General features: G+C 63.6%; 110 protein-coding genes and 1 tRNA gene (2 of these 111 cut by a window edge). 39 read left to right on the forward strand and 72 right to left on the reverse strand.

Annotated elements, in window-relative coordinates:
* From I7X09_RS02745 to I7X09_RS02755, 3 genes are all read left to right on the forward strand, one after another.
* On the forward strand, positions 1-116 hold the 3' end of the coding sequence (locus I7X09_RS02745; protein ID WP_124566575.1) for an acyl-CoA dehydrogenase family protein. Its footprint begins 1,333 nt before the window's first position; only the last 116 of its 1,449 coding nucleotides appear in the window; its start codon lies off the left edge, out of view; its stop codon occupies positions 114-116.
* Positions 117-143: 27 nt separating this feature from the next.
* Positions 144-1,349 carry an acyl-CoA dehydrogenase family protein gene (locus I7X09_RS02750; protein WP_003942363.1) on the forward strand — a complete coding sequence of 402 codons (1,206 nt, stop codon included), beginning with the start codon at positions 144-146 and terminating at the stop codon, positions 1,347-1,349.
* Positions 1,350-1,522: 173 nt separating this feature from the next.
* On the forward strand, positions 1,523-3,157 hold the full coding sequence (locus tag I7X09_RS02755) for an acyl-CoA synthetase (protein ID WP_095969144.1): 1,635 nt from the start codon (positions 1,523-1,525) through the stop codon (positions 3,155-3,157).
* A 6-nt stretch (positions 3,158-3,163) separates the two neighbouring features.
* Here the strand turns inward: I7X09_RS02755 and I7X09_RS02760 are convergent, their stop codons facing one another.
* From I7X09_RS02760 to I7X09_RS02770, 3 genes are read right to left on the reverse strand one after another with little or no spacing between them, the layout of a single operon-like run.
* Positions 3,164-4,492, reverse strand: coding sequence for an amidohydrolase family protein (locus I7X09_RS02760; protein ID WP_200315463.1), 1,329 nt, complete (start codon positions 4,490-4,492; stop codon positions 3,164-3,166).
* 40 nt (positions 4,493-4,532) lie between these two features.
* Positions 4,533-5,510: an isopenicillin N synthase family dioxygenase gene (locus I7X09_RS02765; protein ID WP_003942293.1), complete on the reverse strand. Its 978-nt coding sequence runs from the start codon at positions 5,508-5,510 to the stop codon at positions 4,533-4,535.
* 15 nt (positions 5,511-5,525) lie between these two features.
* Positions 5,526-6,698, reverse strand: coding sequence for a nitrate ABC transporter substrate-binding protein (locus I7X09_RS02770; RefSeq protein WP_200317637.1), 1,173 nt, complete (start codon positions 6,696-6,698; stop codon positions 5,526-5,528).
* 269 nt (positions 6,699-6,967) lie between these two features.
* On the opposite strand from I7X09_RS02770, the gene I7X09_RS02775 reads away from it, so the two are divergent.
* From I7X09_RS02775 to I7X09_RS02790, 4 genes are read left to right on the forward strand one after another with little or no spacing between them, the layout of a single operon-like run.
* Positions 6,968-7,750 (forward strand): ABC transporter ATP-binding protein, encoded by a 783-nt coding sequence (locus I7X09_RS02775; RefSeq protein WP_200315465.1) that lies wholly within the window; start codon positions 6,968-6,970, stop codon positions 7,748-7,750.
* Positions 7,747-8,652 (forward strand): ABC transporter permease, encoded by a 906-nt coding sequence (locus I7X09_RS02780; protein WP_200315467.1) that lies wholly within the window; start codon positions 7,747-7,749, stop codon positions 8,650-8,652. Before I7X09_RS02775 ends, I7X09_RS02780 begins: the two co-directional genes overlap by 4 nt.
* Positions 8,649-9,719, forward strand: a complete 1,071-nt coding sequence (locus I7X09_RS02785; RefSeq protein WP_095969138.1) for an isopenicillin N synthase family dioxygenase — start codon at positions 8,649-8,651, stop codon at positions 9,717-9,719. Before I7X09_RS02780 ends, I7X09_RS02785 begins: the two co-directional genes overlap by 4 nt.
* A 47-nt stretch (positions 9,720-9,766) precedes the next feature.
* Complete coding sequence (locus tag I7X09_RS02790) at positions 9,767-10,411, forward strand: GntR family transcriptional regulator (protein ID WP_124566577.1); 645 nt, start codon at positions 9,767-9,769, stop codon at positions 10,409-10,411.
* Positions 10,412-10,415: 4 nt separating this feature from the next.
* On the opposite strand, the gene I7X09_RS02795 is transcribed toward I7X09_RS02790, so the two are convergent.
* Both I7X09_RS02795 and I7X09_RS02800 read right to left on the reverse strand, forming a co-directional pair.
* Entirely contained in the window at positions 10,416-11,192 is a 777-nt protein-coding gene (locus tag I7X09_RS02795; RefSeq protein WP_200315469.1) for an esterase/lipase family protein, read from the reverse strand.
* Positions 11,193-11,265: 73 nt separating this feature from the next.
* A tRNA-Met gene (locus I7X09_RS02800) sits at positions 11,266-11,339 on the reverse strand.
* Positions 11,340-11,787: 448 nt separating this feature from the next.
* On the opposite strand from I7X09_RS02800, the gene I7X09_RS02805 reads away from it, so the two are divergent.
* The gene (locus I7X09_RS02805) at positions 11,788-12,342 is read left to right on the forward strand and encodes a transglycosylase family protein (RefSeq protein ID WP_003942299.1); all 555 of its coding nucleotides are present in this window, start codon (positions 11,788-11,790) and stop codon (positions 12,340-12,342) included.
* Positions 12,343-12,431: 89 nt separating this feature from the next.
* Here I7X09_RS02805 and I7X09_RS02810 read toward each other — a convergent pair whose 3' ends face one another.
* A complete protein-coding gene (locus I7X09_RS02810) occupies positions 12,432-15,347 on the reverse strand; it encodes a UPF0182 family protein (RefSeq protein ID WP_234036932.1) in 2,916 nt (971 codons plus the stop codon).
* A 174-nt stretch (positions 15,348-15,521) separates the two neighbouring features.
* Between I7X09_RS02810 and I7X09_RS02815 the strand changes: the two genes are divergently transcribed.
* Positions 15,522-16,124: a PPA1309 family protein gene (locus I7X09_RS02815; RefSeq protein WP_019747831.1), complete on the forward strand. Its 603-nt coding sequence runs from the start codon at positions 15,522-15,524 to the stop codon at positions 16,122-16,124.
* 26 nt (positions 16,125-16,150) lie between these two features.
* Here the strand turns inward: I7X09_RS02815 and I7X09_RS02820 are convergent, their stop codons facing one another.
* A complete protein-coding gene (locus tag I7X09_RS02820; protein ID WP_185564396.1) occupies positions 16,151-17,173 on the reverse strand; it encodes a YlbL family protein in 1,023 nt (340 codons plus the stop codon).
* A 123-nt stretch (positions 17,174-17,296) separates the two neighbouring features.
* Here I7X09_RS02820 and I7X09_RS02825 point away from each other — a divergent pair, with 123 nt between their 5' ends.
* The 3 genes from I7X09_RS02825 to I7X09_RS02835 all read left to right on the forward strand — a co-directional run bounded on the left by I7X09_RS02825 (position 17,297) and on the right by I7X09_RS02835 (position 21,085).
* The gene (locus I7X09_RS02825) at positions 17,297-18,697 is read left to right on the forward strand and encodes a zinc-dependent metalloprotease (RefSeq protein WP_200315473.1); all 1,401 of its coding nucleotides are present in this window, start codon (positions 17,297-17,299) and stop codon (positions 18,695-18,697) included.
* A 101-nt stretch (positions 18,698-18,798) separates the two neighbouring features.
* Positions 18,799-19,737 (forward strand): hypothetical protein, encoded by a 939-nt coding sequence (locus I7X09_RS02830; RefSeq protein ID WP_200315475.1) that lies wholly within the window; start codon positions 18,799-18,801, stop codon positions 19,735-19,737.
* A 4-nt stretch (positions 19,738-19,741) separates the two neighbouring features.
* Positions 19,742-21,085, forward strand: coding sequence for an ABC1 kinase family protein (locus I7X09_RS02835; protein WP_200315477.1), 1,344 nt, complete (start codon positions 19,742-19,744; stop codon positions 21,083-21,085).
* A gap of 26 nt (positions 21,086-21,111) precedes the next feature.
* Here the strand turns inward: I7X09_RS02835 and I7X09_RS02840 are convergent, their stop codons facing one another.
* Positions 21,112-21,435, reverse strand: coding sequence for a WhiB family transcriptional regulator (locus tag I7X09_RS02840; protein ID WP_095969131.1), 324 nt, complete (start codon positions 21,433-21,435; stop codon positions 21,112-21,114).
* 514 nt (positions 21,436-21,949) lie between these two features.
* Entirely contained in the window at positions 21,950-24,088 is a 2,139-nt protein-coding gene (locus tag I7X09_RS02845; RefSeq protein ID WP_124566383.1) for an ATP-dependent DNA helicase UvrD2, read from the reverse strand.
* Between the two features lie 103 nt (positions 24,089-24,191).
* On the opposite strand from I7X09_RS02845, the gene I7X09_RS02850 reads away from it, so the two are divergent.
* Entirely contained in the window at positions 24,192-24,449 is a 258-nt protein-coding gene (locus I7X09_RS02850; RefSeq protein WP_003942350.1) for a mycoredoxin, read from the forward strand.
* A 30-nt stretch (positions 24,450-24,479) separates the two neighbouring features.
* Here the strand turns inward: I7X09_RS02850 and nudC are convergent, their stop codons facing one another.
* Together nudC and I7X09_RS02860 are read right to left on the reverse strand one after the other, a co-directional pair.
* Entirely contained in the window at positions 24,480-25,379 is a 900-nt protein-coding gene (gene nudC / locus I7X09_RS02855; RefSeq protein ID WP_200315479.1) for an NAD(+) diphosphatase, read from the reverse strand.
* A gap of 38 nt (positions 25,380-25,417) precedes the next feature.
* Complete coding sequence (locus tag I7X09_RS02860) at positions 25,418-26,485, reverse strand: potassium channel family protein (RefSeq protein ID WP_095969129.1); 1,068 nt, start codon at positions 26,483-26,485, stop codon at positions 25,418-25,420.
* Between the two features lie 157 nt (positions 26,486-26,642).
* Between I7X09_RS02860 and I7X09_RS02865 the strand changes: the two genes are divergently transcribed.
* Complete coding sequence (locus tag I7X09_RS02865) at positions 26,643-27,044, forward strand: DoxX family protein (RefSeq protein ID WP_200315481.1); 402 nt, start codon at positions 26,643-26,645, stop codon at positions 27,042-27,044.
* Here I7X09_RS02865 and I7X09_RS02870 read toward each other — a convergent pair.
* Positions 27,041-30,433, reverse strand: coding sequence for an ATP-dependent helicase (locus I7X09_RS02870; protein ID WP_200315483.1), 3,393 nt, complete (start codon positions 30,431-30,433; stop codon positions 27,041-27,043). The two genes, I7X09_RS02865 and I7X09_RS02870, sit on opposite strands and share 4 nt — an antisense overlap.
* Positions 30,434-33,796, reverse strand: a complete 3,363-nt coding sequence (locus I7X09_RS02875) for an ATP-dependent helicase (protein ID WP_200315485.1) — start codon at positions 33,794-33,796, stop codon at positions 30,434-30,436. It abuts the gene before it with no gap.
* 52 nt (positions 33,797-33,848) lie between these two features.
* Between I7X09_RS02875 and I7X09_RS02880 the strand changes: the two genes are divergently transcribed.
* From I7X09_RS02880 to I7X09_RS02890, 3 genes are read left to right on the forward strand one after another with little or no spacing between them, the layout of a single operon-like run.
* Positions 33,849-34,637 carry an alpha/beta hydrolase gene (locus tag I7X09_RS02880; RefSeq protein ID WP_200315487.1) on the forward strand — a complete coding sequence of 263 codons (789 nt, stop codon included), beginning with the start codon at positions 33,849-33,851 and terminating at the stop codon, positions 34,635-34,637.
* 10 nt (positions 34,638-34,647) lie between these two features.
* The gene (locus I7X09_RS02885; RefSeq protein WP_095969124.1) at positions 34,648-34,944 is read left to right on the forward strand and encodes an MGMT family protein; all 297 of its coding nucleotides are present in this window, start codon (positions 34,648-34,650) and stop codon (positions 34,942-34,944) included.
* A 49-nt stretch (positions 34,945-34,993) separates the two neighbouring features.
* Positions 34,994-36,739 carry an NTP transferase domain-containing protein gene (locus I7X09_RS02890; RefSeq protein ID WP_200315489.1) on the forward strand — a complete coding sequence of 582 codons (1,746 nt, stop codon included), beginning with the start codon at positions 34,994-34,996 and terminating at the stop codon, positions 36,737-36,739.
* Positions 36,740-36,744: 5 nt separating this feature from the next.
* Here I7X09_RS02890 and I7X09_RS02895 read toward each other — a convergent pair whose 3' ends face one another.
* On the reverse strand, positions 36,745-37,098 hold the full coding sequence (locus I7X09_RS02895; RefSeq protein WP_200315491.1) for a hypothetical protein: 354 nt from the start codon (positions 37,096-37,098) through the stop codon (positions 36,745-36,747).
* Positions 37,095-37,673 carry a hypothetical protein gene (locus I7X09_RS02900; RefSeq protein ID WP_200315493.1) on the reverse strand — a complete coding sequence of 193 codons (579 nt, stop codon included), beginning with the start codon at positions 37,671-37,673 and terminating at the stop codon, positions 37,095-37,097. Before I7X09_RS02900 ends, I7X09_RS02895 begins: the two co-directional genes overlap by 4 nt.
* Positions 37,674-37,762: 89 nt before the next feature.
* Between I7X09_RS02900 and I7X09_RS02905 the strand changes: the two genes are divergently transcribed.
* The gene (locus I7X09_RS02905) at positions 37,763-38,530 is read left to right on the forward strand and encodes an 8-oxoguanine DNA glycosylase OGG fold protein (RefSeq protein ID WP_095969121.1); all 768 of its coding nucleotides are present in this window, start codon (positions 37,763-37,765) and stop codon (positions 38,528-38,530) included.
* A 31-nt stretch (positions 38,531-38,561) separates the two neighbouring features.
* On the opposite strand, the gene I7X09_RS02910 is transcribed toward I7X09_RS02905, so the two are convergent.
* From I7X09_RS02910 to I7X09_RS02940, 7 genes are all read right to left on the reverse strand, one after another.
* Positions 38,562-39,209, reverse strand: a complete 648-nt coding sequence (locus I7X09_RS02910; RefSeq protein WP_200315495.1) for a maleylpyruvate isomerase family mycothiol-dependent enzyme — start codon at positions 39,207-39,209, stop codon at positions 38,562-38,564.
* Complete coding sequence (locus tag I7X09_RS02915) at positions 39,154-39,903, reverse strand: sirohydrochlorin chelatase (protein ID WP_200317639.1); 750 nt, start codon at positions 39,901-39,903, stop codon at positions 39,154-39,156. The genes I7X09_RS02910 and I7X09_RS02915 overlap by 56 nt, the downstream gene beginning before the upstream one ends.
* Positions 39,890-41,050, reverse strand: a complete 1,161-nt coding sequence (locus tag I7X09_RS02920; RefSeq protein WP_095969118.1) for a uroporphyrinogen-III synthase — start codon at positions 41,048-41,050, stop codon at positions 39,890-39,892. The genes I7X09_RS02915 and I7X09_RS02920 overlap by 14 nt, the downstream gene beginning before the upstream one ends.
* A complete protein-coding gene (nirD, locus tag I7X09_RS02925; RefSeq protein ID WP_200315497.1) occupies positions 41,047-41,460 on the reverse strand; it encodes a nitrite reductase small subunit NirD in 414 nt (137 codons plus the stop codon). The genes I7X09_RS02920 and nirD overlap by 4 nt, the downstream gene beginning before the upstream one ends.
* A 90-nt stretch (positions 41,461-41,550) precedes the next feature.
* Positions 41,551-44,055 carry a nitrite reductase large subunit NirB gene (gene nirB, locus I7X09_RS02930; protein ID WP_200315499.1) on the reverse strand — a complete coding sequence of 835 codons (2,505 nt, stop codon included), beginning with the start codon at positions 44,053-44,055 and terminating at the stop codon, positions 41,551-41,553.
* A gap of 46 nt (positions 44,056-44,101) precedes the next feature.
* A complete protein-coding gene (locus tag I7X09_RS02935) occupies positions 44,102-45,502 on the reverse strand; it encodes an MFS transporter (protein ID WP_200317641.1) in 1,401 nt (466 codons plus the stop codon).
* 113 nt (positions 45,503-45,615) lie between these two features.
* A complete protein-coding gene (locus tag I7X09_RS02940) occupies positions 45,616-46,878 on the reverse strand; it encodes a CynX/NimT family MFS transporter (RefSeq protein ID WP_200315501.1) in 1,263 nt (420 codons plus the stop codon).
* 93 nt (positions 46,879-46,971) lie between these two features.
* Between I7X09_RS02940 and I7X09_RS02945 the strand changes: the two genes are divergently transcribed.
* On the forward strand, positions 46,972-47,652 hold the full coding sequence (locus I7X09_RS02945) for a FadR/GntR family transcriptional regulator (protein WP_003942319.1): 681 nt from the start codon (positions 46,972-46,974) through the stop codon (positions 47,650-47,652).
* Here I7X09_RS02945 and I7X09_RS02950 read toward each other — a convergent pair.
* The 3 genes from I7X09_RS02950 to I7X09_RS02960 are packed head-to-tail and all read right to left on the reverse strand — an operon-like array spanning position 47,649 to position 50,830.
* Positions 47,649-48,503 (reverse strand): TIGR02569 family protein, encoded by an 855-nt coding sequence (locus I7X09_RS02950; protein ID WP_007731227.1) that lies wholly within the window; start codon positions 48,501-48,503, stop codon positions 47,649-47,651. The genes I7X09_RS02945 and I7X09_RS02950 overlap by 4 nt on opposite strands.
* 45 nt (positions 48,504-48,548) lie before the next feature.
* The gene (gene moeZ / locus I7X09_RS02955) at positions 48,549-49,736 is read right to left on the reverse strand and encodes an adenylyltransferase/sulfurtransferase MoeZ (protein WP_200315503.1); all 1,188 of its coding nucleotides are present in this window, start codon (positions 49,734-49,736) and stop codon (positions 48,549-48,551) included.
* 47 nt (positions 49,737-49,783) lie between these two features.
* Entirely contained in the window at positions 49,784-50,830 is a 1,047-nt protein-coding gene (locus I7X09_RS02960; protein ID WP_206029098.1) for a DUF3152 domain-containing protein, read from the reverse strand.
* A 328-nt stretch (positions 50,831-51,158) separates the two neighbouring features.
* Here I7X09_RS02960 and I7X09_RS02965 point away from each other — a divergent pair, with 328 nt between their 5' ends.
* Positions 51,159-51,830, forward strand: coding sequence for a TetR/AcrR family transcriptional regulator (locus I7X09_RS02965; RefSeq protein WP_095969111.1), 672 nt, complete (start codon positions 51,159-51,161; stop codon positions 51,828-51,830).
* Between the two features lie 72 nt (positions 51,831-51,902).
* Here I7X09_RS02965 and I7X09_RS02970 read toward each other — a convergent pair whose 3' ends face one another.
* Entirely contained in the window at positions 51,903-52,133 is a 231-nt protein-coding gene (locus I7X09_RS02970; protein ID WP_003942312.1) for a DUF3107 domain-containing protein, read from the reverse strand.
* Between the two features lie 108 nt (positions 52,134-52,241).
* Positions 52,242-52,937, reverse strand: a complete 696-nt coding sequence (locus I7X09_RS02975; RefSeq protein ID WP_166809817.1) for a ferritin-like fold-containing protein — start codon at positions 52,935-52,937, stop codon at positions 52,242-52,244.
* A gap of 377 nt (positions 52,938-53,314) precedes the next feature.
* Between I7X09_RS02975 and I7X09_RS02980 the strand changes: the two genes are divergently transcribed.
* Together I7X09_RS02980 and I7X09_RS02985 are read left to right on the forward strand one after the other, a co-directional pair.
* On the forward strand, positions 53,315-54,919 hold the full coding sequence (locus I7X09_RS02980; RefSeq protein WP_200317643.1) for a DEAD/DEAH box helicase: 1,605 nt from the start codon (positions 53,315-53,317) through the stop codon (positions 54,917-54,919).
* A gap of 9 nt (positions 54,920-54,928) precedes the next feature.
* Positions 54,929-56,131 (forward strand): Rv3212 family protein, encoded by a 1,203-nt coding sequence (locus I7X09_RS02985; RefSeq protein ID WP_200315505.1) that lies wholly within the window; start codon positions 54,929-54,931, stop codon positions 56,129-56,131.
* Between the two features lie 13 nt (positions 56,132-56,144).
* Here I7X09_RS02985 and I7X09_RS02990 read toward each other — a convergent pair whose 3' ends face one another.
* A complete protein-coding gene (locus I7X09_RS02990; RefSeq protein WP_200315507.1) occupies positions 56,145-56,942 on the reverse strand; it encodes a ParA family protein in 798 nt (265 codons plus the stop codon).
* Between the two features lie 71 nt (positions 56,943-57,013).
* Here I7X09_RS02990 and I7X09_RS02995 point away from each other — a divergent pair, with 71 nt between their 5' ends.
* Together I7X09_RS02995 and I7X09_RS03000 are read left to right on the forward strand one after the other, a co-directional pair.
* Positions 57,014-57,637 (forward strand): acid phosphatase, encoded by a 624-nt coding sequence (locus I7X09_RS02995; protein WP_095969282.1) that lies wholly within the window; start codon positions 57,014-57,016, stop codon positions 57,635-57,637.
* 17 nt (positions 57,638-57,654) lie between these two features.
* Positions 57,655-58,134 carry a GNAT family N-acetyltransferase gene (locus I7X09_RS03000; protein WP_003940724.1) on the forward strand — a complete coding sequence of 160 codons (480 nt, stop codon included), beginning with the start codon at positions 57,655-57,657 and terminating at the stop codon, positions 58,132-58,134.
* 4 nt (positions 58,135-58,138) lie between these two features.
* On the opposite strand, the gene I7X09_RS03005 is transcribed toward I7X09_RS03000, so the two are convergent.
* A complete protein-coding gene (locus tag I7X09_RS03005; RefSeq protein WP_124566395.1) occupies positions 58,139-58,621 on the reverse strand; it encodes a hypothetical protein in 483 nt (160 codons plus the stop codon).
* Between the two features lie 41 nt (positions 58,622-58,662).
* Between I7X09_RS03005 and I7X09_RS03010 the strand changes: the two genes are divergently transcribed.
* Positions 58,663-59,619 (forward strand): diacylglycerol/lipid kinase family protein, encoded by a 957-nt coding sequence (locus tag I7X09_RS03010; RefSeq protein ID WP_095969107.1) that lies wholly within the window; start codon positions 58,663-58,665, stop codon positions 59,617-59,619.
* 255 nt (positions 59,620-59,874) lie between these two features.
* Positions 59,875-60,129, forward strand: coding sequence for a WhiB family transcriptional regulator (locus tag I7X09_RS03015; RefSeq protein ID WP_003940950.1), 255 nt, complete (start codon positions 59,875-59,877; stop codon positions 60,127-60,129).
* A gap of 119 nt (positions 60,130-60,248) precedes the next feature.
* On the opposite strand, the gene I7X09_RS03020 is transcribed toward I7X09_RS03015, so the two are convergent.
* Both I7X09_RS03020 and I7X09_RS03025 read right to left on the reverse strand, forming a co-directional pair.
* A complete protein-coding gene (locus tag I7X09_RS03020) occupies positions 60,249-61,751 on the reverse strand; it encodes a sensor histidine kinase (RefSeq protein WP_095969106.1) in 1,503 nt (500 codons plus the stop codon).
* A gap of 8 nt (positions 61,752-61,759) precedes the next feature.
* Entirely contained in the window at positions 61,760-61,975 is a 216-nt protein-coding gene (locus I7X09_RS03025) for a biotin/lipoyl-binding carrier protein (protein WP_007731208.1), read from the reverse strand.
* Between the two features lie 136 nt (positions 61,976-62,111).
* Here I7X09_RS03025 and I7X09_RS29715 point away from each other — a divergent pair, with 136 nt between their 5' ends.
* On the forward strand, positions 62,112-62,186 hold the full coding sequence (locus tag I7X09_RS29715) for a 50S ribosomal protein bL37 (RefSeq protein WP_022597109.1): 75 nt from the start codon (positions 62,112-62,114) through the stop codon (positions 62,184-62,186).
* Between the two features lie 101 nt (positions 62,187-62,287).
* Here the strand turns inward: I7X09_RS29715 and rsrA are convergent, their stop codons facing one another.
* Together rsrA and I7X09_RS03035 are read right to left on the reverse strand one after the other, a co-directional pair.
* Complete coding sequence (gene rsrA / locus I7X09_RS03030; protein WP_003940722.1) at positions 62,288-62,569, reverse strand: mycothiol system anti-sigma-R factor; 282 nt, start codon at positions 62,567-62,569, stop codon at positions 62,288-62,290.
* Positions 62,566-63,264: a sigma-70 family RNA polymerase sigma factor gene (locus I7X09_RS03035; protein WP_095969105.1), complete on the reverse strand. Its 699-nt coding sequence runs from the start codon at positions 63,262-63,264 to the stop codon at positions 62,566-62,568. Before I7X09_RS03035 ends, rsrA begins: the two co-directional genes overlap by 4 nt.
* A 206-nt stretch (positions 63,265-63,470) precedes the next feature.
* On the opposite strand from I7X09_RS03035, the gene ybaK reads away from it, so the two are divergent.
* Both ybaK and I7X09_RS03045 read left to right on the forward strand, forming a co-directional pair.
* A complete protein-coding gene (gene ybaK, locus I7X09_RS03040) occupies positions 63,471-63,965 on the forward strand; it encodes a Cys-tRNA(Pro) deacylase (RefSeq protein ID WP_200315516.1) in 495 nt (164 codons plus the stop codon).
* A gap of 24 nt (positions 63,966-63,989) precedes the next feature.
* The gene (locus I7X09_RS03045) at positions 63,990-64,703 is read left to right on the forward strand and encodes an SIMPL domain-containing protein (protein WP_200315518.1); all 714 of its coding nucleotides are present in this window, start codon (positions 63,990-63,992) and stop codon (positions 64,701-64,703) included.
* 3 nt (positions 64,704-64,706) lie between these two features.
* Here I7X09_RS03045 and I7X09_RS03050 read toward each other — a convergent pair whose 3' ends face one another.
* Entirely contained in the window at positions 64,707-65,459 is a 753-nt protein-coding gene (locus I7X09_RS03050) for an SOS response-associated peptidase (RefSeq protein ID WP_200315520.1), read from the reverse strand.
* Between the two features lie 49 nt (positions 65,460-65,508).
* Between I7X09_RS03050 and aroA the strand changes: the two genes are divergently transcribed.
* Together aroA and rsgA are read left to right on the forward strand one after the other, a co-directional pair.
* The gene (aroA, locus tag I7X09_RS03055; protein WP_200315522.1) at positions 65,509-66,822 is read left to right on the forward strand and encodes a 3-phosphoshikimate 1-carboxyvinyltransferase; all 1,314 of its coding nucleotides are present in this window, start codon (positions 65,509-65,511) and stop codon (positions 66,820-66,822) included.
* Positions 66,771-67,808: a ribosome small subunit-dependent GTPase A gene (gene rsgA, locus I7X09_RS03060; protein WP_124566400.1), complete on the forward strand. Its 1,038-nt coding sequence runs from the start codon at positions 66,771-66,773 to the stop codon at positions 67,806-67,808. Before aroA ends, rsgA begins: the two co-directional genes overlap by 52 nt.
* 101 nt (positions 67,809-67,909) lie before the next feature.
* On the opposite strand, the gene I7X09_RS03065 is transcribed toward rsgA, so the two are convergent.
* From I7X09_RS03065 to I7X09_RS03090, 6 genes are all read right to left on the reverse strand, one after another.
* The gene (locus tag I7X09_RS03065) at positions 67,910-69,151 is read right to left on the reverse strand and encodes a fatty acid desaturase family protein (protein WP_003940700.1); all 1,242 of its coding nucleotides are present in this window, start codon (positions 69,149-69,151) and stop codon (positions 67,910-67,912) included.
* 138 nt (positions 69,152-69,289) lie between these two features.
* Positions 69,290-70,552, reverse strand: a complete 1,263-nt coding sequence (locus I7X09_RS03070) for a fatty acid desaturase family protein (RefSeq protein ID WP_020907111.1) — start codon at positions 70,550-70,552, stop codon at positions 69,290-69,292.
* 24 nt (positions 70,553-70,576) lie between these two features.
* Complete coding sequence (locus I7X09_RS03075) at positions 70,577-71,695, reverse strand: ferredoxin reductase (RefSeq protein WP_003940928.1); 1,119 nt, start codon at positions 71,693-71,695, stop codon at positions 70,577-70,579.
* Between the two features lie 92 nt (positions 71,696-71,787).
* Positions 71,788-72,288, reverse strand: coding sequence for a DUF6912 family protein (locus I7X09_RS03080; RefSeq protein ID WP_020969223.1), 501 nt, complete (start codon positions 72,286-72,288; stop codon positions 71,788-71,790).
* A 23-nt stretch (positions 72,289-72,311) separates the two neighbouring features.
* Positions 72,312-73,721 carry a WS/DGAT/MGAT family O-acyltransferase gene (locus I7X09_RS03085; protein WP_095969099.1) on the reverse strand — a complete coding sequence of 470 codons (1,410 nt, stop codon included), beginning with the start codon at positions 73,719-73,721 and terminating at the stop codon, positions 72,312-72,314.
* A complete protein-coding gene (locus I7X09_RS03090) occupies positions 73,715-74,140 on the reverse strand; it encodes an HAD-IA family hydrolase (RefSeq protein ID WP_200315524.1) in 426 nt (141 codons plus the stop codon). The genes I7X09_RS03085 and I7X09_RS03090 overlap by 7 nt, the downstream gene beginning before the upstream one ends.
* A 129-nt stretch (positions 74,141-74,269) precedes the next feature.
* On the opposite strand from I7X09_RS03090, the gene I7X09_RS03095 reads away from it, so the two are divergent.
* Positions 74,270-74,788 (forward strand): Rv3235 family protein, encoded by a 519-nt coding sequence (locus I7X09_RS03095; RefSeq protein ID WP_234036782.1) that lies wholly within the window; start codon positions 74,270-74,272, stop codon positions 74,786-74,788.
* Positions 74,789-74,824: 36 nt separating this feature from the next.
* On the opposite strand, the gene secA is transcribed toward I7X09_RS03095, so the two are convergent.
* From secA to I7X09_RS03185, 18 genes are all read right to left on the reverse strand, one after another.
* Positions 74,825-77,668 carry a preprotein translocase subunit SecA gene (secA, locus tag I7X09_RS03100; RefSeq protein WP_200315531.1) on the reverse strand — a complete coding sequence of 948 codons (2,844 nt, stop codon included), beginning with the start codon at positions 77,666-77,668 and terminating at the stop codon, positions 74,825-74,827.
* Between the two features lie 131 nt (positions 77,669-77,799).
* A complete protein-coding gene (gene hpf / locus I7X09_RS03105; protein WP_003940893.1) occupies positions 77,800-78,480 on the reverse strand; it encodes a ribosome hibernation-promoting factor, HPF/YfiA family in 681 nt (226 codons plus the stop codon).
* Between the two features lie 175 nt (positions 78,481-78,655).
* A complete protein-coding gene (locus I7X09_RS03110) occupies positions 78,656-79,354 on the reverse strand; it encodes a ComF family protein (protein WP_200315533.1) in 699 nt (232 codons plus the stop codon).
* A 67-nt stretch (positions 79,355-79,421) separates the two neighbouring features.
* Positions 79,422-81,197, reverse strand: a complete 1,776-nt coding sequence (gene lpqB / locus I7X09_RS03115; RefSeq protein ID WP_200315535.1) for an MtrAB system accessory lipoprotein LpqB — start codon at positions 81,195-81,197, stop codon at positions 79,422-79,424.
* Entirely contained in the window at positions 81,194-82,933 is a 1,740-nt protein-coding gene (gene mtrB / locus I7X09_RS03120; RefSeq protein WP_095969093.1) for an MtrAB system histidine kinase MtrB, read from the reverse strand. Before mtrB ends, lpqB begins: the two co-directional genes overlap by 4 nt.
* Positions 82,930-83,607 (reverse strand): MtrAB system response regulator MtrA, encoded by a 678-nt coding sequence (gene mtrA, locus I7X09_RS03125; RefSeq protein ID WP_003941013.1) that lies wholly within the window; start codon positions 83,605-83,607, stop codon positions 82,930-82,932. Before mtrA ends, mtrB begins: the two co-directional genes overlap by 4 nt.
* A 116-nt stretch (positions 83,608-83,723) precedes the next feature.
* Positions 83,724-84,365, reverse strand: coding sequence for a dTMP kinase (locus tag I7X09_RS03130; RefSeq protein WP_200315537.1), 642 nt, complete (start codon positions 84,363-84,365; stop codon positions 83,724-83,726).
* An 80-nt stretch (positions 84,366-84,445) separates the two neighbouring features.
* Complete coding sequence (ahcY, locus tag I7X09_RS03135) at positions 84,446-85,924, reverse strand: adenosylhomocysteinase (RefSeq protein WP_003940766.1); 1,479 nt, start codon at positions 85,922-85,924, stop codon at positions 84,446-84,448.
* A 60-nt stretch (positions 85,925-85,984) separates the two neighbouring features.
* A complete protein-coding gene (locus tag I7X09_RS03140; protein WP_095969091.1) occupies positions 85,985-86,611 on the reverse strand; it encodes a TetR family transcriptional regulator in 627 nt (208 codons plus the stop codon).
* A gap of 48 nt (positions 86,612-86,659) precedes the next feature.
* Positions 86,660-86,842 carry a rubredoxin gene (locus I7X09_RS03145; RefSeq protein ID WP_095969090.1) on the reverse strand — a complete coding sequence of 61 codons (183 nt, stop codon included), beginning with the start codon at positions 86,840-86,842 and terminating at the stop codon, positions 86,660-86,662.
* Positions 86,839-87,024 carry a rubredoxin gene (locus I7X09_RS03150; protein ID WP_095969089.1) on the reverse strand — a complete coding sequence of 62 codons (186 nt, stop codon included), beginning with the start codon at positions 87,022-87,024 and terminating at the stop codon, positions 86,839-86,841. Before I7X09_RS03150 ends, I7X09_RS03145 begins: the two co-directional genes overlap by 4 nt.
* Positions 87,024-88,250, reverse strand: coding sequence for an alkane 1-monooxygenase (locus I7X09_RS03155; RefSeq protein ID WP_166809768.1), 1,227 nt, complete (start codon positions 88,248-88,250; stop codon positions 87,024-87,026). The genes I7X09_RS03150 and I7X09_RS03155 overlap by 1 nt, the downstream gene beginning before the upstream one ends.
* 110 nt (positions 88,251-88,360) lie before the next feature.
* Entirely contained in the window at positions 88,361-89,857 is a 1,497-nt protein-coding gene (locus I7X09_RS03160) for an amino acid permease (RefSeq protein WP_124566408.1), read from the reverse strand.
* Positions 89,858-89,943: 86 nt separating this feature from the next.
* Positions 89,944-90,915, reverse strand: a complete 972-nt coding sequence (locus I7X09_RS03165; protein ID WP_095969279.1) for a cation diffusion facilitator family transporter — start codon at positions 90,913-90,915, stop codon at positions 89,944-89,946.
* Positions 90,916-90,959: 44 nt separating this feature from the next.
* Positions 90,960-92,201, reverse strand: a complete 1,242-nt coding sequence (gene manA / locus I7X09_RS03170; protein WP_200315539.1) for a mannose-6-phosphate isomerase, class I — start codon at positions 92,199-92,201, stop codon at positions 90,960-90,962.
* Positions 92,202-93,296: a tobH protein gene (locus I7X09_RS03175; RefSeq protein WP_200315541.1), complete on the reverse strand. Its 1,095-nt coding sequence runs from the start codon at positions 93,294-93,296 to the stop codon at positions 92,202-92,204.
* Positions 93,297-93,459: 163 nt separating this feature from the next.
* Entirely contained in the window at positions 93,460-94,833 is a 1,374-nt protein-coding gene (locus I7X09_RS03180; RefSeq protein WP_200315543.1) for a phosphomannomutase/phosphoglucomutase, read from the reverse strand.
* Positions 94,834-94,960: 127 nt separating this feature from the next.
* On the reverse strand, positions 94,961-95,347 hold the full coding sequence (locus I7X09_RS03185) for a DUF3499 domain-containing protein (RefSeq protein ID WP_007731177.1): 387 nt from the start codon (positions 95,345-95,347) through the stop codon (positions 94,961-94,963).
* An 80-nt stretch (positions 95,348-95,427) separates the two neighbouring features.
* Here I7X09_RS03185 and I7X09_RS03190 point away from each other — a divergent pair, with 80 nt between their 5' ends.
* Positions 95,428-95,916, forward strand: a complete 489-nt coding sequence (locus I7X09_RS03190) for a metallopeptidase family protein (protein ID WP_003940797.1) — start codon at positions 95,428-95,430, stop codon at positions 95,914-95,916.
* 173 nt (positions 95,917-96,089) lie between these two features.
* Here I7X09_RS03190 and I7X09_RS03195 read toward each other — a convergent pair whose 3' ends face one another.
* A complete protein-coding gene (locus I7X09_RS03195; protein WP_020907098.1) occupies positions 96,090-96,368 on the reverse strand; it encodes a WhiB family transcriptional regulator in 279 nt (92 codons plus the stop codon).
* Between the two features lie 380 nt (positions 96,369-96,748).
* Between I7X09_RS03195 and cofD the strand changes: the two genes are divergently transcribed.
* From cofD to I7X09_RS03210, 3 genes are read left to right on the forward strand one after another with little or no spacing between them, the layout of a single operon-like run.
* On the forward strand, positions 96,749-97,741 hold the full coding sequence (cofD, locus tag I7X09_RS03200; protein ID WP_095969084.1) for a 2-phospho-L-lactate transferase: 993 nt from the start codon (positions 96,749-96,751) through the stop codon (positions 97,739-97,741).
* Complete coding sequence (locus tag I7X09_RS03205; protein ID WP_166809772.1) at positions 97,738-99,123, forward strand: coenzyme F420-0:L-glutamate ligase; 1,386 nt, start codon at positions 97,738-97,740, stop codon at positions 99,121-99,123. Before cofD ends, I7X09_RS03205 begins: the two co-directional genes overlap by 4 nt.
* 3 nt (positions 99,124-99,126) lie before the next feature.
* Positions 99,127-99,687, forward strand: coding sequence for an NUDIX hydrolase (locus I7X09_RS03210; protein WP_095969082.1), 561 nt, complete (start codon positions 99,127-99,129; stop codon positions 99,685-99,687).
* Here the strand turns inward: I7X09_RS03210 and I7X09_RS03215 are convergent.
* The 4 genes from I7X09_RS03215 to rfbD are packed head-to-tail and all read right to left on the reverse strand — an operon-like array spanning position 99,678 to position 103,357.
* Entirely contained in the window at positions 99,678-100,448 is a 771-nt protein-coding gene (locus I7X09_RS03215; RefSeq protein WP_200315544.1) for an SGNH/GDSL hydrolase family protein, read from the reverse strand. The two genes, I7X09_RS03210 and I7X09_RS03215, sit on opposite strands and share 10 nt — an antisense overlap.
* 32 nt (positions 100,449-100,480) lie before the next feature.
* Positions 100,481-101,563: a sugar phosphate nucleotidyltransferase gene (locus tag I7X09_RS03220; protein ID WP_378374021.1), complete on the reverse strand. Its 1,083-nt coding sequence runs from the start codon at positions 101,561-101,563 to the stop codon at positions 100,481-100,483.
* Complete coding sequence (locus I7X09_RS03225; protein ID WP_095969079.1) at positions 101,560-102,474, reverse strand: glycosyltransferase family 2 protein; 915 nt, start codon at positions 102,472-102,474, stop codon at positions 101,560-101,562. The genes I7X09_RS03220 and I7X09_RS03225 overlap by 4 nt, the downstream gene beginning before the upstream one ends.
* A 43-nt stretch (positions 102,475-102,517) precedes the next feature.
* A complete protein-coding gene (gene rfbD, locus I7X09_RS03230) occupies positions 102,518-103,357 on the reverse strand; it encodes a dTDP-4-dehydrorhamnose reductase (RefSeq protein ID WP_200315546.1) in 840 nt (279 codons plus the stop codon).
* Between the two features lie 66 nt (positions 103,358-103,423).
* On the opposite strand from rfbD, the gene I7X09_RS03235 reads away from it, so the two are divergent.
* Together I7X09_RS03235 and I7X09_RS03240 are read left to right on the forward strand one after the other, a co-directional pair.
* A complete protein-coding gene (locus I7X09_RS03235; RefSeq protein ID WP_298778203.1) occupies positions 103,424-104,956 on the forward strand; it encodes an LCP family protein in 1,533 nt (510 codons plus the stop codon).
* Between the two features lie 21 nt (positions 104,957-104,977).
* Positions 104,978-105,691 (forward strand): TIGR03089 family protein, encoded by a 714-nt coding sequence (locus I7X09_RS03240; protein ID WP_200315548.1) that lies wholly within the window; start codon positions 104,978-104,980, stop codon positions 105,689-105,691.
* Between the two features lie 3 nt (positions 105,692-105,694).
* Here I7X09_RS03240 and I7X09_RS03245 read toward each other — a convergent pair whose 3' ends face one another.
* From I7X09_RS03245 to I7X09_RS03275, 7 genes are all read right to left on the reverse strand, one after another.
* On the reverse strand, positions 105,695-108,145 hold the full coding sequence (locus tag I7X09_RS03245) for an ABC transporter permease (RefSeq protein ID WP_200315550.1): 2,451 nt from the start codon (positions 108,143-108,145) through the stop codon (positions 105,695-105,697).
* A complete protein-coding gene (locus I7X09_RS03250; protein ID WP_200315552.1) occupies positions 108,142-108,939 on the reverse strand; it encodes an ABC transporter ATP-binding protein in 798 nt (265 codons plus the stop codon). Before I7X09_RS03250 ends, I7X09_RS03245 begins: the two co-directional genes overlap by 4 nt.
* 135 nt (positions 108,940-109,074) lie before the next feature.
* Entirely contained in the window at positions 109,075-109,767 is a 693-nt protein-coding gene (locus I7X09_RS03255) for a response regulator (protein ID WP_124566418.1), read from the reverse strand.
* Positions 109,768-109,802: 35 nt separating this feature from the next.
* Positions 109,803-110,990 (reverse strand): sensor histidine kinase, encoded by a 1,188-nt coding sequence (locus tag I7X09_RS03260; protein ID WP_095969073.1) that lies wholly within the window; start codon positions 110,988-110,990, stop codon positions 109,803-109,805.
* A 20-nt stretch (positions 110,991-111,010) separates the two neighbouring features.
* Positions 111,011-111,388 carry a hypothetical protein gene (locus I7X09_RS03265; RefSeq protein ID WP_166809777.1) on the reverse strand — a complete coding sequence of 126 codons (378 nt, stop codon included), beginning with the start codon at positions 111,386-111,388 and terminating at the stop codon, positions 111,011-111,013.
* A 7-nt stretch (positions 111,389-111,395) separates the two neighbouring features.
* Positions 111,396-111,908 carry a 5-(carboxyamino)imidazole ribonucleotide mutase gene (purE, locus tag I7X09_RS03270; RefSeq protein ID WP_200315554.1) on the reverse strand — a complete coding sequence of 171 codons (513 nt, stop codon included), beginning with the start codon at positions 111,906-111,908 and terminating at the stop codon, positions 111,396-111,398.
* Positions 111,892-113,091 (reverse strand): 5-(carboxyamino)imidazole ribonucleotide synthase, encoded by a 1,200-nt coding sequence (locus tag I7X09_RS03275; protein ID WP_206029110.1) that lies wholly within the window; start codon positions 113,089-113,091, stop codon positions 111,892-111,894. Before I7X09_RS03275 ends, purE begins: the two co-directional genes overlap by 17 nt.
* Positions 113,092-113,282: 191 nt before the next feature.
* Between I7X09_RS03275 and I7X09_RS03280 the strand changes: the two genes are divergently transcribed.
* Positions 113,283-113,882, forward strand: a complete 600-nt coding sequence (locus I7X09_RS03280) for a GtrA family protein (protein WP_095969069.1) — start codon at positions 113,283-113,285, stop codon at positions 113,880-113,882.
* Between the two features lie 26 nt (positions 113,883-113,908).
* Here I7X09_RS03280 and I7X09_RS03285 read toward each other — a convergent pair whose 3' ends face one another.
* The gene (locus I7X09_RS03285) at positions 113,909-115,231 is read right to left on the reverse strand and encodes a sensor histidine kinase (RefSeq protein ID WP_095969068.1); all 1,323 of its coding nucleotides are present in this window, start codon (positions 115,229-115,231) and stop codon (positions 113,909-113,911) included.
* Between the two features lie 26 nt (positions 115,232-115,257).
* Positions 115,258-115,343, reverse strand: the 3' portion of a protein-coding gene (locus I7X09_RS03290) for a response regulator transcription factor (RefSeq protein WP_003940916.1). Its footprint extends 595 nt past the window's final position; the window shows 86 of its 681 coding nt (coding positions 596-681); the start codon falls outside the window, past its right edge — the gene reads right to left on this strand; it ends in the stop codon at positions 115,258-115,260.

The following is a 115,343-nucleotide window of genomic DNA, read 5'->3' on the forward strand; positions in this document are numbered from 1 at the left end:
GCCTCGACGGTGTGCAACTCCTCGGTGGACACGGTTTCACCAAGGAACACCCGGTCGAGCGCTGGTACCGCGACCTCCGTGCCATCGGCGTTGCCGAGGGCATCGTCCTCATCTGACGCCGCTGAACTTCCAGGAGAACCACGATGATCAACCTCGAACTTCCCAAGAAGCTCAAAGCATCAGCGAACCAGGCACATCAGGTCGCGGCGCAGATCTTCCGACCCATCTCACGTAAGTACGATCTTGCTGAGCACGAGTACCCCGTCGAACTCGACACCATGGCCGCCATGGTCGAAGGTCTCTCCGATTCCGGTGGAGACATCGGCGGTGCCAGTGGCGGACGGTCAGACGCGAGCGCCAAGGGCGGCAACGCCAACGGCGGCAACATGTCTGCGCTCCTCAACTCGCTCGAAACATCTTGGGGCGACGTAGGACTCATGCTCTCGATCCCCTACCAGGGGCTCGGCAACGCCGCGATCGCCGCAGTGTCCACCGACGAACAGCTCGAACGTTTCGGCAAGGTGTGGGCGTCGATGGCCATCACCGAACCGAGTTTCGGTTCCGACTCCGCCGCAGTGACCACCACCGCCGTTCTCGACGGCGACGAGTGGGTTCTCAACGGCGAGAAGATCTTCGTCACCGCCGGTGAGCGTTCGACGCACATCGTCGTGTGGGCGTCGGTCGACAAGTCGAAGGGTCGAGCGGCCATCAAGTCGTTCGTCGTTCCGCGTGACGCACCGGGCCTGAGCGTTGCTCGTCTCGAGCACAAGCTGGGCATCAAGGCCTCCGACACCGCAGTACTCCTGCTCCAGGATTGCCGCATTCCCGCGGACAACATCCTCGGCAGCCCGGAGGTCAACGTGGAGCAGGGCTTTGCCGGCGTCATGCAGACGTTCGACAACACCCGGCCCCTCGTTGCAGCCATGGCGGTCGGCGTCGGACGCGCAGCTCTCGAAGAACTGCGCGGCATCCTGACCGAAGCCGGTGTCGAGATCTCCTACGACACACCGGTCTACAACCAGCATGCAGCTGCAGCCGAGTTCATCCGTTTGGAAGCCGATTGGGAGGCCGCGTACCTGCTGTCTCTGCGCGCGGCGTGGATGGCGGACAACAAGAAGCCGAACTCGCTCGAAGCGTCCATGTCCAAGGCGAAGGCCGGCCGCACCGGCACCGACGTGACACTCAAGGCAGTCGAGTTGGCCGGCACCTACGGCTACTCGCAACGCCCGTTGCTCGAGAAGTGGGGCCGCGACTCGAAGATTCTCGACATCTTCGAGGGCACCCAGCAGATCCAGCAGCTGATCGTCGCACGCCGCCTGCTCGGAAAGTCGTCCGCCGAACTGAAGTGACGGTCGAATTGCAGTGACGGTCGCACAGACCCGATCCCGACACACTCCGCCCCGCCACCTTTCGAGGTGGCGGGGCGGACTGCTCGGTCGCCATCGTGAAACTTCACCACCGAAACCTGATTGCCCATTAGTGTGTAATCAGTCCTACAACGACGCTCGGAAGAGGTTCACGTATGCCCGGATTGGTCACCAAGGTCACTGACACCATCGGCGCGGCGGGGGTCATGATCCGAGCCGGACTCGTCCCGTTCCCTCGCCTCGATCGCGGGCTCAAATCCATTGCAGCCGTGGACAAGTACGGACCCTTTGCCGGGCCGGTCCATGCACACGCCGAGAGCGGCTACGACGCGGTGGCGATCATCGACGAACGCGGACCCATCACCTATGCCGAGCTCGAGCGTCAGAGCAACGCGTTGGTCCGGGCGTGGCAGGCCGACGGCATCACGTCCGACTCCGTCATGGGTGCGATGTGCCGTAACCATCGAGGCTTGGTCCTGACCATGCTGGCGGCAGCGAAGAACGGAACAAAGCTCGTTCTCATGAACACGGGCTTCGCACGGCCCCAACTCGTGGACGTCGCCGCGCGGGAGAAGGTGGTCGCCTTCGTCTACGACGACGAGTTCGCGGACATCGCCGATGCCTTGCCCGACGACGTCGTCGTCTATCGTTCCTGGCCAGAGGGCACGGCCGCTGACGGTTCCACGGCAGCGACTCTCGACGAGGCCATCGCCGGACGCACCACGTCGTCGGTGCCGGCACCCGAGAAGAACGGTGGTTTCGTCCTCCTCACCAGCGGGACTACGGGAACTCCCAAGGGTGCGCCGCGTGGCCACACCTCCCCTCTCGCGTCGGCGCAATTCCTCGACCGCGTGCCGTTGCGCCGCGGACAAACCATGATGATGGCGGCCCCCGCCTTCCACGGAACCGGCGTCTCGCAGTTCGCTCTCGCATTGGCACTCGGCCAGACCGTCGTCATGCATCGAAAGTTCGATCCGGAGAACACGATCAAGCTTGTCGCCCAGTACAAGTGCGACAGTCTGGTCGTGGTCCCGACGATGCTCACTCGCATCATCGACCTCGGTCCCGAAGTGCTGTCCCAGTACGACACGTCGAACCTGAAGATCATCTTCTCGGCAGGGTCGTCACTCTCACCCGACCTGTGCAAGCGAGTCACGGCCTCGTTCGGGTACGTCCTCTACAACCTGTACGGATCCACCGAGGTCGCAGTGGCCACGGTCGCAACACCCGAGGATCTGACCATCGCTCCGGGAACCGCCGGTCGAGCCCCGGTGACGTGCCACGTCGAACTGTTCGACGAGAACAACAAGAAGATCACCACCCCACACACGATCGGCAGGATCTTCGTCGCGAGCGGACTGAGCTTCGAGGGATACACCGACGGGCGTGACAAGGAACGTATCGACGGACTCCTCTCGACCGGCGACGTCGGACACTTCGACGCCAACGGCCTCCTCTTCGTCGACGGCCGCGACGACGACATGATCGTTTCCGGTGGCGAGAACGTCTACCCGCTCGAAGTCGAGAACTTGCTCGCCGACCGCGAGGATGTCCTGGAAGCGGCAGTCATCGGAGTCGAGGACGCCGACTTCGGTCACCGCCTGCGAGCGTTTGTCGTCGTCGCTCACGGCGCCGACCAGAACTCCGAGGAATTGAAGGATCACGTCCGGTCGAATCTGGCGCGCTACAAGGTTCCCCGCGAGATCGTCTTCATCGACGAGCTTCCCCGCAACGCCACCGGAAAGCTGTTGCGCCGCGTCCTGATCGAGATGGAGATCAGCGAAGGCTGAGCACGGTCACATAGCGCTGAGCGTCCGGATCAATTCCGCCTCGTCGACGCGCGTGGAGTGCCCGTCGCGGAGCACGACCTCGCCTGCAACGAACACCGTGTCCACGATCTGACGACTGCCCGTCGTGAGAATGGACGCGCCCGGATCTCGCACCGGGAGGCAGCCGAAGTCACGTTCGAACCGAATCATGGTGAGGTCGGCGGGATCGCCCACGGAGATCCCGCCAGACCTGGCCGGCAGACCGAGTGCTGCGTTTGCACCGCCGGATGCGATGTCGATCATGGCCTCGAAGCCGAACAGGTCGGCGCGGCCGCGCGCGGCTCGCTGGACATAGGCACCGGTGCGCAGCGTCTCGAGCATGTCCTGAGTGTCGTTGCTGGCTGCGCCGTCCACACCCAACCCCACCGCGATCCCCGCGTCGAGGAAACTCGGGACGGGCGCGATTCCGCTACCGAGGCGCATGTTGCTGACGGGGTTGTACGACACTCCGACGCCGCGCTCCGCCAGCACCTTCTGACCACGGTCGTCTAGTTCCACGCAGTGGACCGCCAGCACCCGGTCCCACAAAAACCCATGGGAATCCAGGTAGTCGACCGCGTTCACGCCCGCGTGTTCGGTACACATCGCGTTGTCGGTCTGCGTCTCGAGCAGGTGGATCGAGACCGTCAGGTCGCGAGCCTGCGCAAACTCACGCACTTCCGACATCCCCTCCGGGGTCAGCGAACGCGGGTTCGGTACCGCGACCGCCACGTCGACGCGGGAACCGGCAACGTCGCGCATCATCTGATCCGTATGTGCGAGAACATCTCCGAGTGGTTGCATGAGCCGCGGATCGAAGCCCCACTTCCTCGTCTTGTCCGCCCGGTCTGCGGTTCCGCGTCCCAGCACGGCTCGAATTCCGGTGTCGTGCAACGCCCGGATCACGGCATCGTGAACCTCGCTGGACGGGTGCGGCCACATGTGTTCGACCAGGGTCGTCGTACCGCTGCGCAATGCCTCCAGCGAGGCTGCGACAGATGCCGCGTATGCGCGCTCCGGCGTGATCTGAACCGACTCTTCTGCGACCGCGAGTAGCCATTCGAGAAGCGGTGTCCCTTCGGCTATGCCACGCATCAGTGACTGCTGAAGGTGCGTATGGGTGTTGACGAACCCAGGGATCAGATACGCCCCCGATCCGTCCACACCTCCAGGTGTGGCAGTGCCGGTCGACTTCTCGATCGATTCGACCACCCCATTCGAGACGACGACGTCACGGCCGGTCAGCCATTGCCCGCCGCTGTACAACGTCACGTCCCGGATGATCGCGTCGGTAATGTTCTTGGGCACGGTAGTCATCGCCAGTTCTCCTGAAAGTGTGTGACGGAACGGATACGGATCAACGCGCGAAGTTCGCGCGTACTCGCTGGTCGATGTAGTCCTCGGCAGTGATCGGCGGGTACTTGCCCGCTGGGCCCTCGATGGTCACGTCGCGGTTCGCCTGAGCGAAGAACGCGAGGCTGTAGCGGGCTCCCCGATAGTCGGTGACTCCGGGACTCTTGACTCGATGAAAATTCGACGGCAGGACGTCATCACTCCATCTCATCAGCATGTCGCCGATGTTGCAGGTGATCGCTTCCTCGGCCGGCACCACCGACGTCCATTCCTGGGTGTCCATCTCCTTGCCCGGGCACAGTTGCAACCCGCCCTGACCGTCACGCTGGAAAAGCAATGTCAGGCAATCGAAATCGGTGTGTGCTCCGGCACGCCACATCCCTTCGACATCTGCGTCGGCGGCAAGGGGGAAGTAGTGGAGTAGTCGCAGTGTGCTCTGGTAGGTGTCCACCGACGGGTCATGTGCCCTGGTGAAGAAGTCTCGTTCGAATCCCAGCTTCTCGGCGAAGCACGAGAGCAGGTCCATCGCAATGCCCCAGCACTTGGCTTCGAAGTCCAGGATCGTTTCGCGGAATCCGCCCAATTCGTCTGCAGTGGGCCACAGATCACCCATATGCGGGCGGGTCACCTGGTAGGACTCTTTCTGATCAGGTGTTCCGATGGAGGGACGCACCTGCGTCATGCTCTCCCAGCCGGAGTTGAAACCCTTCTTGAGCGGATACTGCGCTTTGACCTCAGTGGGCAGTGCAAAGAATCGCTCGGCCGCCGCGAAAGCCTCGCGGACTTGGTCCAGATCGATTCCGTGATTGACGATTTGAAAGAATCCGATGTCGGTCGCTGCCGACCACAACTCCTCGGCGATCTCGCTTCGCCGGTTCTCGAAATCCGAGAGATCGATTCTTCGGACCTCGCGGTCGGTGGTCTCCGTGCCCAGGCCACCCATGCGAGTCTCGCGGTTGAGTTCTGTCATGTCGTACGTCATTTGCTGTCAGCTCCTTCAGCGGATTCCGATGGACCGATCGGTGAATTTGTCGGTGTAGATCTCTTCAGCAGTCAGTGACTGCGGTATCGCCGCACCCCCGGAGTTCAGGATGGGCTTCAGTTCTTCGACGGTGTGGGCGACTCGCGTCATGTCGAACGTGCCGACAGATCCGTCTGCCTCGTTCGCGATCAGGCCTTTTTCTTTCAGAAGCTGGGCACTGAACGCTGCTTCACCCTCGGTGTAGGGAGAGAACGACACGTCCTGCGAGACGACGTCGACAATGGCAGCATTCGCCGTATCCGGCGCAGTGATGTAGTCCGCGGTGGCCTGCTGAATGATCGGAACCAGCTTGCTCAAACACGGCGAGAGTGTCTCGACCTTGTCGGCACGAACGGAAACATTGGACGCGTAGATGTCGAAACCCGAATCTTTCAGCAGGTCATAGGAAACCGGCTTCTCCCACGCCGGCGTCTCCTTCTCGTACGTGTACGGTTCCGAATTCGCGAATCCTTGCTGAGCGATGGTCGGGTCACCGACAAATCGTGAGGGAGCTCCGTCGTAGCTCGTGTCGAGCTGAGACTGCTTCAGTAGTCCTTTCGCAACGAGCCACTGCGGAAAGAGTTGCTCTTTGGAAACGACGACACTCGCGTCGGACTTGCCGATGTCGGCAACACTCGTCCAGTCCGGATGCGACTCTTTGTCCCACATGAGGATTGCCGGACTGTATTTGAGCAATGGCGTGACGGCAACAACGGGCTGACTTGCCGCGGCCGCGATCACCTGATCGCCGTGCACCAAGCCGAGAGTGATGGAATCGTCGACGTACATCTGGGAGCTGACGGTTTGGAACCCGATTGCCGGTCCCCCGGCCCGCAAGGTCAGGCCGACTCCGGTGTCCTTCCCTTCGGCGACGAGAGTCCCACTGACGGACTTGTCGTCGGTGTCGACCGAATAGCCGGGACCGAGCATCTCGAAGAGCGCTCCCATATCCGACTGTGGCTGCCATTGGAGTTGAACCACAACGTTTTCCGGACAGAGACCCGCCAGGTTCTGAGCCTCAGCAGCTGGTTCGAGAGATTCAGCCTTGGCCGTCTCAGCCTCACTGGAGCTGCACGCAGTCAATCCGATGGCTGCACACAAGGCCAGTGCCGCGCCCGCCGCTCCCACACTTCTGCGATTGGAATGCATCTTGCGGTTTGAACACACAGCGTCTCCTTCGTGAAAACAATTGGGATGTGGGCGAACCAAGCAGGGTGATCCGATGAGCACACTCTGCAGCACTTGGATTACATGCAATGCACTTGTTGTTTCCATCAGGTAACGCACGCCGTAGTTCGACCTTCACCTGCAATGTCACCTCACATTTACATTCAGCAATCTAGGCGACATACATGCAATTCAAGATAGTTCCTACAACTTGAAGAACTTTTGCATGCATTATCGAACCGGAGGCTCAGATGGAACTCGCGAACACGATGCAGGATGCCGACGCTCGCAAGCTCACCGCGCCGATGCAGATGGTCTTTTCCGACGTCGTCAAGAAGTTCGATACCGGCACTGTCGCGCTGGACGGCATCGATCTGGACGTGGAGCGAGGAGACTTCGTCGCCGTGGTCGGGCCCTCCGGCTGTGGCAAGTCGACTTTGTTGCGCATGGCGGCCGGCCTCGAGCGACCGACCAGCGGAGCGGTTGCCCTCGACACCGAATCAGTTGGCTTCATCTTCCAGGAGCCGACTCTCCTCCCCTGGCGAACCGTGCAGGCCAACGTCGAACTATCCGCCGAACTCGGTGGCGGCGACAAAGCAGCGCGAAAATTGCGCGCCGACGAGGCAATTCGCGCAGTGGGACTTGCGGACTTCGCGAAACAACTGCCCAATGCGTTGTCAGGCGGAATGAAGATGCGCGTCTCTTTGGCGCGAGCGCTCACTCTCGCACCTGCTGTGATGCTGCTCGACGAACCTTTTGGTGCGCTCGACGAAATGACACGACTGGAGATGCAGGTAGAGCTCCAAAGGCTCTACACCGAAAAGGGATTCACCTCGATGTTCATCACGCACTCGGTATCCGAGGCCGTCTACCTCGCAAACAAGGTGGTCGTCATGACCGCCCGGCCTGGACGAATCCATTCGGTCGTGGACATCGATTTCCCGTACCCGCGTAGCCCGGAACTGCGCTACGACGCCCGATACACCGAATATGTCGCCGAGATCTCGGCCAGTCTGCACGGGAGCCTACGATGACCGAAGTTCTTGCAGTTCAACGAGAAAACGCCACACGCCCTACCGTTGTTCGCCCCGATTCTGCGACAACGAGCCAAGCCGAGGTACAGCCTCGACGGTCCTCTCGAATGAGAGCGCTCGGCGCCCTGGTGCTCTATCCGTTGCTCTCACTTGCAGGCGCGGTCGCAGCGTGGTCGATCGTCAGCTACCTTGTCCTCTCCCCCGAACGCCGGTTTCTCCTCCCGCCCCCGAGTCAGGTGCTGACCAAGTCGCTGCTCGACTGGAAACATCTCTCTCCCATGCTCGAAGCCCTCTCCGTGACGGCGCAGGTTGCACTGGTCGGCTTCGTCGTCGCAGTGGCAGTCGGCGTCGGAACCGGCGTGTTGATGAGCCAAGCCAAGTGGATCGAGCGGATCGTCTATCCGTACGCCGTTGTTCTGCAAGTCATTCCCATCCTTGCCATCGTGCCCCTCATCGGCCTCTGGTTCGGCTACGGCATGACCGCTCGTACTCTGGTGTGTGTTCTCATCGCAGCCTTCCCGATCATCACCAACACACACTTCGGTTTACAGTCGGTCGATCGCGGATTGCACGAACTCTTCACCCTCGGACGAGCGTCACGGTGGGATCGACTGGTGAAACTCGAACTGCGAGCGGCAATGCCGGCCATTCTCACCGGCATTCGCACCGCCTCCGGCCTCGTTGTGGTCGGTGCCATCATCGGCGACATGTTCTTCGCCAAAGGACAACCCGGGATCGGAACCCTGCTCGACGTCTACCGAAGCCGCCTTCAGTCCGAGGATCTGATCGCCGCGATCGTGATCGCGTCGGTGTTCGGCGTCCTCGTCTTCTCTGCCTTTGGATTCCTCTCACGTGTGCTCGTCGGCAAGTGGCACACGTCCGGCCGCAAGGACTTTAAATGACCCACGAAATTCCTGTCTTCGACATTCCTACGATCGATATCACCCCGTACCGCCGCGGCGAGGCAGCGGTTGCGAACGCAACCAACAGCACTGCCTGCGCGGAGGTCGCAGCCCAACTCGATCGTGCGTGCCGGGAGGTCGGATTCATACAGATTGTCGGACACAGCATTCCACGATCGGTGACCGACGGACTGGCCGACGCTCTCGACGAATTCTTTGCTCTCCCACTCACGGTGAAGAACAACTATCGCCGTCCCTCGTCCGAGAACCGTGGCTACTCACCACCGAAGTCGGAATCACTCAGCATGAGCCTGGGCGTCGCCTCTGCAAACCAGATGAACGATTTCTACGAAGCGATAGTCGTGGGCACGCAGGTGAGCGACTATCCGGGCGTCGACCTGCCCGAGTCCAGCTACGCCGCCAACACCTGGCCCGTGGCCGCGCCCGGATTCCGACCGGCCATCGAAGAGTATTTCCGTCATGCACAGGGCTTGGCACGAATCCTGATGTGCGCCTTTACCGACGCCCTCGGATTGCAGCCCGGGTACTTCGATTCGATGCTCGACCATTCGATCGACGCGATGAAGATGAACAACTACGCACTGCCCGAAGGTGAGATCCGCATCTCCGGCGACATGACGGGAATGGGTGCTCACACCGACTTCGGAATTTTGACCATCCTGTGGGCAGATCAAGTCCCGGGCCTTCAAGTTCTGAGTGCCGATGGCGTATGGCACGACGTCCAACCTGCCGACGGCGCACTCTTGATCAACCTCGGCGACGCGATGGCACGCTGGACGAACGACCGATGGCGCTCGACCGTGCACCGAGTCGACCCACCTGTCGTTGATGGTCGAATTATCCGACGTCGCTCTGCTGCATTCTTTTTCGACGGAAACCACGACGCCGTCATCGAAGCACTGCCAGGGACTCTCGCACCGGGCGAAGTGGGATACCCGCCGATCACGATCGCTGAGAACATCGCGGCCAAAGTGGCCGGACTGAAAGGCGCGATGAAGTCCGAGGTCGACAGTCGCAGCGCTGACCGAGTGCGCGCCGCTGGATAGCGCTCCCGGGTACGGTCGAGATCGTGCAGGATCGAAATGAGGACAAGATGACCACCACCGAACGAGCTTTACTCACCGAGTCCGTGCACGAAACGCTTCGCGAACTGATCTTTTCGGGAGAGTTGGCGCCGGGGACACCACTGAGCGTTCCCGCACTGGCGAGCAAACTCAATGTCAGTCGAACGCCGGTCCGCGAGGCCGTGCAGCAGTTGATCTACGAGGGCATCGCCGTCCACACCCGAAATGCGGGTGCAAAAGTTGATTCACTGGACGCAGAGTCGCTGCGCGCGGTCTTCGAGGTGCGTGAGGTTCTCGACGGTCTCGCGGCGTTCAACGCGACAGCCAATGCCACCCACGAAACCGTGTCACAGTTGAACAAGATGGTGCAGGTCCAACGCGAACTTCTCGAGAGCCCGCCGGATCAGCGTCGAGATTCGAAGCTGGACCTCGAGTTCCACACCTTGATTCGTGAGACTGCGTGCAATCACCCGCTCAGTGAAGCCCTTCACCGACTGGACGGACAATCACATCTCTTCCGTTCGGACATGTGGAGCCTCGAGCTCAATCGGCGGATCGCTGTCACCGAGCACGCTCGTATAGTCGCGGCCATCGAATCGGGTGACGCCTTGGGAGCCAGAACTGCCGCGAGCGCACACGTAGCCGGGCTACTCGTCCGAACAACCCGGACCTGAAGCCTCACCGAAATGACGGGAACAACGTGTCCGGCCAGGCGATGTCGCCGTCGCTCTCGTCCACGAACGAACCGACACAGTCGCGTCCCAGCGCACTGATCGTTCCCGAGAGCACCTCTGGATGCTCGAGTTCGGCGAGGTGGTCTGCTCCGGTTCCGGCACCGGGAACGCCATCGATGTACACCCGGCACTGGCCCCCGTCCAACCGACCGTCCGCCCACTCACCCGAGCCCTGTACCACCGAATAGTAGGCGGAACCAGGAGTGTCCTCACCTGAGTTCAGCTTGGTCAGAACCTCGGAGAACATGCAGGTGTCGTAGCCGTCGGCAGGGCCTTGCACGCAGCCACCGGGGCTGCCGTATTGCGGCGCTCCGATTGCGACCAATGAATCCACGGTGTCGGAGCCACCGAGGAACTTCGCGTAGTACCGGGCACTCAGTCCGCCGGCGCTGTGCGCGACCACGCCGACATATGTGGCGTCAGCGGCGTAGGTACGAATCGCCTCGGCCATCAGTTCGGCATCTGCGGCAATCGTTTTGCCGGGAGCATCGACGAAGTGCGTCTCGTAGCCCGCATCCTTCAGTGCCCCGTCGAGGGCGCGGTAAGGCGCCTGATGTGCCTCGCCTGAGCTGTACAGCTGCTGGCCCGGAACGATGAAGACCACGCGTTTCCCTGTCGCGCCCCCTCCACCGGCGGTGGCAATGCCACCAGAGAGCACCAACGCAGCCGTCACGAGGAAAGCGGTCACTGCCGAAGACACGGGCACCGTCGAAAATCGCACGTCGCAACCCTACGACGGACGCACGCAAAAAAGGACCGCCGCACTGGAATCCAGTGCGGCGGTCCTTTTCTAGTAGCGGGGACAGGATTTGAACCTGCGACCTCTGGGTTATGAGCCCAGCGAGCTACCGAGCTGCTCCACCCCGCGATGCATGGACAAAGTTACACGAGCAGATGAACGGAACGCAAATCGCCTGCGCTGGAGCGAAATACACGCCTGAAAGTCACAAATTCGAGTGACTGGGTTCACAAAATACTCGTGAGGATCAACACATAACAGGTATGTAACGAACACACCTCGAAACCGCATCGGAACGGCCCTACCAGCGCAAACTGCAAAATTCGCCTACAAGAGCCGACCGGGCAGTCCGGAAAATCGCGAATCGACCCTCGTTCAGCGCTCCCGTACGGTCGGTCCCGGCCCGAATCAACCGGGCGAACGCCGACCCGCCGCTGCTCGACTCTGCCCCGCGGGATCGGAACCCCCGAAACCTTCGAGGGGCAGAGGCACGGAGAGACAAGCGCCCGGGAAGTCAGCATCACCGCGACCCGCAGGCCCGCCGATGTCAGCAAGCGCGGAGAGGATTTACCCCGACATGACGTACACCAGCATCAGCAAGCGTGCATTCGGCACATTGGCAGTAGCCGGCGCACTTGTCGCAGTGCCCCTCACCATGAGCACCGGCACCGCTTCCGCAGCCACCCACAACTGGGACGGCGTCGCACAGTGCGAGAGCGGTGGCGACTGGAACATCAACACCGGAAACGGCTACTACGGCGGCCTGCAGTTCTCGCAGAGCACCTGGACCGCCAACGGTGGCACCGGCTCGCCGGCCAACGCTTCCAAGGAAGAGCAGATCCGCGTCGCCGAGAACACCCTGCAGAGTCAGGGCCCCGGCGCATGGCCCGTCTGCGGCCAGCGTCTGACCGTCGCGAGCGAGCCTGCAGTCGAAGAGGCTCCCGCCGCAGCACCGGCTCCCGTCGCCGAGGCACCCGCAGTTGCTCCCGCCATCGAGATCCCGGCCGAGCTCAAGCCCGCCGCACAGCAGGCCTACGACACCGCTCGTGACCTCGCCGGCCAGTACGGCTTCGCCGCACAGTTCCAGCAGCTCTCCGATGCCAACGCACCGATCGTTGCTGCACTGCGCTGATTCAGCTCGCACAGCTTCACCTGAGCACCCAAGAAGGCCCACCATCCGATCGGATGGTGGGCCTTCTCTTGTTCACGAACTGACTCCGCTTACCTCGGCAGCGCCTGGTACGCGTCGACAGCCTTCTGCAGGCGGTCGAGCGCAGCACCGTAGCTGGTGAAGTCACCGCTCTGTTGCGCCGACTTCAATGCCGCCATTGCCGAATTGACCTCGGCCAGCGCCTTCGATACGTCATCCGAAGAAGCCGGCGGGGCCGGCGCCGTCGGAGTTGTCGGCGTTTCCGGTTGCGCTCCGGTATCCGGATCGGGTGCCGGCTGGGTGACCGTCGCTGCCGAACCTGCGCCCGGCCAAATCTGACTGATCGCCTCGGAGACGGTCGGTGCATAACCGATCCGAATGCCGTTGGTGTCGCTGAAGCTCACCAGCACACGCGCCAACTGAGGGAACGCGTTCTGCGAGTTTCGCTGCGAGTACAAGGGCTCGACGTAGAGGATTCCGCCCTCGGCGATCGGCAGAGTCAGCAAGTTTCCGTACTGAATCTTGTTCGACTGCTTGAGCAGTGACACTTCCGAAGCAACACGCGAATCCGACGTCATCGCAGACTGAGCCTGCTGTGGACCCTGAGTCTGCGTATCGGTCGGCAACTGAAGCACCGTGAACTTGCCGTAGTTCTCCTTGTCGTTCGCCACGGAGATGTAGGCCGACAGCAACTCACGACTGAACCCGACCATCGGACTGGTCAGACGGAAATCCGCCTTCGCGGTGTCCTTGTCGCCCACCAGCACGTAGTACGGCGGCTGGTTGGCCGACGTGTCGATCGTCGGATCGCTCGGAACCGACCAGAACGCGTTGTTGGTGAAGAACTCACTCGGATCGTCGACGTGGTACTTCGCGAGCATCTCTCGCTGAACCTTGAACATGTCTTCCGGGTAGCGGAAGTGCGCCTGCAGGTCGTCCGAGATTTCACTCTTCGGCTTGACGGTGTTCGGGAAGACCCCCATCCACGCCTTCAGAACCGGATCCTGCTCGTCGACCTGATACAGCGTGACGGTGCCGTCGTAGGCGTCGACCGTAGCCTTCACGGAGTTACGGATGTAGGAGAACTCCTGACGCGGAATGAGGCGCCCGGTCGTCTGGTCGATACTGTCCTCGACCAACCCGTCGAGCGAACTGCGCTGCGCGTACGGGTAGTCCTGGGCAGTGGTGTAGCCGTCGATGATCCACTGCATCTTGCCGTCGACCACTGCGGGGTAGGCAGCGCCGTCGGTCGTCAGCCAAGGCGCGACCTCCTCGACCCTTTCCTTCGGATCACGCTTGAAGATGATCTTGGAGTTCGAGCCGATTGCACTCGAGAACAGGATGTTGCGCTCGGTGTACTTCGCCGCGAATGCAAGACGGTTGAACCAGTTGCCGATCGAAACGCCACCCGAACCCGTGTAGGTGTACTTCGAGGTGTCGGTGTCGTACTCACGCGGTCCCTCGCCGTCGACGGAACCGACGATCGAGTAATCGGCGTCCGACTGGCTGATCACCTCGCCGTAGTACGAACGCGGATTGTCCACCTTGAGATTCTCGTTCTCGGGTGTGGTCGTCAGGTCACTGACCGAGTAGATCGGGTAGCCACCGGTGTTGTTCTGGCTGTCGCCCTGTACGGCCGTGACTTCGTTTGCCTGGGCCGCGACGAAACCGTTGCCGTGCGTGTAGACCGTGTGCTTGTTGATCCAGTCCGTCTGGTTGCCGGAAAGGTTGTTCGGCGACAGCTCGCGCGCTGCGACAACGAAGTCGCGCAACTGGCCGTCTTGTTCGTAACGGTCGACGTTGAGCGTCTGCGGGAACCCGTAGAAGTTCTTGAGCTGACGCTGAGCTGTGAACGTCGGCGACAGAATGGTCGGATCCAACAAGCGGGTGTTCGCGATCGTGGTCCGGTCGGCCGGAACATCCTGGGGCTGCTTGGTGCCAACTCCCGGATAGTCGACGTAGTCGACGTTTTCTTCGGTGATCCCGTACGCCTGACGAGTGGCTTCGATGTTCCGCTCGATGTACGTGCTCTCCTTCTGCGCCGCATTGGGCTTGACGGAGAACTGCTCGACGATCATCGGGTAGACCGCACCGACCAGCACCGACGAAAGAACCAGGAGAGCGACCGCCATGGCCGGTATCCGAAGATCCCGCGTGAAGATCGACGCGAAGAACGCCAAGGCGCAGATGACTGCGATGGACAACAGGATGAGCTTCGCCGGCAGCACCGCGTTGATATCAGTGAAGCCCGGACCGGTGAACGTCGGTTCCTTACGACTGCTCGACATCAACGAGTACCGATCGAACCAGTACGCAACCGCCTTGAGGAGCACGAAGGTTCCAGCGATCACAGCGAGTTGAATACGAGCGGCAGTGGTGAATGTTCCAGCGCGCCCGGCCAATTTGATTCCACCGAAAACGTAGTGGGTGATCAGGTTTGCCACGAAGGCCAGCAGGATCGAGACGAACAACCAGTTCAACACGAAACGGTAGAACGGCAGATCGAACGTGTAGAAGCTGACGTCCATGTTGAACTGCGGATCGGTGATGCCGAACGGTTGGCCGTTGAGGAACAACTGGATGGTGACCCAGTTTGCCTGCGCGATGAGACCGGACAGGATGCCGATCGCCACCGGAATGATCACGCCGAACAGTCGAAGTCGCGACATCACGGTGGTGCGGTAGCGCGCGATCGGATCATTGGGTCCGGAGACCGGGACGAACACCGGCCGCGCGCGGTACGCGAGAAGCATCGCGAGCCACACGATGGCTCCGACGACAATTCCGACGACAAGGAAGAGAACGAATCGCGTCAGCAGAACCTTGGTGAACACACCACGGAAGCCGACTTCACCGAACCACAACCAGTCCGTGTACATGCCGATCAGTCGCGGCCCCACGAGCAGCAAGGCCGCCACTACGACAGCCACCACCAACAAGATTCGACTGCGTCTGGACAGAGAGGGTAAACCTGCGGGGGGCCGCATGCCCACGTGCCACGCTCCAAGATTTGGCGACGCCGTGGCGTCGCAACCGATTGCATCGATCACTGCGGCCACGCCCGAGTGGACTTGGCCGTTTCCGACCACTCTACGTAACAACGGTCACGGGTTGACAACACGGAGAGCGGGGACCCGGACAGAAGGTGGGAGGATGAACGTGTGAGTGAAGAGAATATGAGCAGATCACCGAGTGCCCTCGCCCGGTGCGTTCATGAAGTTGTCGACCACATCGACGCCGAAGGCTGGGATCAACCGCCGAAGCTGTACGCGTTGGTGCCCACCGAGATGCTCGCCGCGGCCGAGCCCGGACTGCTCGACCAACTCGCCGAGGGCGCCGAATACACACCGATCGAACAGGAATCGCTTCCCGAGGACATCATCGGCGGTTCTCGCGCACTCGACGAGTTTCTGGCTACGACGCATTGGCCCGAGTCGGTGCAGGGCTGCATCCTGGTGCAGGAGATCGTCGTCCTGCCGCCCGAGGCGGAATCGGATCTCGATCACGCGACAGCGCCGGTGTTGACCGATCAGCACGCGGCGGACGAGGTCGCTCGACTGACTGCCAACGCGCATCCCGATCGACGCGAAGCGCGACTGTTCGTCGGCGTGCTGCGTGACGGTCCTTCGCTGTCGCTTCTACAGATGCGTCCCGACGAGGATGCGGATCCGTACGGCGACTTGGAACTGCTCACCTACGACGGTCTTGCACCTCACCTCGTGCACGCGCTGTACGCGACGCTCGACGAGGTCGAAGAAGACTGACGGACTCTCTCTTCTGCAAACAGCTTTCAGCAGCGGGGTGCGTCGCCGCCCGTGTTGAGACTCTCGAGTGAGTCCACTGCGCCGGGCAGGTTGTCGACCTTGACGAGCCGAAGCCCGTCCGGCGCATTCTGTTTCGCCTCGTCACAGTTCTGGGCCGGCACGAGGAAGGTCTCCGCACCGGCTTCGGAGGCGGCGATCAACTTGTACCGAATGCCGCCGATCGGACCGACTTCGCCGGCGGAGTCGATGGTGCCCGTCCCGGCCACGAACTTTCCGCCGTTGAGCTCCCCCGGAGTCAGCTTGTCGACCAAGGCGAGTGTGAACATCAGTCCGGCAGAGGGACCGCCGATGTCGGCGAGATTGAACTGCACGGTGAAGGGAACGTCCGGGACCTCGTTCGGCGTGACGCCGAGGTAACCCGATTCGGGCTTGTTGGGCCGCGCCCCGACCGTGACCGGCACAACGGTCTCCACACCCTCACGAAGGACAGTGACGTCGATCGCGGTGCCGGGCGCGATCTCACCGACCGTGTCCTGAACGCCGGTGATGGTGGTTACCGGAGTGTCGCCGATCTTGACCAGGACGTCGCCCTCTTGCAGGGCACCCGCAGCGGGGCCGTCCGGAGTCACCTTGGACACAGTGAGTGCCACCGGCTTGCCGAGAAAGTGCAGTGCAGCCAACTCGGCGCTGTCCTCGGACTGCTGGAAATCGGCGGTGTTGGCCTGCTGGATCTCTTCCTTCGACTTCTCGGGCGGATAGATCTCCGAGCGTGGGACGAGTCCGTTGCTGCCACTCGCCCACAGCCCGAACGCTTCGAAGATGTTGAGGCCGTCGCGAACCGACACCGTTGTCATGTTGAGGTTGCCGTCGGTGGGATCGACCTCGGTCCCCTGGATGTCGACGACGGGCTTACCGTCGACGTCGCCGAGCGTGTTGAAGGTGGGGCCCGGACCGAGTGCGACATAAGGAACAGTGACCATTGTTCCGACGACTCCCAACACGACGATGGGTGCGAGTGCGGCCAAGAGCGTCACTATCCGTCGATTCACCTGATCCAGAGTAAAGCGCGACGGCACCGGAGCACCGATCGCACCGCCTGAGCGCCGCGCGTGTTCGCCGTCAGCGTGACTCGGAGGGCGACTCCGACCGCTCGAGCCTTGTACCGTTGAGGTATGAGCAATATGCCGTTCGGCTTCTCCAACTCCGACGACGATCCCGATCGCGACAAGAACGCGGCGGGTGGCAATCCGTTCGGGGGTGGTGACATGCCGTTCGGGTTCGGCGCGGGCGGTGAGGGATTCGATCCGGCTCAACTCGGCCAGATGCTCACCCAGTTCGGGCAGATGCTGAGCGGAATGGGCTCGTCGATGGGCCAGGGCGGTACGTCCGGCCCGGTCAACTACGACATCGCCAAGAAGCTGGCACGCCAACAGATCGGATCGGTCACACCGATCACCGAGGGCAACGTCAAGGCGATCGCCGACGCCGCGCACCTGGCCGAGATGTGGCTGGACGCCGCGACAACGCTCCCGGCCGGAGCGAGCCGCACTCTCGCCTGGACTCCCAACGACTGGCTCGACAACACGATCGACACGTGGAAGCGACTCTGCGATCCGGTGGCCGAGAAGGTAGCGGGCATGTGGGTCCAAGGACTTCCCGCCGAAGCGCAGCAGATGGCGGGCCCGATGCTGGGCATGCTCGGCCAGATGGGTGGACTCGCGTTCGGCTCGCAATTGGGCCAGGCACTCGGCCAACTGTCCACCGAGGTGCTCTCCTCCACTGACATCGGCTTGCCCCTCGGACCCGAAGGCACCGCGGCCCTTCTCCCCGCTGCGGTTCAGGCGTTCAGTGAGGGTCTCGAACAGCCGCATCAGGAAGTTCTCGTGTTCCTCGCCGCACGTGAAGCGGCCCATCAGCGCCTCTACAGTCACGTTCCGTGGCTGCGCCAGCGTGTTCTCGCCACAGTCGAGGAGTACGCCCGCGGGATCACGATGGACTTCTCGGCGATGGAAGAGTTTGCCAAGGACCTCGACCCCTCCGCTCTCACCGATCCGAGCAAGCTCGAGGCGCTGATGCAGCAGGGCACGTTCGAGCCGCAGAACACTCCGGAGCAGAAGGCTGCTCTCGAGCGTCTCGAGACGCTGCTTGCACTGGTCGAGGGTTGGGTCGAGACGGTGGTCACCGCCGCACTCGGCGAGCGACTGCCCGGTGTTGCCGCGATGAGCGAGACGTTGCGTCGTCGCCGTGCCACCGGCGGCCCCGCCGAACAGACCTTTGCGACGCTGGTCGGACTCGAACTTCGTCCTCGCAAGGTCCGCGAAGCGGCCGGATTGTGGCAGAAGCTCACCGCGGAAGCCGGTATGGATACTCGCGACGGCGTCTGGTCACATCCCGACCTGATGCCTGATTCGAGCGATCTCGACGCACCGGACGGGTTCGTCGCCCGTGTCCTCGGCGGCGGCGACACCGGCAATTTCGACGACCCGATCGCCCAGCTCGAAGCCGTCCTGGCAAAAGAGCGTGCGGCCGAGGAAGCGATGGACAAGACCCGCGAGGACGACGAAGGCAAGTAATCTCTTCGTGACACATTTTCGCAGATCAGCCACGATGACGGCCTGTGGATAACTGCCGCTGAGGCAGACTCGCGGGACGTACGCCATGCCAGCATCGAACGATGACCGGTGACAGGCAACAAGACGCCACACAGAACAGCACTTCACAGCGATCCGCGGGACCCCGATGGGACCCGCGGATCGCTGTTCTGTCGCGCCCGGACGGTCGACTGCAGCTGGGATGGACACCCGGACGTGCCGTCCTGCTGACGCTGCCTGCCGGGGTCGATGCTCGCGCGGTGAAGTCGATCCTGCGCACGATGGACGGCTCGAAATCCCGCGCGGCCATCCTCTGGGAAGCGTCGAGGCGCGGGATTCCCACGTCGGTGACGGAGCAGTTTCTCGCGCAACTCGCCGATTCCGGTTTCGTCCACACTGCCCGCAGAAACACCGCGACGGTCCGGATCCACGGCGTCGGTCCACTCTCGGACGCCGTCGAGCGCGCACTGGTCACCGGCGGGGTCAGCACGCGCCGCTCGCGCGGGTATCGCAACACCGATGTCGTGCGCTCGTGGAACGAGCAACTGGTGGTCCTGGCCGACGACGTCGTCACCGATCCACGTTTGGTGAGCGATCTCGTTCGCTGCGGACTCCCCCACCTTTCCGTCCGCATCCGGGACGGTAACGGCGTGGTCGGCCCTCTGGTCCTGCCTGGTCGGTCGAGTTGCCTGCGGTGCGCCGACATCATCCGATCCGAACTCGACCCTCATTGGCTTCATCTGTCCGCGCAGCTACTCGGCAGCGCGGGTCACGCGGAATCAGCGATGATCCATGCAAGTGTCGCGCTCGCCCTGGCCGAGATCGACGCGACTCTCGGTGCCCTGGACCTACCCGGTGTCGAGGACCTGCCCAGTGCGGCTACTGCGGCCAGTCTGTCGTCGACGCTCGAGATCGCGCTGCGTCCGTATCGGATCACAACCAGGCGCTGGCCTCGGCAAATATCCTGCAGTTGCCAATACCTGGCACCTGTTTCGGGCAAAGGACGCCCCAGTCAGACATGATGGTGTGGTGTCCGAGATCCCACGCAAGAGTTCTGCCCGTACTGCCAAACTCGCGAGCATCCCCTTGGGGATGGCTGGTCGCGCCGCCATGGGCTTCGGACGCAAGCTCGCCGGCGGCGACAAAGGCGAGATCGACGCGCAGTTGAGCGCGAAGGCCGCCGAGCAACTGTTCGCGGTGCTGGGCGAACTCAAGGGCGGCGCGATGAAGCTGGGCCAAGCGCTCAGCGTCATGGAGGCGGCAATTCCGGAGGAATTCGCGGAGCCGTACCGCGAGTCGCTGAACAAGCTTCAGGCCGCCGCCCCGCCACTGCCGACAAAGCAAGTACACAAGATGCTCGACCAGCAACTCGGAACCAAGTGGCGTGACCGATTCCAGTCGTTCGACGACGAACCGACCGCGTCGGCCAGCATCGGGCAGGTTCACCGAGCGGTCTGGGCCGACGGCCGCGACGTGGCCGTGAAGGTTCAGTACCCCGGCGCCGACGAAGCTCTGCGCGCCGATCTCAAGACCTTGGGCAGATTTGCCGGCCTGTTCGGTTCGGTCATGCCGGGGGTCGATGTGCGGCCCGTGATCGAGGAGTTCACCGCTCGCACGGAGGAAGAACTCGACTATCGGATCGAGGCGAACAATCAGCGAGCTTTTGCCAAAGAGTTCGACGGCGATCCGCAGTTCGTGATCCCGCACGTCGTGGCGAGCGCGCCGAAAGTGGTCGTGACCGAATGGATGACGGCAACCCCGCTGACCAGAATCATCGAGAGCGGAACGCCGGAGCAGCGCAATGCTGCCGGTGCACTGCTCGCCGAATTCCACTTCGCGTCTCCGGCCCGTGTCGGCTTGCTCCACTGTGACCCGCACCCCGGCAACTTCATGCTTCTCGAAGACGGTCGACTCGGCGTCATCGACTTCGGTGCTGCTGCGCCGTTCCCGAACGGGCTGCCGCGGGTTCTCGGCACGATGGTGCGCTTGGCGGTCGAGGAACAATTCGACGAATTGACGGAGTTGTTGCGCGCCAACGGTTTCGTGATTCCTGGACGCACAGTGACCGACAAGGAGATCGCGGATTACCTGCGACCATTCACCGACCCGATCCAGACCGAGTCATTTCACTTCACTCGAGCGTGGCTGCAAAAGGCCGCCGGAACTGCCACTGACTTCAACAGTGCGCAGTTCCGAACGGCCCGTGCACTCAACCTTCCGGCCGAGTATTTGATGATCTTTCGTGTTCTTCTCGGTTCGGTCGGCATATGCGCCCAGTTGGACGCATATGCCCCGTACATGGAAATCCTGACTCGCTGGTTGCCAGGGTTCGCGGAGCCGGTTCTGGATGAAACCGGCTCCGCCGAATAAGACACCGGCTCCGCCGAACAGGGCTCTCACGCGCACACAAGTTGCTTGCGTGGGCGCCCTCTCGGTCTCTTGCGCGCTATGACGGCCCCCTGATCGAGGATCTCGCCTCCCCACACCCCCCATGGCTCGGCGCGGTCGAGAGCCGCACTGAGACAACGGGAACGGATGGGGCACTGCGCGCACAGTGCCTTGGCCTGCTCGAGTTCGGCCGGAGCTTCGGCGAACCAGAGATCGGGGTTGGATGCCCGGCACGGCAGGTCGCGGCGGGTGGACGCGGCCTCGATGAACGTGACTGCAGCCGAAGTGACGTCGGTGGAAGTTACTGCAGTGGTGGAGTTTTCGGATTCCACGCGGATTGTCTGGGCAGACAACTCGGTCTCCTAGTGCTCGGATGCGAAACTGTGTCGCACGATATGGGTTCGATGGGTGCGAACCTGAGCCGAGTCGGAAACCAGATCAAGAGGAGTATCCAACACAAAGGCCACGGTCCGCAGGGGCTGCGGGTCCGTGGCCGTAAGTGAACGGATGTGTCCTACCGAGGAATACCTCGATGGCTTAAGAACACGGACTCGACAGCTGCTTTCTTTGCTGCTGCTTGAGGGCGCAGGCGGAACGCATGCTGCGCCCATCCCGCTGCACGCGGCAGCATGGGGGCGGCAACAGCGAACTTTGCGCTTGCGCACGCTTCGTAAGAGATCAAGTTCGTCATTTTTTTCGCCACCTCCATTTCGTGTCGGTCCGGATAGTTTCTGCGCACAGGTTGCCCCGTAACACTGAAAACCAGAGTAGAGAATCCGTCGAATCTGCACAACCTATTTTTGACCTGCGGTTATGCAACTCACGGTTGTCGATTCGGATGTGTTGTCAGATATCGAGTGTTGCCGCTCGCAGTTCACCGCGAATGACAGCTAGTACGTCTTCGCCGAAATTGTCGAGTTTCTTCGGCCCGATTCCGGGAATCGAGACCAGTCCACGATTGTCTTGTGGTCGTTGTTCGGCAATAGCCATCAGCGTGTTGTCGCTGAAGACGACATAAGCCGGAACTTTGAGTTCTCGGGATTTGTCCAGACGCCAAGCCTTGAGATGTTCGAGCAATTCCAGGTCGACATTGGACGGGCACTTCTCGCAGCGTCCGAGCATTGTCGCCGACGTCCCGATCAACGGTTTGCCGCAGACTCGGCAACGCGGACGCTTCTTGTTCCCCGACGACGGCGCGGCTACGCGTGAAGCCGGTGAGTCCTCGGGAATGAGCCCGTTGAGGAACCTCGACCGGCGACGGGACTTGCGGCCACCCTCGTTGCGAGCCAATGCCCACGACAGCTGCAGATGCTCGCGGGCGCGAGTAACCCCCACGTACAGAAGCCGGCGCTCCTCCTCCACGGCGACGTCGTCGGCGCCCGAATTGGCGTCGCCGAGAACGTGTTGGATCGGCAGCGTGCCGTCATTGAGGCCGACCAGGAACACCGCATCCCATTCGAGGCCCTTGGCGGCGTGAAGCGAAGCCAATGTCACGCCCTGCACGGTCGGTGGGTGCCGCGCCTCGGCTCGGGCTGTGAGCTCTTGCAGAAGCCCGGTGAGCGACAGTTCGGGTTCGTGGACGAGTTGTTCTTCGGTCAGCGCCACGAGAGCCGAGAGCGACGCCCAGCGCTCGCGGGCCTGGGTGCCCGAAGGTTCTTCATTGGTCAGACCGAGTGGTGCGAGTACAGCACGAACCAGTGACACCAGTGCTTCGCCGTTGTCTGCGCCTTCGGGGAGGTCGTCTCGTCCAGCAGCCTGACGCAGCGCCGCCACCGCCTGACGAACCTCGGTGCGAGTGAAGAAGCCCTCGCCGCCACGCACCTGGAACGGGATGCCGAGCTTGGTGAGTGCCTGCTCGTGCGCCTCGGACTGAGCATTGATCCGGTACAGAACAGCGATCTCGGCGGCGGGGGTGCCTGCCGCGATCAGCCGTTTGATCGCCCGCGCAACCCCGAGTGCCTCGGCCGGCTCGTCGTCGAACTCCATGAACTCCGGTTCAGGGCCCGGTGCTCGTTGCCCGATCAACTGCAGGCGCGTCCCGGCGATCCGCCCGCGCGCCGCACCGATCACACGGTTGGCCAACGACACGACCTCAGGGGTGGAGCGGTAGTCCCGTTCGAGCCGAACGACGGTCGCTTCGGGGAACTTCCGGGAGAAGTCCAACAGATAGTTCGGGGTGGCGCCGGTGAAGGAGTAGATGGTCTGATTCGCATCGCCCACCACGGTCAGGTCGTCGCGGTCCCCCAGCCACGCGTCGAGCACGCGCTGCTGCAGCGGGGTGACGTCTTGATACTCGTCGACCACGAAGCAGCGATACCGCTCGCGGAACTCGTCGGCAACCGTCGAATGCTCTTCGAGCGCAGCCGCTGTGTGAAGGAGGAGATCGTCGAAATCGAGGAGCATGCCGTCCTGGCCGCGAGCCTTCAGTTCTTCGTATGCCGCGTAGACCTGGGCCACCTTGGCAGCATCGACCGGCGCCTCGCGACGAATCTTGGCTATCGCGCGTGGGTAGTCCTCCGGCGCGATCAGCGACGCCTTGGACCATTCGATTTCACTGGCGAGGTCGCGGACGCTTTCCGTGCTGGTGGACAGTCCCACCCGGGCCGCGGCACTGCTCACGACCGCGAACTTTCGATCGAGCAGACGCCACGGCGTGTCACCGACCACCTGCGGCCAGAAGTACTTCAGTTGCCGGAGGGCGGCCGCGTGAAAGGTACGAGCCTGCACCTGCGGCCCACTCCCACCGACGCCGAGCTCACGAAGACGCCCGCGCATTTCCCCGGCCGCACGCGCGGTGAATGTCACGGCAAGCACCTGCCCGGCCGACACATGACCGTCGGCAACCAGATGAGCGATCCGGCGCGTGATTGTTCGGGTTTTGCCTGTTCCAGCGCCCGCGAGGACGCACACCGGGCCGCGTGGCGCGAGCACGGCGGCCGATTGTTCTGGATCCAGTCCGGTGTCCGCAGGCATGGGGACCATCATGGCAGGACGTTCCGACACTCCGAACGCCGCGCCCGACGGTATGTGGGCAAGAGAACACGGCCCGATACGGAACAACGCTCACGGTCGTGGTGTTATATCGGCCGTGACTTCTACCGAAAATGCGCCTGCCCTGACCATCTACTCGACCACGTGGTGCGGCTACTGCCGCCGCCTCAAGACGCAGCTCAACGCGTCGGGGATCGAGTACACCGAGATCGACATCGAGAACGATCCGGCGGCAGCCGATTTCGTCGGCAGCGTCAACGGTGGCAATCACGTCGTTCCGACCGTGAAGTACGGAGACGGCAGCGTCGCGACCAACCCATCGCTCAACCAGGTCAAGCAGGCCCTGGGTCTGTAGATCTTCTCCGGCTGCTACTTGACCCGGCTCTTACTTGACCCAGCTCTCGAGCATTCCGCGAGCGATGGAGATCGACCCGGGCAGCAGCAGTGGCGCGTCCGCTTCCGAACCCCAGTCGCCGAGTTCGAGAGCGGAACGCACCTCGTCCTTCGTGAACCAGGTGCCCTCGGCGATCTCGCCGTCCGCGAACAGAAGCGGAGCGGCGGGGTCGCCGATTGCGGCGAAGCCCAACATGACCGATCGAGGGAACGGCCAGGGCTGGCTCCCGAGGTATCGCACGCTGTGCACGTCGATACCGACTTCTTCCTTGATCTCGCGGACAACGCAGGTTTCGAGAGACTCACCGGCCTCGACGAATCCCGCGAGAATCGAGAAACGTCGCTGCGGCCAGGTCGGCTGACGCGCGAGTAGAACTCGATCGCCGCCGTCGTGCACCAGGCAGATGACCGCCGGATCCGTTCGGGGAAACTCCTCGTGACCGGTGGACGTGGAAATGCGTGACCAACCGGACATGGTGGGTTCACTCGGTGCGCCGTCGATAGCGCTGAATCCGGCACTGTCGTGCCAGTTGAGGATCGCGACGGCACCGGTCAACAAGCCGGCGTCCGCGTCGTCGAGTGTTCCGCCGAGCATCCGCAGTTCGGACAACGTGCCGGCCAGCAGCGACACTCGCACCGCCCAGACGTGGCGATTCTCCCGAATTCCCAGGAACACCGCGCCGCGTACCGGCTCGGGCCCCAACTCGGTTGCCTCGGCGAAGACCAATTGACCTTCCGGCGACACCTTGACCTGCCCCCGTGAATTCACACGAAGGAGCAGCGCATCCGCCCAACCCGTCGTCAGTGCAGCGGCGTCCGACCGCAATTCCTCGGCGCGGCCGACGCTCGAGCGTGAGAGCAGCGGTGTTTCGGTCAGCTGGAAGTCGTTCACGCTCACGACATTACTGCGCGCACGAAGCTCGGTAACACTCAGTTCGTGACGCGGCGGATGTACAGCAGGCGATCGTTCTCCTCGACAGCGTCCACCTCGGGCGAACCGACGCGAACCAGGCGGCCGTCGCGAACGACGCCGAGCACGATGTCGGAGAGATGACGCGGAGAGCCGCCGACCTCGTCGCGCTCGACTGCGCGCTCGGCGATCGCGAATCCGGCTTCCGGAGTCAGAAGGTCTTCGATCATCTCCACGACAGTCGGCGTCGTGGTCGCGATGCCGAGGAGCCGACCTGCCGTCTCCGAGGAGACGACGACGGAGTCCGCACCGGACTGACGCAGCAGATGCGCATTGTCGGCTTCACGGATGGCCGCGGCAATCTTCGCTTTGGGTGCGATTTCCCTCGCAGTCAGGGTTACCAGAACGGCTGTGTCGTCACGATTCGTGGCCACGATGATCGACGACGCGTTCTGTGCGCCGGCCAAGCGAAGTACGTCCGATTTCGTCGCCGAACCGAACACCGTCACCAGGCCCTTGCTCGCCGCAGAATCGAGGACGGTCTGATCGGTGTCCACGACCACGATCTCCGACGCCGGTACTCCGTCACCGAGCATTGCTTCGATTGCCGTCCGCCCCTTGGTCCCGTATCCGACGACGACGGTGTGATTACGCACGTGCTGCCTCCAACGCTGAATTTTGAACGCCTGACGCGAACTCTCGGTCAGAGCTGAAAGTGTGGTTCCGACCAACACGATCAAGAAGAAGATTCGAAGTGGCGTGATCAACAGGACGTTGACCAGGCGCGCCGACGGCGTGAACGGAGTGATGTCGCCGTAGCCGGTGGTCGAAAGCGAAACCGTCGCATAGTAGATGCAGTCGAGCAGCGAAAGCTCGTTGTCCTGCGCGTCGCGGTATCCGGCGCGATCGATGTACACGATCAAGACGGCGGCGGCGAGAGCACCGAGAGCGATGAGAACTCGCTTGTAGATGGCCCGCGCCGGGCTGGTCTGTAGCTGGGGAATGCGCAGCACCCCGACAAGGGCGAAGTCAGGCTGATCGGTCAATGCTTCCGACCTGGTCAAACGCGCCCGGAGCTTACCGGCCATACATCGACTCTCTCACTCGAATTTACGAAATAACTACACGGACATCGGCAGGCAGCGTAACCCTCGAAGATCGACTTCGGAACTCGGGCGCCCATTAGCGCACCGGTTGTGGGCGCCGATACTGGCAAGAAGGTCCACCGTGAGGCAGGCTGGGCAAATGCCTTTCACCAGTTCGACGTCCACTCCCGGCCAAGCAGCAGCTCTTCGCTTGTCGGCCCTCCTACTCGGCGCCGGCACCATGCATTTCGTAGCGCCTTCCTTCTTCGACAGCACCGTTCCCCGCCAGCTTCCCGGCCAAGCGCGCACCTATACCCAGGTGTCGGGCGTCGCGGAACTGGCGATCGGCGCTGCCTTGGCCGTGCCGAAGACCCGCAAGCTCGGCGCGGGCCTTGCCGCCGCGCTCTTTGTTGCCGTGTTCCCCGCCAACATCCAGATGGCGATCGACTGGTGCCGAAGCCCGAAGACGTCCACACCGCAGAAGATCGGTTCGATCGCACGTCTCCCCCTGCAGGTTCCGCTGGTGACCGAAGCACTCAAGGCTCGTCGAAACGCAAGCTAATCTTGCGCGCCTGCCGTTCGGATGAGGCGAGCGAGAGCCTCACCGTCCGGCAGGTTCTCGGGTGCGATGGTGCGACCCGATCGAACGTAGTGAAACGCCGCCCGCACCTTGTCGGCCGGAAACTGTTCGTTGCGCCCGGCCGAACGAGCTCTGGCCGACATCAATTCGGCCCAGGCCACCCGGTACGCGGCCAACTGCATCACAACAGCGTCCTCGTTGGCGGCCGACGGTTCGGCACCGGTCTTCCAGTCGATCACCGTCCACCCGCCGTCGGGATCGGCGAACACCGCATCGATCCGACCTCGCAAAACGGTTCCGGCAATGGATGTTTCGAAGGGAACCTCCACTTCGATCGGGCTGCGATTGGCCCACGGGGACCGCAGGAACGCATCCTGAAGTTTCACCAGATCGGTCTCGGGACCCGCGCCGGTATCCGCGGCGCCTGGTAGCTCGTCGAGATCCAACAGCCGGGTCGCACCGAACCTTCGCTCGATCCAGGCGTGAAAAGCCGTGCCTCGCCGAGCGAGCGGATTCGGTGGGTACGGCAGTGGCCTACGCAGCCGTGCCGCGAGTTCGTCCGGATCCGCTTTGAGGTCGACGAGCTGAGTCACCGAAAGCTGCGCCGGGAGAATCACTTCGGCACGCGCGTTCGCCCGGGCCTCACGCTCGGCCAGGAGCACGTCGACATCCGAGGCCCAGTTCTCCGGATCGTCCTCCGGTTCTTCCGTCTCCTCGCTGTCGTTCGGCAGCGATGCGAGAGCGGACAGGACGCTCGCGGCTCCGGCCTCGACGGCGCCGCGGCGCGCACCCAGCGGATCTGGCGGCCACTGCGCGGTTCGGGGCGTGGAGGCCAACGGGTTCTCGGTGTCGGGTTCCGGGGCCGGTGCCCATTCCTCCACGACGCCGATCGCACGGTGCGAGTCTTCTACACCGGGATCGTTTTCGGCAGTGACCATCTGATGCAGCTCGTCCAGGAACTCCGAAGGCCCCTTCGGTTCCGAACCGGATTCCGCCCAGTGGTGAGCCGAGATGAACAGCGCCCGTTCGGTTCTGGTCAGCGCGACGTAGAACAACCGCCGATCCTCGTCCAGTCGACGGTTGGACAGCGCCTTCTTGTGCGCCGTGATGGCATTCTCGAGGTCCTTGCGGTTGTACAACTCCTCGAGGTCGAGCACGGGCACACCGTCCGCAGAATCCGCGTCGACGGCCCGGTCACCGCGCAACGACGGTGGCAGTTCGGCGAGCGCCCCGAGCCACGATCCGGACGCTGTGGACGAGGGGAAAACCCCGTCGCTGACATGCGGGATCGCCACCACTTCCCATTCGAGCCCCTTAGCCGAGTGCACGGTCAAGATCTGGACCCGATCCGGCGCCACCTCCACTTCGCCTGGCGTGAGGCCCTTTTCGATCTGTTCGGCGGCCGCGAAGAAAGCCAGCATCCCGGTCAGATTGGCCGTTGGGCGCGTCGCGTAGTTAGCGACAACGTCGGCAAATGCGTCGAGATGCTCGCGGCCCGCGGTCCCGACGACACCGACGCGGGTCCGCGCGCCCGCCTCGATTCCGATCCCGAGCACCCGCTCGACCTCCGCCACCAATTCGGTGAGCGGCTGGCCGATACGTTCGCGCAACGACGCCAACTCTGCCGCTATCGCGTTGATGCGTGTGTACCCGAGAGCCGAATAGCGTTCTGCCGGGCCTGGATCGGAGATCGAGTCGACCAATCCTGCTTGCTCGGCGTTCTCCCCGGGCAGAGCATCGTGGACCGCCGAGGTGAGCGCCTCGGCGTCGGTGACCGCACCCGCCGTTCCGTATCCCGCGGAGATGGCAAGTTCGCGGGAGCGTTGAGAGAGTGCGGCGAGATCCTTCGCGCCGATCTGCCATCGCGCGCCGGTGAGCAGCCGAACGGCAGCGCTGCCCGCCAGCGGATCGGCGACCACCCGGAGCATGGCGATCACGTCAGCCACCTCCGGTGTGTGCAGGAGCCCACCGAGTCCGACCACTTCGACCGGCAGACCCTTGGACCGCAAGGCTTCGGCCAGCGGAGCAGCATCGGCATTCCGGCGGATCAACACAGCCGCCGTGGGTGTCGGGCGGTCTTCGGCACGTGCCGCCTCGTATTCTCCGGCGATCTTCTCCGCCACCCACTGACGTTCCTGCTCGACGTCGCCCAGCAACGCCAGTCGAACGTCTCCGGCGACGGCTCCCGGCCGCGCGCGCAGGGTACTGACGGCCACGCCCCGTCGACGCAACGGCGCCGAAGACAGGTTGGCCAGCTCGAGAGCCTCCGGCGGGTTACGCCAACTGGTGAGCAGTTCGAGTGTCGGAGCCGGTTTTCCGTTGGCAAGCGGGAAGTCGGTTGCGAACCGCGGCAGGTTGGCCGCCGACGCGCCGCGCCAACCGTAGATCGACTGCATCGGATCACCGACGGCCGTCAACGCCAAGCGGCCGTCGGCTCCCCCACCGAACAACGAGGACAACAACACTCGCTGAGCGTGACCGGTGTCCTGGTACTCGTCGAGAAGAACTACCCGAAAGCGCTCACGCTCGGTCTGCCCGACCTCGGGATGCTCGGAGGCGACCCGGGCCGACAGTGACATCTGGCTGCCGAAATCCAAAGCGCCTTCACGCCGCAGCGTCTCAGCCAGCCGGGCGACGAGAGGCAACAGCTCGATGCGCTTATGTTGCACGTCAAGGTAATTCAAGAGCTCTTTGCTCGGTCCACCCCGCTGTTTCGGGCCGGCAGGCAGAGTGTGGATCAGCTTGTCCAACTCGGTGTGTGCCTCGAGCAACTGCTCGGGATCGACCAGATGCTCCGCCAACTGACCGGAAAGGGCCAGGACGGTTTCGGTGATGGACCCAGGATTCTTGTCGGTGTCCAGATCGCTGTCCCAACCGCTCACGACGCGGTGCGCAACCTGCCACAGTTCGGTCTCCGACAACAGCGTCGCCGAGGGCTCGATGGGCAAGAGGAGTCCGTGTTCGGACAGCAACCGTCCCGCGTACGCGTGGTAGGTACTGACTTCGGGTTCGCCGGCCAGAATCCGGGAACGCACTCCGCCGGTCGGGTCGAGTGCCCGCAGAACGTCCGAACCCGCCAGCCGCGCCAAGCGCTTGCGGATTCGCGAGGTGAGCTGTTGCGCAGCTTTACGCGTGAAGGTGAGGCCCAGAACCGCCTCGGGATCGACGAAGCCGTTGGCCACCAGCCACACGACGCGAGCAGCCATCGTTTCGGTCTTACCGGCGCCGGCACCGGCGACCACCAACGTCGGACCGAGCGGTGCGGCGATCACTGCCGCTTGCTCGGGCGTCGGCGGGTGCTGACCGAGCGCAACCGCCAGGTCGACGGGGTCGATCTTCGGTCGGCGCGCCTTGGGCGTTGCGGCAGCCACTTAGTTACTCACCTGTCGTCCCTCGTCGTGTGCCGGGCAACTCGACCGCACCGGGCAATGTCTACATCCGTCGTTGACGCGGGCCAGGTATTCGGGTCCCTGCGTCGCTGCCGCAGCATTGTGAATGACGTCTCGCCACATCTCGACGGCCTCGGCAGTCAGCGGCGGCTGAACTCGCTGCGCCGCACCGTCTTTCTTGTTGGACTTGGCCACGAATACCAGGCGTGCACCGCCGGGTTGTGTGGCCGGTTCGCCTGCAATCGCACCTTCGGCCGCTGCGACCTGGTACGCCGCCAACTGCGCGTGAGATTGCGCGGCCTCGTTGCTGACGGGGTTTCGCGCAGTCTTGACGTCGACAACCACCGGACGACCTTCGGTGTCGCGCTCGAGCCGGTCGATCCGGCCGCGAAGCTTGACCGCGGGCGCGCCTTCTTCGCGCGGTTCGAGGACCCCCTCGACCGCGACCTCGACGCCGACTTCGGTCAGTTCACCGCGAGTTGCATTCATCCAAGCGGTGAACGTCGCCAGCATCTCCCGAGTTCGGTTCAGCTCACGGCGCGAATACCACTGCGACCCCAGGTCTATCGATTCCCAAGCATTTTCGAGCGCCTTCTCGACCTGGTCCGGCGGAATCCTACCGGCCAGCGCCTGGACCAGGGTATGGACGAGAGTGCCGGCGATCGCGTGAGTATTGTCTCCGTCGCTGCCGCCATGACGCTCGAACACCCATCGGAGCGGGCATGTTTCGAGAAGCTCGATGGTGGACGGCGAGAGTGACACCGGTCCGTCCTCGGGTTGCCACATGGGATCCGCGGTGCTCGGCTCGGCTGTGCCGTACCACTGATCCGGATGCGCGCCTCGTACTCCGGCGGCAGCCAGACGCGCCAACTGGCGAGCTGCACGGGAATGCTTCTCTGGGTCGAAATGCGCGATGTCGGGATCACACACCACACTGCGAAGCTGTGCGACCAGCGCGGGCAGCGACAGAACCCGGGTATCCCCGGTCTCGGGTGCAACGACGTCGAGATCGGACGTCGGATCATCCGAATACGCGTCGCCACGGATCAACTCGTCCACGAAACGCGAAGGCACCAGATCGGTGTCACCCGAAGCCGACTCGACCGCGGTGATCAGCAGGCGGCGACGAGCACGGCTACAGGCGACAAGGAACAACCGGCGTTCCTCGGCCAGCAGCGGCGCGGTTCGAGAGAGTCGTTCGGCGGCCGAGTCACTGCCGTCAGAGACTCCGTTGACCAGGTCGATCAGTGCTTCGGTACGCAGCAGCGAGCCGCGTGCCCGCAAACTCGGCCAGAGCCCCTCCTGCACACCCGCCACCGCCACGACCGCCCATTCGCGCCCCGCTGCGGCGTGAGCGCTGACCACGGTGACGGCGTCGGGAGCGATGACCGATCGGCTCCGCGAGTCGGTCGGTATCTCCTGGCTGGTCAAGTAGTCGACGAAGCCGGCGAGTTGCGAACGCGGCAGCCGGTCGACGTAGTTGGCCGCGGCGTCGAAGAGCGCGACTACGGCGTCGAGGTCGCGATCGGCTTGTGAGCCGATCGGTCCCCCGCGCGCCGACGCAGCCGCCCAGCGTCGTTCGAGGCCCGTCGCCTGCCAGGCAGCCCACAGAACTTCCTCGACCCCGAGACCTCGCTCGAGCGGTACTCGGGCCTTGCGAAGGACCGACAGCACGCGATTCAGCGCAGCAGCCTCGACGTCCGTCAGTTTGCCCATGAGCCGCTTGGACTGCGCGCGATCCTCGTCGATCAGGATGAGCCGCAACAACTCCGACGAATCCCGATCACTTCCCGACGCCAACTCGACGCGGCGCAGACCACGACGCAGCCGGCGCAGGGTGACCGGTTCGGCGCCGCCGATGGGGCCGGCCATCAGGGCCAGGGCGTCGTCGCCGGTGAAGTGATCGCCGCCGAGCGCCCGGAGGACCAGCAGCAGGCCGGACACTCCGTGTTGCCGGGCGAGCGGCAACTCGGTGGCAGCAGTCGTCACGGGTACCCCCGCTGCGAGCAGAGCTCGCCGTAGCGGGGCAAGGGTGCGTGGGACCGAGCGCACGACAACCGCCATGTCGGACCACGCAATCCCGTCCAGCAGATGCGCCCGGCGCAAGGTATCTGCGACGACTGCCGCTTCCTTGGCCGTCGTACCGAGGACACGCACCGACGCCCGTCCCGGGTCCTCATCGGTGAGATCGGACGGAACCGCGATGCGGTGAGCGAGGTTGCCGGGCAGTCGCGCAGCGATCTTGGCCGCAATCGACGCGACGTCGGCATTGTTGCGAAACGTGGTGGGCAGGATGACTTGGCGCTCGTCTCCGCGCTCGGCGAGTTCGAGTAGAAAAGCCGAATCAGCACCGCGGAATCCGAAGACCGACTGATCGGGATCGCCGGCTACGACCGTGCCCGCAGTGCCGGTGCCGATCAGTCGAACCAGTTGCGCCGCCTGCGGATCCAGATGCTGTGCATCGTCGACCAAGAGGTGCCGGATACGGGCGCGCTCGGAGCGAAGGAGCTCGGGATCGGTGGCGAACGCCGTCAACGCCGCACCGATCAACTCAGCCGCGTCGAGTGCCGGCGCCGTGGCCTCCGGGGCCTCGACGCCCACGCTGCCACGCAGCAGCACACCCTGCTCGTAAGCCTCGGCGAAGCGGCCGGCCGCCACCCACTCGGGGCGGCCGCGCTTCTTGCCGAGCTTGACCAGATCTTCGGGACCGAGCCCGCGCTCGTTGGCGCGCAGCATCAAGTCTCTGAGTTCGACGGCAAAACCGTTCAAACCCAGCGCAGGACGCAGGCGCTCGGGCCAGCGCAGTGCGCCGTCCTCGATGTCCCCACGCAACATCTCGCGCAGTACCGAGTCCTGCTCGGCACCGGTGATCAATCGTGGCGGCGCGTTGCCGTGTGCGGCGGCTTGGAGCCGCAGCACGGCAAAGGCGTAGGAGTGAACGGTGCGTACCAGCGGCTCACGGGTTGCCTGCGGTCCGCGTTCCTGTTCGTACCCCAGCAATCCGGCTGTGATCTGCTCACGAACCTGCGTCGCAGCCCGACTGGATTGCGTCAGCACCAGGACCGATTCGGGGTCTTCGCCACCGGAGATCCTCTGCACCGCCAGATCCACGAGAAGGGACGTCTTGCCGGTTCCGGGGCTGCCGAGTACCTGCCAGGGATTCCAGGCGTCCGCCGAGCCGAATGAAGCAGGGCCGAACGCGAGCTGGAACGGATCATCGGACGGCGGCGCGAACAGCCGGGCCGTCCCTTCGTCCCATGTTCGGGGTGTCCGAGACGGCGCAGTTCGGTGCACCAACCGCGCCCGCGGAATGGTCACTTTGCTGCGTGTTGCCGTCTCACTCACCCAGGCATTCCACCAGAGCGCACCGACAACTCACACATCGCCTGCATCCGGCATGATTGCTCGTGTGTCTGCACTCCATACGTATCTCTACGGACCCGCCGGGGCGCCTGAGATCCTCTCGCTGCACGGCCTGACGGGTCACGGTCGACGATGGCAGTCGATGGCCGAGAACCAACTGCCCGAAGCACGCTGGATCTCGCCCGATCTACGCGGTCACGGGCGCTCGACCTGGGCTCCCCCGTGGAACCTCGAATCCCACGTGGCGAGCTTGCTGGAGACACTCGACGAAAATGCCACCGGACCGGTGGTGATTCTCGCGCATTCGTTCGGCGGAATGCTGGCGCTGCACCTCGCTGCCACCGCACCGGAACGCGTTCGTGGTCTCGTCCTGCTCGATCCGGCGATCGGCTTGGATCCGAATTTCATGCAGGAAGTGGCCGAACTCACAATCGGCTCACCGGATTACACCGATGCCGCCGAGGCGTACTCGGAGAAGATTCACGGCTCGTGGGGTGAGGTTCCCACCCAGGACCTCGACGTCGAGATGGCCGAGCACCTGATCCGACTGGGCAACGGGCGCGTCAACTGGCGCCTGTCCACACCGGCCGTCGTCACCGCGTGGGGAGAACTTGCCCGCCCGATCGTGCTGCCCCCGTCGTCGATGCCCACCGTGCTGGTTCAGGCGATGAAGGTTCAGCCGCCGTACGTCACCGACGAGTTCCGAGCAGCCTTGACCGAACACCTCGGTGAAAATCTCATCAGCGTCGAATTCGACTGCGACCACATGGTCCCGCACGTGCGGGCCGACGAGGTGGCAGACCTCGTCCGAACAGTGCTCTGACGAGGCAACGATGGCAACCACCACGGAAGAGCAGATCGAAGAGGTGAGGCGGCTCATCGCCTCGATTCCCGCCGGTTTCGTGGCGACGTACGGCGACATAGCCGAAGCCGCAGGACTTTCCAGCGCTCGCACGGTCGGGTGGATCATGCGGACGGACTCTGCCGACTTGCCGTGGCACCGGGTGCTCGGCGCCTCCGGTAAACCGTCGGCACACCTGGCTCATCGTCAGATCGCCAAGCTCGAACTCGAAGGAGTACCGATCAAGGACGGTCGAATCGACCTGAAGAAAGCTCGGTATCACTTCTGATCCCGTGTCACCGGTCGTCGTCGCCCCTGCCATGGGGCAGCATGGAGACATGACCACCACGCCGCCCACCGCCGCCGTCATTCTGGCGGGTGGTCGCGGGACCCGAATGGGCGGCGTCGACAAACCCGGCCTGATCGTGCACGGCCGCAGACTCCTCGACATCGCGCTGTCAGCGACGGCGCATCTCGACGCCGTCGTCGTGGTCGGCCCGCATCGACCTGAACTTGCTGCACACATCACCCAGACCCAGGAATCTCCGGCCGGCGCCGGCCCTGTAGAGGCGATCTGGGCCGGGTTGGCCGCGACCCGGTTACCCGAGAACGCCGTGGTGGTGGTGCTGGCATCCGACCTGCCGTACGTCGAGGCCGGATCGGTCGACGCGCTGATCGCTGCGACATCGGCCGACAATCCGGTGACGTGTGCGGTGGACGAGAACAACCGAACCCAATTCCTGTTCTCCGCGTGGACCCTTCGCGAACTCCGACAACGCCTCGCTGCTCTGCGCCGGAGTTCGGGGCTCGAGAATCAACCGATGAAAGCGCTTGCCACCGAGCCGTTCTCGACCCTACGCGTGGCGGGCACCACCGACTGCGACACGCCGGCGGACATCGATCGCGCGAGAAGCCATCCCCGCCTGACGATCGAGCAAGCCCGCATCGTCATCACGAATGCCTTGACTCCGCTAACCCCGCACCGGGCCGATCTCGCCGACAGTCTCGGAGCAACGCTCGCGCAGCCTCTCGTCGCCCTGGGTGATCTCCCCAGGTCAGACGTTTCGGCGATGGACGGGTACGCCGTCTCCGGCGATGGTCCGTGGCGGGTGCGCACCGAGATCCGCATCGCGGGCGCCGACGGGCAACTCGACCTCCGCGAAGGCGAAGCAATCCGCATTGCCACGGGAGCTCACCTACCTGCCGGCGCTACCTCGGTGATTCGTGACGAGTACCTGTCCGTCGACGCACCGTCTCGAACGCTGCGGCGACTACCGGATGCGCCGCACCGCAACGACGCTCGCCCACGGGGAGAAGACTGGGGCACCGGATTCACGATCGCTCCGACCGGTACCGCGGTGACTCCGGCGGTAATCTCCGCTGCTGCCAGTGGCGAGGTATTCGACGCCCTCGTCCGTGGCCCGGTCCGGGCACGCGTCGTAGTCACCGGCGACGAGATCCGCCGGACCGGCCCACTGCGGGAAGGTCAGACTCGCGACTCCGTGGGCGGGATTCTCCCCTACCTGCTCGAACGCAACGGCGCACGGTGCGTGTCGAATTCGCACTTGCGCGACACGGCCGACAGTTTCGAGCGTGTACTGGCAGATGCGACCGAACAGGACCTGCTTGTCGTCATCGGTGCGACGGGTGGCGGCGCTGCCGACGAAATGCGCAGTGCGCTCGATCGACTCGGCGCTCGCACGATTGTCGGGCGAGTGGCCTCGCGCCCGGGCGGATCTCAGATAACGGCGGTCCTGCCCAGTGGCCGGGTGGTTCTCGGCCTCCCCGGCAACCCGTACGCCGCGGTGACCACCCTGTTGACGATGCTGCCTACCGTCGTGGCCGCCCTGACCGGGAGCGAGACGCCTCCGCCACTGCTCGGCATCATCGAGAACGCTGCTGCGGTGAGTTCCGATGCGGTACGCCTGTTGCCGGTCACACAATCCACCGACGGCCGCTGGCGCGCCGATCCGTCTGTACGTACTGCACACCTGGCGGGGCTGATCGGGCGCTCCGCGTTTGCTCTCGTTCCGGCGCACGCGCAAGACGGTGCCCTCGCCGAAGTGGTTGTCCTCCCCCGCTGATCGGGTCAGTCGTTTCGGCGCCTACGCCGGTTGACCTCCGCCATCCCGATCACGCCGACAGCTATCGCGAGCACCAGGGAATACGCGCCCCACAGCACCAAGAACGGCAGCAGCCACCCGGCATCGACGGTCTGACCACGCGGTCCGACGCAATACAACGTGAAATTGGTGGACGTGCCGTCGCCGTCGGTAAAGGTATCCGAGACGACCATCGCGCTCGATGTGGGATCTTCACAGAAGATCGGCGCCAGGTGAGCCACCTGGCCGGGCCAGATCACCGAAGACAGCAGTGCGGCAAAGATTCCCACGACCACGATCAACACTACGGAGATCAGCAACGGAGCGATACGGCGGCTCACAGCGGCTGCACCAGAAAAGGTGTGCCGTCAGGCTCGAAGACCACCAGCACCCGCGAGCGTGGGGATTCCACCATCACGGAAGCGTGTATCGCCTCGGTGCGAGAGACCGAGATCCCGGTGACTTCGCCGTCGTCGACACCGCTGCTCGCCAGCGCGTCGTCGACCAACTTCTCGAGATTCGACAATGCCGGCACTTGATCCAGCGTGAACGATCGAGCATCGAGGTCGTCGGTGACGCTGACTTGCACGGGACTCGGCTCGCCGAGAATGACGCCGTCGAAAGAGAACCGGTCGAGCTGTGACGGCTTCCCGGGGTCTCGAACGGTGACCCCGAGCGTCTCGATCGGGCTGATGTCGACGCTGGTCACCGACACTGCGCCGACACCGTAACTGTGTGCGAGGCTGTCGAATCCGTCCCGCACCAACTCCGAGGTCAGCCCACCACCACGTTCACGCATCTGGTTGTCGAAATCCATCCGATCGACGGCACCGATACATCCGCTCAGACTCGCGGCCGTCAAGGCGATCGCTACCGTCCACAGCGCCGACCGCACCTGCGAGGACGCGAGATTCATGAGCGGAGCGTACCGCGAGTGTCCGGTTCCATCCCGGTGGACTGCGCGTCGCACGAATTACTGTCGGAGACTCGTGGGATCATCGCGCCATGAATCGTGTCGACGAAGGATTCGAACCGCCGGACGCATTGGTCGAGTGGTGCCGCTCGCGCACCTTTCCACTGCACGTCCTCGACGACGAAGCCACCGTCGACCTGGATTGGTGGAACGCACACCTGAAGGACGCCGGCCACACCATCAGCCTGCGCGGGCGTGATCTCGACGGCAAAGTGATCACCGAAGGCCGAGCCATCGTTCAACGCAACGACCTTCGCCCGTCGAGCGATCTCGTGGTCGCCGAGCATGACGGTCTCGGACTGCTGTTTCTCTGCGCGGCTTGGCAGGGCTCGCACGAGAGCAGACGGTTCACGCGGAGGTTCCCCAACGTCTTCAATCCGCATCACCGCGAGGACGAGGATCCGCTGACCCAGATCACAGCCATTCTCGATCACTGTTCGAAGAACAAGTCCATGCCGGTAGTCCGACGCGACACCTGGTCGGGCTGGCCGCTCACCCCCGGTGTCGGGGTATCGCTGATGGCCGCATTCATGTGGGCGGTAGGCGTGCAGGACGAGGGCCGACGCGCTCAGATGATCGACCAGTACGGCGTCTCGACGCTCATCCACGAGGGCTGGCTCGAGGATCCTTCCGTCACCGGCTTCACGACACGCCGCTACCGCCGGTACTGCGAACTCCTCGACAGTTGGGCCTATGCGGCCGGCACCCAACCCGAGATCGTCGAGATGTGGTTGGTGAAAAGGTGGAGTGCGCGGTTGGCCCAAGCACGCAACGACGTCAGCTCCCCCACCCTGTTCTAATCCTCGACACGGCTGGATCTCGGAACGACTGTCAGAACGGCCAGGCCGGGAGGGTAGGCAGCCCCACTCTCGTCGGCCTCCCGACCAACCAGGCCAAGGTCTCCGCGTCGGACAGCGATGGAACTCGTACACCCGGGACAGCCGTCTCCAATGCGCCCAATTGACTGGCGAGAGTGAATTCCACGAATTCGGCGGGCCAGTCGTGGCAGGTGTAACCGATGTCGAGGTCGATCAGGTGAATCTCGATCTCGTTCCAGCGCAGGATCGGTAGATCGAATGCGGTGACAGGTTTGCGCCACGCAACCGGAGTGTCCAGCCGATCCGTCGGCAGGTCAGCCAATGCGTCGACCAGCCTCGTTCCCGCGAAGCGGTAGTCGAGAGCCAACAACTCGGCCGGGCGATCGGCGCCTTCCTCGATTGCGGCATTGCGCGCGTCGGGTCCCCCGGGGTACATCTCCCCCGACTCGCCGCTGTGTACACCGGCAACAAATCTGCCCAGCGCGTCGGCGTTGCGCGACATGTGTGTGACGACGTGTCCCCGACTCCAACCGGGTAGCCCGGACGACTCACGGGCTTGCTCTTCGGTCAGTGCACCGATGAGAGCCTGTGCCTTGACGTCGGATTCACGAACTGCTGCGACCAGGTCGGCATACGTCGGTGTCATGGAGTGAGACGTCATGCAGCGATACTAGTTCCCCTCGCGCACTCTCATACCGATTCACGACAAGGTCCACCACTCCTTGGTCGACACCGAGTGGTTCGGTGACACCGTCGGCTCCTGCCGCGTGCAACCGCTCGTGGAACAGTCCGTGCGCGAGGAGGTACGAGGCGACGAACACTCGCTTCGTGCCGCGAACGCGTGCTGCTGCAACAACATCGGCTACCTTCGGTTCCCCGGTCGCGATGTATCCGATGTCCACCCGGATCCCCGCCGCTTCGGCGAGCATCAGCGCGGCACGCTCGACGTCTCGCAGCGCCCGCGCATCGGAGGACCCGGCGGCCGCAAGCACAATCGCGTCACCCGGATTCCACCCCGCTTCGGTCAAGCGTCGGAGCAGCACGCGTGCAAGCGCCGGATCAGGTCCGAGGGCGGGCGTCACAGTCACAGTCGGGTGCTCACTGATCGCCACTTCGCGTCGAACATCGGTGTGAACGTGGTAGCCGGACGCCAAGAAGGCCGGTACGAGAATCGCTCGCCCCGGAGTGTCCCGGAGGACTTCCGAAGGTGACGGGCCGAGCACATCGACAAAGGCAACGCGCGTGCGTCCGACGCGCTTGCCGACTGCTTCGGCCAGGGCGGCAACCATTTCCACGCCACGTGCACTACGTGTGCCGTGAGCTACCAGTACGAGGACATCGTCATCGCGTTGCATAGTCACCTGGATTCTGTATGTAGTCACCGGGATCGAGGGCAAGTCGATAGCCCCGCTTGACCACGGTCTGAACGGCTTTGGGGGCGCCGAGGCACGCACGCAACCGGGCGACGGCGGTCTCGACGGCGTGAGTGTCTCCGCCGCCACCGGGAAGGGAGGCAAGGAGTTCGTCGCGGGAGACGACCCGGCCGGGACTGGCCCCGAGTGTGCGGATCAACGACATCGCAGCGGGGGGCAATTGCTTCACTTCGCCGTCCACGACGACGCACCCCCCACGAATACTAATTTCGTGTTCACCGGCTTGAATCTTGTTGGCTCGCTGCGGGAGTTCGTCGACGATGTGCCGCGCGAGCGCTCCCAGGCGTGCCCGCGCCGGGGCTGTGGTCGGTACATTCAACGCTTCGAGCGGCGCCGAGGTGACCGGGCCGACGCACATGGCCGCCACCGGACCTCGCATGGCCTCGAGCATGTCGCCGAGATCCCCGGTCTTGTCGGCGCGCATCAGCATCGACGCAACGGCAGGCGCACTCGTGAAACTGACGGCGTCGATTCCGGCTGACGCGATGGCGTCGATCATCCGGTCGAGTAGCGTCGGGTCCTCCGGCGGTTCCCACCGATAGACAGGAACCGCGATGACCTCGGCGCCTGCCTCGCGAAGTACCTGACAGAAGTCGGGAATCGGCTCCCACTCGGTGGTCGCACCATGCAGTTGCACAGCGATTCTCTTTCCCGAGACACCTTCTGCAAGAAGATGTTCGAGCACTTCGGCGGAAGATTCGGATGCCGGTGACCATTCTTCACGAAGGTCGGCCGCGCGGATTGCTCCCTTGGCCTTCGGCCCACGCGCGAGCAGACGAGCCGAACCGAGCGCAGAGCCGAGACTTTCGGCTTCGCCCCATCCGTCGGCGGCTTCCAACCAGCCGCGGAACCCGATGCCGGTGGTGGCGACGACCACCTCGGGAGGATCCGAGATGATCTGCTGTGTCACCCTTTCGAGCTCGCGGTCGTCGGCGAGCGGGATGATTCGAATCGCCGGAGCGTGAACGACATCCGCTCCCCGGCGGGTCAGCAACGTCGCGAATTCCTCGGCGCGGCGCGAAGCGGTGATACCTACCGTGAATCCAGCCAACGGCATGTCGTCACTCACGAGACTGCATCGTGGACAGTCGAGCGAACGCCCTGCATCTGCAGGCTGTGGACCTGCACCACTCCGGCCCACACGCGAACCCCGTAAACCGGCAGGGCGACCGCGAAGTCGTCGAGCGCTCTGCCGTCGACCAGTGAGAATGCCTGCTTGAGCAGCGGCGAAACGACGATCGGTTCACCGTCCCGGTCGCCGACGAGTCCGCGAGACATCACCGCGGCGCGGCCGTACGGATCGAAGTTGCTGACGGCCCGGAGTGTGCCGTCCTCCAGCAGGAACAGTGCCACCTGCTCGCCGCCGCGAAGAAGCACGGCGACCCCGCGCCCAGGGATCAGATGGCTCAGCGGGCAGGCCGACGTCCATTCGAGTCGATCCGAATCCAGCTTGGCGATCTGCGCATCGATGACACTCATCGAAGTCCTCCTGTCGATCCGGCGACAACGTCGCGCGGGTTCTTGTCTACGTTTCTACGGATCCCGTGTTTCCCACGGGTTACGCGACTATTACCGGCGCGTGGGGATGCTCGGCATGCCCATCAGGACCGGAACCTTGCGCACTCCGGTCTCGTCGAACACAACCGTCGGGTCGGCTTCTTCCGGTGCGTTGACGAACGAGACGAACCTCGACAGTTTCTCCGGATCACCCAGCACACCAGCCCATTCGTCCTGGTACCCCTCGACGTGCTTGGCCATCAGCGCCTCGAGTTCCTCACCGATTCCCAGGCTGTCTTCACAAATCACGGCCTTGAGGTGATCGAGTCCGCCTTCGAGTGATTCGACCCACGGCGCCGTGCGCTGGAGGCGATCGGCGGTTCGGATGTAGAACATGAGGTAGCGGTCGATGTACTTGACCAAGGTCGCGTCGTCGAGGCCTCCGGCAAGCAGCTGAGCGTGTTTGGGCGACTGTCCGCCGTTGCCGCCCACATACAGATTCCAACCGTTCTCCGTCGCGATGACGCCGACGTCCTTGCCTCGCGCTTCGGCGCATTCACGCGCACAACCCGAGACGCCGAACTTGATCTTGTGCGGCGAGCGCAGACCGCGGTAGCGGTTCTCGAGGTCGACTGCCATACCCACGGAATCCTGGACACCGTAGCGGCACCAACTCGAACCGACACAGCTCTTGACCGTCCGGAGCGATTTGCCGTACGCCTGGCCTGATTCCATCCCGGCGTCGACAAGACGCTTCCAGATCGCGGGCAACTGTTCGACGCGGGCACCGAACAGGTCGATGCGCTGACCGCCGGTCACCTTCGTGTACAAGCCGAAGTCTCGCGCCACCTCGCCGATGACGATGAGTTGCTCACCCGTCACCTCGCCGCCAGGCATCCGAGGCACCACGGAGTACGTACCGTTCTTCTGGATGTTCGCGAGGAAGTGATCGTTGGTGTCCTGCAACGACGCCTGCTGGCGGTGCAGGATGTGATCGGAGTCGGTCGATGCCAGAATCGACGCGACTACGGGCTTGCAGATGTCGCAGCCTGCGCCCTTGCCGTACTTGGCGATCAGCGCCGAGAAGGTTCTGGTCTGCGTCGACTGCACGATCTGGAACAGCTCGGCCCTCGACTGCGCGAAGTGCTCGCACAGTGCCTTCGACATCACGACGCCGGAATCAGCCAGCAGCTGCTTCACGGCGGGAAGGCAACCGCCACAGGTGGTTCCGGCACTGGTGCACGCCTTCACCGAAGCGATGTCGCAGGCACCGGCCGCGATTGCGCCGCAGATGGCGCCCTTCGTCACCGCGTTGCACGAGCACACCTCGGCGTCGTCGGGCAGCGAGCCTGCACCCGGCTTCTCCCCCGCGGGCGAGATCAATGTCGCCGGGTCACCGGGTAGTTCGCGACCGACCAGCGGGCGCAGTGACGCGTAGGCCGATGCGTCACCGACAAGAATGCCGCCGAGCAGGATCTTCGCGTCATCGGAGACCACGAGCTTCGCGTACGTTCCCTTGGACGCGTCGCTGAGGACAACTTCGAGAGCGCCCGATGAGGTCGCCATCGCGTCACCGAAACTGGCGACGTCCACGCCCATGAGCTTGAGTTTGGTGGACATGTCGGCGCCCGGGAAATCCGCGGCGCCGCCGAGCAGACGATCGGCCACGATCTCGGCCGTCGTGTAACCGGGAGCGACCAGACCGTAGCAACGGCCTTCCACCGCAGCACATTCGCCGACGGCATAGACGTTCTCGTCCGACGTCACGCAGCCGAGGTCGGTCAGGATGCCGCCGCGCTCACCCACAGCGATACCGGCGTCGCGAGCCAACTGATCACGCGGACGTACTCCGGCCGAGAAGACGAGCAGCGACGCGTCAATGGTGGAGCCGTCGGACAGCTCGACCACGATTCCGTTGTCGGCCTGCGAAATTCCCGCCGTCCCGACTCCGGTGTGAACAGTGAGCCCGAGTTCGGTGACGAGCCGAGCGAGCAGTGCGCCGCCGCCCTCGTCGACCTGCATCGGCATCAGACGCGCATTGTGCTCGACGACGTGTGCCGTCATTCCCATGAGCGAGAGAGCATTTGCGGCCTCGAGTCCGAGAAGACCACCGCCGACCACGACGCCGACAGCGCCAGGACCTGCCTTCTCGGCGGCGGCCCGGATACCGTCGAGGTCGTCGAGGGTGCGGTAGACGAAACATCCGTCGCCGTCGTGCCCCGGCACGGGAGGCACGAACGGATACGAACCGGTCGCCATCACCAGAGCGTCGTAGGAGATCGTGTCGCCGGTGGTCGTCGTGACAATGCGTGCATCTTTGTCGATCGAGAGCGCGCCTTCCCCCACCCGAAGATCGACCAGGCCGTCACCGACGTAATCGTTGCCGGCCAGTGCCAATTCCTTGGGGTCCCACGCTCCGACGTACGAGGACAGCCCGACTCGGTCGTACGCTGCGTACTGCTCGTCGCAGAGTACGGTCACCGACCAGGTGTTCGCTTCGTCGCGCGAACGCAGTGCCTCGACGAATCGGTGTCCGACCATTCCGTGTCCGATGACAACAACCGACTTGCTCATCACGCCTACTTCCTGAGGTACGAGATAGTTCTGAGATTCCGCGGACCGCTCACGCCGTGACTGCGACCTTCGCCTCGTCGACGTCTGTGGTCAGCGTCGACGGCTTACTCAGGAAGACGAACCAGGTGACTGCGATGCAGGCGATGTAGAAGGCCAGGAACACCCAGAAGGCCATGGTCGCCGACTTCGCGGGGCTGCTGTACGACGCGCGCAGCACCAGGTTGATGCCGACGCCGCCCAAACCGCCTACCGCACCGGCAAATCCGATGAGAGCGCCGGAGATACTGCGCGACCACGTTGCCTTCTCGCTTCGATCCATGTGGTCGAAGCTCTGAGCCTTCGCCTCGAAGATCGCCGGGATCATCTTGTAGACGGATCCGTTTCCGATCCCGGAGAGCAGGAACAGGGCGATGAATCCGAGAACGAACGTCACCATGATTCCGGCGCTGGCGACGCCCGCGGTGTTGTCGTCCATCGTTCCGGCCGTCACGAGGATCGATGCAGCGAATGCCATGGCGACAAACGTCCACATCGTGATCTTGCCGCCGCCGATGCGGTCTGCCAGTTTGCCGCCGAGGGGCCGAGCGATCGAACCGAGGAGCGGTCCGATGAAGGCGATCTGTGCTGCGTGCAGCGCCGCTGCGGCCGGAGTTGCACCACCGGCGAGGAAGTTGATCTGCAGAACCTGACCGAAGGCGAAGCTGAATCCGATGAAGGAACCGAACGTACCGATGTACAGGAAGCTGATCACCCACGACTCGGAGAACTTCAGCGCCTTGGCCATCGAGCGCAGGTCCGACTTCTGGTTACCCAGGTTGTCCATGAACAGCGCGGCACCGACGGCAGCGGCCGCGATGAACACGAGATAGACGGCGCAGACGATCCACGGAGCGCGGTTGCCGACGGTGGCGATCACCAGCAGACCGATCAGCTGGATCATCGGCACACCGATGTTGCCGCCGCCGGCGTTGAGACCGAGCGCCCAGCCCTTGAGTCGCTGCGGGTAGAAGGCATTGATGTTGGTCATCGACGACGCGAAGTTGCCGCCACCGATACCGGCCGTGGCCGCTACCAACATGAACGTGGTGTACGAAGCACCCGGGTTCATCATCAGGTAGAGCGTGAGAAGTGTTGGAACGAAGAGGAACAGCGCACTCATGACGGTCCAGTTACGACCGCCGAACCGTGCGGTGGCAACCGTGTAGGGAATACGGAGGACCGACCCGACAAGTGTGGGAACTGCGACGAGGAAGAACTTTCCGGCCGCGTCGATGCCGTAGATATCCGTCGGCATGAACAACACCATCACGGACCAGATCGACCAGATCGAGAAGCCGACGTGCTCGGCCACCACTGACCAGATCAGGTTCCGCTTCGCGATGTCCTTGCCGCCGGATTCCCAGGCGTCGACGTCCTCTGCATCCCAATGCTCGATGTAATGACTCACCAGGGCCTCCTGAATATGTTGGAGACCCAAAGGTAGAAAACGGTTATTGCGCCGGTGCTGCGCGCGATGACCGCGAAGTCAATTGATCCTCACCCGGTGACAAACCCGGGTGTGAGCTAGTTCTTCGCCGGTGCGTGCCAGGAATCCTCGAGCATCCGAGGCTTACATGCCTGGTAGGCGCCCAGAAGCACCACGATCACAGCAACGACGAGCAAACCGAACGGCGCAGCGTATCCACCGGACACGTCGTGAAAAACGCCGAACAGGAGCGGGCCGAGACAGGCAACGGAGTAACCGATGCCCTGGGTGAATCCGGACAGCGCGGAGGAACCGATGTGCGAACGCGTCCGCAGATTGATCAGTGTGAGCGACATCGGGAACGTGCTCGGACCGAGGCCCAGGACCACAACCCACACGATCGGCGCGGCCATGGGGGCGAAGTAGAGTCCACCCATTCCGACGAGGTAACAGACCGCGCACGCGATCACGACGGGGAACGGGTTGGCCATGCGGGCGCACAGCGTCGGTGCGCCGAAAGCTGCGACGAGTCCGATCACCGAGAACATGCCGACCATCGTTCCGCCGAAGGCGTCACTGGCGCCGGCATCACGAAGGATCGAGGGAATCCACGTGAACATCGAATACGTGATCAGTGAGGTCATGCCGAACATACCGGCCATACCCCAGGCCACGGGCGAACGCCAGACCTGACCACGTGGCTGTTCTGCTACTGCTGCAATCGAATCCGATGCATTGTCGGTGGACCCGGCTTCATTCACGCGTGCCTTGCGCGAGCGAGCGAGGGTGATCAACCACGGCACTGCTGCGGCGAATCCGAAGGCGGACCACCAGCCGATCGAGAACCGCCAACCGAAGGCGTCGGCAACCGGGACTGCGACGAACGCCGGGACGATGGTGCCGATCTGCACGGCGACGATGTAGACCGAACTCATGGTGGCGAGGCGATCCGAGAAGTACCGCTTGACCAACGGCGGGATGACGACATTGCCGATTCCCATGCCTGCGAGTGCCAGAGCCGAGAGGGCCAACAACGACCACGTCTGAGACATCATGGCACGCAACAGCATTCCGACGCCGGCCATGAGCATCGCAATGAGGGCCGTTCGCTCGAGCCCGATACGTTTCGCGATGGCGGGAGTGATGAGACCGAAGATCGCGAACATTGCGGTCGGAACCATGCCGAAGACACCGACGATCGAGGCGGAGAAGCCGATCTCGTCGCGAATCTCGGCCGCCAAGGGCGAGAACGAGGTCACCGCAAGTCGAAGTACGAGCGCAGACATCGCAATCGCCGCGAAGACGAGCACACGGCCTTGTATCAACGAGCGGGTTTCGGTTCTCTCCAGTTGAGCAGTCACCGGCAAATCATAGGATGACCGGACGAACTCGCACAAGCGCGGTAATCTAACGTCACATTCACACCACTTACCCGGACCCGAGGAAACAACCACGTGCAACCCGTTCGACGCGCAAGTCTCATCTCGCAGGTCACCGAACAACTCCGCAACGAGATCCGAAGCGGAACCTGGCCGATCGGTTCCAAGATCCCCACCGAACCGGAACTGTCGGAGCTGACCGGCACCGGTCGCAATACCGTGCGCGAGGCGGTCCAGGCGCTCGTTCACGCCGGAATGCTGGAACGTCGTCAGGGATCGGGCACCTACGTCGTTGCTGTCTCAGACCTCGGCGGCACTCTGGGGAACTACTTTGCCGGCGCCCACCAGCGGGATGTACTCGAACTACGGCGCGCACTCGACATCACCGCGGCCACCCTCGCCGCCGCACGGCGAACCGAAGACGACATCGCCGAACTGACGCGGCTACTCGAGCTTCGCACCGCTTCGTGGGAGGGTCAGGACGTCGACGCCGCCACCACCGCTGACGTCGCCCTGCACCGAGCGATCGTCGCGGCCAGCCACAACGAGGTCTACCTGGAGTTCTACGACTCCCTGCTCCCGGTCATCGAGACCACGATCCAACAGCACATCGACGCGACCGGTGAGGGATTTCACTCGCAGCACGCGAACCTCGTCAACGCTGTCGTCGACGGGAACACCGTGGCCGCCTCGAACGCCGCACGCGAATTGTTCGAGGGCCTGGTCTCGGACTTCGGTACCGGCGCCCCGATCTAGAGCAGCAAGCGCACGATGTCGGACGTTCGGGCCAACCCCGGGAACGCGTCCGCCGTCGAGCGGGGATGCAGAACATGAACTGCCAACCTGAACATCACCGCACGTAGAAGCATCTGCGGCCACTCGGGGAGATCTTCCCACCGGCCGACCAGTGCCTCGTCGGCCCCGCCCCACGAGATCGCGTCGACCACGGCGACGGCGGCGGCCCACGCAGCCGGCCGCCAGTACGGCGTGATGTCGGTGATTCCGGGCGCCATACTGCCCGAGAACAAGACTGTTCCGAACAGATCGCCGTGCACGAGCTGGTCCGGGCTCTGCACCGGCTTACGCAATGTGGCGAGTCCGGCAATCAGTTCCAGACTCTTGCGACCGTCCGGAGTAGGCGTCTCGAGTTGCTCGACACCCTTCGCGATCCTCAGTGGAACCGTTTCCCACGCCGCGCGATCAGCGGCTACGAATACGTCGACCTCGGCCCACGGCGGCACCGGCGGTTGCGCAAGGAAGCGCGGGCGCTCGAGCGAGGCCGTCGCCGCATGCAGTCGGCACGACATCGAGACCACTTCGTCGTGACGTGGTTCCGGCGATCCGACGATGAATGTGTCGGCGCGCCAGCCCGAGACGACGTAACGACCGTCGGTAGAACGGACCGGTCGAGCGAGCCGGACACCGTCGACTTCGAGGTTCTCTCGCACCTTCGCCGACCACGCTGCGCGGGCATGATCCGCAACTGCTGAAAGGACGACGTCTCCACACAGCCACCCGCCGTCCCAATCCGCACCGAGTGGGATGGGATCGACTTCACGGAGGCCGAAGGTGGAGCACACGTGCTGGGGAGGTTGGCCTGTGCTCACACCCCAACGCTACCGGTGCGCGGCGCCGCCTCCCGCGAGGCGCGCCTAGTAGACCGGCAGACTCGCATCCACCTGGTTCGCCCAGGCGATCGCGCCGCCTTGAACGTGAACTGCGTCGGAAAAGCCGGCATTCTTGAGAAAGGCCAGTGCCTCGGCCGAACGGATGCCGGTTTTGCAGTACAGCACTATCTGCTTGTTCTGCGGCAACGTCGCCAGAGCTTCGCCGGAAAGGATGCGGTCCTTCGGGATCAACACGGCCCCCGGCAGATGCATGATGTCCCATTCAACCGGTTCTCGTACGTCGACCAGCTCGATCGATCGTCCCTCGCCGATCATGGCCTCCAGTTCGGGCGCCGTGATCGTCGAACCGACGGCAGCAGCGCTCGCCTCTTCGGACACGACACCGCAGAACGCGTCGTAGTCGATCAAGGCGGTGACGGGCACGCGGGTCGGATCACGCTGAAGGCGGATCGTCCGGAACGTCATCGCCAGTGCGTCGTAGATCATCAGGCGTCCGAGAAGCGGTTCACCGATTCCGGTGATGAGCTTGACCGCCTCGGTCGCCATGATCGAACCGACGGTCGCGGGCAGGACTCCGAGAACACCGCCCTCGGCACAGGAGGGGACCATGCCCGGCGGCGGGGCCTCCGGGTAGAGGTCGCGATAGTTCAGTCCCGCGCCGTCCGGGGCGTCTTCCCAGAAGACCGACACCTGCCCCTCGAAGCGGTAGATCGAGCCCCACACGTACGGCTTTCCGGCGACGACTGCGGCATCGTTGACGAGGTACCGCGTCGCGAAGTTGTCCGTGCCGTCGAGAATCAGGTCGTACTCGGAAAACAGCTGGATCGCGTTGGAGTTGTCCAGACGGAACTCGTGCAATCGGACGTCGACGTGCTCGTTGATCTCGAGAATCGACTCGCGGGCGCTGACCGCCTTGGGGCGTCCGACGTCCGAGCGTCCGTGAATCACCTGACGCTGCAGGTTCGACATGTCGACCTCGTCGAACTCGACGATCCCGATGGTGCCCACTCCCGCGGCCGCGAGATAGAGCAGTGCAGGCGAACCCAATCCACCGGCGCCGATGAACAGAACCCGTGCATTCTTGAGACGCTTCTGGCCGGTCATACCGACGTTCGGGATGATCAGGTGCCTGCTGTACCGGGCAACTTCCTCCCGGCTCAACTCGGCTGCCGGCTCCACCAGTGGTGGCAATACGACGGGTGTTGCAGACACCGCGAAACACTCCTAGTTCAAGACGAGATCAGGGATTCTCGATCCGGTCACGCTCGGGGGTACGGCCACGGATTGAAGCGGCACGTGAGTCCGTTCATCGGAACGACGCCCTCGGGATCAAGCCTAGCGATGTCGTTGTTCGCAGTTCCGAAGGTCTGCTGCATCATGATCGGTGCGAGCCCACCTTCGGTCTCGCACGGCTGGTGAGCGGCGTATCCGATGGCATGGCCGACCTCGTGATTGATCTGATACTGCCGATACGAGCCGATGTCACCCTGGAACGAAATGGCGCCTCGCACCCATCGCGGTTCGTTGAGCAGGACTCGGTCCATGCTCGGGTTGTAGCAGGATCCTTCGAGCTCGATTTCGTATCCGCAGCCTTCGCGGATCGTCATCTGCGAGGTCAGGGAGATACGGAAGTCCGGCTCGCCCGCGTCGACACGCCGGAACGCGACCTTGGGATCGTTGGTCCAACTCTTCGGATTGGCCAGGGTCTGATCCACCATGCGTCCGTACGATTCGTCACCGCCGAAGCCGGTCGTGTCGACGCCGTCCTCGATCTCGACCGTGTACGTGAACTCGCGTTCGGTTCCCTGGCCTACCTTGCCCGTCGTACCCGGTACGACGTGCCACGTTCCGCCGCCCGCGACGGTGAACGGACCGCCGTCGGGAAGTGCGCCGGACGGTATCGACGACGCAAAAGTTCCGTCCCCGGCCGGCGGCGCGCCGATGACGTCGGTTCCGTCCGTGCTGTGTGCGAGGTCGGCGGTGGCCGACGTCTTGCTCGCGGAGTCGGTGGTGTCCGGACGTACGGCGTCGACGATGACGAGGATGGTGAGCACTACGAGAACCGGAATCGCGTACGCACGCCAGCCGTAGGTCGAGACGAAGCGCCCGAGCTTGCTCTGCTTTCGCGCTGCCCGGTCCGGCCGCGGATTACGCGGGGTTCGGCCCACTTCTCGTTTGGTCGGATCCCACTGGGCACGCAAGGGCTGATGGGAGGAAATGCCGCGATAGTCGCGTTCGCCGTAGGCACGATCATCCGGCACCTCTGGCCGACGTTCGTCGCGAGGCGCTCCAGTTCCGCTACGCATTCGACGTTCCTCACGTTCAGGGTTCTGCGTAGTTCGTCCACGCATGCGCGGTCCCCCTGGGTCAGTCACGTCGTCCAGAATCTCACACACGGCAAGTCACTCGCCCGGGCTGACCGAAACCCGCTGGTCCTGGCGTGTCATGGCAACCCGTCCTGTAACAAGAAAGACTGCTGGTCTCGCTCACCGAGGCGCGCGCGACTCGCCCGGCCGACACACGGTATCGTTCATTCGGCTACGACCGGTGTGACGGAGGATACTGGCGGGTACGCACACGCGACTCGCGGATCCGCGCGCCGACCGAATTACTTTTGCTCAGATTGGAAGCGACATGACAGAACTCGCGGATCGGACAGACTCCGATCGCGGTACATCGGCTGGCAAGCCTGCCGGAACACGTCGCAGCACCCGACTCCCCCGCGATGCGCGCCGCCTCCAGCTCCTCGCAGCTGCAAGCGAGGTATTCGTCGCGAACGGGTACCACTCGGCCGGCATGGACGAGATCGCCGAATGTGCGGGTGTCAGCAAGCCAGTCCTGTACCAACATTTCCCAGGCAAACTCGAACTGTATGTCGCAGTCCTGCAGAGTTACGTCGACAGCCTCATCTCGGGTGTACGCCAGGCCCTGCGATCGACGACGGACAACAAACAGCGTGTCCGCGCCGCAGTGCAGGCGTTCTTCGACTTCGTCGACAACGACTCCCAGGGTTTCCGCCTGGTGTTCGAGTCCGACATCATGGGCGAACCTCAGGTCCAGACACGCGTCGAACAAGCCACCGAAGCCTGCGTCGACGCCGTGTTCGACCTGGTCAGCCAGGATTCCGGACTCGATCCGTATCGCGCGCGCATCCTCGCGGTCGGTCTTGTCGGTGCCAGCCAGTTCACCGCTCGATACTGGCTCGAAGCTGCGCGGCCGATCCCGAAGGAAGAGGCCGTGGAAATCACGGTGACCCTGGCGTGGGGCGGTCTCTCCCATGTGCCACTGCAAGCCGAAACCAAGTAATCGGCCACACTCACACGCGAAAGGGCGGGCAGTCTCACGACTGCCCGCCCTTTCTGCTGTTACAGCTACGCGTCAGACGGTAGGCGCGAATCCGACCTTGCGGATATCGGACGGACCGATCTCCACGTACGCGACACGGGAAGCCTGCACCAGGAACTTGCGGCCCTTGTCGTCGACCAGTGCCAGAACCGGCTCACGGCCACCGAGGACGGCCGCGACCAGTGTCTCGACCTCGTCAGGGGTCTGTTCGCTGTTGACGATGAGCTCACGCGGGCTGTCGATTACACCGATCTTGACCTCCACGGTCAACCTCCGAACTGTTCGTGAATTACATCCGTTGTCGACGCAAGGCTAATGCAGCAGAGACCGCCCACGCTCCTCCGCACGCTGTGCCCAGAGCGAACACGTCACCTAGACGAGTCCGAGAACCGCCATCCGCTCGGCGTGCTTTGCCTGCATACCGTCGAACAACGCGACAACTCCGTTGAGGTCGCCGGAGGCCGAGATCACCAGATCCGTGAGGTCCTCACGCTGCGCCAGCACGAACTGTGCCTGGGTGATCGCCTCACCGAGGAGTCGGCGTCCCCACAGCATCAACCGGTCCTTGGCGCGGGTGCTGGCCTCTACCGCGGCCTTCACCTCGAGCACCACGAACTCCGAATGGCCCGTCTGCGAGAGCACGTCCTCCACGATCTCGGCGACGTCCGCCGGGAGGGAGTGACCGATCTCGCGATAGAAATCGGCAGCGATTCCGTCTCCGACATATGCCTTCACGAGCGATTCCAGCCACGTCGACGGCGTCGTCGACGCGTGATAGTTGTCGAGCGCGCGCACGAACGGATCCATGACGGCAAAGATCTCGTGGCCACGTTCCGTCAGGGCCGTTTCCAGAGTCTCGAAGTGGTCCATCTCGGCGGCGGCCATGCTGGCAAACGCCACCTTGCCGCGCAGGTCCGGAGCCATTTGTGCGTCTTCCGCCAAACGGTAGAACGCCGAAATCTCGCCATACGCGAGAACGGCAAACAAATCGATCACGCCCGGGTGATCGGAAGCGACTCGGCCTCCGGTTCCAGCGTCCGTCGAAGCATCAAGATCGTGTGCGCCCATGACTACGAACTGTAGTGCTTCGACGGCCGACGCGACTGCCAAGGACCGCATGTCCGATTCGGTGATCTTCGACATGTCATCGCGAGGGACGGACAACGTGCAGCTACAATGGTCTTGGGAGTTCGCCAGTTCCCCCGGGCCATTTGGTTAGCCGGGACGGCTGTCTTCACACGAACCCCACCGATAATGTGCGCGCACCTGCATCGACGGTTGTTGCCCGCTTCGCCGAGATCGCCGGACGGTTCGAATTCGTCCGAGTGGAATTCAGTGCTGAGGCGTAGGCATGACCGAAGAAAAAGAGGGCATCGACATCGGCCGACTTACGGCCTGGCCCCTTACCTTGTGCGTGCGTACCGCCACGAGGAAAGGCTAGTCCCCTGAGCAAGATCACTGTCGACCACGAAGACGAAGCAACCGAGAACACCGTTTCCGTCCAGCTCGACGACACCCATGTACCCCCGACCTTCGCCGAACTCGGTGTCCGCGACGAAATCGTCCGCGCACTGAACGAGATCGGCATCGAGCGCACCTTCGCCATCCAGGAACTCACCCTCCCGTTGGCTCTCGCCGGTGACGACCTCATCGGTCAGGCACGAACCGGTATGGGCAAGACCTTCGGTTTCGGCGTCCCGCTCCTGCATCGCATCGTCACCGCCGAGAACGGCACGGCGGTCCTCGACGGCACTCCCCGCGCGCTGATCATCGTTCCCACCCGCGAACTGTGCATCCAGGTCGCCCGCGACCTCGAGAACGCCAGCAAGTACCTCCGCGTCGGCGACCGTGGTCTGCAGGTTCTGCCCATCTACGGCGGCCGGCCGTACGAGGCGCAGATCTCGGCACTCCAGAAGGGCGTCGACGTTGTCGTCGGCACCCCGGGTCGCCTGCTCGACCTCGCCAACCAGTCGCACCTGATCCTGGGCAAGGTCGGCGTTCTCGTCCTCGACGAGGCCGACGAAATGCTCGACCTCGGCTTCCTCCCCGACATCGAACGCCTCATGGGCATGGTCCCCGACAAGCGTCAGACAATGCTCTTCTCGGCCACGATGCCCGGCCCGATCATCACTCTGGCTCGCACCTTCCTGACGCAGCCGACGCACATCCGCGCCGAGGAAGCCGAATCCTCCGCAGTGCACGACCGCACGAGCCAGCACATCTACCGTGCGCACGCTCTCGACAAAGCCGAGATGGTTGCCCGCGTACTGCAGGCCGAAGGCCGCGGCGCGACGATGATCTTCACCCGTACCAAGCGCACCGCCCAGAAAGTCGCCGACGATCTCGCCGAGCGTGGTTTCTCCGTCGGCGCGGTCCACGGCGACCTCGGACAGATCGCCCGTGAAAAGGCACTGAAGGGCTTCCGCAACGGCAAGGTCGACGTTCTCGTCGCCACCGACGTCGCTGCACGCGGTATCGACATCGACGACGTCACCCACGTCATCAACTACCAGTGCCCCGAAGACGAGAAGACCTACGTCCACCGCATCGGTCGTACCGGCCGCGCCGGACGCACCGGCATCGCCGTCACGCTGGTCGACTGGGACGACATCCCTCGTTGGCAGCTCATCGACAAGGCACTGAGCCTCGGAATCCCCGATCCGGTCGAGACGTACTCGAGCTCGCCGCACCTCTACGAGGAGCTGTCGATCCCGGCCGATGCCAAGGGCACTGTACGCAAGGCCAAGGCCGCGCCTGAGAAGGCTGCAACCGACAAAGCCGCAACGGACAAGGCAGACGCGCCGAAGACGACCGACTCCGACGGCAACGAAGAGAAGGCCGCTCCCCGCCGCAACCGGACCCGTCGCCGCACCCGCGCCGGCGCTTCGGCCGACGTCGCGACGTCCACCACCGCTACCGCGACCACCGCTCCCCCCTCGGCACCCGCCGCAACCGGTGCCGAGAACACGGACGACGACGGAGCAGCCAAGCCGCGTCGCCGTCGGCGTCGTCGCCCCGCGGCTACCGCGACGGCAGGCGCCGCAGAGTAAGCTGCCGATGTGCTGGCTCCCGAAAGGCGTACTCGCTCAGATCTGATCGGTGCGCTGGCTCTCGCGCTGGCCGTAGTCGTAGCGGTGACCGTGGTGTGGTTGCGCAGTGATGCGCACGGAACCACCTCGGTCACCGCTGACACGTCTCTCCCGCCTCTCTCGACGTCGGTGTTGTTGCCCGACATCCTGAATCAGACGTGGGAATCCGCCAGTGCCGATTCGTCGGCGCCGATCACCGTCGGCAATGCCGTCGTCACCGCCGACGGCTCCGAAGTGATCGGCCGCGATCCGGCAACGGGTGAAGAAGTGTGGCGCTATGCGCGCAACATCCCCCTGTGCGGTGCGATCGGTTCATGGGATCGCGTCGTCAGCGTCTATCAGGACGATCGCGGTTGCTCCCAGGTCACGTCACTGGTCGCGGACACCGGCGCCCGAAAAGACCAGCGCAACAGCGACGCCGATTCCGCGGTCAGTTTGTCGGCGGACGGCACCTACCTGATCTCACGCGGCAGTGAGCGAATGGAACTGTGGCGCTCGGACCTTGTCCGAACCCTCGAGTACGGCCGGGTCGACGCGAAGGTCAATCCCAACAAGCAACCTCGCACCGGATGCACGCTGCTCGACGCCGCGTCGAGCGCCAACCGTGTCTCGGTACTCGAACGCTGCCCCGGTGAAGCCTCCAACAGGTTGACGGTGATGAATCCCGCTCCCAAGGACGCCCAGGAACCCGAGGAGTACGGATCCTCGATTCTCCTCGACTCCGAGGGCGCCCGCCTGCTGGCCGTGGCCGGCGAGAAAACGGCGGTCTACCTCCCCGCCGCCAACGGAACTGTTTCTCGCATCAGCATTTTCGACGGATCCGGCAGCCCGATCGTCGACTATCCGATCGAGGGAGCGGTGACCGAAGATGCTCGCACCCACGCCGACAAGGCTTCGATCACGTGGTGGACCGGGTCGCAGACGGTCAACCTCCGACTGAGCGATCTGGCTCCGACGTGGATCGTCAACGGAACGTCCGGGCCCGGAAGCATGGTCGCCGGTCAGATGCTCATCCCCGTTCCGGGCGGCATTGCAGCCGTCAGCCCGTCGGACGGAGCGGTGCAGCGCATGATCGCCGTCGACCGCGGTGAGACGGCGACACCGATCGTGCTCGCCAGTGCGGGCGAGACGATTCTGGAACAGCGCGGCGATACCTTGTTCGCGCTGCGCTAGAAGCTCGCCTTCCTCAGAGCGCCAGTTCCGGCGCGAAAGTCACGACTTCGTTTCCAGCCCAATGCTTTACGAGATTGTCGGCGAGTTCGCGATAAGCATCCGCGCCCTTGTTCTTTCGTCCGGCGAGGACCGTCGCGCCCGACGCGGACGCCTCGGCGAACTTGACCGTGCGTGGGATCGGCGGCGCCAGAACGGCGAGGGAGTAACGGTCGCTGACGTCGGCGAGCACGTCGCGACTGTGCGTGGTTCGAGCGTCGTACAGAGTCGGAAGTGCGCCGAGCAGAACAAGATCCGGGTTGGTGATGGCTTGGACTTCACGAACCGTACGCAGCAGCTGTCCGACGCCGCGGTGCGCGAGGGTCTCGCATTGCAGTGGAACCAGAACCGACTGCGCCGCAGTCAATCCGTTGAGTGTGAGCACACCCAACGACGGTGGGCAGTCGATGATGACGACGTCGTAAGAACCCAGGAGCGGAGACAGCGCCCGCTTGAGCGCGAACTCTCGGCCGGGTCGCATCAGAAGCAACGCTTCAGCGCCCGCGAGATCGATCGTGGCCGGCAGCAGGTCCATGCCGTCGTCCGTCTTCAGCACGGCGTCGACCGCGTCGAGATCACCCGCCAGGACCTCGTTGACCGAACGCTCGAGGCGATCCGGGTTGTGGCCGAGCGAGAACGTCAGGCAGCCCTGCGGGTCGAGATCCACCACCAGGACTCGTTGTCCGAGCGCGGTCAAAGCCGCACCGAGAGAGGCGACGGTAGTGGTTTTAGCCACGCCGCCCTTTTGATTCGCCACTGCGAGAACCGTCGTCACACGTAGATCCTTGCGCACTTCGCGCCAGGAGGCGAGCTACACACGCGAGGCAGCCTGCAATGATGGTCGACATGACCTCCCAGTCCACCCCCTCGTCGATCCCTCTCGGTGCTCGCGTCGTACTGATGCGCCACGGTGAAACCGAGTGGGCACGGACCGGAAAACACACCGGACGGACCGAGGTTCCACTGACTCCGCTCGGCGAAATGCAGGCCACCGCGACCGGAAACCGACTGCGGACACTCGACCTCCGCAATCCCATGATTCTGACGAGTCCGCGTTTGCGCGCACAGCTGACGGGTGATCTTGCCGGCCTGCCGGAGGAGCGAACCTGGGATGCACTGTCCGAATGGGACTACGGGGACTACGAGGGCCTCACGACGCCCGAGATCCGGGCAACGGTGCCCGATTGGACCGTCTGGACACACCCGTGTCCCGGCGGTGAGCAGGCCGACCAGATCCATGCCCGCACCGACATGGTGCTGTCGATGGTGCGTTCGCAGCTACCCGAGCGGGACGTGATCCTGATCGGGCACGGCCACTTCTCACGCGCACTCATCGCTCGCTGGCTCGAGCTCCCCGTGACGGAAGGAAAGCGCTTCGCGTTGTCGCCCGGCGCATACACGGTTCTCGGTTACGAGCACGGGGCTACTCACCTCCTCCACCACAACGTGCCACCGCTCGTGGAGGCGTGAGGCTTAAGATCCTCTGCATGATCCGACGCGCCACGCCCGCAGACGTCCAGCCGATCACCGACATGATCTACGAGTTGGCGGACTACCAGAAGGCCCTCGACGAGTGCACCGTGAAGGCGGAACAGATCGGCGAGGCTTTGTTCGGACCGGCCGCGACGGCCTTCGCGCACGTCGCTGTGAATTCCGCCGACGACGTCGTCGGCATGGCGCTGTGGTTTCGCAATTTCTCCACGTGGGACGGCGCGCACGGCATCTACCTCGAGGACCTGTACGTCAAGCCCAGCCAGCGCGGATCAGGGCACGGGAAGGCTCTTCTGGCCGCGCTCGCCAAGGAGTGCACCGACAACGACTACACCAGGCTGTCCTGGTCGGTGCTCAACTGGAACACCCCCTCGATCAAGTTCTACGAGTCACTCGGTGCCGACGCGAAGACGGAGTGGACCACGTATCGCCTGACCGGCACCCACCTCGGGGCGCTCGCGGCCGAGGCCGAGTAGGAGTTCAGTCTTTCTTGCGCCCGGTGTCGCCGGTTCCTTCGGCGTCCGGACGTTCCTCGTCCGATGACGCCTCGTCGGCATAGGCTCCGTACTCCGCTGCCATCCACCGAGACGTCGGCGCCGAGAACAGGCAGCCGAGGGCACCGAGAACGACGACACCCAGAACGATGCCGAGCGGAACCTGATGTGAATCGGTCAGCAGCGACCAGGCAACCGGCAGGAGCAGCAGCTGGGCGACGACGGCGATGGCCCGGCCCCACCGGCGACCGGTCAACAGCGCTATACCGGCAGCCAACACCGCGCCGCCGAGGATCGCGACCCAGGCGGCAAATCCGTATCCGTTGGTGACGCTCTGATCGTGGCCGGTTGCACCGCGAATCACTGCGACGATCGCGAACCCGGCGGCAACGAGCCCTTGCAGCGTCACGAGGGCACCTGCCCATGTGACTGTCTTGGGCAGGGCGTTCGGACTGGCGGTATTCGGCACGAGGCCAGCCTAGAACACGACACCGGATAGGCTCATGCCCCGTGCGCGCACTGCTGATCGTCAACCCCAATGCCACCTCCACCACCGCTGCCGGTCGTGACCTGTTGGCACACGCCCTCGAGAGTCGGGTGCGACTTACTGTGGCGCACACCACACATCGGGGACACGCTGCCGAACTGGCGCGCGAAGCCCACGAAGACGGGTTCGGCTCGGTGATCGTCCACGGCGGCGACGGCACGGTCAACGAAGTGGTCAACGGACTGCTCGGGTCACCGCATCCCACGTCCATGAAATCGGTTCCGGTCGGTCCGATCCCGACGATCGCAGTCGTCCCCGGAGGCTCGGCAAACGTTTTCGCGCGCTCACTCGGTATCGCCGCCGACCCGATCGACGCCACGAACCAACTCGTCGACCTTCTCTCCGAGCGCACGCGACGCCGAATCGGACTCGCACACTGCGACAACCGTTGGTTCACGTTCAACGCCGGAATGGGCCTCGACGCCGATGTCTGCGAGGCCGTCGACGCCAGCCGCAAAAACGGTGACGCCGCCACACCCGCCCGGTACGTCCGAACCGCAATCGCGGCGTTCTTCCGTGCCAAGCGAGCCGAACCAGCACTGACCGTCCACCTTCCCGATCAGGATCCCGTCTCCGGAGTCCACTACGCGTTCGTGTCGAACTCGAGCCCGTGGACATATCTGGAAGAGCGCCCCGTACACACCAATCCGGGAACGACTTTCGACAGCGGACTCGGCATCTTCGCCATGACGAGCACCAAAGTCCTTCCGTCCTTGCGGGTTGTGCGACAGCTCCTCGCACGCGGCGCCGAGCCGAAATCGAAGGTTCTTCTCCGCACCGACGACGTCCCGTCAATCACCATCGAATCGTCGCGACCGATCGGACTGCAGATGGACGGCGACTACATCGGACTTCGCGAAAAGGTCGAATTCACCTCGGTCCCGGATGCACTGGAAGTGTTCGCGCCGATTGCGACGTGAGTCAGGCAACACGTTTGACCTGCAAATACTCTGGTGCCGAATAGCCGAAATCGGGTAAAATGCCGGTGACGCCCAGGTGGCCGTCAGGTGTGTCACAAATTAGTGAGTTGGCCCACGAACCCGTTCAAACCTATTGACATACCGCGAGTTCGTGAAAGCATTCACAAGTAACAGTGCGGAAACATTGATGACGCACACACAAACTCATTGGTACCAAATGGTGTGAATACACACCCAATTAAGGAGCGAAAAAAGATGGACTGGCGCCACAACGCAATCTGTCGCGACGAGGATCCCGAACTGTTCTTCCCGGTGGGAAACAGCGGACCGGCCCTCGCTCAGATCGCTGATGCCAAGGTTGTCTGCAACCGCTGCCCCGTCACCGCCGAGTGCCTGTCCTGGGCTCTCGAGTCCGGTCAGGATGCAGGCGTCTGGGGCGGAATGAGCGAAGACGAGCGTCGCGCACTCAAGCGTCGCAACGCACGTACCCGTGCACGCACTTCCGTCTAGGTAGAACCGAGACGTTCGACTCGCGACGGAGAACAGCCCCTCCGCACAGTCGAAGACGACAGCCCGGCACCACATGGTGCCGGGCTTTTTGTCTGCTCGAATCAGTAACGATGCTCGAATCAGTAACGCGCAGTACGCCTACCGAGCGGCACACGCAGAACCGCGTCGGTGCCACCACCGCTCCCCGGGTGCAGTCCGAGTGAGCCGCCGAGTTCGGCGCCCAGCAAAGTCCGAACGATCTGCAGTCCGAGGCGATCGGATTTCTCGAGGTCGAAATTTTCCGGGAGCCCGCGCCCGTTGTCGTGGATGATCACGTCCAACCAGCGTGCAGAACGCTCGGCGCTCAGTGTGACCGTGCCGGTAATACCTGGATCGAAAGCGTGCTCGATGGCGTTCTGCACCAACTCCGTCAGCACCATGACCAACGGGGTGGCACGCTCGGCGGAGAACACTCCGAAACTTCCCTCACGCCGAATCGTCACCGGCACACCTACTCCCGCGACATCGGAGAGCATGGGAACCAACCGGTCGATCACCTCGTCGAGATCCACCTCTTCGTCCACCGACATCGACAAGGTGTCGTGAACGAGGGCGATGGACGTCACGCGCCTCACCGATTCTGTCAACGCTTGTCGCGCTTCGTCGTTGCCGGTTCGTCTGGCCTGTAGACGCAGAAGCGCCGCGACGGTTTGCAGGTTGTTCTTCACTCGGTGGTGAATCTCGCGGATGGTCGCGTCCTTGCTCAGGAGCGCGCGATCACGACGCTTGACCTCGGTGACGTCGCGGACGACGACCGCAGCACCGACGTGCCGACCGCCCGGCTTGAGGACCAGGGCTCGCAGCAGAACGGTCGCCCCGCGCGCCTCGATCTCCATACGGCGACCGGGCTTGTCCGCCAACGTATCCCGGATGTATCCCGCAGCTTCCGAAGACTCGAACGGGTCGGTGACCAACGAACGGGTCAACGCCGCGAGATCTTGGCCCACCAGATCCGAACTCAAGCCCATCCGGTGATAGGCCGAGAGTGCGTTCGGGCTGGCGTAGACGACGGTGCCTTCGGTGTCGAGACGGATGAACCCGTCGCCCGCACGTGGGCTCGAGTTCGTGTCGGAGCGCGATTCTCGGATCGGGAAGGTTCCGTCGCTGATCATCTGACACAGGTCTTCGGCGCAATCGAGATACGCCAGCTCGAGCGGACTCTGCGCTCGCTGGTGCGACAGGTTGGTGTCGCGGCTCAGAACCGCGATGACGCGCCCGTCCAGACGCACGGGAACGGCTTCCTTACGTGGCGGCATTCCTTCACGCCACGTCTCGTCTTCGCCGCGAACGACGCGGCCCTCCACGAGAGCGCGGAGAACCTGCGGGTGCTCGGACTCGGAAACGACCGTCCCGACCGCGTCCTCCGGAAAAGCCGTCGATGCCGTTGTCGGCCGGCAGTGCGCGACGCAGATGACCGACCCCTCCGAACGGTTCTTCTCCGATTCGGTGCCCACCCACAGAAGAACATCGGCAAAGGAGAGGTCGGCGAGCAGTTGCCACTCGCCCACTACGCGCTGGAGGTGGTCGACCGCCGCACCCGGGAGATCGGTGTGTTCGGCGAGGAGGTCACTGAGAGTGGACATCGTCCGACTTAGGAGATCACGGCGATCAGATCGCCTTGCTGAATGACATCGCCGACCTTGACGCCCACCGTCGTCACCGTTCCCGGAACCTCGGCCAGGACCGGAATCTCCATCTTCATGGATTCGAGGATGACCAGGGTGTCGCCGTCCGCAACGACGTCTCCCTCGCTCACGACCACCTGGTAGACCGTCGAAACCATCTCGGCGCGGACGTCTTCTGCCATCGTGAACCTCACTTCTGTCGGAACTGCACCCTGACCACGAAAATACGTCGACGGATCACTCGATCGACCTGCCAATGGAACCACACCGGCATCGGCGTGAAACAATGACGCGAAAGAAACAGAAGGGAGACCAATCATGGGTAAGCGTGGTCGTAAGAAGCGCAGCCGTAAGGGCAACGCCGCTAACCATGGCAAGCGTCCAAACGCCTGACATGTAGCGCAACAAAACGTCCGAGGGGCGGGGAAGCATTGCTTCCCCGCCCCTCGGCGTTAGTGCCTTACGCTACTACCGCTCAGATCGTCGCTGACGGGCTAGCTGTCGGTTTCGGTAGTCGTTATGACGATGGTCCGACGCAACTCGACGGTGAGCCGCTGACGCAGACTTTCCGGCGCGTGGTCTCCGCCGCACTTACGGTTGATCAGGCTCTTGACCTTCTCTTCGATCCCGTAGGCCTCGAGGCACGATCCGCAATCGTCGATATGACGTTGCAGGCGAGCACGACTGGAATCGTCACATTCACCGTCGAGCATCAACCAGACGTCGGCGATGACTGCCGAGCAGTCGAGCCTTTCGAATTCGTCCTGCTCACTCATCGTGTGACACCTTCCGTCTCGGTGGCTGCGACTGTGGCTGTGTCGACTGCGCCGTCCCGATTGAATCCCCGGTCCTTTGCGACATCGGCCAGAAGACCACGCAATTGCTTGCGACCACGGTGCAGTCGCGACATCACCGTTCCGATGGGTGTGCCCATGATCTCCGCGATCTCCTTGTACGGGAATCCTTCGACATCGGCGTAGTACACCGCCATCCGGAATTCCTCGGGAAGCGACTGCAGCGCCGCCTTGATGTCGTCGTCGGGCAACGCGTCGAGCGCCTCCACCTCGGCCGAACGCAGACCGGTGGACGTGTGCTCAGCGGTCGCGGCCAACTGCCAGTCGGTGATCTCGTCCGTCGGATACTGCGCGGGTTGGCGCTGCTTCTTACGGTACGAGTTGATGTAGGTGTTGGTGAGAATCCGGTACAGCCAGGCTTTCAGGTTGGTACCGGCACGGAACGAGCGGAACGCGGTGTACGCCTTGACGTACGTCTCCTGCACGAGATCCTCGGCATCAGCCGGATTCCGAGTCATACGCAGGGCAGCGCCGTACAACTGGTCGAGCAGCGGGAGCGCGTCACGCTCGAACCGGGCAATCAACTCATCCGCAGTTTCGGGCGTTTCGGACACTGCGCCGTCGGCAGGTTCGGTAACCCCTGACGGTTCGTCCTTGGGCCGGTCGTGTTCCAGCACTCTGATCCCTTCACTAGCCGTAGGGATCAAGGTTACCGCCAACTGAAGATCCGACCCACGGGCCGGTGGTGGCTCACACACAGCCAGCACGGTCGCTCCTTCGCTTCTCGGGACAAGTTTCATCAACTGGTACCAACACGGGAGTCTGCGACTCTGTTCCCGGCCTGGTCGGATGCACCTGCGGGCGATCCACATAGGGTGTCCTCATGGCCGGAACAGCGACCCCTGCGACCGTACTTCTCGACAAGTCGAAGACACCGCACCGCGTCCACAGCTACGACCACGATCCTCGCGCCGAATCGTTCGGCGACGAAGCCGTGGACGCGTTGGCCGAGCCGACAGGCGTCGAGGCTGCCCAGATCTTCAAGACCCTGGTAGTCAAACTCGACACCGGCAAGCTTGCCGTCGCGGTTCTGCCGGTCCCGGACAAGCTCTCGCTCAAGGCTGCAGCCGCTGCCCTCGGTGCGAGCAAAGCAGTCATGGCCGATCGCGTCGAAGCCGAGCGCTCGAGCGGCTACGTCTTCGGCGGTATCTCACCGCTCGGCCAGCGCAAGAAACTGCCGACCGTGATCGATGCGTCGGCGCTCGACTGGGACCGCATTCTCTGCAGCGCCGGTCGACGCGGGCTCGAGATCGAGCTGGCTCCGACGGACCTCGTGCAGTTGAGTGGCGCGGTCACGGCGCAAATCACGGCGGGCTGAGTATCCGGTCGCTACGGTCTCACCATGCGACCACACCTGAAAACTCTGGCACTGACCGCTGCAGCGGCAGCCCTCACCGTCTCGCTGACGGCCTGCGGGAGTTCGGACGATGCCGCCAAGGAAGTCACGGTAGTCGGATCAGGGCAGGTCCGCGGAGCGCCGGACATCCTCAATGCCGACATCGGCATCGAGGTTGTTGCCCCGGATGTATCGGGAGCGGTCTCCGAGTCGAATGACAAGGCCCGTCAGATGATCGACGCGATAGTCGCCGCCGGCGTGGCCCCCGAGGACGTGCAGACAAGCGATCTGTCCGTCCAGCCGCAGTACGACGCGAGTGGTGGACCGTTCATCGGCGGCAACGTGACCGGCTACCGGGCAACCAACTCGGTACGGATCGTCGTCCGCGATCTCGACAAGGCCTCTTCTGTCTTGGACGCCGGCATCGCGGCGGGCGGAAACGCGGCACGGCTCGGCAACGTCGCCTTCGCCATCGACGACGACTCTCAGCTTCTGGCCGACGCCCGCACCCGAGCTTTCGAGGACGCGAAGAACCGTGCCGAGCAATACGCGGATCTGTCCGGCACTTCGCTCGAGAACGTCGTGACCATCACCGAGGCGCACGACACGAGTGGCGGTCAGACCATGCGCGCTCCCGACGCCTCGATGTCCGACATGGTTCTCGCCCCGGGAACCCAGCAGGTCTCGTTCGAAGTGACCGTTACCTGGGCTCTCGGCTGACTGCTAGAGCAGGCTGATCTGCTCGCCGGCACGGTCGACGTCCGGCTCGATCAACTCGTGTCCGTTGTTCTTGACACTGTTGACCAGCGGCCGGACTCGATCGACGTCGATCCGCTCGAAGAGGTCCGGTACCGGTTCGAGCAGAGCCGAATCGACGGGGTTGTCGGGATCGAGCCACGCCTCCCAGCGGTCACGAGGCAGGGCGAGGGGCATGCGGTCGTGAACCTGCTCGAGGTGACCGAGAGAGTCGACTGTGACGATCGAGCAGCTCAGGACGGGGCTCGCGTTCTCGACCCTCGGGTCCCGCCAGGCAGACCACACACCCGCCATGAACAGCCGTGATCCGTCGTCGGGATGCATGTAGTAAGGAATTTTCGCAGCCTTCTTCCCGCCGGTGGCCTCGGTCTGCCACTCGTACCACCCGTCCATGGGGACCAGGCAACGCTTGAACTTGAAGGCGGTCCGAAACGCCGGCTTCTCCGCCAGCGAGTCGGCGCGGGCGTTGAACAGGACCGGGCCTTTGCCCAGTTCCTTGGTCCACGACGGCACCAATCCCCACCGCATCCGCCGAATCCTCTTGGTCGGATCGCTGTCGGGGTTCTCCCGATCGCGGCGTTCGACGACGGTCAACACCTCGGTCGTGGGGGCCACGTTGTAGTCGGCTTCGACGGGCGCCGAGTGGTCCGTCTCGTCGAGCGCATCGAGTTCCACCGCCAAAGTGGCCGGGTCCGCTGTGGTCGCATACCTTCCGCACATGACACCCAGGGTGGCACGGTTTCGACCATTCCCCCACCGATGAGAGAAGATGGACCATGTGAGTCTGAGTCTGTGGAGCGCCCCGAGGGCCCAAGCACCCGTCGATGCAGTGGTGACGCTGCCCGGATCCAAGTCCATCACCAATCGAGCTCTGATTCTTGGCGCACTTGCGGATGGTCCGTCCACGATCACCGGTGCACTCCGCAGCCGTGACGCCGACCTGATGATCGCAGCTCTGCGCGACCTCGGCATCGGTGTCGAGGAAGCCGGCGATCCGACCACGCTTCGCATCACCCCTGGGCCCCTGCGCGGCGGCGAGGTCGACTGCGGCCTGGCCGGCACCGTGATGCGCTTCCTGCCGCCGCTCGCCGCGACGGCCGACGGCATCGTTCGCTTCGACGGCGACGAGCAGGCACGCACACGACCACTCGGCACCATCTTGGAAGCCCTGCGCGGTCTCGGCGCACACATCGAGGGTGACGCACTCCCGTTCACCGTCACCGGAACCGGATCCCTACGCGGCGGGACGGTCACCATCGACGCATCCGGTTCGTCGCAGTTCGTCTCCGGTCTCCTGCTCTCGGCTGCTGCCTTCGACGAGGGTGTCACCGTCCACCACGACGGCAAGCCCGTCCCGTCCATGCCGCACATCGACATGACCGTCGAGATGCTCCGCGAAGCCGGAGTTTCCGTGACGACACCAGCCACGGGCGGTGACGCGGACACCTGGCGTGTGGCACCGGGGCCGGTGCGCGCCGTGGACTGGGCGATCGAACCCGATCTCTCCAACGCCACACCGTTCCTGGCCGCTGCCGCAGTGACCGGCGGAACCGTCAGCGTTCCGATGTGGCCGTCGTCGACCACGCAACCCGGCGACGCGATCCGCGGGATCCTCGCCTCGATGGGCGCCGACGTCGCTCTCGCCGACGGTGTGCTGACCGTTCGCGGCCCGGAGAAACTGCGCGGCATCGACATCGATCTCCACGACGTGGGAGAGCTGACCCCCACCGTCGCGGCCCTGGCTGCTCTCGCCGAGGGCATCTCGCATCTACGAGGTATTGCACACCTGCGCGGGCACGAGACCGACCGTCTGGCCGCCCTCGCCGACGAGATCAACAAGCTCGGCGGCTCCGTCACCGAAACCGATGACGGCCTGACGATCGTTCCCGCGGAACTCCATGGCGGACAATGGCTCTCGTATGCCGACCACCGCATGGCAACAGCCGGCGCGATCATCGGCCTGGTCGTCGACGGCGTCGAGGTCGACGATGTAGGAACCACCGCCAAGACACTGCCCGGCTTCGAGAACATGTGGGTCGACATGCTCGAGAGTTCGACTGCGACGCCGAAGGCAAGCTTCTGAGTCCGCGGCAGTACGACGAGTCCGACGTCCGGGTACGCCCCGGACGCGGATCCCGCCCCCGTACGAAGACTCGGCCCGAACATCTCTCGGCCGAATCGGGGATGGTGGTGTCGAAGGATCGTGGCCGTTGGGGTTGCGTCCTCGGCGGCGATCCCGACCGGCTTATCGTCACGATGCGCGCCCGCGAACTTGGCCGAACCCCCATCGTCGTCGGCGATCAGGTGGACATCGTCGGCGATCTGTCCGGCAAAACCGATACCCTCGCCCGCATTGTCCGGGTCTCCGAGCGTTCAACGGTTCTGCGACGGACGGCCGACGACACCGATCCCTTCGAACGCATCGTCGTCGCGAACGCGCAGCAGTTACTCATCGTCGTGGCACTCGCCGATCCCCCACCGCGCACCGGCTTCGTCGAGCGCGCACTGGTCGCCGCCTACGTGGGCGGCCTGACACCGATCGTCTGCCTGACCAAGAGCGACCTCGAACCACCCGAGGAATTCGCGAGCACTTTCGCCGACCTCGACATCCAAGTGGTCGTCGCCGGTCGCGACGATCCCCTGGACGAACTGACGCAGATCCTCGAGCACAAGTTGACCGCCCTGATCGGGCATTCCGGCGTCGGAAAGTCGACATTGGTCAATCGTCTTGTCCCCGATGCCAATCGAGCGGTCGGCATCGTGTCCGGCGTCGGCAAGGGCCGGCACACGTCGACGCAATCGGTGGCGCTCCCCCTCGCCGGCGGCGGCTGGGTCATCGACACTCCCGGCATCCGTTCGTTCGGCCTGGCACATATCTCACCCGAGAATGTGGTGGCGGCATTCTCGGACCTTGCCGCGGCGATCGAGGATTGCCCGCGCGGATGCACGCACCTGGGGCCGCCGGCGGATCCCGAATGCAAGCTCGACCTGCTGGAGGGCAAATCAGCTCGACGCGTGGTCGCGGTGCGACAACTGCTCGAAGCGATCAAGTCCAACGATCAGTACTGAGCGACACCCCTGCACGACGTCCCAGCGCGAGAACAGCAAAGCGGCCCGACACCATCGAATGGTGTCGGGCCGCTTCTGTTCTGGTCAGCGCAGGCGGGAAATCAGCGAAGGCCCAGGAGGCTGCGCAGCTTTCCGCTCTTACGCTTGCGTGCGATGGCGCTCTTGAGGCCGCTGCGACGCCCGGTCACGGGATCGACGGTCGACGTCAGTTCGCCGTCGAACATCCGCTCCGACGCCGTCTCGGGCGCATTGTCGACGGTGTCCTTGAGGTACTTGTTGGGCAGCGACAGCTTGGCGATGGTGCGCCAGGACTTGGCGTACTGCACGGCAAGCGGGCCCGTCGTGTACGGCAAGTCGTACTTGTCCGCGAGCTGACGCACCGTGACCGCGATGTCCTTGTAGCGGTTGCTGGGCAGATCGGGGAACAGGTGATGCTCGATCTGGTAGCTCAGGTTGCCAGTCATGAAGTCCATGAGCGCGCTGCCCTCGATGTTGGCGCTGCCGAGCATCTGACGCAGGTACCACTGAGCCTGTGTTTCCTTGTCGATGTCTTCCTTGGTGAACTTCTCGGCACCGTCCGGGAAGTGACCGCAGAAGATGACCGCGTTGGTCCACACGTTCCGCAGGGTGTTGGCGGTGAAGTTGGCCGACAACGTGCTCTTCCACGCCGGGCCGGTGATGGCCGGGTAGATGACGTAGTCGCGCAGAACCTGCTTGCCGATCTTCTCGCCGACCTCGCGAAGCTTGCGCTGCGTCTCTTCCTTGTCGGCGCGGCCCTTGGCCACCTTGCCCAGCTCGAGGTGCTGAGCGGCGATGCCGTACTCGAAGAACAGAGCGAGCAGCGTGTTGTAGACCAGGTTGCCGGCATTGAAGGGCTTCCAGCGCTGATCGCGGGTGACGCGAAGGAGTCCGTATCCGACGTCGTCGTCCATTCCGAGGACGTTGGTGTACTTGTGATGCAGGTAGTTGTGGGTCTGCTTCCAGTGTGCAGACGGGCCGGTGACGTCCCACTCCCACGAGGTGGAGTGGATCTCCGGGTCGTTCATCCAGTCCCACTGCCCGTGCATCACGTTGTGCCCGAGTTCCATGTTCTCGATGATCTTCGAGAGCGTCAGCAGACCAACTCCGGCAAGCCACGCCGGACGACGACGGCTGGCGAAAAGCACTGCGCGGCCCCCGATTTCGAGCGAACGCTGCAGGCGAATGACGTTGCGCACGTAGCGCGCGTCCTTCTCGCCGCGCGACTCCTCGATGTCGCGACGGATCGCGTCGAGTTCGCGGCCGAGCGCCTCGATGTCGGCGTCCGTGAGATGTGCGTATTCCTTGACATCTGCAATCGCCATGGAAAGCCTCCTAGCAGTGAGTTAGGCGCAAAGTAGTAAGTGCAGAACGATCATGAATTCGAGTCGTTCAGATCAACTGCACCTACTGTAGCGTAACTTACGGCACCGTAGGTTAGGTTTTTCCCGATGTAACCTATATCACTTCCGGCGCTTCGGCATGCGGGAACGGGCCTGTGACTTGAGTGCGGTCAACAAACCGAGACGCTTACCGGTGACCGGATCGGTACGAAGGTCCTCGACCATCGCCATGGCTGCGTCCCGGAATCCCGAGTCGCGGAACCGTAGTTCCGAAGAGGTTTCCGGAGCATTGTCGGAGGTTGCGGTCAGCCACTTGTCCGGCAAAGCCAACTTGTGGATCGTGCGCAGAGCCAGAAGATACTGCTTGAAGAGCGAACCGGTGGTGTACGGGAGATCGAACTTCTCGCACAATGCACGCATCTTCACAGCGATTTCGGGATAGCGGTTACTCGGCAGATCAGGGAACACGTGATGCTCGATCTGGTAACTCAGATTGCCGCTCATGAGTCCCATGAGCTTGCCCGAATTGAAGTTCGCACTACCGAGCATCTGGCGCAGGTACCACTCGTGACGAGTCTCCTGCTCGAATTCGGCAACCGTGAACTTCTCGGCACCGTCCGGGAAGTGGCCACAGAAGATGACGACGTACGCCCACAGGTTGCGCACGAGATTCGCGGTGGCATTGGCCGTCATGGTCGACTTCCACGCCGGCCCCGTCAGGGCCGGGAACAAGATGAAGTCCTTGCCCACCTGACGAAAGATCTTGCGCGCGAAGTCTTTGTTCGCCTGCGAGTTCAGTTGTCCCTTTTCCGCGCCCTCCAACTCGGCTGCCGCCGTGAGGTCGTGCAGCGCGATGCCCCACTCGAACGTGGCCGCCAAGATCACGTTGGCGATCGGCTGGAACAGGTTGATCGGCTTCCACGGCTCGTCACGCGTCATACGCAGGATCCCGAAACCGAGATCCTCGTCCATACCGACGACGTTGGTGTACGTGTGGTGCTGGTAGTTGTGGGCGCGCTTCCAGTGCTCGGAAGGACCGGTCTGATCCCACTCCCACGAGACGGAGTGAATCTCGGGATCGTTCATCCAGTCCCATTGCCCGTGCATGACGTTATGCCCGAGTTCCATGTTCTCGATGATTTTCGACAGGCTCAGCAGGGTCGTACCGACCAGCCATGCCGGTCGGTACCGACTGCCGAACAGCGCGATACGCCCGCCGAGCTCCAACGCCCGCTGGACGCGAATGACGCGACGAATGTAGCGGGCGTCCCGGATTCCACGAGAGTCTTCGATGTCGAGTCGAATCTGATCGAGTTCACGTCCGAGAGCTTCGACATCGGCCTCGGTGAGGTGCGAAAACTCTTTGATATCGGTGATGGCCACCGTGGTCCTCCGTGTGCCTAGAAGCTATGCGTCCAGCGTACAGTCGCCGGCGGCAGCGGAGATGCACGTCTGAATGCGCTCACCCTCCGCGTGCTGTTTACCCGAACGTAGATCGATCGCGTGGCCGGCAACGAGAGGTACGACACACGTCTGGCAGATGCCCATACGGCAACCGAAGGGCATCAAGGCACCGGACTGCTCGCCGGCCTCCAGAAGGGTCGTCGCGCCGTCGACGGTGATCGTCTTACCCGATTTCTCGAACGTGACCGTGCCGCCGTCCGCCGAAGCGTCGATGCGCGACACCGCGAACCGCTCCATGTGGAGTCGATCCTCGATGCCTTCCGCCTTCCAGACGTCTTCGAGCTCGTCGAGCAACGGAAGTGGTCCACACGCCCAGGTGTGGCGCTCACGCCAGTCGGGGCAGACCGTGTCGAGTGAACTGAGTTTGAACTTTCCGTCACGGCGCGTGAGTTGAACGTGGCTCACGAAGTCCTCGTGCTCTGCGTGCAGTGCCGTGAGTTCGTCGGCGAACATCACGTCGGATTCCGTCGGAGCCGAGTGGATGTGCATGACGTCGGGCAATTGACCGCGCCGGTTCATCGTCCGCAGCATGCCCATGACCGGAGTGATGCCACTGCCCGCGGTGATGAACAGGATCTTCTCCGGCGGCGGATCAGGCAACGCGAAGTTGCCCGACGGCGTGGCCAGTCGAACGATGGTTCCCGACGGCACCGCGCCGCTGACGAGGTGGCTCGAGAGGAAGCCCTCGGGCATGGCCTTGACCGCGATGGAGATGCGCTTGTTCTCCCAGTTGGGAGGAGAAGTAAGTGAGTACGACCGCCAGTGCCACCGGCCGTCGATATGCAGGCCGATGCCGATGTACTGCCCCGGCTGGTAGTTGAAGTCGAATCCCCAACCCGGCTTGATGACGATGGTCGCCGAATCCGTGGTCTCGGGCCGGACTTCGACGATCTGACCCCGCAGCTCGCGGGCGGACCACAACGGATTTGCGAGGTGCAGATAGTCGTCGGGAAGCAATGGTGTGGTCAGCCGAGCCGCCGCACCGCGAAGCAGATTGAGCTTCGACCGCGCTGCCGGAACTACCGACGCCGCCGGTGCCTCGATCCAGTCCTTCAGACCCATCAGACCTCCACCTCTCACCTTCCGAACCCACTGCCTACGGTACCGTAGGTTATCAGGTTACGGTACCGTAGGTTACTTGACGGTAAGCACATTTACAGCAGGTCGAGCAAGAACGGCAACTCCTGCGCGGCGTACCACGCCAACTCGTGGTCCTCCGCGTCGCCGAGCGTGAACTCGGCATCGGCATCACCGAGATCCGCCGCGTCGACTATGCCAGCAGCGCGCTCGATGTCCGATTCTGCCTGTTCGAGGTCGACATGCACAGATGCAACCTGAGCCATCGTGACAGGACCTGCCAATCGGACTACCGAATCGTCGAGATCGGGCCGCAACTTCACATCGGCATCGTCGACGTCGGCGGCAACGACAGCACGCCGGAAGGTGACGTCGCCCTCGGTTCCGGCAATCAGCCGCAGCGACGCACGCGCAGCCTCACCCATGGCGACCTCGGCCAACTCGTCGTCGTCCCCCGCCGCGTACGACTCACGCAACGTCGGGGTGACCGCAAAAGCCGTCCGGCTCATCGGGTCGAACTCCTGATCTGCGACCAACTTCTGCAAAATCTCGACCGTCGCCGGTACGTACACCCTCATGAGACCACCTTCATGCTCGTTCGTCACCGACTCGCATCCGTCAATTCCTCGAGTGACTCGAAGATCAGCGAACGAACGACGTCGACGTCCGACATCGCGTCACGGTCGGCATTCAAACCGTAGTAGACATTTCCGTCGTACGACGTCAGGGCAATGCTGAGTGTCTGATTCTTGAGCAGTGGCGACACCGGATACATCTCCAGCATCCGAGCACCGCCGAGGTAGAGCGGGAACTGCGGCCCTGGCGCATTGGTGATCATCAAGTTGAACATTCGCTGCGACAGACTGCTGGCCGCCCGGGAGCTCATCGCATGCAGCGTCGCCGGCGCAAACCCGGACATTCGCACCATCGTCTGCGCGGTGACTCGCCGACCCTGACGCGCGAATGCCTCCGTCGCATGCGCCACGTGCGAGAGCCGAACCACAGCGTTGGGTTCACCGACAGGCAGGTCGATGAGGAACGAGGAAACATGTCCCGGCGCCTGCGGATCGTCGACGTCGGGACTCTCGGGGCCATCCGTGTAGACCGACATGGGCACCATCGCCCGCACGATGGTCGCCTCGGTCACCGGCTCGCCACGCGAGAGCAACCAGTTCCGCATCGCTCCAGCGATGACGGTCAGAATCACGTCGTTGATCTCGCACCCGTACCGCGCGCGAATGCGTCGATAGTCCTCCAGTGACGTCTTGGCCACCGCGAGGCGTCGATTGCGGGAGATGGTGGCGTTGAGCGGGCTCGACGGGGCAACCTGCGTCGCCGTTCGAACCACTTCTGCGAGCTTTCCCAGCGCGCTCACCGCCTCGGTGACGGACGTGGTCACGTCGTTGAACGCTGCACGCGCCCGCGCGATCCCCTCCCCCGGGCTCGTCACGAGATCCGCCAGCGCGCTGACCAACAAGCTGGTGTCGCTCGGCGGCCTGGCGGGCATCCACAATTCTTCGGGGCCGGGCGCTCGATTCTTCTCCGGATCGAAGATCACCTGACTGATCTCGGGAGCCGCCTCGCCGTCCACCAACGACGAATGGGACTTCGTGAAGATGGCAAATCTGTTTCTGCTCAGACCCTCGACCAGGTACATCTCCCACAACGGTCTCGTGCTGTCGAGAGGTCTCGACGTCAGCCGCGCGATCAGATCCATCAGCTGTTCGTCGGACCCCGGCTTGGGCAGAGCCGATCGACGGACGTGATACGTGATGTCGAAATCCGAGTCGTCCACCCACACCGGGCGGGCCAGCCCGAACGCCACCTCACGAACTCTCTGGCGGTACCGCGGAACCGATCCGAGCCGATCTTCGACCAGGCGAAGCAATTCCTCGTGATCGATCCCGTTTCGCAATTGCCGGAAAATCCCCAACGAGCCGACATGCATCGGCGTCGTCCCGGCTTCGAGGAAGTAGAAGGCCGCGTCCTGAGTGGTCAGTCTGTTCACCATGGCTTCGTGTCCCCTCCTTCGCCGAGATCGAACAGAATCGACAACTCCTCGATGGTCGATTCCGAGTCGACGTGATGGACCCCGACCATCCCGACGGCCACCGCCGCGCGAACGTTCACCTCGAGATCGTCCACGAAGACGAACTCCCCCGGATCGACGCCCAACCGACTCGCGGCCAACAGATAGATCTCGGCGTCGGGCTTCGCCATCTCGACGTCACCGGACAAGATCACGTCGTCGACCAAGACCCCGTCACCGAGATCCCGCAACCACTGAGCATTGGCACCGCCGGGATCGTTGCTGACGATTCCCGTCACGATTCCGCGGGCCCTCACCGCGCGCACGACCGCGCTCAAGCCGTCGAGATCCGATCCCGGACCGAACAGCACGCCACCGACATCCAACAGAAGTCCCCGCACGCCATCACCCTAAGTCGCGATGGTGATCACGGCGACATCTCGAGCGTTTCGTGTCATGCTTCTCACCATCGCTCGGGGGAGCGAAGTCGAGACGGTTGTCTCGGACGCACGATCATCCGGGGGGATGTCATGGAGCAGGACTGCGCAATCATTCTCGAGCAGGCGCCGCACTTCGAGCCGCACGCACACACCGTCGCGCTGGTGCGGCCACAGTGTCGGCCAGACCGAATGCAGTGTCGAACAGACCGGATGCTGCATCGCCCGCGAAGGTCGCCGCACAACGGAACGTCGCCCAGTGCCGGGTTCACTCACACTCCGGAACCGCGCTTGGCAGGTGCCGACATCTTCTGGAATCGATCGCTTCGCCTGGTTCTCGAAACCGTCGACCGACGACGAAATCCTCGACAGCTCAAGGGCGTGTTGACGCCGTCTGTCCTGGAAGTTGTTGCACGACTTTACACTTCGGAGTTCTCGGCCCGAAAGCTGGGCGGCGCGGCCGTTCACCGCACCCACGTTCAAGCAGTGTCGGAGAGTACCGCCGAAGTCTGTGCGACGTACACACGAGGCACGCAGACGTTTGCCGTCGCGGGTCGGATCGACCGCACAGACGGAACAGGCTGGACGGTCACCGCACTACACGTGGTGTGACCGTCCAGCCTGCCGAGTACTACCTGCGCTGGTTTCTCAGCGCTTGCGCTTGGACTTCGGAGCTCGATTGCTCTTCGACTGCGTCCGCGCTGCTTCACGACGTTCGCGACGTGAGGCGGCGCCGTCACCGGAGTCGGCGGCCGAGTCGCGAGTTGCCTTCGCCTTGCCGTCCTCGTCCGGGCCGGTGTACGTCAGTCGTGACGGACCTTCGTCGTCAAGTCCCTTGGCGCGCAACGCCGTCGGGGCAGCAGTTCCGGTAGTCCTGGCCGCAGCTTCCTGCGTCGGGAGCGGCTTGGGCGCCGTGGCCGACGCCGCGGCGGCCGAGCCTGCGGTGACGGAAATTCCGCTCGCGGGCTGAGCCGGCGCTGCCTCGACCTGGAGATTGAAGAGGAATCCGACGGACTCTTCCTTCAATCCGTCGAGCATGCCGATGAACATGTCGTAACCCTCGCGCTGGTACTCGACCAATGGATCGCGCTGGGCCATCGCACGCAGACCGATTCCCTCCTTGAGGTAATCCATCTCGTAGAGATGCTCACGCCACTTGCGGTCCAAGACCGAGAGGAAGACACGACGCTCGAGTTCGCGCATACCGTTTTCGCCGGCGATCGCATCGATCTCGGCCTCACGCTTCTTGTACGCCGCGTGGGCGTCTTCGAGCAAAGCGGTTCGCAGGTCGTCACGACTCAGGTCACTGTTGATGCCTGCGCCGTCCTCCCCCGCCAACGTCTTGTGATCGATACCGACCGGGTACAGCGTCTTGAGCGCAGTCCACAGCTGCTCGAGATCCCAGTCCTCGACGTATCCCTCAGCGGTGGCGCCGTCGACGTAGGCGGTGACCACGTCGGTGATCATCTGCTCGACCTGGCCTTCCATGTCCTCACCCTCGAGGATCTGGCGGCGCTCCTTGTAGATGACCGTTCGCTGCTGGTTCATGACCTCGTCGTACTTGAGGACATTCTTGCGAATCTCGAAGTTCTGCTGCTCCACCTGGGTCTGAGCACTCTTGATGGCCTTCGAGACCATCTTGGCTTCGATCGGGACGTCGTCGGGCAGGTTCAGGCGCGTCATGATCGACTCGAGTGCCGAACCGTTGAAGCGGCGCATGAGCTCGTCACCGAGCGAGAGGTAGAACCGCGATTCGCCGGGATCACCCTGACGTCCGGAACGACCACGCAACTGGTTGTCGATACGACGCGATTCGTGACGCTCGGTGCCCAGGACGTACAGGCCGCCGGCATCGCGGACCTTCTCGGCGTCGGCCTTGACCTCGGCCTTGACCTCGTCCAGAACTGCGTCCCACGCTGCCTCGTACTCGTCCGGCGTCGTAACCGGATCGAGGCCCTTCTTGCGCAGCGCGATGTCGGCGATGATGTCCGGGTTACCACCGAGCACGACGTCGGTACCGCGGCCGGCCATGTTGGTCGCGACAGTGACCGCACCGGAGCGACCGGCCTCGGCGATGATGGTCGCTTCCTTCTCGTGGAACTTCGCGTTCAGGACGTTGTGGGCGACACCGCGCTTGGTGAACTGCTTGGACAAGTACTCCGAGCGCTCGACGCTGGTGGTACCGATGAGGACGGGCTGGCCGTTCTCGTGGCGCTCGACGACGTCGTCGACCACCGCGTCGAACTTGGCTTCCTCGGTCTTGTAGATGAGGTCGCCGTTGTCGACTCGAACCATCGGACGGTTGGTCGGGATCGGAATCACGCCGAGGGTGTAGGTCTGATGAAGCTCGGCAGCTTCCGTCTCGGCGGTACCCGTCATGCCCGACAACTTGTCGTACAGACGGAAGTAGTTCTGCAAGGTGATGGTGGCGAGGGTCTGATTCTCCGCCTTGATCTCCACCTTCTCCTTGGCCTCGATCGCCTGGTGCATGCCCTCGTTGTAGCGGCGGCCGACCAGCACGCGGCCGGTGAACTCGTCGACGATGATGACCTCACCGTCGCGGACGATGTAGTCCTTGTCCTTGGTGTAGAGCTCTTTGGCCTTGATCGCGTTGTTCAGGTAGCTCACCAGCGGCGAATTCGCGGCTTCGTACAGGTTGTCGATACCGAGCTGGTCCTCGACCAGTTCGACGCCCGCCTCGTGCACACCGATGGTGCGCTTGCGGATGTCGACCTCGTAGTGAACGTCCTTCTTCAGCAGCGGGGCGATGCGCGCGAATTCGCTGTACCACTTGCTGGAGCCGTCAGCCGGGCCCGAGATGATGAGCGGGGTTCGGGCTTCGTCGATGAGGATCGAGTCGACCTCGTCCACGATGGCGAACGCATGGCCACGCTGGACCAGGTCGTCCAACGAATGCGTCATGTTGTCACGCAGGTAGTCGAAACCGAACTCGTTGTTGGTGCCGTAGGTGATGTCCGCTGCGTAGGCGACGCGACGCTCGGCCGGCGTCATGCCCGAGAGGATCACGCTGGTCTCGAGGCCGAGGGCGCGGTGAACGCGGCCCATCCACTCCGAGTCACGCTTGGCGAGGTAGTCGTTGACTGTGACCACGTGGACGCCGTCGCCGGCGATCGCGTTGAGGTATGCCGGAAGAACGCAGGTCAGGGTCTTGCCCTCACCGGTCTTCATCTCGGCGACGTTGCCGAAGTGCAGGGCCGCACCACCCATGATCTGCACGTGGAAGTGCTTCTGGTCGATCACGCGCCACGACGCCTCGCGGGCCACGGAGAATGCCTCGGGCAACAGCTCGTCGAGGGATTCCCCGGCGGCGTAGCGCTCACGGAACTCGGTGGTCTTGGCTTTGAGTTGCTCGTCTGTCAGGCCTTCGACATCGGGCGACAGAGATTCGACATGCTCGGCGATGTGCTTGAGCCGCTTGACCATGCGACCTTCACCAACACGGAGCAGCTTCGATAGCGACAGCGACGGCACAGTCTTCTTCGTCCTCAATCTTCGGCGACAGGGGGTCACACACTGAAAATCCGGCCGGGGTCCGAAAACTCCGGCCGGATTCCATGGTAGGCGCTACCGGCGGCGAGCGAGCAAACCCACCACCGATTGGGTCATGTCAGGCGGATCAATCCGTAGTCGAAAGCGTGACGACGGTAGACGACGGACGGCTTGTCCGACTCCTTGTCATGGAAGAGAAAGAAGTCGTGTCCGACCAGTTCCATCTCGTAGAGAGCGTCGTCGATGGTCATAGGCTCGGCCGGGTGATCCTTCGTGCGGACCACGCGTCCGGGACCGTCGTACTCGTCCGGCTCTTGACCGTTCAGCGAAATGTCCGGTGTGACTCCGAGTGAGTCTGCGTCGACGAGGGAGGCGGTTGCCTCCGCGACGGATACCGGTCGCTTGTCACCGTAATGGACCTTCTTGCGGTCCTTGGTTCGACGGAGGCGACTCTCGAGCTTGTCGATCACCGATTCGAAGGCGGCGTAGAAGCTGTCTGCGGACGCTTCGGCTCGGGCCACCGGGCCTTTACCTCGAGCGGTGATCTCGACGCGCTGGCAACTCTTCGCCTGTCGTCGGTTGCGTTCATGTTGGAGTTCCACGTCGAAGTGGAATATGGAGGGGTCGAAGTGTTCGAGTCGCGCCAGCTTTTCCGAAACGTAGATTCGGAAGTGATCGGGGATCTCGACATTTCGTCCCTTGACTACGACGTCGGATCTCGGAGCTGCGGCATTCTCGGAACGCTCGATGGTGGCGTCCTCGATGAAAAACGAGGCTTGCGAAGGGGTCGTCACTCGTACCTCCCAATTACGGCCCCGCCCCACGGTGGGCGGCGGCAAATTCTGCAAGTACCGAGAGGGGATCCGCCCGGCACCAGTATCGAAGTACCACCTCCTACCAGTATTTTCGGGTGTGCCGCCGACGCTAGTACGTAACGCGCGCGAGTGCCACTGTTCCAACGAAATTCATCTAAGCCCCTGCAAGGACAAGCACGAGAGTTGTCCGAATCCCACTGAGCGAGAGTGCCCGAACCGACTCTGCCGCAGTCGCTCCCGTGGTCAGCACGTCGTCGAGCACGACGATGTCGCAGTCTTGCGCCATGGAAGAGATCGCTGTGGTGTCGAGAGACACACGACCGTTCACATTGGTCACCCGGTCGGCCGCGGACAGCCCCACCGAGTCACGTACGCCCCGCGTCATCCGGAGAATCGGACACACTCGTATCGGACGAGCCACAGCAGAACCGGTTTCGCGCTTTTCGCGCACACTCTCGGCTACCCGGCGCACGGGATCACCCCCGCGAGAGCGCGCCGCGCGGGCGCGTGTGGGTGCCGGCACCAGGACGATCGGGTCCCGAATCCCGGTGCCGAGCTCGCCCCACCGTTCCAGCGTGGCCAATGCACCGGCCACAGCGATCCCCAGAGGCGTCGCGAGGTCCCGACGACCCCGTTCCTTCATCTCGATCACACTGCGCCGTCTGGGGCCGTCGTAGCGGCCGAGTGCCCACACCGGCACGCCCGGGTCGACGCGCGCACTCAGTTGAACCGGATGGTCACGCATCAGTTCCGCGCACTCACGACACCACAGAGTCCCCGTGCGGCCACACCCACCACACTCGCGTGGCAACAACAGATCGAGCAGGCCGGCACCGAATATCTTGTCCCCCATGGCCGAAGCATGACCTGGGGCACCGACATGAAACCGAGCGCCGACGCGTCAGCCGGGTGGCGACGCGTCAGCCAGGTAGAACCGGGATGGCTTTCTGTCCGGTCAGCACGGTCACTTCACGCCAACGACGATCCCCGGCGGGGTCGTTGTTGTTCAGTTGGAACACCGCGCGCGCGTCGGCCACGTACTCGGTGGTCGGCGACGCATCAACGGAGGTGACGGGAGCCGTCAGGTTTCCACTCGGCAGCGCGTCCATTCGGGAACCGTCGATCGCGACCTGGACGACCGGTATGTCGGCTCCACTGCGCGCGATCACGATGGTGTCGCTGTTGCTCCAGTCGAGCGAGAGCGCGGTGCTGCCCAAACCGGAGGCCACTGCGCGTGGACTCGTCAGGGCGTAGACGCCGCTGGCTGTGCGCACGACTACGGCCAGGTAGACCTTGCCGTCGATGATCATCGCCGCTCGCACACCGTCACGGGAGAGTCGTAGTTCCGAGATCGTGGAACCGACCGACGTCAGGGCCCCGACATCGACATTGGTGACCGACACCCGGCCGGTGCCTGGTTCACGGACGACCCGTACGACGGTATTGCCGTTCACGGCCGCCCAGACCGCGTTGTTGTCCAGCTCCCACGAAGGTCGGGTGATGGCACTGCCTTCGAGTACCGGAACGGATCCTTCGTAGGTCCCGAGCGACAAGTCGAATCTTGTGGCTGGATCCGGCCGAGCAGTGTCCGCGACGGCTGCCACCAACTTGCCGTCCCGGGAGAGAGCGGCCGCTGTGAGGTTGCCCGCAGTGCCCGCGAAGCCGGGCACCGGAGCCGCCTCCTGCTCGGTGACGCTCACCAGTGAGCCGTTGCGCAGGGCGTGCAGTCCGACGGTCGCACTCGTGGTGGCCAGCGGGTTGGTGGATGCGACGTCAGCGGTGGTCCAGCCGTCTGCATGAGCTGCGTCCAGCGGTTCGCCGTCGATCTCCAGTACATACGGTCCCGCGACATCGGCATTGGCGAGCGTCCAAATGACCTGTGCTGCAAACAAACCGCGAGTAGCAGCATCCATCGGGTTGTCGAGGCGGAAGTTGATGCGCACGCCACCGAGCCCGACACCGACCTGTCCCGGCTTGCCGTCGGCCTTGGTGATCGGACCGATCACCGACACGCCATTGCCGAGTTCGTTTCGTACAGCCGGCGCCAGCGCTGCCTTCGGTCCGTCGATCATCAGGCCGATCAGCTGAGCTGCCACCTGGTCCTGTCCGCCGGAAATCCAGCGAAGGTCGGGGACGACCGTCTGACTCGTGGGGTCGAGGAAGAACAACGACTTGCGCTGATAGGCGCCGAGGAACTGCGGGCGCTCCATGATCACACCGGGTGGCAGATCACTGATCCGCCATTCGCCGTCGGTCAACGTCAGGGTCATCCTCGCTTCGAAGCTGCCCTCTTCGGGAACGTACAGTCCGCCCGGATCGAGGCGACCTACCTTGTTCACCCGAATCGTGTACACCGCTTCGGAACTGGTTCGCGATGCGGACAGGGTGTCGATCTTGTCGACGATGACGGCGCTGGCCGCGTCGTCCCAGCGCGCCGACGCGTCCTTGGTGAGGTACTGACGTGCTGCGGCATGCCGGTTGGACGGGTCGGTACTCGCCTTGACGAAGTCGCGTACCAGCAGGTCCGGCTCTCGCCCTGATGCCGGTGATTCGACGGAGGTTCCGGGCACGGCTGTTGCCAGAGTTCCGATTGCCTGCGGCGACGAGGACTCCGGCAAACTCGCGCACGCGCCGGTCAGCAACAGCACGCTGAGCGTTGTTGCGAGAAGTCCCAGACGACGGCGGGTTCCGATCATGATCGATCTCCGCCGCTGGACTCGTTCCGCGAGTCCGGTTCACGCGGCGTCGGCAGGGACGACGTGACCTCGCCGACCGTATCGGCGACGATGTCGGCTTCGCTCGGCGTGCGGACGAACTTGGTGGTCGTCGGCTTGAGCGGCAGCGGACTCGACACGACTTTCTTGCCGCGGGTACGCGAGAGCGTCAGCCGGAAGCAGGCGCCGACGCCTGGTTCGCCCCAGGCTTCGAGCTTGCCGTCGTGCAGATTCGCGTCCTCGACGCTGATCGCGAGGCCGAGTCCGGTGCCACCACTGCGGCGCACGCGGGACGGGTCCGATCGCCAGAACCGGTTGAAGACCAACTTCTCCTCCCCTGGCCGCAATCCCACACCACTGTCACGGACGATGAAGGCGAGAGCATTGTCGTCGGCGCGAAGGCGAAGCAGAATCGGCTTCCCTTCGCCGTGATCGATGGCGTTGGCCAGGAGATTTCGCAGGATGCGTTCGACGCGGCGCGGATCCACATCGGCCATGACGGGCTCGTCGGGCATGTCCACGATCAGTTCGGTGCCGGATTCGCGGGCGAGATGGCGAACCGTGGAAACCGCCGCTCGTGCACACATACGCACGTCGAGTTGTTCGGACGCGAGTTCCGCGACGCCGGCGTCGTGGCGGGAGATCTCGAGGAGGTCTGCCAGTAGCCCCTCGAACCTGTCCAGTTCGGCGACAAGCAGTTCCGACGACCGACGCAGCATCGGGTCGAGGTTCTCACTGCCGTCGTAGATCAGGTCGGCTGCCATTCGGACCGTCGTCAGTGGAGTGCGGAGTTCATGGCTGACATCGGAGGTGAAGCGTTTCTGGAGACTGCCGAACTCCTCGAGTTGGGTGATCTGTTTCGACAGACTCTCGGCCATCTCGTTGAAGGACATGGCCAGGCGCGCCATGTCGTCCTCGCCGCGGACCGGCATTCGTTCCTTGAGTCGGCCGTCTGCGAAACGCACCGCGATCCGTGAGGCCGATCGAATGGGAAGGACGACCTGTCTGGCGACCAACAGTGAAATCGCCGCCAGGAGCACCAGCAACACCGCTCCACCGATCAGCAGGGTGCTTCGAACCAGAGAGAGACTTCGGTCTTCGCTGGCCAGCGGGAAGATCAGGTACAGCTCGAGACCGGAGATCGACGACGCGGTGGGGCTACCGATGATCAGCGCGGGTCCGGAGTAACCGTTCGGGTTGGACACCGTCGCGAATTGGTAGCTGATCTGGCCGCGTTTGACGAACTCGCGCAGGTTGTCGGGGATCTGATCGACCGGGCCCGAACTCGTCGGCTGGCGCGGCCCGTCCCCGGGCACGATGAGCACCGGATCGAAGGTGCCGGCCGAACCGGAGGCCTGGCCCGAGGTCTGGTTTCGACGGCTCGTCAGTCCGGACGCCGCGCTCTCCAATTGGACGTTCAGTGCCGTCGAATCGTCGACGCCGGCGAGTTGGTCTTCCACGATGCCGCGGGCACGGTCCATTTCTTCGGTCGCCGCAGTGATCTTCGTTTCCAACAGCCGATCGGTGATCTGGCTGGTGAGCACGACGCCGAGAATGACGATGACGATCAAGGACAGCGTCAAAGTCGAGACGACCACTCGCAACTGGAGCGAGCGTCGCCACGTGTGCGCGAGGGTGTTGCTCATCGAGTGACACCACCGCAGGAATGGCGTCAGCCGTCGGTTGAGACGACGACGCCACCTGGAAACTCCGCTCACGGCGGTCCGGCCTTGTAGCCGACCCCCCTGACCGTCAGAACCACTTCGGGATTCTCGGGATCAGTTTCGACCTTGGCGCGCAAACGCTGAACGTGCACGTTCACCAGACGGGTGTCGGCGGCATGGCGGTATCCCCACACCTGCTCGAGGAGGACTTCACGGGTGAACACCTGGCGCGGCTTGCGCGCCAAGGCGACCAGCAGGTCGAATTCGAGTGGTGTGAGCGAGATCTGCTCGCTGCCGCGGCTGACCTTGTGTGCCGGCACGTCGATCACGATGTCGGCGATGCTCAGCAGTTCGGCCGGTTCTTCTTCGGTACGGCGCAGGCGAGCGCGCACCCGCGCCACCAACTCCTTCGGCTTGAACGGCTTCATGATGTAGTCGTCCGCACCGGATTCGAGGCCGAGCACGACGTCGACGGTGTCGGTCTTGGCCGTCAGCATCACGATGGGCACACCGGAATCCGCACGCAGAACCCGGCATACGTCGATGCCGTTCATTCCGGGAAGCATGAGATCGAGCAGGACCAGATCGGGCCGAGTCTCACGCACTGCCGCGAGCGCCAGGGTTCCGTCGCCTACCACGTAGGGATCGAAACCCTCACCACGCAGCACGATCGTGAGCATCTCGGCGAGTGCCGTGTCGTCGTCGACAACCAGAATCCTTGGTTTCATATCCCTATCGTTGCATCTCGGAGCGATGAATCAGACCGTTACGTGGCCGTGCGGCGTGCCGCGTCTTTCCCTCTACTGTGCCGGAAAGTTCGAATCACGGCCGCGAGGGTGACCGATCACGCGAAATCCGCGAGCCTGTGCGCCAGGTCGGCCGGGTCCGTCTCCGGCCCCACGATCCACCAGGGTGAGACCCAGGCCGTCGCTGCCAACTGCGTGTACAGCTCACCGGTTCTTGCTTGCAGGCCGCCGTCGCGCTCGTAGGCGTCGAGCTGACGCGACGCGTCCTCGACCTCACGCGAGCGGGCGCGCTGCTCGGCGAGCGCTACCGGCACGTCGAGGTACAACTGCAGATCGGGAGCGGGGAGAGCGAGTCGGCCCAGCTCCAATTCACGGACCCAGGCGACCATCTCGCCGTCCACGCCCTGATGCACGCGCGCCGCGTTGTAGGCGGCGTTGGAGGCAACGTAGCGATCGAGGAGAACAATGTCGTTGGTGGACAACAGTTCCGAGATCCGATCCGCAGCACCGGCGCGGTCCAAGGCGAACAGGACTGCCATCGCGTTCACGGATTCAGCCAGATCTCCGTGTGATCCTTTGAGTGCCTCGGCAGCAAGATCCGCGTGGATCGACTTTCCGTACCGCGGAAAATCCAGAGTTGCGATCGACGTGCCGCCGCGGCGGAGTTCGCTCTCCACTTTGCCGATCAACGTTCGCTTTCCAGCTCCGTCTAGGCCTTCCAATGCCACCAGTGTTCCCACGGCGGACAAGCCTATCCCCCGGCCTGCTTGCACAGACCGGGGGACGGCGGGCACTACATTCTCAGCGACGAATCACCGAGTCAGTAGCGGTAGTGCTCCGGCTTGTACGGGCCTTCGACGTCGACGCCGATGTACTCAGCCTGGTCCTTCGTGAGCTTGGTCAGCGTGCCACCGAGTGCCTCGACGTGGATCTTGGCGACCTTCTCGTCGAGGTGCTTCGGGAGGCGGTAGACCTCGTTGTCGTACTCGTCCGGCTTCGTCCACAGTTCGATCTGTGCGATGACCTGGTTGGAGAAGCTGTTGCTCATCACGAACGACGGGTGGCCCGTCGCGTTGCCGAGGTTGAGCAGGCGGCCTTCGGACAGCACGATGATCGAGTGGCCGTCGGCGAAGGTGAACTCGTCGACCTGCGGCTTGATGTTGATCCGCGTGACGTCGCCGGACTTCTCGAGGCCGGCCATGTCGATCTCGTTGTCGAAGTGACCGATGTTGCCCAGGATGGCCTGGTGCTTCATGGCCTTCATGTGCTCGAACGTGATGATGTCCTTGTTACCGGTGGACGTGATCACGATGTCGGCCCAACCGATGGCCTGCTCGACGGTCTTGACCTCGAAGCCGTCCATGAGCGCCTGAAGGGCGTTGATGGGGTCGACCTCGGTGACTGCGACGCGAGCGCCCTGGCCACGAAGTGCCTCGGCACAACCCTTGCCGACGTCGCCGTAACCACAGACCAGCGCAGCCTTGCCACCGATCAGAACGTCGGTGCCGCGGTTGATGCCGTCGAGCAGCGAGTGGCGCGTGCCGTACTTGTTGTCGAACTTGCTCTTGGTGACCGAGTCGTTGACGTTGATCGCGGGGAACGTGAGTTCGCCGGCAGCGGCAACCTGGTACAGGCGCAGAACGCCCGTTGTGGTCTCCTCGGTGACGCCCTGGACGGACTCCGCGATTGCCGTCCACTTGCCCTTGTCGGACTCGAGGGACTGACGCAGAAGTGCGAGGAAGACCTTGTACTCGTCGGAATCCTGGTCGTCGTCCGTGGGCGGTACGACGCCGGCCTTCTCGAACTGTGCGCCCTTGAGCACCAGCATGGTGGCGTCGCCGCCGTCGTCGAGAATCATGTTGGCGGGCTCGCCCGGCCAGGTCAGCATCTGCTCCGCTGCCCACCAGTACTCTTCGAGGGTTTCACCCTTCCAGGCGAAAACCGGAACGCCCTTGGGCTCTTCCGGAGTGCCGTGCGGACCGACCACGATGGCGGCGGCAGCGTGATCCTGCGTGGAGAAGATGTTGCACGAAGCCCAGCGGACCTCGGCGCCGAGCGCGGTCAGCGTCTCGATCAGAACCGCGGTCTGGATGGTCATGTGCAGCGAGCCGGACACGCGAGCGCCCTTGAGCGGCAATACCTCTGCGTATTCGCGACGAAGCGCCATGAGGCCGGGCATCTCGTGCTCTGCCAGACGGATTTCCTTGCGACCGAACTCCGCGAGCGAAAGATCTGCAACTTTGAAGTCGATGCCGTTACGGCTCTCGGCCACGGGCGTTGTTGAAACTGAGGTCGTCATCTGCCTCTCCTGGTTGACGTGCAAACTATGCACAAGCCTATCGGTGTACCAGGCTATCGGTTAGACGCCCTCTCCCGCCCGCCCCTCTCGCGCCACGTCGATGAAGGGCCCGAGCAACGTGCCCAGATCCTCCGCCACCGAAGCCCCGGACTCCGGCGGCATCGAAATGTAGCTGAGCCCGAGACGCGCGATCGCCCTGGCCAAGATCCCGGCATCAGCGGGTGACGCCTGTATCCACCCTCGCTGGAAACTCTCCGCAAGGCGTGACGACGCCCGCTCGATGATGACCGCGCTGTCGGTGGTGATCAGGCGAAGCAGATCCGGCTTGGCCTCACCGGTGAGGAGTGAGATCACCAACGGGTCGGTTGCACTGGAGGCGAAAAACGATCCGAAGCCCGCCATCAACGCCTCGACTGCACGTCCTTCGTTCGCCACCATGGCCTCGTCCACGGCGTCGACGAATCCGTCGGCAAGGCGAAGCGCGTACGCCTCGGCAAGCCCTTGCCTCGAACCGAACTCGTTGTAGAGCGTCTGACGACTCACACCGGCATGCTTGGCCAGAACTGTCAGCGTCACCTCCGACCAGTCGCGCTCGGTCAACAACTCACGCATCGAATCGAGCACCGACGTACGCAGCAGCAGGCGCGACGCTTCTTTCTGCGGCAGACGAGTGGGCGTCGAAGTCATGCTGACGACACTACCGCCGCACTCAGGTCTCTTCGACGCCGACGCATCTCACCGTCGTTCGACCTCCACCATGAAGAAGTCACTCTTCGCCGCCCCGCAGTCCGGGCAACTCCAGTCGTCGGGAATGTCGTCCCAGCGAGTGCCCGGCTCGATACCGTCGTCCGGCCAGCCGACCGCCTCGTCGTACTCGAATCCGCACTGCGCGCACTGATACAGCTTGTAGTCGTTCATGATTCACTCCCCGCCGGTGCCGGCATCGTTTCGAAGTCCAGCTTTTCCCTCACGCCGCAGTCCGGGCAGCACCAGTCGTCCGGAACGGCATCCCACGGCGTACCGGCCGGAAACCCTTCTCGTGGTGCACCCTTCGACTCGTCGTAGACGTATTCGCACACCGGGCATCGGTAGCTGCTCATCACGCTGCTCCGTACCGAGCGAGGATGCGATCGCGCTTGGACGGCTGAACGTTGACGCGGGTGATGTCGCCGCCGTAATGCGCAAGGACCTTGGGATCCATCACTTTTCGCCACAGCGGCGGAACGTAAGCGAGCATGATCATGCTCGCGTAGCCGCTGGGCAGGTTGGGTGCGCCGTCCATGCTTCGAAGCGTCTGATACCGACGCGTCGGGTTCGCGTGGTGGTCGCTGTGACGCTGGAGGTGATACAGGAAGATGTTGGTGCAGATGTGATCGCTGTTCCAACTGTGCTCCGGTGCGGCACGCTCGTACCGCCCACTGTCCAGACGACGACGCTTCAGACCGTAATGTTCGAGGTAGTTGACGGTTTCGAGCAGACAGAACCCGAAGACGGCCTGCAGCACCAGGAACGGCAGTACCGAGGGCCCGAAGACGGCGACGAGGACACCGAAGAGCACGACGGACATCAACCACGAATGCAGGACGTCGTTGCGAATTGTCCACGGCTTCTTACCCAGTCGATCGAGTCTGGCCTTTTCCAGGGACCACGACGAGCGCAGAGAACCCCACACACTGCGCGGCAGGAAAGTCCAGAAACTCTCACCGAAGCGAGACGACGCCGGATCCTCGGGCGTGGCGACACGCACGTGGTGTCCACGATTGTGCTCGATGTAGAAGTGGCCGTAAAACGACTGCGCCAGAGTGATCTTCGACAACCAGCGCTCGAGGTCATCCTTCTTGTGGCCGAGTTCGTGTGCGGTGTTGATCCCGATTCCTGCGACGCAACCGATACTGATCGCCAGGCCGATCTTGGAGATCAGCCCTAGTCCGCCGTCGATTCCGAGCCAGGACAGATCGGTGGCCGACCAGAGATAGCAGGCCACGACCAGGCTGGCCAACTGGAACGGTATGTAGATGTAGGTGCAGTACCGGTAGTACTTGTCGTTCTCGAGGCGTTCCATCACCTCGTCCGGCGGATTCTCGCCGTCCGGACCAAAGAAGATGTCGAGGATCGGGAGCAGAATGTAGACGAGCAGCGGTCCGATCCACCACCACACCGGCGAGATCGCATTCCATCCGAGACTGTTGAACAACGCGACCAACCCGACGGCAATGAAGACCGCCGTCGGCGGTACCAGGCCGAGCAGCCAGAGATACCTCTTCTTGTCGCGCCACTGCTCGGGTGGGAGCGTCTGCCCGGACTGCGAGTTCACGTGCGTCGACACGGTCTGCCTCCTCGATTCGGACCAACTCGGTAACTGTGAGTCAGTTCACTATGAGATAGACAGTACTACCGATTTTGTACACGGGATAGACAAATGGAAAACTTTGTACATCACTCGATTTCGCCGCGTTCGCGCTTCCCGATCATCGAATGCTGCCTGCTGTAGGCGAAATAGATGACAACTCCGACAGCCATCCAGACCACGAACCTCATCCAGGTCTCCACCGACAGGTTGAACATCAGCCACAGACACGCGAGGACAGCCAGAATCGGGACCAGAGGGACCAGTGGCACCCGGAACCCGCGCGGAAGGTCCGGTCGCGTCCGCCGAAGCACGAGAACCCCGATCGAGACGAGAACAAACGCGAACAGTGTGCCGATGTTCACCATTTCCTCGAGGGTGCCGATCGGAAAGACTCCGGCGAGCACCGCGACCACGACGCCGACCAAGATCGTGATCCGCACGGGAGTTCCGTGCTTGCCCGTCGGCGCCAGCCGTCGTGGCATCAGACCGTCGCGGGCCATCGCGAAGAGCACCCTGGTCTGACCGAGCATCAGCACCATCACCACCGTCGTGAGACCGGCCAACGCTCCGAACGAGATGACGTTCTTCGCCCAGGTGATGTCGTGGAACGCGAATGCCGTCGCCAGGTTGGACGTATCACCCTCGAGTTCGGTGTATTTCACCATCCCCGTCAGCACGAGTGTCACCGCCACGTACAGAACCGTGACGATCAACAGTGAGCCCAGGATGCCGCGCGGCAGCGCCTTCTGCGGCTCCTTCGCTTCCTCAGCAGTCGTGGCGACGACGTCGAATCCGATGAACGCGAAGAACACCAGACTGGCCGCCGCGAGCAATCCGTACCACCCGAACGTGCTGCCACCGGCCCCCGTCACGTACGAGAACAGCGACTGGTGAATGCCCTCCCCCGTCGAGCCCGGTTGGGACGGCGGAATGTACGGCGAGTAATTGTCGGTGTCGATGTAGAACAGACCGACGATGATCACCAGCAACACCACCGCCACCTTGATCGCCGTGATCACCAGTGACACCCTCGACGAGAGTTTCGTACCGGTCGCGAGCAGGATCGTGATGACAGCGATCACCAGCACCGCACCCCAGTCGAACGAGATCGGCCCCAACTCGACGATCGGGCTGCGTGAGCCCATCACTTCACCGAGGTACAGCGACCAGCCTTTTGCCACCACCGAAGACGCCAGGGCGAATTCGAGGATGAGATCCCAGCCGATGATCCAGGCAACGAATTCGCCGAACGTCGCGTACGAGAACGTGTAAGCGCTACCGGCGACCGGGACCGTCGACGCGAACTCGGCGTAACACAGCGCTGCCAGTCCGCAGGCGATGGCGGCAATGACAAACGCCAGGGAAACCGACGGCCCGGCGACGTTTCCCGCCGTCCGCGCCGTGAGAGTGAAGATGCCGGCGCCGATGACCACCGCGACACCGAACACGGTGAGATCCCACGAGTTCAGCTCTTTCCGGAGTTTGGTTTCCGGCTCGTCGGTGTCCTTGATGGACTGCTCGATCGATTTGGTTCGAAACAGCTTCGACCGGCCGGATCCGGCCTGCTCGTCCTTGACAGCCATTGCCGCCTCCTTGCTGGGGACCCGCAGGTCCCACCATGGGCAAGTAGAGAGATGGCATCAGCCTAAGCCCGCAGGCGCGGCTTTGTTCAGGGTTTGTCGGGAGCCTGTAGATCTGTCTCAGGGCGGTCTGAACCAGGTCGATCCGCACTGAGACGATCGAGGTCCGGCTCGAGGTAGATCACCCGCGCCGCGGGCACTGCAGCGCGCACGCGGGACTCGGCCTCGTCGATCGCCGTCGCCACATCGGAGATCGTCGAGCCGAGAGGTACCGCAACCTTGGCCGCAACAAGGATTTCCTCGGGACCGAGGTACTGCGTCTTGCAATGGATGACACGTTCGATGCGAGTTCCGTCCACGAGGGCATTCAGGATCAGTTCGGTCTCGACCGGCGTTGCGCCCTCGCCGATCAGCAGTGACTGCATCTCGATGATCAGAATGACCGCGATGATGCCGAGCAGGACACCGATGCACAGGGTTCCGATACCGTCGAACACCGGATTTCCGGTCACCATGGTGAGGCCGACGCCGCCGAGTGCAAGCACCAGACCGATCAATGCTCCGGTGTCCTCGAGCAGCACTACCGGAAGTTCCGGACTACGAGAGGTTCGGATGAAGTTCCACCACGACGCATTTCCCTTGAGCGGTCGTGATTCCTTCGCTGCGGTCCGGAAGCTGTAGCCCTCCAGGCAGATCGCGATCAACAGGATCGCGATTGCCACGAAAGCCGAATTGAGTTCTTCCGGATGCTGAATCTTGTGAATACCTTCGTAGATCGCGAAGAGCGATCCGAGAGTGAACAGCACGAGCGCGACGACAAACGAGTAGAAGTATCGGCTGCGCCCGTATCCGAACGGGTGAAGTTGGTCCGCCTCGCGTTCGGCCTTCTTCTGCCCCAGGAGCAGCAGTCCTTGATTGGACGTATCGGCCACCGAGTGCACCGATTCGGCGAGCATCGACGACGATCCGGTGATCAAGAATCCGGCGAACTTGGCTACGGCAATTCCGGCATTGGCTCCGAGGGCCGCCAGAATTGCCTTTTTGCCACCATGAGCCGACACAATGTCTCCTCGCTGTCGACCGGGATTCTTATCGTCCGAGATGTTCATCGACCGAGATGTTCATGACCGACGACGGCACTGAAAACCTGCGCAGTCGGTGTTCGCGCACTCAGGTGTACTTCGGGCTCTTCGGCAGCGATCCACGCCGCTCGCCCCCGGTCGAGGTCGAGCGTGTCGGCACCGCACGTCGCAGTGACCGCACCCTCGGTGCAGATCAGAATCCGGGGGCCGCCGGCTTCGACAACGAGGTCGGTGGAATTCGAGTCGAACTCCAGACGCGTCAAACGAAACTCGGGTGCGGGCGTGACGTACTCGTATCTGCCTGATCCTGACCGACCTGATGACGGGGCCGGATCGAGCACTTCGATATCGGCCCCGACGAAGTCCAGAACCCTCAACAGTTCGGGCACGTCGACGTGCTTGGGCGTCAGCCCACCGCGCAGAACGTTGTCGGAGTTGGCCATGATCTCGACCGCGAGTCCATGGAGATACGCGTGGAGATTGCCGGCAGCGAGAAACAGTCCTTGGCCGGGCTCGAGGGTGACGCGGTTGAGCAGCAGTGCCGCCAGAACGCCGGCGTCGCCGGGGTACGCCTCACTCAATTCCAACGCGGTGCGGATCTCGGTCACGAATTCGGCGTCGTGATGCGCGACGTAGGTGATGCACCCCGCAAGTACGGCAGGGAGCAACGTCCCGAGCACTGTGGACGGCAGCGTGATCCACGTCGTGAACAAGGCTCGGAGTCCGTCGGAATCGGGTTGGCCTTCGAGCAGTCCGATGTACGGCTCCAACTCGTCGACGGCCAGAGCGCGCAGCAGTTTGACAGTTCGCGTCGGCTCGCGGAATCCGGCAAGCGCTTCGAATCTGCTCAGCGCGACAACGAGTTCGGGCTTGTGGCTGCCGTCCTTGTAGTTGCGAATCGGCGATTCCATGGGAACGCCGAGTGCGTTCTCACGACGAAAACCCTCTTCGGCTTGAACGGCGCTGGGATGCGCCTGAAGTGACAGCGGTTCTTCCGCTGCAAGCAGCTTGAGCAGGAATGGGAGTCGCTCACCGAACGCCTCGAGGTTCTCGCGGCCGAGTTCGCGTTCGGGTTCGCGGTGCAGGACCTCGAGCAACGACTCGCTTCCGGATTCGGTGATCACGCGCGCCGGGTCACCCGGGTGCGCGCCCAACCACAATTCCGCCTCGGGATGATTCGACGGAGTCGCAAGACCGCGTAGTTCGGCAATTGCCGTTCGCGAGCCCCACGCGTAAGAACGAAGTGCACCTTCGAGTTCACGCACTTACTTCGCACCGCCTGTCAACTGCACGTACGCCGCAGCCATGTCTACTCGAGACGCCAACACGAATACCTGCTCCATCTCCGAGATCACCACGTTGGTCTGGTCTTCGTCCGCCGCCACCACCAGATCGGCGTCGGCCAGTGCGTCCATCCGGCGTCTCGCCTCCCCGCGCGTGGATTCGGTCGCGAAGACGAATGCCCGCGCCGGCGGGGTCGGCAGTGCGCCGTCGAGTTGCGGATCGTGAAAGAACGGGTCGTGGAACACCGAATCACGTGAAGCTGCGTCCGGCGCGAACAACGCTCGTGCAGAACGAATCACCTCGGACAGTTCGGCGGCAGCGGCGTTGAGGCCCGAGCCCATCAGCGAAACACTCGAGAACTCTGCGAGTGCTGTTGTCACGGAACCACTTCCACACAGAACGACCCGTCGGCCGCTCATTCTGGTGGCCAACGACTTGGCCGGGTTGTGGAACACCTCGTTGGACGGCCCGTCCCGCAGCGCCTCGGCATCAACTGCGTCGGCGATTCGACCGAGTACCGCCGAACGGTCCTCGATCGATCCCTTGCCCTCGATTTCGGCGGCAACGGCCAGGAAGACGGCGAGGAACCGCGTCATGGTGTGCCGCGGCGAGGCGTAGAGCCGCGGCGGCAAAGCCATGGTGCGCCCGGCCGCCACGGCTCGCATGGGCCCCTCGTCGGGAACGGCGACAACAACTTCGGCGCCGCGGCGTACGGCACTGTCGACGGATTCGACCAGGCGTGGATCACCGGCATCGTCACCAGCGACGACGATCACGTCCAACGGCCCAGCCCACGAGGGCGTCCGGTCGAGTACGAGGAGCGGGCAACCGACCGAATCTCCGACGAGAGCGAGCGCGATCCTGGCTCCGTGTCGAGCGCCACCGGCACCGGGGATCAGTACGACGCTGCGCGGACGCAGACCGGCCAACCGAGAGATGACACCCTCGCCGACGGCCGATGCGGTGGCCCGAATCTGTGCGCCCCCCATGGCCACAGAACGCAGTAGCCCTTCCGAATCGGCAGCCGACAAACCCTCGCTGTCGTCGAGGTCGAGAAGCGGCATCGGCGCTGTCATCTCACCGCACCCCCTTCTCCGTTAGCAGTTCCCGCACCATCCAGCATTCCAGCTCTACGCGGTCCGTGGTGGCAAAGCCCTCGTTCCCGAGGCCGTCGTCCCCGAGATAGTCCCCCAACTATCCCAGGGCTTCGGCTCACCGACAAACCGATCAGACTCGGATTCAAGCCCGGACGATCGCCAGAATTTCGTTCACCAACGCGTCGACATCGGCGGACGTGGGCGCTTCGACGTTGAGTCGCAGCAAAGGCTCGGTGTTGGACGCACGCAAGTTGAACCAGGCATTTCCCTCGAGACTGACCGTGACACCGTCGAGGCGATCCACCGACTCGGTGCGGTCCGCAAATGCTGCCAGCACAGCGGCCGTGCGATCGGCCGCGTCAGCCACCGTGGAGTTGATCTCGCCCGAGGCCGCGTAGCGGGTGTACTCCGCCATCAACTCGGAGAGCGGACGGTCCTGCTCGCCCAGTGCGGCGAGTACGTGCAACGCCGCAAGCATGCCGGAATCAGCGCCCCAGAAGTCGCGGAAGTAGTAGTGAGCGGAGTGCTCGCCGCCGAACACGGCACCGGTCTCGGCCATCTCCTGCTTGATGAACGAGTGGCCGACTCGGGTACGAATCGCGATGCCGCCGAGTTCTTCGACCAGTTCGGGCACTGCTCGTGACGTGATCAGGTTGTGGATGATCGACGCGCCCGGTTCCTTCGCGAGTTCGCGCTTGGCGACAAGTGCGGTCACTGCGGACGGAGAGACTGGGTCGCCCTTCTCGTCGACGACGAAGCAACGGTCCGCGTCACCGTCGAAAGCCAAGCCGATGTCTGCTCCGGTTTCACGCACGTAGGCCTGCAGGTCCACGAGGTTGGCCGGATCGAGGGGGTTGGCTTCGTGGTTGGGGAACGTGCCGTCGAGCTCGAAGTAGAGCGGGAGGACGTCGAGGGGCATCGGCCCGAATACGGCCGGCGCGGTGTGCCCTCCCATGCCGTTGCCTGCATCGACTGCAACCTTCAGCGGGCGCAACGCAGCCAGGTCGACCAGACCGCGGAGGTAGCTCGCATATTCCTCGAGGACGTCCTTGGTGCTGGCGGTGCCTGCCGGTCCGTCGTACGCGGGAACACCCGAGACGACCTCGGCGGAGATGACTGCCAGGCCGGTGTCCTGACCGACCGGCTTGGCGCCGGCCCGGCACATCTTGATGCCGTTGTACTTGGCGGGATTGTGGCTCGCCGTGAACATCGCGCCCGGGCAGTTCAGCAAACCGGATGCAAAGTAGAGCTCGTCGGTCGACGCCAACCCGATGTAGACGACGTCGAGGCCTTGAGCGAGCACACCGTCACCGAAAGCCGAGGACAGAGTGGGCGACGATGCACGCATGTCGTAGCCGATCACCACCGTCGTGGCGGCGCCGGCCTCGTCACGGACCAAGCGGGCGAACGACGCACCGACGTCGCGGACAAAATCTTCGTCGATCTGCTCACCGACCACACCGCGCACGTCGTACGCCTTGATGATTGCAGCAACCGACTCGGCTGTTCGCCCCACTGAAAACTCTCCTTGTGCATGCACCCTCACAGACGGGAACGTCCGGGCGCATGGCGTCCGGAGATTCGCAGTACTCGGGTGTGGAAGTACTCGGTCGAGCCTAGCCTCTGCGGCGACGAATCTCGCGTCAGTTGGACGGGTCGGGCAGAACGCGGAGGTGTCCACGACGCCCTGTACGGGCAGTACTCGGAGCTGCGGGACGTATGTCCTCATCTGCATCGACGTTGGACTTGCTGCGATCTCCGAGACCGGCTTCACGCACAGCTTCGGCCAAAGCGGTCAGATCGTCTTCGTCGGGAGTGCTCGACGCGAATCCGCCTTCGTGGCGGACGAGTTCCCAGCCCTTGGGGGCGGTGATTCGAGAGCCGTGAGTGTCACACAAATCCCATGAATGGGGCTCGGCGACGGTTGCCAGCGGCCCGACAACCGCAGTGGAGTCCGAGTAGACATACGTCAGCGTCGCAACGGCGGGGTTCTTGCACCCGGGGCGGCAGCAGCGACGCAGAGATCTCACAGGTACGGAGCCTAGCCCTCCCCACGTCCGGAACCTACTCGGACACACCGAGCAGTTTCTTCTGTCGTAATCTGGGCGCCATGCCACAAGCCCGCCGCCGACGCTCGGTCACCACTCGTTCCATCGAGCGACACGGCCGTGGCCTGCGCGGACCGCTACTTCCCCCGGAGGTACCGGCCAGACGCACCCGGGCCGAGAAGTTCGATCTCCTGGTGCTCGACGCCTTCTCGCCCGTCGACCTGGCGTGGCACGACCGGTTGACCAAACTCGACATCGCAGTGGACGAAGTTCCGAAGATTCACGCGCACGATCCGGAGTCCGTCACGTGGCCGCCGGAAGTCATCGCCGACGGACCGGTTCCACTGTCACGACTGATTCCGGCCGGAATCGACCGTCACGGAAATACGACTCGCGCAAGAATTGTGCTCTTTCGCCGCCCGTTGGAGCAGCGCGCGAAGGATCCGGAAGAACTCACGGATCTGGTGCACGACGTGTTGGTCCATCAAGTCGGCACGTATCTGGGCGTCGACCCACAGGTCATCGACCCGACACTGCCCGACGAGGACTGATAGCCCGACGAGGACTGACGCACCGTCAGACGAAAAAACTGATGTCACACGAAGAAGTAAATCCACACGAAGAACAAAACAGTCGTTGCTTGACCTGCAATTCCCCGTTGCAGGTCAGACTTTCGAAGACCGCCCGTCAGCCCCGACGCTGACAGAACCGATTCAGCAGCAGATCAGATGATCCCCCGCTTGAGTCGCCGACGCTCGCGCTCGGACAACCCTCCCCAGATTCCAAACCGTTCGTCGTTCGCGAGCGCGTACTCGAGGCACTCGTCACGAACTTCACAACCGAGGCAGATCCGTTTTGCTTCCCTCGTCGATCCACCCTTTTCAGGAAAGAACGCTTCGGGATCGGTCTGCGCGCAGAGAGCACGCTCCTGCCACTGATCCTCGATGGTGTCGAACAATTCTTCGAAGCCGGTGACGAGACTCAGCACTGGCCGAGTACTCATACCGTCGAACTCACTGCTGCAGGCACCTTCTGCTGCGCCTGCTCGGGAATCGGTCTGCGGTTCGTCGCTTACTGTCATTGCGAGAGAACTGATCTCGACATTTTCATTGGGCATCGTTCCGCCTCCTCACCTGTAATAGCGCAGAATTTTCACTCCATCTTCAACCCCACCCCGTCGACCGTTCGAAACTGTGTTCGAAACCGGCCCCGCTGCAAGTGAACTCACAAGTAGCGGTTGGAATGACACATTTGAGATTACACACGTCCAGCGTGTCGCGGTCAAGCTAAACGAGATGAATCCATTAGTATTCCGGCCCCCAATTGACGGGACCTTCTGCCCGCCAGACACGACGACGCGCCGACCGCCTAGGCTCTGTTGTCGTGAACGTGACTGTATTGGTTGGCGGCGTCGGCGGGGCCCGTTTCCTTCAAGGTGTGCAAAATGCGCTCGGAATCGTCGGTGGTGAATCCCTCGAGAAATACGAAGGCCCACATCGCATCACGGCCGTCGTCAACGTCGGCGACGACGTCTGGATGCACGGTCTGCGCATCTGCCCCGATCTGGACACTTGTATGTACACACTCGGCGGTGGCATCGATACCGAACGCGGGTGGGGGCACGCCGGTGAAACCTGGAATGCGAAAGAAGAACTCGCGGCATACGGAGCGAAGCCGGATTGGTTCGGCCTCGGAGATCGCGATATCGCAACGCATTTGATTCGCAGCCAGATGCTCCGCACGGGATATCCGTTGTCCGCGATCACCGAAGCGTTGTGCAATCGCTGGAATCCCGGTGTCGCACTGCTTCCCGTCAGCGACGACCGCAGCGAAACACACGTCGTGATCACCGATCCGGAAGACGGTGAGCAGAAGGCGATTCATTTCCAGGAGTGGTGGGTACGCCACAGGGCACAGGTGGAAACTCACAGCTTCGCTCACGTCGGCGCCGAGCAGGCCAAGCCCGCGCCAGGGGTGGTCGAGGCAATCGACGGTGCCGACATCGTGCTGATCGCACCCTCCAATCCCGTCGTGAGCGTCGGCGCGATCCTCGCGGTGCCGGGCATTCGCGGAGCCCTGCGCACCACCGCCGCCAAGGTTGTCGGCCTCTCCCCCGTCATCGGCGGAAAACCGTTGCGCGGCATGGCTGACGAGTGCCTCGAAGTGATCGGGGTCGAGACGACTTCCGAGGCGATCGGTCGTCACTACGGAGCTCGCTCGATCAACGGCATTCTCGACGGCTGGCTCGTCGACGAAGGTGACACGGCCGACATCGACGGGGTGGACGTGCGAAGCATCCCACTTTTGATGACGTCCCCCGAAGAGACCGCAAAAATGGTTCGAACGGCTTTCGAGATCGCCGGAGTCGAACTGTGACCGAACCCGGAACCGAAGCAAGCCGCGACGGAAATCACTCTCCCGGCGATCACTCCCCCGGTGCCGCAATCGAAGTCATTCCCGTGCTCGGACTTCCCGAATTCCGGCCGGGAGACGATCTGGCCGCCGCCGTCGTCGACGCGACGCCGTGGATCGAGAGTGGCGACGTCGTTGTCGTCACGAGCAAGGTGTTCTCCAAAGTCGAGGGGCGCATCGTTTCCTCGCCCACCGATCCGGAGGAGCGCGACGCAGCACGACGCCTCCTGGTGGATCAGGAGGCCGTCCGCGTCGTGGCACGCAAGGGCCGCACTCTGATCACCGAGAACAAACTCGGCATCGTGCAGGCCGCATCCGGCATCGACGGCTCCAACGTCGACGGTGCCGAACTGGCTCTGCTCCCCGTGGATCCGGATGCGAGCGCTGCGGGCCTGCGCGCCCGGATTCTCGAGAGCACGGGCAAGTCCGTCGCCGTCGTCGTGACCGACACGATGGGTCGTGCGTGGCGCAACGGACAGACCGACGCCGCAATCGGTTCCTCCGGCATTCCGGTCCTGCACGGCTACCTCGGAGCACAGGACAGCCAGGGCAACGATCTGATCGTCACCGAGATCGCGATCGCCGACGAGATCGCCGCTGCGGGCGATCTGGTCAAGGGCAAACTCGGCGGCGTTCCCGTCGCCGTCGTGCGAGGACTCCGATTCGAGGACGACGGTTCGAGTGGCCAGGATCTGATTCGCCGCGGCCCGGATGATCTGTTCTGGCTGGGCACCGAGGAGGCTACGGCGATGGGCCGCGGCCAGGCGCTGCTGTTGCGTCGATCGGTCCGACAGTTCGCAAGCGACCCCGTCGACGCGGAGATCATTCGCAACTCGATCGCCGAGGCACTCACCGCGCCCGCACCGCACCACACGAGGCCGGTGCGATTCGTGTGGCTGCGTACCGAGTCCGTCCGAACTGCTCTCCTCGAGAAGATGCGTGAGCAGTGGGCCGCCGATCTTCGCGCCGACGGTCGCAGCGACGAATCCGTCGACGCGCGGATTGCACGCGGAAACATCCTGTTCGACGCCCCCGAGGTTGTCATTCCCTTCTGCGTACCCGACGGCGCACACAGTTACCCGGACCCCCGACGTACCGCCGCGGAGTCCACGATGTTCACGGTCGCCGCCGGAGCGGCCGTGCAGGGACTGCTGGTCTCGCTGGCCACACGCGGTGTGGGAAGCTGCTGGATCGGCTCGACGATCTTCGCCGCCGACCTGGTGCGTCGACACCTCGATCTCCCGGCCGATTGGCAGCCACTCGGCGCGGTCGCAATCGGGCACCCACTCGAACCACTGACTCCGCGCACCGTCTCCGCCCCCGGGGACGCGTTGGTGGAGATGTAGGTCATGTCAGCCGAATCACTGCACGCCTCGGCCAAGGGCGTCCTGGAGGGCTGGGTGACGCCCTCCGAAGCGGACGAGTCACTGCGGCACACGATGCTCGCGTTCCTCGATTCGGCTCCGGACGGCTGCCTTCGTCGCCACGCACCGGGACACATCACAGCGTCGTCTCTGGTTCTCGACGAGAGTGGCTGCCACGTCCTGCTGACGCTGCATCCCAAGGTGGGCAGGTGGATTCAGCTCGGCGGCCACTGCGAACCCGACGACGAGACGGTGGTCGATGCAGCATTGCGGGAGGCTCGTGAGGAGTCCGGAATTCACGACGTCCGGATAGACGCGGACTTACTCTCCGCCCACACACATCCGATCACGTGCTCACTCGGAGTCCCGACCAGACATCTCGATCTACGGTTTCTCGTTGTGGCACCGGATAATTCGCATATCGTCCGGAGCGCAGAGTCCACCGACCTGCGATGGTGGCCGGTGGACGCGCTCCCGCCGACTGCCGAACGCGAGACCATCGACCACCTGGTCGCGCTCGCACATCAACGCAAGAATCAGGACTGAATCGGGGACAGTTCGGGTTGCTTGGCGCTTACGCCGTCACCCGAGGACGTTCCCTTCACTCGCCGAGCTACCCACGGCACCAAGAACTCTCGTGCCCATTGACGATCCTCGCGACGAGTTTCGGCTTTCGTGAGAACCGGCGCCGGTCCCAGATCGGGCGGGATCAATCCGTGTTCGACACCGAGCACGTCGAGCACACGCGTCGCCATGTTCTCGTGCCCGGCGGGCGACATGTGCAGTCGATCCCAGCCCCACATCCGAAGGTCCTGATATTCGGAGAATCGCCAGAAGTCGACGAGGGTCGCACCATGGCGGTCCGCCACCTCACGAACTAGCTCGTTGTAGATCGCCAGACGTCCGCGGAGCTTGCCGAAGAAGGCGGACCATCCGGTGTCGTACGCGGTGAACATCAGAACCCGGGCGCCGGATTCAGTGAGCCGGCCGATTGCCGAATCGTAGCGGGCGACGACTGCATCGATGTCGAGCTTGGGACGCATCATGTCGTTTCCGCCGGCGTAGATGGTCACCAGATCGGGCTTCAGCGCCAGGGCGGGTTCCAACTGCTCGTCGATGATCGGTCCGAGTAGGCGACCACGAATCGCCAGGTTGGCGTAGCGGAACTCGGGATTGTTCACCGCCAGCTGCTCGGCCACTCGGTCTGCCCACCCGCGCAGACCGTTGGGGAATCGTTCGTCGGCGTCGCCGACGCCCTCGGTGAACGAGTCACCGAGGGCAACGTAACGGCTCGGAAGAGAAGTCATACCCACCAGTATTCCAGTAGGTCAGCTAACGATCACACATCTGTGCTGAAGCGCACGCCACCGTCCGGCAACGTCACGCCCGGCCACACGCGTGCGCCGCGCAACAATTCACATCGCGCACCGATGTCCGCGCCGTCACCGATGACGGCGTCGCGAACCAGTGCTCGGGGTCCGATACGGACGCCGAATCCGAGGATCGATCGTTCGACCACCGCGCCGGCTTCCACAACCGCGCCGTCGAAGAGAATTGCACCGTCGAGGCGCGCACCTGCGCCGACTTCGGCTCCTCGACCGACGACAGTGCCGCCGATCAGGACGGCACCCGGCGCGATTCCGGCTCCGGGGTGAACGAGGGACTCACCGCGCGGACCTTCGAGAGCGGGCGAAGGAGCGATGCCCCGCACCAGGTCGGCGGAACCACGAACGAAGTCCTCGGGGGTGCCCATGTCCCGCCAGTACGACGAGTCGACGTGGCCGAACACGCGCTTACCCTCGGCGAGGAGGTTCGGGAACACCTCACGCTCCACCGAGACCGGGCGTCCTTCGGGGATCTGCTCGATGATCTCGCGCTTGAACACGTAGCAACCGGCGTTGATCTGATCCGTCGGCGGATCCTGCGTCTTCTCCAGGAAGGCCGAGACCCGTCCGTCCTCGTCGGTCGGAACACAACCGAATGCACGCGGGTCACCCACGCGAACCAGGTGCAAGGTCACGTCGGCATCCGTCTTCTCGTGGGTCTCGAGAATGCCGTTGAGATCGGTGCCGCCGAGCACGTCACCGTTGAACACCATGACGTTGTCGCCACGCAACTTCGGGAGCACGTTGCGGATTCCGCCACCGGTGCCCAGTGGTTCGGTCTCGAAGACGTAGTCGATCTCGAGCCCCATCTTGGAGCCGTCGCCGAAGTAGTCCTCGAATACCTCTGCCTTGAAAGACGTTCCGAGCACAACGTGCTTGATACCGGCTGCCTCGATCCGGGCGAGCAGATGTGTCAGGAACGGCAGGCCGGCGGTCGGAAGCATCGGCTTGGGTGCCGACAACGTCAGCGGACGCAGCCGAGTGCCCTTGCCGCCTACCAGGATTACGGCGTCGGTCGGATTCTGATCGGACATCATTTTCCCCCGTGGTTCGAAACTGTTGGGTTGTCGGTCGAGTTGTCGGTGCGAGCGCGCTCGCGGACTGCTGAAGCTACGGCGATCTTGGATCGCACAGCGAGGCCACCGCGCAGGGCGAGTCGCAACGGCGCCTGCCACCAGTGCGGATGGCGATCAGCCTGGAACTGGTAGGCACTGCGATGATGGGCGGGCAACATCAGTTCCGGATGACGTCCTGCCGCATGACCTTTGGCATGCGTGACGACAGCCGAGGGGACGAATACGTTGAGCCACCCGGCTTTTCCGAGGCGGTCACCGAAGTCGACGTCCTCCATGTACATGAAGTAACGAGAGTCGAAACCGGAGATGGTGTCGAAGGCGTCGCGTCGTACCAGCAGGCACGACCCGGAAAGCCACCCCACGGCACGCTCGGTGACGGCCTCGTTCTCCTGACGGTAACGAGCAGTCCACGGGTTCTTCGGCCACACCGTACCGAGCAACGCGTGCCCGACGCCCGAGGTGATGTCGGGCACCGTTCGCGCCGACGGATAGACACTGCCGTCCGGTTCGAGGACCTTCGGCCCCAGTGCACCGGCCCTTGGCCACCGATTTGCCGCAGCCACCAATTCGTCGAGTGAACCGGGTGCCCATTGGACGTCCGGGTTGGAAATCACGACGAATTCGATCGACGAATCGATCTCCGCGACAGCCCGATTTATCGCTCCCCCGTACCCGATGTTTCCACCGGTACGAAGCAGACGGACATGCTCGTACTTGGCATCAGCGGCCTCGGGGGCACCATCGGTCGACCCATTGTCGGCCATGATGACCTGGGGTTTTTCTGTCGTCGCCACAGCGAGCGTGCTCAAGAAATTCTCGAGATGCTCGCCTGGCGAGTAGGTCACCGTTACCACGGCCAGCTTGGGACTCACGCCGGTCAGCCTAGCCGTCCGCGGCCACTGCCCCGAACAATGCTCACGCCAGAGCGGCGTGCAGAGCCTCTCGCCACGGACGCAACGGCGTCATTCCCGCGGTAACCCATGCGCGCTCGGACAAGACCGAATATGCCGGGCGCGGGGCGGGGCGTACGAACTCCGCGCTACTGCACGGGCGCACCCGTGCCGGGTCCGCGCCGATCTCCTCGAACACAGCACGCGCCAACTCGTACCAACTGGCGTGCCCGCTGTTGGTCACGTGGAATGTCGACGCACCCGTGAAGTCCCGCAGCGCGAGTTCGACGATGCCGCCGGCCAGATCGACGCTGTACGTGGGTGACCCGATCTGGTCGTCCACGACGTTCACGAATTCTCGTTCTGCTTCGAGCCTTCGCATCGTGGCGACAAAATCGGTACCGACACCCGAATACACCCACGCGGTACGCACGACGGCAACGTCGGCCCCCGAATCTCGAACAGCGATCTCGCCGTCCAGTTTGGTTCGGCCGTAGACCGTCGCGGGACCGGTCGGGGCATCGACGTCGTAGGGCGTGCTCGCGTCGCCCGGAAATACGTAGTCCGTCGAGACGTGGATCAACCGCGAACCGGCACGCGCACACGCTCGCGCGAGATTCAGCGGTCCGATCTCGTTGACCGCCCTCGCTGCCTCCTGGTCTGTCTCGGCAGCATCGACTGCCGTGTACGCAGCGCAGTTGATCACCACCGAATCAGGCGAGACGAACTCGTCGACCGCGCGGCTGTCGGTGATGTCGAGCTCGCGGGAACCGACGGCCGTCACAGTGTGACCCGCCGACGTTGCGAGAGCATCAATACGTGTTCCGAGCTGCCCTCGGGCGCCGGTGAGCAGGATATTCGTCACATGGTTGAGTCTGGCACGCCGCGCCGAGGTACCCGCGGCCGAGCATCGGACCAGTAACCTGAAGGAGTGTCCCACCAGCAACCGCAGCGCCGCGCGCGTCCACGACCTGCGCCGATTCGGACCAAGACGAGCCCGGCTCGCATAGCGGTCGCGGTGCTCTCCGTGCTCGTACTGCTGGTCACCGGGTTCGCGTGGCGGGGTGTGGACTCGTTGAGAAACAGCCTGGCCACTGCCAGCGGCCTCGGCCTCGGTGGGGGCAAGGACGGAGCCATCGACATCTTGATGGTGGGTACCGACAGTCGCACCGACGCACACGGCAACCCGCTCTCGCAAAGCGAGCTCGACTCGTTGCGCGCCGGCGAGGAAGTCGCCTCCAACACCGACACCATCATCTTGATCCGCGTCCCCAACGACGGAAGTTCCGCAACCGCGATCTCGATTCCCCGCGATGCATACGTCAACGTCCCCGGTATCGGTATGTCGAAGATCAACGCCGCGTTCGGTGCCACCAAGGAAACCGAGCGACTGAAGTTGGTCAACAACGGGTCGTCCGACACCGAAGCCGACAAGAAGTCGACGGAAGCCGGCCGAACCGCGCTCATCGGAGCCGTGGCGAATCTGACCGGCATCACCGTCGATCACTACGCCGAAGTCGGTCTACTCGGATTCGTCCTGCTGACCAACGCCGTGGGTGGAGTCGACGTCTGTCTCAATGCGCCGGTCGACGAACCGATGTCCGGAGCCAACTTCGCAGCCGGGAAACAGACACTCGACGGCGCCGACGCGCTGAGCTTCGTGCGACAACGACACGACCTTCCTCGCGGCGACCTGGACCGGATCGTGCGCCAGCAGGTGTTCATGGCTTCTCTCGTCAGCAAGGTACTCAGCGCAAAAACGTTGAGCGATCCCGGAAAGCTCAGTCAGTTGACCTCGGCCGTTCAGCGTTCCGTCGTCATCGACGACGACTGGGACATCATCGAATTCGCCAAGCAGTTGCAGAATCTGGCCGGCGGCAAGGTGCAATTCGAGACCATCCCCGTTCTCGACATCAACGGCATGACCGATTACGGCGAGTCCATCGTCAAGGTCGATCCCAAGGCCGTCAAGAAATACATCGCCGGACTGGTCGGCGCCGACAGCGAGGACTCGGAGGAGACCTCGGAGGCACCGACCACCGTGAATGCGTCCTCGATCACCGTCGACGTCGCGAACGCCAGTGACATCGCAGGGTTGGCCAGCGGAGTTTCCGAGGCGTTGAGTGCCCTCGGGTACAAACAGGGTCAGGTCGGCAACAACACCGGCGCCGATGTCTCCGAATCGACGGTGTTCGCAAAGTCCGCGGACGACGACGCTGCACTCGCGGTGGCCGAGGCACTCGGGGGCCTGACGGTCAAGGCGGATTCGTCGTTGTCCTCGGGCAAGGTTCGAGTTGTCATTGCCGAGGACTACTCCGGGCCGCAGTCCGCGGACGCGGTATCTCCGTCCGAAGGCGCAGCGACCACGACTGAATCGGCGAGCACCACCGAGACCAGCCCCACCCCCGCACCGCCCGGTCCCCCGATCGATGCAGCCTCCAACGGTCCCCGCTGTGTTAACTGAACGGCTGCGTAAGCTGAGGACGTGCCTTCGCCTGTAGACAACCTGACCGACGCCCTCCTCGGACCGATCTTGACTGCCGACCCGGCCGGCCCTCGCGTGACGTACTACGACGATGCCACCGGCGAGCGCATCGAATTGTCTGCGAGCACGCTGGCCAACTGGGCGGCCAAGACCGCGAACATGGTTCGGGACGAGTTCGCCCTCGAGCCCGGCGGCAAGGTCGCCGTGCTGCTGCCCGCACACTGGCAGAGCGTCGCCGTCTTGCTGGGTGTGTGGTGGGCAGGCGGTGAGGTAGTCCTCTCCCCCGACGCCGACGCCGAACTGGCTTTTGTCACCGCCGACCGCCTGGACGACGTTGCGGACGTACCCGAAGTAGCCGCACTCTCACTCGACGCGTTCGGCAAGGGATTGAGCGATCTTCCGCTCGGCGTCGCCGATTACGCAACGTCCATTCGCGTCCACGGTGACCAGTTCCGCAGCACCGGAGCCGGTTCGGCGTTGGAAGGTCGGTCCGTAGCGGACACGATCGACGCGGCTCGTGCATCGGCGAAGAACATCGAATTGGCGTCGACGGATCGTGTCCTCTCCAGCCGGACGTGGGACACGGCAGACGACTTGATCGACGGGCTTCTGGCGGTCCTCGCCGCAGGCGCCTCACTCGTGCAGGTGGCCCACCCGGACACGGAAGCTACCGCGCGCCGAGTGGGCACCGAGAAGGTCACAAAGCAGTTCTGAGCGCTAGCTCGCGAGAGCTGTCACCGGTGACACCAGTCCCGCCCGCCGAGCGGGGAGCAGTGACGCGATCACACCGCAGATTCCGCCGATCAACACGATGGCCACCAACTGCACCCACGGCACTGCGCTGAGGGCAACGTCCTCGATCCCGAACACCGATGCGGTACCCGCTACGCCGAACACCATCCCGAACAACACTCCGATCACCGATGCAACTCCTGCCACCAGCAGTGCTTCCCAGATCAACACGGCTCGAATTCCCTTCTTGGTCAATCCGAGTGCGCGGAGCAGTCCGGATTCGCGGCGCCGTTCGAGTACGGACAGCGCCATCGTGTTTCCGACGCCGATCAAGGCGATCAGCACCGCTACCGACAGCAATCCGGCAACCACCATGAGCATGGTGTCGAGGATCGAATCGAGGGCTGAACGCATCTCGGTCATTCCCTGAACATCGCTGCCCGGGGCTTCCTGGCGTGAGAGGTCGGTGATGCGGTCGGTGGCGGCGAGCGCCTGTTCGTCAGTATCCGTATTCAACCTGACCCAGTACGAATCGGTGGTCGGTGCAGTGGCCGCTGCACCCAGATCTCCTCGATCCAGCAGCGCTGGTTGACCTTTCACGCCTTCGATCACGCTGACGTTGACGGCGCCGCGATCCCCTCTCACCGTGGCCGTATCGCCCGCCGAGAGTTTGTACTCGGTCAGATCAGCGGGCGAGAGCACGAGCTGACCGGCAGTGGGTACCGAGATCTCGGTACGCAGAACATCTTTCACCCGAGCAGCGTCGACGCCGAATCCGGCCAGCGAGCCGCGCCCGTCGATCGTCAGTTCGGCCTTGTCCAGACCGCTCACCGCGCCGACTCCGTTGACGGCCGCAATGTCAGTCCCCAAACCGGCGGGCAGGGGCGCGGAGCCGGAGCTGCTCACCATCACGTCGACCGGAAATTGGCTGTCCATTGCTGCAGGTGCAGCTTCCTTGACCGTCGCGATTCCCACGACGAGCGTGCTCGTCAATGCGACTCCGATCAACAGAGCCGTGGCTGTCGCCGAGGTCCGGCGTGGGTTTCTCCCGGCGTTGCCTGCTGCCAGGCTTCCCACCGGACCGATCAGTCTCGCCAATACGCCACCCGCGGCATTGATCAGTGCAGGCACAATTCGACCGGACAGGGCTGCGATTCCCAGGAACGAGAACAGCCCACCGGCGGTTGCGGCCGGCACCTGCTGATTCGTCACTCCCAGGACCGTCATCGCGATGCCCGCGAGCAGGATCACGACGCCGAGAACCCGGCGCACCACCGACACCTGAACGCTCTCGGGCTTGGATTCCATCGGCTGCAGTGCCGCCAACGGGGACAACTTCGTTGCCGCCCGTCCGGGCGCAGATGCAGCGAGCATCGTCATCACGATGCCGACAGCAAGGCCGACCACGACGGTCACCGGGGTGACGCTCAGTGACGAAAGTGGAACCGGCACATCCGCGGCCGTTGCTACGCGACCGATCGCCCAGGCGAGTCCGACACCGAGTCCGACGCCGATCACCGAGGCGATCACGCCGACCGCCGCGGCTTCACTGCGAATGCTCCGGCGAACCTGCTTGGCCGTGGCGCCGACGCATCGCAGCAACGCGAGTTCCTGAGTGCGCGCGGCGAGCAATACGGCAAACGTATTGGCGATCACCAGCGCGGCAACGACTACGGCGATGGCGCCGAAGGCGAGCAAGACCGTGCTGAGGATCTTGGTGCCGCCCATGTATTCCGCTGCGGCGTTGTCCGTGGCTTCTTCTCCGGTCAGCACCGTGGAGTCCGAAGGCAACGCGCTCGAGATCGAATCCACGAGTTGTTGCTGAGAGCGTGAACCGTCACCGGCGACACGGAACTCACGTTCGGCACTGTCGCCGGCCCACGCGCTCACCTGCTCGGCAGTGGTGAATATCTTGATCCCGCCCAGACGTTGCGCCGAACCGGACAGGTCGACCAAGCCGACTACCTCCGCGGTGGGTGCCGCGGCACCGACCGTCGAATCTCGTGCCGTGACAGTGATTCGGGCACCCATCGGTATCCCGGAGTCCGCACTCACCAACACCTGCCCGAGGCCGGTGGGAAGCGACCCCTCTGACACCTTCTCCCAACGCAATTCGGGATTGTCGGCGATCGAGAGCGCATCCCCGTAGGACGCGCCCTTTGCCTCGGAATCGACGCGAACATACGTCGACACGTCGTCGGCGACCGCTGAGACGCCCGGCACTGCGCTCAGCACTGCTTCTGTCACTCCTGGACCGGAGGCGACAACATCGGTGGTTTCATATTGCGTCGCAAGTGATTTACTCACACTCGCATCAACCGTCGAGCTCAATGTCAAAGTCGCGACGATGTATCCGACTGCGATCACCACGGCGAGTATCGACGCCACATAGCGCCCGGCATGCGCCCGCGCCTGGGCAAAGGCCAGACCCTTCATCGCAGTGCGCCCGAAGCTGCAGGAACATCGGCCAAGTCGTCGGCCCCGAGGGCGCGCATGGCACCGATCACCGAGTCGACGGTGGGATGGTCGATCTCTCCGGCGATACGCCCGTCCGCGATCAACACGACTCGGTCCGCATACGACGCCGCCACCGGATCGTGTGTCACCATGACGACCGTCTGACCGGTCTCCCGGACGCTGGTGCGCAAGAGTCCCAGAACCTCTGTCCCGGAACGGGAATCCAGGTTTCCGGTGGGTTCGTCGGCAAAGATCACGTCGGGCTGAGGCAGGAGTGCGCGGGCGACAGCAACACGCTGCTGTTGACCACCGGACAACTCGTGCGGAAGGTGATCGAGGCGCTGGGACAGTCCTAGCTTGCCGATCACCTCGTCCATCCACTCGGGCGACGGTTCACTGCCTGCCAACTTCATCGGCAGCAGCATGTTCTCCCGAGCAGTGAGCACCGGAAGCAGGTTGAACGCTTGGAAGACGAACCCGATTCGCTCGCGTCGCAGTTCGGTGAGTTCCGTGTCGCCGAATTTCGTGACCTCGGTGTCGCCCAGGAAAACCTGCCCGCCCGAGACCGTGTCGAGTCCGGCCAGGCAGTGCATGAGCGTCGACTTTCCGGAGCCGGACGGGCCCATGATCGCGGTGAACCGCTCACGGCCGAAGTCCACGTCGACGCCGCCGAGCGCGTGAACCGTGGTCTCACCGGTGCCGTACACCTTGGTGACACCGCGCGCGGTGATCGCCGGCACTTCGGCTGGTTCCGTCGTGGTGTGCGCATGCATTCTTTTGCCCTCCGTAAAGCTTCTCGCTATGACGGAATCGACGTTATTGCAGCGCAAGTGGTCTACGCGTCGGAGCGCGGGGCGATCTTCGAAACCCTGGTGTCATCCCGGGGTAGGACTGGACACGACTGCTCGTCAGCCCTCGGTACCGAGGAGGTCGGCGCGCTTGACCAAGCCGATCTGGAAGGCGAAGACGACTGCCTGCACGCGATCACGTGAATGCGTCTTCGAAAGAACCCGTCCGACATGGGTTTTCACAGTCGTTTCGGAGACGTGGAATTTGGCGGCGATCTCCGAATTCGACAGCCCGTACGCCATGGCCTCGAGCACCTCGACCTCGCGGGGGGTCAACTCTTCGGGCAACTGCGCTTCGGGCGCCGAACCTTCCAGGAGCGGCCCGACGTGCTGAAGCAGTCGCCGGGTGGCCCGGGCCTCGATCACCGCGTCCCCGCGGTGCACGGTGCGGATGGCGTCGAGCAACTGCTCCGGTGGCACGTCCTTGAGCAGGAATCCGCTGGCGCCCGCCCTGATTGCCGACATCACGTACTCGTCGTTGTCGAAGGTGGTGAGCACCACGACCTTCGGTGCATCGGGATCGGCCAGGAGCCGACGGGTCGCCTCGATGCCGTCCATCTTCGGCATCTGGACATCCATCAGGACGACGTCGACATGACGGGCGGCCAATTCGGTCAATGCCTGCTGACCGTCCGAAGCCTCGACCACCACGGACAGATCCGGCTGCGAGTCGATGACCATTCGAAAACCTGCGCGGACCAGCTGCTGATCGTCGATCAGTGCCACTGCAATCGGAGCCACGTGTTCGTCCATGCCACTCACCTTAAGACCTGCAGACGTTTCAAGACCTACCCAGACGTTCGTTCGTAGGGCAGGACAGCCCGGACACTGTATCCGCCGCCAGATTTCGGTCCGGCGGTAACTTTGCCTCCGTGCAGTTTGGCGCGCTCGGCCATTCCGATCAGCCCCTGCCCGCCTGGTGACGATTCGACCAGCGCTGCGCTGCCACCTCGTCCGTCGTCGGTGATGCCGAGAACGAGTTCGGTTTCAGCCCACGTCATCTCGACGCTCGCCTGTGCTCCTGGTCCGGCATGTTTGAGAACGTTCGTCAGCGATTCCTGGACGATGCGATACGCCGTCAACCCCGCACCTGCCGAGAGTTCGCGTGGTTCGCCGGTCACGCTGACGGCGATGTCGAGTCCACTGCTGCGCAACTCGTGGAACAGACTGTCGATGTCGCCCGCGCCCGGGATCACCGAGAAGTCACGGGGCGTGTCCTCGCGCAGAACCGACAGAAGCGAGCGCATGTCGGTCAGCGCCTGGCGGCCCGTGGAGGCAATGGTTTCGAGCGCCTGAACGGCAGCCTGCGGGTCCTTCGCCGCACTGTAGCGTCCGCCGTCGGCTTGGGCGATGACAACGGTCAACGAATGCGCGACGATGTCGTGCATCTCGCGCGCTATCCTCGAGCGCTCGCTGATCGTCGCGATTTCCGCTTCCTGCGCGCGCTCGAGTTCGAGCAACCGTGCGCGCTCGGTGAGGCCTTCCAGTTGTTTGGTGCGGACTCGACGCAGATCACCGAACGCCCAGACCGCGAGCATGAAGATCATGACGGCCACGGACTGCATGACCTGCGAAGACACCGGGATTCCGTCGTAGCCGAAGTATCGAACAGTCCCGGCAATCGAGCCGAGCAACGCGAGCAGCAGACCGGTGAGTGAACTCCATCGTGCGCCGTAGGCGGCCAGCGCGTACAGGGAGATGGGAACAACGACGGCGGACGCCAGCAGCGTATTGCCGATGAAGATCACGTGCAGTACCGAGAACCCGGCGATCACCATGCCGGAGAGTTCCGGGCGCGAGCGCCGCCACACCAGCGGAACCGTCATGCCCAGCGAGATGAACACCGCCAGCGGACTCGCCTCGACCGCAACGACGACACTGAACAGTGCGGCAACCGTCGCGATGCAGATGTCCACACCGCGAGCATGATCCGCGCTCCAGCGGACGAAGCGTTCACTAGTCGGAAAACGAGCCATGCCGCCAACATTAGCTTTGCTCAGGTGCGGTAGCCGCCGTCTTCGAGTCCGGCCTCGATTTCGAATCGGTTCCGCGGCCCGCGATGACGCAGCTCCTCACGCAGGTAGAGCAGCCCGAATACGATTCCGTACCTGGCCCATTGGTCTGCGTGGACAGCTTCGTGACGAAGGACGGATCGAGTCGTGTTTCTCCGCGTGAGATACACACCACCGAGAGTTGTTCCGCCTCTGGCGAACCCGCCGCGTAGCCCGGAAGCGACAAAGATCCCGGACTCGTCGTCGAAGCTGATGTCCGCGCCGAGAAGCCCGGCGTAGAACAGGGCGACGCGAGTGACGAATGCGGACTGCGCGCTGCCCCGACTCGCTCGGATCAGCGGCAGCCCGCGTCGTGCACACACGAGAAGATCAGTCCAGCAGTTTCTCGCGAAGCGCCTTGTCCTTGTCGAGCACCATCGACTCGAGGCTCTCCTGGAATGCCACCATCCGCTGCTGCAGTGCGGGATCGGAAGCGCCGAGAATCCGGGCGGCCAGCAGACCGGCGTTGCGAGCCCCGCCGATCGACACTGTTGCCACCGGGACACCGGCCGGCATCTGGACGATCGAGAGCAGCGAATCCATACCGTCGAGGTACTTGAGCGGCACCGGAACTCCGATGACGGGCAGCGGCGTTGCCGAGGCAACCATGCCCGGAAGGTGTGCGGCGCCACCGGCACCGGCGATGATGACCTTGATTCCGCGGCCGGCGGCGTCCTTGGCGTAGTCGAGCATCCGCTGAGGCGTACGGTGCGCCGAGACGACTCCGACCTCGAAGCGGATACCGAATTCGGCCAACGCTTCGGCTGCCGCTTCCATGGTCGGCCAATCCGAATCGCTGCCCATGATCAGGCCGACCTGCGCGCTCTCACTCACCGTGTACATCCCATCCGTCGGTCCAAACTGCGTACGAAAGCCAATGTGCTGCCCGCTCGGCGCGTTCCCGAACTGCGGCAACATAATTCGGATCGTCGATGGATCCGGCGCCGCCCACGATGTTGACGTGCCCGATCTTGCGGTCCTTGCGCTCACCCTTGCCGTACAGGTGGATCTTCGCGTCGGGCATCCGAGCGAACAGGTGATGGACACGCTCGTCCATCGTCATCTCGGGCGCTTCCGGTGCACCCAGAACGTTCGCCATCACGGTGACCGGAGCGATCGGCGAGGTGTCTCCGAGCGGGTAGTCGAGAACCGCGCGCAGATGCTGTTCGAACTGAGAGGTGCGGGCGCCGTCCATCGTCCAGTGACCGGAATTGTGCGGGCGCATCGCCAACTCGTTGACCACGAGAGTGCCGTCCGTCGTCTCGAAGAGTTCGACGGCCATCGAGCCGACGACGCCGAGTTCGGACGCGATGCGCAGCGCCAATTGCTCGGCTTCCTCGGCAACGGCACTCGACAGCTCGGGGGCAGGTGCGATCACGACGGCGCACTGGCCGTTGCGCTGAACGGTCTCGACGACCGGCCACGTAGCACCCTGCCCGAACGGTGACCGCGCAACCATGGCGGACAGTTCCCGACGCATCGAGACCATTTCCTCGACGATCAGTGGAACACCCTTGTTCAGCTGCTCGGTGACAATGGCTTCTGCTTCGTCCTGATCGTCGGTGATCCAGACGCCCCGGCCGTCGTAGCCTCCGCGTGTTGCCTTGATGACAAGCGGCCAACCGTGTTCGGCACCGAAACGCACGACGTCTTCTGCCCACGTCACTTCGGCGTACGCCGGTACGGGTGCGCCCAGTTCGGCAAGTTTGCGACGCATCAGCAGTTTGTCCTGAGCGAAGATCAGAGCGTGCGGCGGAGGCTGAACGTTCACGCCTTCGGCAACAAGAACCTCGAGATGTTCGGTCGGCACGTGCTCGTGGTCGAACGTCAACGCGTTGGAACCGACCGCTGCGCGGCGAAGAGCGTCGAGGTCGGTGTGGCTACCCAGCACGACGTCGGGGCTGACCTGAGCTGCCGGCTCGTCCGCAGTCCCGGAGAGCACTCGGAGCGTCTGGCCCAGGGCCACCGCCGCCTGGTGGGTCATCCTGGCCAACTGTCCGCCACCGATCATGGTGACGACGGGCATGGATGCTTTTGCCGGTCGAGGGGTGGTCGGGCGGGCGGGGATCTGCGCGGGATCGTTGTTGCCGGTCACGGCTCTCTATGTTGTCATGTGCCGCGTTCGCCCGTTCATTCAGCGTTCCCAATCTGTGATTCTGCTGATGAATCCGCGGCAAATTGGTGGTAACGCGGTTTCGTTTCGTAAACTCATCTGTTGTGCCATTTGTCGACGGGGTCATTGCCCGCATACCCCAACCGTTTCGTGACATCGCTCTGCGTCACAGCGAGCTGATCAAATTCGCGATCGTCGGCGGAACGACCTTCCTGATCGACTCCGGCATCTTCTACACACTCAAGCTGTCGATCCTCGAATCCAAGCCGATCACGGCCAAGATCATCGCCGGCGTCGTCGCGGTGATCGCGTCGTACATTCTCAACCGCGAGTGGTCGTTCAAGAACCGTGGTGGCCGTGAACCAGCGCACGAGGCTGCCCTGTTCTTCATCATCAGCGCCATCGGCGTCGTCATCAGCTTCATCCCGCTGTACATCTCCAGTTACGTCTTCAACCTGCGCGTACCCGAAGTCAGCTTGGCGACGGAGAACATCGCCGACTTCATCAGTGCGTACGTCATCGGCAACCTGCTGCAGATGGCGTTCCGATTCTGGGCCTTCCGCAAGTTCGTGTTTCCCGACGAGAATCCGGAACCGCTCGAACTATCCGACACCACGGGATTGTCCGAAACCACGGCGTTAACCGAAACCACAGCGCCTGACCCGGTCATTCCTGACGCCGAAGAGGAACTCGGGCACTCCTGAGTTTTCCGTCTGCGCGAGCCTTTCGGTCAGCGCGGTTCGCGGTGCGGAACGACGTCCGCGGGCGGAGCAGTGTTGGCCACCGGCAAGAAGACGGCGAACAAGGCAGGCTTACGCCTCTGCAGTTCCAGTCGGCCCCCGTCGGCTTCGATCAGTGCACGTGCGAGCGCCAACCCGACGCCGGTGGACCCGGCCCCCGAAAATCCTCTGTCGAAGATGTGCGGTGCAAGATCGTTCTCCACGCCGGAGCCCTCGTCGGTGACCTCGACGCACACCATCGAGTCACGACGAGACGAACTGCGACCGGTACCGTCGATCAATCGGACAGACACCGTGCACGTGCCTTCACCGTGTTCGAACGAATTGTCGACCAGAACGGAAACAGCTTCACGCAGACGCGAACCTGTGGTTGCAGCCATCACTGTCCGATCGCCGCGTAGGCGGAGCCTGCGCCCCTCTCCGTCGAACTGAGCCTGCCAGTCGCGGGTCACCTGTTCCAGCTCGCCGACCACCGACACCAGGCTCGCCGACGATCCGCTGGTGCGCGACGAGCGAATCAGGTCGTCGATTCCGTCGGTGAGCCTGTCTACTTGCGCCATGGCTTCCTCGGCCTCGTTCACGACGTCAGGATCTTCGTGAACGGACAACTCGTCCAGGCGCAGCCGCACCGCAGTCAGTCGACTGCGCAGTTGATGCGAGACGTCCGCAACCAGCGCGCGCTCTCGTTGCAGCCGCACCGAAATCTCCACCGTTGCCGCGTCGAGCACGTCGGACACGCGGTCGAGTTCGGGGATGTCGTGCCGACGAGGATCCGGCCGGAAGTCACCTTCGGCGAGGCGCGCCGCCCGGTCGGCCACATCCTGCAGCGGATCGGCCAGCCGACGCGCAGTGACCACGGCGACGACGGTGCCTGCCGTGATGGACAGAAGCACGAGCACACCGACGGCCATCACCGCTTGCTTCTGCTGGGTGCGCAGGTTCTCCGACGGCACCTCGAGGCGCAACGAGCCTGAGGTTCCCATCGCGAGCGATTCGACGAGTGCGTTCTTGACTGTCGCCTCACCGACGTCGACGCGCGCGGCGCCGTCGACGACGGTCGGATACACGACGACGAGGCGCCCGTCGTTCGGGGTGAGGACCTTGAGCGAATCGGTGTTCAACGCACCTTCGACGAGTCCGTTGGTGCCCTCCTGTGCGATGACCTCGGCGGCCATCCGGTCGAGTCGCACCCGGAGGTCACTGCGCGTCACGTCCTCCACCCAGAGCCACGCCGTGTAGATCAGCGGAACTCCCAGCAGCAACGCCGTCATGATCACGACAGCGAGAATCGACTGCAATATGCGACGCCGCATGCCGGCAGTTCCTGGTTCTCGAGTTGCTAGTCGGTGTTGATTCGGAAACCGACACCGCGGACGGTGGCAATTCTGCGTTCCACGGCGGGGCCCTCGTCACCGATCTTGCGGC

This window comes from Rhodococcus sp. P-2 (genome assembly GCF_016598535.1).
Taxonomy (GTDB): domain Bacteria; phylum Actinomycetota; class Actinomycetes; order Mycobacteriales; family Mycobacteriaceae; genus Rhodococcus_F; species Rhodococcus_F baikonurensis.

Coding starts and splice junctions, on each gene's coding strand:
- I7X09_RS02750 (WP_003942363.1), top strand. CDS start 144: ATGATCAACCTCGAACTTCCCAAGAAGCTCAAAGCATCAGCGAACCAG.
- I7X09_RS02755 (WP_095969144.1), top strand. CDS start 1,523: ATGCCCGGATTGGTCACCAAGGTCACTGACACCATCGGCGCGGCGGGG.
- I7X09_RS02760 (WP_200315463.1), bottom strand. CDS start 4,492: ATGACTACCGTGCCCAAGAACATTACCGACGCGATCATCCGGGACGTG.
- I7X09_RS02765 (WP_003942293.1), bottom strand. CDS start 5,510: ATGACGTACGACATGACAGAACTCAACCGCGAGACTCGCATGGGTGGC.
- I7X09_RS02770 (WP_200317637.1), bottom strand. CDS start 6,698: ATGCATTCCAATCGCAGAAGTGTGGGAGCGGCGGGCGCGGCACTGGCC.
- I7X09_RS02775 (WP_200315465.1), top strand. CDS start 6,968: ATGGAACTCGCGAACACGATGCAGGATGCCGACGCTCGCAAGCTCACC.
- I7X09_RS02780 (WP_200315467.1), top strand. CDS start 7,747: ATGACCGAAGTTCTTGCAGTTCAACGAGAAAACGCCACACGCCCTACC.
- I7X09_RS02785 (WP_095969138.1), top strand. CDS start 8,649: ATGACCCACGAAATTCCTGTCTTCGACATTCCTACGATCGATATCACC.
- I7X09_RS02790 (WP_124566577.1), top strand. CDS start 9,767: ATGACCACCACCGAACGAGCTTTACTCACCGAGTCCGTGCACGAAACG.
- I7X09_RS02805 (WP_003942299.1), top strand. CDS start 11,788: ATGACGTACACCAGCATCAGCAAGCGTGCATTCGGCACATTGGCAGTA.
- I7X09_RS02810 (WP_234036932.1), bottom strand. CDS start 15,347: ATGCGGCCCCCCGCAGGTTTACCCTCTCTGTCCAGACGCAGTCGAATC.
- I7X09_RS02825 (WP_200315473.1), top strand. CDS start 17,297: ATGAGCAATATGCCGTTCGGCTTCTCCAACTCCGACGACGATCCCGAT.
- I7X09_RS02830 (WP_200315475.1), top strand. CDS start 18,799: ATGACCGGTGACAGGCAACAAGACGCCACACAGAACAGCACTTCACAG.
- I7X09_RS02845 (WP_124566383.1), bottom strand. CDS start 24,088: ATGATGGTCCCCATGCCTGCGGACACCGGACTGGATCCAGAACAATCG.
- I7X09_RS02860 (WP_095969129.1), bottom strand. CDS start 26,485: ATGGCCGGTAAGCTCCGGGCGCGTTTGACCAGGTCGGAAGCATTGACC.
- I7X09_RS02865 (WP_200315481.1), top strand. CDS start 26,643: ATGCCTTTCACCAGTTCGACGTCCACTCCCGGCCAAGCAGCAGCTCTT.
- I7X09_RS02880 (WP_200315487.1), top strand. CDS start 33,849: ATGATTGCTCGTGTGTCTGCACTCCATACGTATCTCTACGGACCCGCC.
- I7X09_RS02885 (WP_095969124.1), top strand. CDS start 34,648: ATGGCAACCACCACGGAAGAGCAGATCGAAGAGGTGAGGCGGCTCATC.
- I7X09_RS02890 (WP_200315489.1), top strand. CDS start 34,994: ATGACCACCACGCCGCCCACCGCCGCCGTCATTCTGGCGGGTGGTCGC.
- I7X09_RS02900 (WP_200315493.1), bottom strand. CDS start 37,673: ATGAATCTCGCGTCCTCGCAGGTGCGGTCGGCGCTGTGGACGGTAGCG.
- I7X09_RS02905 (WP_095969121.1), top strand. CDS start 37,763: ATGAATCGTGTCGACGAAGGATTCGAACCGCCGGACGCATTGGTCGAG.
- I7X09_RS02910 (WP_200315495.1), bottom strand. CDS start 39,209: ATGACGTCTCACTCCATGACACCGACGTATGCCGACCTGGTCGCAGCA.
- I7X09_RS02915 (WP_200317639.1), bottom strand. CDS start 39,903: ATGCAACGCGATGACGATGTCCTCGTACTGGTAGCTCACGGCACACGT.
- nirD (WP_200315497.1), bottom strand. CDS start 41,460: ATGAGTGTCATCGATGCGCAGATCGCCAAGCTGGATTCGGATCGACTC.
- I7X09_RS02960 (WP_206029098.1), bottom strand. CDS start 50,830: ATGCGTAGCGGAACTGGAGCGCCTCGCGACGAACGTCGGCCAGAGGTG.
- I7X09_RS02965 (WP_095969111.1), top strand. CDS start 51,159: ATGACAGAACTCGCGGATCGGACAGACTCCGATCGCGGTACATCGGCT.
- I7X09_RS02975 (WP_166809817.1), bottom strand. CDS start 52,937: ATGGGCGCACACGATCTTGATGCTTCGACGGACGCTGGAACCGGAGGC.
- I7X09_RS02995 (WP_095969282.1), top strand. CDS start 57,014: ATGACCTCCCAGTCCACCCCCTCGTCGATCCCTCTCGGTGCTCGCGTC.
- I7X09_RS03000 (WP_003940724.1), top strand. CDS start 57,655: ATGATCCGACGCGCCACGCCCGCAGACGTCCAGCCGATCACCGACATG.
- I7X09_RS03015 (WP_003940950.1), top strand. CDS start 59,875: ATGGACTGGCGCCACAACGCAATCTGTCGCGACGAGGATCCCGAACTG.
- I7X09_RS03020 (WP_095969106.1), bottom strand. CDS start 61,751: ATGTCCACTCTCAGTGACCTCCTCGCCGAACACACCGATCTCCCGGGT.
- I7X09_RS03025 (WP_007731208.1), bottom strand. CDS start 61,975: ATGGCAGAAGACGTCCGCGCCGAGATGGTTTCGACGGTCTACCAGGTG.
- rsrA (WP_003940722.1), bottom strand. CDS start 62,569: ATGAGTGAGCAGGACGAATTCGAAAGGCTCGACTGCTCGGCAGTCATC.
- ybaK (WP_200315516.1), top strand. CDS start 63,471: ATGGCCGGAACAGCGACCCCTGCGACCGTACTTCTCGACAAGTCGAAG.
- I7X09_RS03045 (WP_200315518.1), top strand. CDS start 63,990: ATGCGACCACACCTGAAAACTCTGGCACTGACCGCTGCAGCGGCAGCC.
- I7X09_RS03050 (WP_200315520.1), bottom strand. CDS start 65,459: ATGTGCGGAAGGTATGCGACCACAGCGGACCCGGCCACTTTGGCGGTG.
- aroA (WP_200315522.1), top strand. CDS start 65,509: ATGGACCATGTGAGTCTGAGTCTGTGGAGCGCCCCGAGGGCCCAAGCA.
- I7X09_RS03065 (WP_003940700.1), bottom strand. CDS start 69,151: ATGGCGATTGCAGATGTCAAGGAATACGCACATCTCACGGACGCCGAC.
- I7X09_RS03075 (WP_003940928.1), bottom strand. CDS start 71,695: ATGGGTCTGAAGGACTGGATCGAGGCACCGGCGGCGTCGGTAGTTCCG.
- I7X09_RS03080 (WP_020969223.1), bottom strand. CDS start 72,288: ATGAGGGTGTACGTACCGGCGACGGTCGAGATTTTGCAGAAGTTGGTC.
- I7X09_RS03085 (WP_095969099.1), bottom strand. CDS start 73,721: ATGGTGAACAGACTGACCACTCAGGACGCGGCCTTCTACTTCCTCGAA.
- I7X09_RS03095 (WP_234036782.1), top strand. CDS start 74,270: ATGGAGCAGGACTGCGCAATCATTCTCGAGCAGGCGCCGCACTTCGAG.
- I7X09_RS03110 (WP_200315533.1), bottom strand. CDS start 79,354: ATGGGGGACAAGATATTCGGTGCCGGCCTGCTCGATCTGTTGTTGCCA.
- lpqB (WP_200315535.1), bottom strand. CDS start 81,197: ATGATCGGAACCCGCCGTCGTCTGGGACTTCTCGCAACAACGCTCAGC.
- mtrA (WP_003941013.1), bottom strand. CDS start 83,607: ATGAAACCAAGGATTCTGGTTGTCGACGACGACACGGCACTCGCCGAG.
- ahcY (WP_003940766.1), bottom strand. CDS start 85,924: ATGACGACCTCAGTTTCAACAACGCCCGTGGCCGAGAGCCGTAACGGC.
- I7X09_RS03140 (WP_095969091.1), bottom strand. CDS start 86,611: ATGACTTCGACGCCCACTCGTCTGCCGCAGAAAGAAGCGTCGCGCCTG.
- I7X09_RS03145 (WP_095969090.1), bottom strand. CDS start 86,842: ATGAACGACTACAAGCTGTATCAGTGCGCGCAGTGCGGATTCGAGTAC.
- I7X09_RS03150 (WP_095969089.1), bottom strand. CDS start 87,024: ATGAGCAGCTACCGATGCCCGGTGTGCGAATACGTCTACGACGAGTCG.
- I7X09_RS03160 (WP_124566408.1), bottom strand. CDS start 89,857: ATGGCTGTCAAGGACGAGCAGGCCGGATCCGGCCGGTCGAAGCTGTTT.
- I7X09_RS03175 (WP_200315541.1), bottom strand. CDS start 93,296: ATGACAGCGCCGATGCCGCTTCTCGACCTCGACGACAGCGAGGGTTTG.
- I7X09_RS03190 (WP_003940797.1), top strand. CDS start 95,428: ATGCCACAAGCCCGCCGCCGACGCTCGGTCACCACTCGTTCCATCGAG.
- I7X09_RS03195 (WP_020907098.1), bottom strand. CDS start 96,368: ATGAGTACTCGGCCAGTGCTGAGTCTCGTCACCGGCTTCGAAGAATTG.
- I7X09_RS03210 (WP_095969082.1), top strand. CDS start 99,127: ATGTCAGCCGAATCACTGCACGCCTCGGCCAAGGGCGTCCTGGAGGGC.
- I7X09_RS03215 (WP_200315544.1), bottom strand. CDS start 100,448: ATGACTTCTCTTCCGAGCCGTTACGTTGCCCTCGGTGACTCGTTCACC.
- I7X09_RS03220 (WP_378374021.1), bottom strand. CDS start 101,563: ATGATGTCCGATCAGAATCCGACCGACGCCGTAATCCTGGTAGGCGGC.
- I7X09_RS03245 (WP_200315550.1), bottom strand. CDS start 108,145: ATGAAGGGTCTGGCCTTTGCCCAGGCGCGGGCGCATGCCGGGCGCTAT.
- I7X09_RS03250 (WP_200315552.1), bottom strand. CDS start 108,939: ATGCATGCGCACACCACGACGGAACCAGCCGAAGTGCCGGCGATCACC.
- I7X09_RS03255 (WP_124566418.1), bottom strand. CDS start 109,767: ATGGACGAACACGTGGCTCCGATTGCAGTGGCACTGATCGACGATCAG.
- I7X09_RS03260 (WP_095969073.1), bottom strand. CDS start 110,990: ATGGCTCGTTTTCCGACTAGTGAACGCTTCGTCCGCTGGAGCGCGGAT.
- purE (WP_200315554.1), bottom strand. CDS start 111,908: ATGTACACGGTGAGTGAGAGCGCGCAGGTCGGCCTGATCATGGGCAGC.
- I7X09_RS03275 (WP_206029110.1), bottom strand. CDS start 113,091: ATGCCCGTCGTCACCATGATCGGTGGCGGACAGTTGGCCAGGATGACC.
- I7X09_RS03285 (WP_095969068.1), bottom strand. CDS start 115,231: ATGCGGCGTCGCATATTGCAGTCGATTCTCGCTGTCGTGATCATGACG.